Origin of the sequence: Commensalibacter melissae, from assembly GCF_003691365.1 — a bacterium.
GTDB lineage: Bacteria > Pseudomonadota > Alphaproteobacteria > Acetobacterales > Acetobacteraceae > Commensalibacter > Commensalibacter melissae.
Genome location: NZ_CP033087.1, coordinates 954,558 through 1,069,900 on the forward strand (window position 1 = coordinate 954,558; position 115,343 = coordinate 1,069,900).

General features: G+C 37.8%; 94 protein-coding genes and 1 tRNA gene (2 of these 95 cut by a window edge). 38 read left to right on the plus strand and 57 right to left on the minus strand.

The window, feature by feature from the left end; genetic code table 11:
- A protein-coding gene (gene parC / locus D9V35_RS04375) for a DNA topoisomerase IV subunit A (RefSeq protein WP_122123523.1) crosses the window boundary here: on the plus strand, window positions 1-235 show its final stretch. 1,970 nt of this gene lie to the left of the window's left edge; 235 of the gene's 2,205 nt are visible here — the last part of the coding sequence; the start codon falls outside the window, past its left edge; the stop codon is at window positions 233-235.
- 87 nt (window positions 236-322) lie between these two features.
- Here parC and hemB read toward each other — a convergent pair whose 3' ends face one another.
- Together hemB and D9V35_RS04385 are read right to left on the minus strand one after the other, a co-directional pair.
- On the minus strand, window positions 323-1,315 hold the full coding sequence (gene hemB, locus D9V35_RS04380; RefSeq protein WP_122123524.1) for a porphobilinogen synthase: 993 nt from the start codon (window positions 1,313-1,315) through the stop codon (window positions 323-325).
- 15 nt (window positions 1,316-1,330) lie between these two features.
- Window positions 1,331-2,782, minus strand: a complete 1,452-nt coding sequence (locus D9V35_RS04385; RefSeq protein WP_122123525.1) for an APC family permease — start codon at window positions 2,780-2,782, stop codon at window positions 1,331-1,333.
- Window positions 2,783-2,964: 182 nt separating this feature from the next.
- On the opposite strand from D9V35_RS04385, the gene glyA reads away from it, so the two are divergent.
- The 6 genes from glyA (at window position 2,965) to D9V35_RS04415 (ending at window position 9,807) form a co-directional block, all read left to right on the plus strand.
- Entirely contained in the window at window positions 2,965-4,257 is a 1,293-nt protein-coding gene (glyA, locus tag D9V35_RS04390; protein ID WP_122123526.1) for a serine hydroxymethyltransferase, read from the plus strand.
- A 14-nt stretch (window positions 4,258-4,271) separates the two neighbouring features.
- A complete protein-coding gene (locus tag D9V35_RS04395) occupies window positions 4,272-5,510 on the plus strand; it encodes a glycosyltransferase family 4 protein (RefSeq protein WP_122123527.1) in 1,239 nt (412 codons plus the stop codon).
- Window positions 5,503-6,618, plus strand: coding sequence for a glycosyltransferase family 4 protein (locus D9V35_RS04400; protein WP_122123528.1), 1,116 nt, complete (start codon window positions 5,503-5,505; stop codon window positions 6,616-6,618). Before D9V35_RS04395 ends, D9V35_RS04400 begins: the two co-directional genes overlap by 8 nt.
- Window positions 6,615-7,541, plus strand: a complete 927-nt coding sequence (locus D9V35_RS04405; RefSeq protein ID WP_110439023.1) for a mitochondrial fission ELM1 family protein — start codon at window positions 6,615-6,617, stop codon at window positions 7,539-7,541. Before D9V35_RS04400 ends, D9V35_RS04405 begins: the two co-directional genes overlap by 4 nt.
- 153 nt (window positions 7,542-7,694) lie before the next feature.
- Entirely contained in the window at window positions 7,695-8,909 is a 1,215-nt protein-coding gene (gene hmpA / locus D9V35_RS04410) for an NO-inducible flavohemoprotein (RefSeq protein WP_122123529.1), read from the plus strand.
- A 91-nt stretch (window positions 8,910-9,000) separates the two neighbouring features.
- A complete protein-coding gene (locus tag D9V35_RS04415) occupies window positions 9,001-9,807 on the plus strand; it encodes a DUF3108 domain-containing protein (RefSeq protein ID WP_122123530.1) in 807 nt (268 codons plus the stop codon).
- Here the strand turns inward: D9V35_RS04415 and D9V35_RS04420 are convergent, their stop codons facing one another.
- Window positions 9,808-10,494: an HAD family hydrolase gene (locus tag D9V35_RS04420; protein WP_122123531.1), complete on the minus strand. Its 687-nt coding sequence runs from the start codon at window positions 10,492-10,494 to the stop codon at window positions 9,808-9,810. It lies immediately after the preceding gene.
- 88 nt (window positions 10,495-10,582) lie between these two features.
- On the opposite strand from D9V35_RS04420, the gene glmU reads away from it, so the two are divergent.
- From glmU to D9V35_RS04435, 3 genes are all read left to right on the plus strand, one after another.
- A complete protein-coding gene (glmU, locus tag D9V35_RS04425; protein ID WP_122123532.1) occupies window positions 10,583-11,902 on the plus strand; it encodes a bifunctional UDP-N-acetylglucosamine diphosphorylase/glucosamine-1-phosphate N-acetyltransferase GlmU in 1,320 nt (439 codons plus the stop codon).
- A gap of 16 nt (window positions 11,903-11,918) precedes the next feature.
- Window positions 11,919-13,742 carry a glutamine--fructose-6-phosphate transaminase (isomerizing) gene (gene glmS, locus D9V35_RS04430; RefSeq protein ID WP_122123533.1) on the plus strand — a complete coding sequence of 608 codons (1,824 nt, stop codon included), beginning with the start codon at window positions 11,919-11,921 and terminating at the stop codon, window positions 13,740-13,742.
- 236 nt (window positions 13,743-13,978) lie between these two features.
- The gene (locus D9V35_RS04435; RefSeq protein ID WP_122123534.1) at window positions 13,979-15,262 is read left to right on the plus strand and encodes an aromatic amino acid transport family protein; all 1,284 of its coding nucleotides are present in this window, start codon (window positions 13,979-13,981) and stop codon (window positions 15,260-15,262) included.
- A 48-nt stretch (window positions 15,263-15,310) separates the two neighbouring features.
- Here the strand turns inward: D9V35_RS04435 and D9V35_RS04440 are convergent, their stop codons facing one another.
- Both D9V35_RS04440 and D9V35_RS04445 read right to left on the minus strand, forming a co-directional pair.
- Window positions 15,311-16,720, minus strand: a complete 1,410-nt coding sequence (locus tag D9V35_RS04440) for a sugar porter family MFS transporter (RefSeq protein WP_155568062.1) — start codon at window positions 16,718-16,720, stop codon at window positions 15,311-15,313.
- Window positions 16,721-16,810: 90 nt separating this feature from the next.
- A complete protein-coding gene (locus D9V35_RS04445; RefSeq protein WP_122123535.1) occupies window positions 16,811-17,653 on the minus strand; it encodes an undecaprenyl-diphosphate phosphatase in 843 nt (280 codons plus the stop codon).
- A gap of 237 nt (window positions 17,654-17,890) precedes the next feature.
- Between D9V35_RS04445 and D9V35_RS04450 the strand changes: the two genes are divergently transcribed.
- A complete protein-coding gene (locus D9V35_RS04450) occupies window positions 17,891-18,352 on the plus strand; it encodes an MlaD family protein (RefSeq protein ID WP_162988574.1) in 462 nt (153 codons plus the stop codon).
- Between the two features lie 44 nt (window positions 18,353-18,396).
- On the opposite strand, the gene surE is transcribed toward D9V35_RS04450, so the two are convergent.
- The 3 genes from surE to D9V35_RS04465 form a co-directional block, all read right to left on the minus strand.
- Window positions 18,397-19,161 carry a 5'/3'-nucleotidase SurE gene (gene surE / locus D9V35_RS04455; protein WP_122123537.1) on the minus strand — a complete coding sequence of 255 codons (765 nt, stop codon included), beginning with the start codon at window positions 19,159-19,161 and terminating at the stop codon, window positions 18,397-18,399.
- A gap of 102 nt (window positions 19,162-19,263) precedes the next feature.
- Window positions 19,264-20,991 (minus strand): ShlB/FhaC/HecB family hemolysin secretion/activation protein, encoded by a 1,728-nt coding sequence (locus D9V35_RS04460; protein ID WP_122123538.1) that lies wholly within the window; start codon window positions 20,989-20,991, stop codon window positions 19,264-19,266.
- 21 nt (window positions 20,992-21,012) lie between these two features.
- A complete protein-coding gene (locus D9V35_RS04465) occupies window positions 21,013-21,630 on the minus strand; it encodes an invasion associated locus B family protein (RefSeq protein ID WP_162988575.1) in 618 nt (205 codons plus the stop codon).
- Between the two features lie 313 nt (window positions 21,631-21,943).
- Here D9V35_RS04465 and D9V35_RS04470 point away from each other — a divergent pair, with 313 nt between their 5' ends.
- Window positions 21,944-35,995, plus strand: a complete 14,052-nt coding sequence (locus tag D9V35_RS04470) for a two-partner secretion domain-containing protein (RefSeq protein WP_122123540.1) — start codon at window positions 21,944-21,946, stop codon at window positions 35,993-35,995.
- Window positions 35,992-36,831, plus strand: coding sequence for a hypothetical protein (locus tag D9V35_RS04475; RefSeq protein ID WP_122123541.1), 840 nt, complete (start codon window positions 35,992-35,994; stop codon window positions 36,829-36,831). The genes D9V35_RS04470 and D9V35_RS04475 overlap by 4 nt, the downstream gene beginning before the upstream one ends.
- On the opposite strand, the gene D9V35_RS09340 is transcribed toward D9V35_RS04475, so the two are convergent.
- Window positions 36,782-37,051 (minus strand): hypothetical protein, encoded by a 270-nt coding sequence (locus D9V35_RS09340; RefSeq protein WP_162988576.1) that lies wholly within the window; start codon window positions 37,049-37,051, stop codon window positions 36,782-36,784. The genes D9V35_RS04475 and D9V35_RS09340 overlap by 50 nt on opposite strands.
- Before the next feature lie 87 nt (window positions 37,052-37,138).
- Here D9V35_RS09340 and D9V35_RS04485 point away from each other — a divergent pair, with 87 nt between their 5' ends.
- A complete protein-coding gene (locus D9V35_RS04485; protein WP_122123543.1) occupies window positions 37,139-37,978 on the plus strand; it encodes a hypothetical protein in 840 nt (279 codons plus the stop codon).
- A gap of 66 nt (window positions 37,979-38,044) precedes the next feature.
- Window positions 38,045-41,557: a hemagglutinin repeat-containing protein gene (locus D9V35_RS04490; protein WP_122123544.1), complete on the plus strand. Its 3,513-nt coding sequence runs from the start codon at window positions 38,045-38,047 to the stop codon at window positions 41,555-41,557.
- Between the two features lie 1,048 nt (window positions 41,558-42,605).
- On the opposite strand, the gene D9V35_RS09345 is transcribed toward D9V35_RS04490, so the two are convergent.
- On the minus strand, window positions 42,606-42,884 hold the full coding sequence (locus D9V35_RS09345; protein WP_162988577.1) for a hypothetical protein: 279 nt from the start codon (window positions 42,882-42,884) through the stop codon (window positions 42,606-42,608).
- Here D9V35_RS09345 and D9V35_RS04505 point away from each other — a divergent pair.
- The 5 genes from D9V35_RS04505 (at window position 42,883) to D9V35_RS04525 (ending at window position 46,953) form a co-directional block, all read left to right on the plus strand.
- Window positions 42,883-43,614 (plus strand): hemagglutinin repeat-containing protein, encoded by a 732-nt coding sequence (locus D9V35_RS04505; protein ID WP_162988578.1) that lies wholly within the window; start codon window positions 42,883-42,885, stop codon window positions 43,612-43,614. The genes D9V35_RS09345 and D9V35_RS04505 overlap by 2 nt on opposite strands.
- Window positions 43,611-44,933, plus strand: coding sequence for a hypothetical protein (locus tag D9V35_RS04510; RefSeq protein ID WP_122123548.1), 1,323 nt, complete (start codon window positions 43,611-43,613; stop codon window positions 44,931-44,933). The genes D9V35_RS04505 and D9V35_RS04510 overlap by 4 nt, the downstream gene beginning before the upstream one ends.
- A gap of 17 nt (window positions 44,934-44,950) precedes the next feature.
- Complete coding sequence (locus D9V35_RS04515) at window positions 44,951-45,211, plus strand: hypothetical protein (protein WP_122123549.1); 261 nt, start codon at window positions 44,951-44,953, stop codon at window positions 45,209-45,211.
- Window positions 45,198-45,971 carry a hypothetical protein gene (locus D9V35_RS04520; RefSeq protein WP_122123550.1) on the plus strand — a complete coding sequence of 258 codons (774 nt, stop codon included), beginning with the start codon at window positions 45,198-45,200 and terminating at the stop codon, window positions 45,969-45,971. The genes D9V35_RS04515 and D9V35_RS04520 overlap by 14 nt, the downstream gene beginning before the upstream one ends.
- Window positions 45,972-46,035: 64 nt before the next feature.
- The gene (locus D9V35_RS04525) at window positions 46,036-46,953 is read left to right on the plus strand and encodes a hemagglutinin repeat-containing protein (RefSeq protein ID WP_122123551.1); all 918 of its coding nucleotides are present in this window, start codon (window positions 46,036-46,038) and stop codon (window positions 46,951-46,953) included.
- A 185-nt stretch (window positions 46,954-47,138) separates the two neighbouring features.
- On the opposite strand, the gene thiL is transcribed toward D9V35_RS04525, so the two are convergent.
- The 9 genes from thiL to mutM form a co-directional block, all read right to left on the minus strand.
- Entirely contained in the window at window positions 47,139-48,092 is a 954-nt protein-coding gene (gene thiL / locus D9V35_RS04530; protein WP_122123552.1) for a thiamine-phosphate kinase, read from the minus strand.
- A 3-nt stretch (window positions 48,093-48,095) separates the two neighbouring features.
- The gene (gene nusB / locus D9V35_RS04535; protein ID WP_162988579.1) at window positions 48,096-48,593 is read right to left on the minus strand and encodes a transcription antitermination factor NusB; all 498 of its coding nucleotides are present in this window, start codon (window positions 48,591-48,593) and stop codon (window positions 48,096-48,098) included.
- Between the two features lie 41 nt (window positions 48,594-48,634).
- Window positions 48,635-49,093: a transcriptional regulator NrdR gene (gene nrdR, locus D9V35_RS04540; protein WP_122123554.1), complete on the minus strand. Its 459-nt coding sequence runs from the start codon at window positions 49,091-49,093 to the stop codon at window positions 48,635-48,637.
- Between the two features lie 123 nt (window positions 49,094-49,216).
- Window positions 49,217-51,676, minus strand: coding sequence for a DNA topoisomerase (ATP-hydrolyzing) subunit B (gene gyrB, locus D9V35_RS04545; protein ID WP_122123555.1), 2,460 nt, complete (start codon window positions 51,674-51,676; stop codon window positions 49,217-49,219).
- A 108-nt stretch (window positions 51,677-51,784) separates the two neighbouring features.
- Window positions 51,785-52,900 carry a DNA replication/repair protein RecF gene (gene recF / locus D9V35_RS04550; RefSeq protein WP_122123556.1) on the minus strand — a complete coding sequence of 372 codons (1,116 nt, stop codon included), beginning with the start codon at window positions 52,898-52,900 and terminating at the stop codon, window positions 51,785-51,787.
- Between the two features lie 24 nt (window positions 52,901-52,924).
- The gene (gene dnaN, locus D9V35_RS04555) at window positions 52,925-54,049 is read right to left on the minus strand and encodes a DNA polymerase III subunit beta (RefSeq protein WP_110437966.1); all 1,125 of its coding nucleotides are present in this window, start codon (window positions 54,047-54,049) and stop codon (window positions 52,925-52,927) included.
- 96 nt (window positions 54,050-54,145) lie between these two features.
- The gene (dnaA, locus tag D9V35_RS04560; RefSeq protein ID WP_122123557.1) at window positions 54,146-55,687 is read right to left on the minus strand and encodes a chromosomal replication initiator protein DnaA; all 1,542 of its coding nucleotides are present in this window, start codon (window positions 55,685-55,687) and stop codon (window positions 54,146-54,148) included.
- A 232-nt stretch (window positions 55,688-55,919) separates the two neighbouring features.
- Complete coding sequence (gene rpsT, locus D9V35_RS04565) at window positions 55,920-56,189, minus strand: 30S ribosomal protein S20 (protein ID WP_110437968.1); 270 nt, start codon at window positions 56,187-56,189, stop codon at window positions 55,920-55,922.
- Window positions 56,190-56,296: 107 nt separating this feature from the next.
- Entirely contained in the window at window positions 56,297-57,160 is an 864-nt protein-coding gene (gene mutM, locus D9V35_RS04570) for a bifunctional DNA-formamidopyrimidine glycosylase/DNA-(apurinic or apyrimidinic site) lyase (RefSeq protein ID WP_122123558.1), read from the minus strand.
- Window positions 57,161-57,183: 23 nt separating this feature from the next.
- Between mutM and D9V35_RS04575 the strand changes: the two genes are divergently transcribed.
- The 5 genes from D9V35_RS04575 (at window position 57,184) to D9V35_RS04595 (ending at window position 62,815) form a co-directional block, all read left to right on the plus strand.
- The gene (locus tag D9V35_RS04575) at window positions 57,184-57,954 is read left to right on the plus strand and encodes a class I SAM-dependent methyltransferase (protein WP_122123559.1); all 771 of its coding nucleotides are present in this window, start codon (window positions 57,184-57,186) and stop codon (window positions 57,952-57,954) included.
- Window positions 57,955-57,979: 25 nt separating this feature from the next.
- Window positions 57,980-59,197 carry a bifunctional phosphopantothenoylcysteine decarboxylase/phosphopantothenate--cysteine ligase CoaBC gene (coaBC, locus tag D9V35_RS04580; protein WP_122123560.1) on the plus strand — a complete coding sequence of 406 codons (1,218 nt, stop codon included), beginning with the start codon at window positions 57,980-57,982 and terminating at the stop codon, window positions 59,195-59,197.
- Between the two features lie 5 nt (window positions 59,198-59,202).
- On the plus strand, window positions 59,203-59,661 hold the full coding sequence (gene dut / locus D9V35_RS04585) for a dUTP diphosphatase (RefSeq protein ID WP_122123561.1): 459 nt from the start codon (window positions 59,203-59,205) through the stop codon (window positions 59,659-59,661).
- An 87-nt stretch (window positions 59,662-59,748) separates the two neighbouring features.
- Entirely contained in the window at window positions 59,749-61,473 is a 1,725-nt protein-coding gene (locus D9V35_RS04590; protein WP_122123562.1) for an ABC transporter permease, read from the plus strand.
- 10 nt (window positions 61,474-61,483) lie between these two features.
- Complete coding sequence (locus tag D9V35_RS04595) at window positions 61,484-62,815, plus strand: ABC transporter ATP-binding protein (protein ID WP_122123563.1); 1,332 nt, start codon at window positions 61,484-61,486, stop codon at window positions 62,813-62,815.
- Between the two features lie 2 nt (window positions 62,816-62,817).
- On the opposite strand, the gene msrA is transcribed toward D9V35_RS04595, so the two are convergent.
- From msrA to D9V35_RS04615, 4 genes are all read right to left on the minus strand, one after another.
- On the minus strand, window positions 62,818-63,375 hold the full coding sequence (gene msrA / locus D9V35_RS04600; protein ID WP_110437975.1) for a peptide-methionine (S)-S-oxide reductase MsrA: 558 nt from the start codon (window positions 63,373-63,375) through the stop codon (window positions 62,818-62,820).
- 118 nt (window positions 63,376-63,493) lie between these two features.
- Window positions 63,494-66,175, minus strand: coding sequence for a valine--tRNA ligase (locus D9V35_RS04605; RefSeq protein ID WP_122123564.1), 2,682 nt, complete (start codon window positions 66,173-66,175; stop codon window positions 63,494-63,496).
- Window positions 66,176-66,206: 31 nt separating this feature from the next.
- On the minus strand, window positions 66,207-67,670 hold the full coding sequence (locus tag D9V35_RS04610; RefSeq protein WP_110437977.1) for a TolC family outer membrane protein: 1,464 nt from the start codon (window positions 67,668-67,670) through the stop codon (window positions 66,207-66,209).
- Window positions 67,671-67,724: 54 nt separating this feature from the next.
- Window positions 67,725-68,372: a protein-L-isoaspartate O-methyltransferase family protein gene (locus D9V35_RS04615; protein WP_122123565.1), complete on the minus strand. Its 648-nt coding sequence runs from the start codon at window positions 68,370-68,372 to the stop codon at window positions 67,725-67,727.
- Window positions 68,373-68,508: 136 nt separating this feature from the next.
- On the opposite strand from D9V35_RS04615, the gene D9V35_RS04620 reads away from it, so the two are divergent.
- Window positions 68,509-68,583: transfer RNA gene (locus tag D9V35_RS04620), tRNA-Cys, on the plus strand.
- A gap of 4 nt (window positions 68,584-68,587) precedes the next feature.
- On the opposite strand, the gene D9V35_RS04625 is transcribed toward D9V35_RS04620, so the two are convergent.
- Window positions 68,588-69,421 carry an SDR family NAD(P)-dependent oxidoreductase gene (locus D9V35_RS04625; protein ID WP_122123566.1) on the minus strand — a complete coding sequence of 278 codons (834 nt, stop codon included), beginning with the start codon at window positions 69,419-69,421 and terminating at the stop codon, window positions 68,588-68,590.
- A 97-nt stretch (window positions 69,422-69,518) separates the two neighbouring features.
- Between D9V35_RS04625 and D9V35_RS04630 the strand changes: the two genes are divergently transcribed.
- Window positions 69,519-70,685: a hypothetical protein gene (locus D9V35_RS04630; protein WP_122123567.1), complete on the plus strand. Its 1,167-nt coding sequence runs from the start codon at window positions 69,519-69,521 to the stop codon at window positions 70,683-70,685.
- A 6-nt stretch (window positions 70,686-70,691) separates the two neighbouring features.
- Here the strand turns inward: D9V35_RS04630 and hflX are convergent, their stop codons facing one another.
- From hflX to dusB, 7 genes are read right to left on the minus strand one after another with little or no spacing between them, the layout of a single operon-like run.
- On the minus strand, window positions 70,692-71,981 hold the full coding sequence (hflX, locus tag D9V35_RS04635; protein ID WP_122123568.1) for a GTPase HflX: 1,290 nt from the start codon (window positions 71,979-71,981) through the stop codon (window positions 70,692-70,694).
- A gap of 12 nt (window positions 71,982-71,993) precedes the next feature.
- The gene (gene hfq, locus D9V35_RS04640; RefSeq protein WP_122124269.1) at window positions 71,994-72,266 is read right to left on the minus strand and encodes an RNA chaperone Hfq; all 273 of its coding nucleotides are present in this window, start codon (window positions 72,264-72,266) and stop codon (window positions 71,994-71,996) included.
- Between the two features lie 54 nt (window positions 72,267-72,320).
- Complete coding sequence (ntrX, locus tag D9V35_RS04645) at window positions 72,321-73,733, minus strand: nitrogen assimilation response regulator NtrX (protein WP_110437981.1); 1,413 nt, start codon at window positions 73,731-73,733, stop codon at window positions 72,321-72,323.
- Window positions 73,723-75,969: a sensor histidine kinase NtrY-like gene (locus tag D9V35_RS04650; protein WP_122123569.1), complete on the minus strand. Its 2,247-nt coding sequence runs from the start codon at window positions 75,967-75,969 to the stop codon at window positions 73,723-73,725. Before D9V35_RS04650 ends, ntrX begins: the two co-directional genes overlap by 11 nt.
- Window positions 75,939-77,399 (minus strand): sigma 54-interacting transcriptional regulator, encoded by a 1,461-nt coding sequence (locus tag D9V35_RS04655; RefSeq protein WP_122123570.1) that lies wholly within the window; start codon window positions 77,397-77,399, stop codon window positions 75,939-75,941. The genes D9V35_RS04650 and D9V35_RS04655 overlap by 31 nt, the downstream gene beginning before the upstream one ends.
- Before the next feature lie 17 nt (window positions 77,400-77,416).
- Window positions 77,417-78,520, minus strand: a complete 1,104-nt coding sequence (locus tag D9V35_RS04660) for a two-component system sensor histidine kinase NtrB (protein WP_162988580.1) — start codon at window positions 78,518-78,520, stop codon at window positions 77,417-77,419.
- An 8-nt stretch (window positions 78,521-78,528) separates the two neighbouring features.
- A complete protein-coding gene (dusB, locus tag D9V35_RS04665; RefSeq protein ID WP_122123572.1) occupies window positions 78,529-79,572 on the minus strand; it encodes a tRNA dihydrouridine synthase DusB in 1,044 nt (347 codons plus the stop codon).
- Window positions 79,573-79,704: 132 nt separating this feature from the next.
- Here dusB and D9V35_RS04670 point away from each other — a divergent pair, with 132 nt between their 5' ends.
- Window positions 79,705-80,886 (plus strand): bifunctional 2-C-methyl-D-erythritol 4-phosphate cytidylyltransferase/2-C-methyl-D-erythritol 2,4-cyclodiphosphate synthase, encoded by a 1,182-nt coding sequence (locus D9V35_RS04670; protein WP_122123573.1) that lies wholly within the window; start codon window positions 79,705-79,707, stop codon window positions 80,884-80,886.
- A 45-nt stretch (window positions 80,887-80,931) separates the two neighbouring features.
- On the opposite strand, the gene D9V35_RS04675 is transcribed toward D9V35_RS04670, so the two are convergent.
- The 5 genes from D9V35_RS04675 to D9V35_RS04695 form a co-directional block, all read right to left on the minus strand.
- Window positions 80,932-81,657 (minus strand): ATP12 family chaperone protein, encoded by a 726-nt coding sequence (locus D9V35_RS04675; RefSeq protein WP_122123574.1) that lies wholly within the window; start codon window positions 81,655-81,657, stop codon window positions 80,932-80,934.
- Window positions 81,658-81,686: 29 nt separating this feature from the next.
- On the minus strand, window positions 81,687-83,840 hold the full coding sequence (locus D9V35_RS04680) for an AsmA family protein (protein WP_162988581.1): 2,154 nt from the start codon (window positions 83,838-83,840) through the stop codon (window positions 81,687-81,689).
- A gap of 130 nt (window positions 83,841-83,970) precedes the next feature.
- A complete protein-coding gene (locus D9V35_RS04685; protein ID WP_122123576.1) occupies window positions 83,971-84,945 on the minus strand; it encodes an RluA family pseudouridine synthase in 975 nt (324 codons plus the stop codon).
- Window positions 84,946-84,950: 5 nt separating this feature from the next.
- Window positions 84,951-86,219 carry a replication-associated recombination protein A gene (locus tag D9V35_RS04690; protein ID WP_240993410.1) on the minus strand — a complete coding sequence of 423 codons (1,269 nt, stop codon included), beginning with the start codon at window positions 86,217-86,219 and terminating at the stop codon, window positions 84,951-84,953.
- 115 nt (window positions 86,220-86,334) lie between these two features.
- Window positions 86,335-86,595, minus strand: coding sequence for a hypothetical protein (locus D9V35_RS04695; RefSeq protein WP_122123578.1), 261 nt, complete (start codon window positions 86,593-86,595; stop codon window positions 86,335-86,337).
- Between the two features lie 285 nt (window positions 86,596-86,880).
- On the opposite strand from D9V35_RS04695, the gene D9V35_RS04700 reads away from it, so the two are divergent.
- Window positions 86,881-87,243: a hypothetical protein gene (locus tag D9V35_RS04700; RefSeq protein WP_110437991.1), complete on the plus strand. Its 363-nt coding sequence runs from the start codon at window positions 86,881-86,883 to the stop codon at window positions 87,241-87,243.
- Window positions 87,244-87,295: 52 nt separating this feature from the next.
- Here the strand turns inward: D9V35_RS04700 and D9V35_RS04705 are convergent, their stop codons facing one another.
- The 6 genes from D9V35_RS04705 to D9V35_RS04730 form a co-directional block, all read right to left on the minus strand.
- Window positions 87,296-89,650 carry a phosphoketolase family protein gene (locus D9V35_RS04705; protein ID WP_122123579.1) on the minus strand — a complete coding sequence of 785 codons (2,355 nt, stop codon included), beginning with the start codon at window positions 89,648-89,650 and terminating at the stop codon, window positions 87,296-87,298.
- Window positions 89,651-89,710: 60 nt separating this feature from the next.
- Window positions 89,711-90,937, minus strand: a complete 1,227-nt coding sequence (locus D9V35_RS04710; protein WP_122123580.1) for an acetate/propionate family kinase — start codon at window positions 90,935-90,937, stop codon at window positions 89,711-89,713.
- 190 nt (window positions 90,938-91,127) lie between these two features.
- Window positions 91,128-91,610 (minus strand): SsrA-binding protein SmpB, encoded by a 483-nt coding sequence (gene smpB, locus D9V35_RS04715; RefSeq protein ID WP_110437994.1) that lies wholly within the window; start codon window positions 91,608-91,610, stop codon window positions 91,128-91,130.
- The gene (gene dapA, locus D9V35_RS04720) at window positions 91,611-92,498 is read right to left on the minus strand and encodes a 4-hydroxy-tetrahydrodipicolinate synthase (protein ID WP_122123581.1); all 888 of its coding nucleotides are present in this window, start codon (window positions 92,496-92,498) and stop codon (window positions 91,611-91,613) included.
- Between the two features lie 82 nt (window positions 92,499-92,580).
- On the minus strand, window positions 92,581-93,420 hold the full coding sequence (locus tag D9V35_RS04725; protein ID WP_122123582.1) for a prephenate dehydratase: 840 nt from the start codon (window positions 93,418-93,420) through the stop codon (window positions 92,581-92,583).
- 12 nt (window positions 93,421-93,432) lie between these two features.
- A complete protein-coding gene (locus D9V35_RS04730; RefSeq protein ID WP_122123583.1) occupies window positions 93,433-94,164 on the minus strand; it encodes a 3-deoxy-manno-octulosonate cytidylyltransferase in 732 nt (243 codons plus the stop codon).
- A gap of 123 nt (window positions 94,165-94,287) precedes the next feature.
- On the opposite strand from D9V35_RS04730, the gene D9V35_RS04735 reads away from it, so the two are divergent.
- The 4 genes from D9V35_RS04735 to D9V35_RS04750 all read left to right on the plus strand — a co-directional run bounded on the left by D9V35_RS04735 (window position 94,288) and on the right by D9V35_RS04750 (window position 98,588).
- Window positions 94,288-94,785, plus strand: coding sequence for a c-type cytochrome (locus D9V35_RS04735; RefSeq protein WP_122123584.1), 498 nt, complete (start codon window positions 94,288-94,290; stop codon window positions 94,783-94,785).
- A gap of 210 nt (window positions 94,786-94,995) precedes the next feature.
- Window positions 94,996-95,781: an inositol monophosphatase family protein gene (locus tag D9V35_RS04740; protein WP_240993342.1), complete on the plus strand. Its 786-nt coding sequence runs from the start codon at window positions 94,996-94,998 to the stop codon at window positions 95,779-95,781.
- A gap of 25 nt (window positions 95,782-95,806) precedes the next feature.
- Entirely contained in the window at window positions 95,807-97,066 is a 1,260-nt protein-coding gene (gene serA / locus D9V35_RS04745) for a phosphoglycerate dehydrogenase (protein ID WP_122123585.1), read from the plus strand.
- A gap of 37 nt (window positions 97,067-97,103) precedes the next feature.
- A complete protein-coding gene (locus tag D9V35_RS04750) occupies window positions 97,104-98,588 on the plus strand; it encodes a YifB family Mg chelatase-like AAA ATPase (protein WP_122123586.1) in 1,485 nt (494 codons plus the stop codon).
- Here the strand turns inward: D9V35_RS04750 and metC are convergent.
- On the minus strand, window positions 98,580-99,803 hold the full coding sequence (gene metC / locus D9V35_RS04755) for a cystathionine beta-lyase (protein WP_122123587.1): 1,224 nt from the start codon (window positions 99,801-99,803) through the stop codon (window positions 98,580-98,582). The two genes, D9V35_RS04750 and metC, sit on opposite strands and share 9 nt — an antisense overlap.
- 275 nt (window positions 99,804-100,078) lie before the next feature.
- Between metC and D9V35_RS04760 the strand changes: the two genes are divergently transcribed.
- Window positions 100,079-100,735, plus strand: a complete 657-nt coding sequence (locus tag D9V35_RS04760; RefSeq protein ID WP_110438002.1) for an endonuclease/exonuclease/phosphatase family protein — start codon at window positions 100,079-100,081, stop codon at window positions 100,733-100,735.
- Here D9V35_RS04760 and cls read toward each other — a convergent pair.
- Window positions 100,730-102,166 carry a cardiolipin synthase gene (gene cls / locus D9V35_RS04765; RefSeq protein WP_122123588.1) on the minus strand — a complete coding sequence of 479 codons (1,437 nt, stop codon included), beginning with the start codon at window positions 102,164-102,166 and terminating at the stop codon, window positions 100,730-100,732. The genes D9V35_RS04760 and cls overlap by 6 nt on opposite strands.
- A 67-nt stretch (window positions 102,167-102,233) precedes the next feature.
- Between cls and D9V35_RS04770 the strand changes: the two genes are divergently transcribed.
- Window positions 102,234-102,629 (plus strand): YraN family protein, encoded by a 396-nt coding sequence (locus D9V35_RS04770; RefSeq protein WP_122123589.1) that lies wholly within the window; start codon window positions 102,234-102,236, stop codon window positions 102,627-102,629.
- Here the strand turns inward: D9V35_RS04770 and D9V35_RS04775 are convergent.
- The 9 genes from D9V35_RS04775 to purB all read right to left on the minus strand — a co-directional run bounded on the left by D9V35_RS04775 (window position 102,626) and on the right by purB (window position 109,504).
- Window positions 102,626-102,928 carry a hypothetical protein gene (locus D9V35_RS04775; protein ID WP_162988582.1) on the minus strand — a complete coding sequence of 101 codons (303 nt, stop codon included), beginning with the start codon at window positions 102,926-102,928 and terminating at the stop codon, window positions 102,626-102,628. The genes D9V35_RS04770 and D9V35_RS04775 overlap by 4 nt on opposite strands.
- A gap of 185 nt (window positions 102,929-103,113) precedes the next feature.
- Window positions 103,114-103,443, minus strand: a complete 330-nt coding sequence (gene grxD, locus D9V35_RS04780) for a Grx4 family monothiol glutaredoxin (RefSeq protein ID WP_110438006.1) — start codon at window positions 103,441-103,443, stop codon at window positions 103,114-103,116.
- 27 nt (window positions 103,444-103,470) lie between these two features.
- A complete protein-coding gene (locus tag D9V35_RS04785) occupies window positions 103,471-103,695 on the minus strand; it encodes a BolA/IbaG family iron-sulfur metabolism protein (protein ID WP_122123591.1) in 225 nt (74 codons plus the stop codon).
- 2 nt (window positions 103,696-103,697) lie between these two features.
- Window positions 103,698-105,908: a phosphoribosylformylglycinamidine synthase subunit PurL gene (gene purL, locus D9V35_RS04790; protein ID WP_122123592.1), complete on the minus strand. Its 2,211-nt coding sequence runs from the start codon at window positions 105,906-105,908 to the stop codon at window positions 103,698-103,700.
- The gene (gene purQ / locus D9V35_RS04795; RefSeq protein WP_122123593.1) at window positions 105,908-106,606 is read right to left on the minus strand and encodes a phosphoribosylformylglycinamidine synthase subunit PurQ; all 699 of its coding nucleotides are present in this window, start codon (window positions 106,604-106,606) and stop codon (window positions 105,908-105,910) included. Before purQ ends, purL begins: the two co-directional genes overlap by 1 nt.
- Complete coding sequence (locus D9V35_RS04800; protein WP_122123594.1) at window positions 106,606-107,007, minus strand: Rap1a/Tai family immunity protein; 402 nt, start codon at window positions 107,005-107,007, stop codon at window positions 106,606-106,608. The genes purQ and D9V35_RS04800 overlap by 1 nt, the downstream gene beginning before the upstream one ends.
- Entirely contained in the window at window positions 107,004-107,246 is a 243-nt protein-coding gene (purS, locus tag D9V35_RS04805) for a phosphoribosylformylglycinamidine synthase subunit PurS (RefSeq protein WP_110438011.1), read from the minus strand. Before purS ends, D9V35_RS04800 begins: the two co-directional genes overlap by 4 nt.
- Window positions 107,243-108,013, minus strand: a complete 771-nt coding sequence (gene purC, locus D9V35_RS04810; protein WP_110438012.1) for a phosphoribosylaminoimidazolesuccinocarboxamide synthase — start codon at window positions 108,011-108,013, stop codon at window positions 107,243-107,245. Before purC ends, purS begins: the two co-directional genes overlap by 4 nt.
- A gap of 138 nt (window positions 108,014-108,151) precedes the next feature.
- Complete coding sequence (gene purB / locus D9V35_RS04815; RefSeq protein WP_122123595.1) at window positions 108,152-109,504, minus strand: adenylosuccinate lyase; 1,353 nt, start codon at window positions 109,502-109,504, stop codon at window positions 108,152-108,154.
- Between the two features lie 124 nt (window positions 109,505-109,628).
- On the opposite strand from purB, the gene D9V35_RS04820 reads away from it, so the two are divergent.
- Genes D9V35_RS04820 through D9V35_RS04830 form a run of 3 tightly spaced genes read left to right on the plus strand, consistent with a single transcriptional unit; the run spans window position 109,629 to window position 112,772 of the window.
- Window positions 109,629-110,228 (plus strand): YjbE family putative metal transport protein, encoded by a 600-nt coding sequence (locus D9V35_RS04820; RefSeq protein WP_122123596.1) that lies wholly within the window; start codon window positions 109,629-109,631, stop codon window positions 110,226-110,228.
- A gap of 26 nt (window positions 110,229-110,254) precedes the next feature.
- Window positions 110,255-112,228, plus strand: coding sequence for a lytic transglycosylase domain-containing protein (locus D9V35_RS04825; protein ID WP_122123597.1), 1,974 nt, complete (start codon window positions 110,255-110,257; stop codon window positions 112,226-112,228).
- A 34-nt stretch (window positions 112,229-112,262) separates the two neighbouring features.
- Entirely contained in the window at window positions 112,263-112,772 is a 510-nt protein-coding gene (locus D9V35_RS04830) for a CinA family protein (protein ID WP_122123598.1), read from the plus strand.
- Window positions 112,773-112,839: 67 nt separating this feature from the next.
- Here D9V35_RS04830 and D9V35_RS04835 read toward each other — a convergent pair whose 3' ends face one another.
- The 4 genes from D9V35_RS04835 to trpC form a co-directional block, all read right to left on the minus strand.
- Window positions 112,840-113,286 (minus strand): hypothetical protein, encoded by a 447-nt coding sequence (locus D9V35_RS04835; RefSeq protein WP_122123599.1) that lies wholly within the window; start codon window positions 113,284-113,286, stop codon window positions 112,840-112,842.
- A gap of 187 nt (window positions 113,287-113,473) precedes the next feature.
- Complete coding sequence (locus D9V35_RS04840) at window positions 113,474-113,908, minus strand: type II toxin-antitoxin system RatA family toxin (protein ID WP_122123600.1); 435 nt, start codon at window positions 113,906-113,908, stop codon at window positions 113,474-113,476.
- A 40-nt stretch (window positions 113,909-113,948) separates the two neighbouring features.
- Window positions 113,949-114,884 carry a lipoyl synthase gene (lipA, locus tag D9V35_RS04845; RefSeq protein ID WP_122123601.1) on the minus strand — a complete coding sequence of 312 codons (936 nt, stop codon included), beginning with the start codon at window positions 114,882-114,884 and terminating at the stop codon, window positions 113,949-113,951.
- A 56-nt stretch (window positions 114,885-114,940) separates the two neighbouring features.
- Window positions 114,941-115,343, minus strand: the final stretch of a protein-coding gene (gene trpC / locus D9V35_RS04850) for an indole-3-glycerol phosphate synthase TrpC (protein ID WP_122123602.1). It continues 455 nt past the right edge of the window; the window shows 403 of its 858 coding nt (coding positions 456-858); its start codon lies off the right edge, out of view — the gene reads right to left on this strand; its stop codon occupies window positions 114,941-114,943.

A 115,343-nucleotide genomic window follows, 5' to 3' on the forward strand; every position in this document is an offset into this window, starting at 1 on the left:
ATCCAGTAAATTTCTGATATTTCCACTAGAACAAATTCCTGAATTAAAAAAGGGTAGTGGTGTTCTATTACAGAAATTGGGTAAAGGAAAACTGAAACTGGTTATAGTTTTTGATTCTGAGATTGGTTTTACAATGCCTGGTCAAACAAAAGTCAGAAATTTTGAAATATTGGAAAATTATATAGGTAATCGTGCATCTGTTGGACATAAATCTCCTAATTGGTTGAGGATTTAGTCTTATTTTAGTCCAAAGGATATTTATAAAATAATTAATTAATTAATTAATTAATTAATATTTAAAATACCCCTTTATAGATGAAAATTATAACTGTTTTAATAATTTTGCCGCTTCTGGAGCAAAATAAGTCATAATCGCATTTGCTCCAGCTCTCTTGAAACAGAGAAGCGTTTCAAGAATAGCCTGATTATTATCAAGGTAATCATGGTTAATCGCGTTTTTCAACATGGCATATTCACCAGAAACCTGGTAACTGACAATTGGAATATTGAATCTATCTCTTACCATTCGGATTATGTCTAAATAAGGCAATCCCGGTTTGATGATAACTGAATCAGCACCTTCTTGAATATCGAGTTCTACTTCAGAAAGAGCCTCTCGACTATTGGCAGGATCCATCTGATAAGTTTTTTTATCGCCTTTTAAAAGTTTTCCAGATTCCAGCGCATCTCTGAAAGGTCCATAATAAACACTGGCATATTTTGCGGCATATGACATGATTCGTGTATTAACAAAATTATCATTGTCCAATGCCTTTCGGATTGCCGCGACCCTACCATCCATCATGTCAGAAGGCGCGATAAAATCCATACCTGCTCGGGCTTGATTAATCGATTGCCTGACTAGTATCTCTATGGTTTCATCATTGGCAACATAACCATTTTTTATTATTCCGTCATGGCCATGGCTGGTATAAGGATCAAGAGCTACATCCCCGATTAATAATATTTCTGGAAATCTTTTTTTAAGTTCTCTTGATGCACGGCAAATTAGATTATCGGGATTATAGGCTTCCTTTCCCTCTGGATCACGTTTATCGTTGGTGGTTACAGGAAATAATGCAAGCGCGGGGATATCCAGATTTGCAGCAGGTTCTATATATGCAGCCAGACGATCAACAGTAACCCGTTTAATTCCAGGCATTGAAGAAACTTCTGTTTCAATATTGTTGCCCTCAATAATAAAAATTGGCCAAATCAAATCATCTTTACTCAATTTATTTTCAGCTACCAGACGACGCGTTGCAGAATCAATTCGATTGCGTCGCATACGAGTCAGAGGAAAGCTTCCAATCATGGTATCAATCCTTAATTAATTATGAAATTTCTGTTGTAATTTACTGTGTTTATGACCATAAAGCCAATAAATAATTATACCTATGAACATCCATCCCCCAATGGTTAACCATGTTATATTGCTTAGGGAATACATCAGCACACAACACACCAAAGTGCCAAGTATCGGTATGATATCGGCACCTGGCACCTTAAAACGCCGGGGGAAATCTTTATGGGTTCGACGTAAAATCATTACTGATATACATACGAAAAAAAAGGCGGATAATGCACCTATAGAGCACATTTCACTTAAAATTGAAATAGGAATAAAGGCAGATAGAATACAGATAAAAACCATAAAAAACATGTGTGATAGATGAGGAGTTTTATGGTCGGGATGAATAACAGAAAAGAATTTGGGAATCAAACCGTCTTTAGAAAGGGTAAAAAAGATACGTGTTTGACCTACAAGAAGTAATACAAGAACAGGAAAATAACCAATGATGATACTGAATTTGATTACGGGCTGTAACCATTTATAAGGGGTGTGATCAATGGCTGTTGCCACAGGTGCGCCATTGCCAAGCAATTGATGAAAATTGACAAGCCCGACAATAACAAAGGCAAACGTGACATAAATGAGTGCTGTAATTGTAATGATTATTAAAATAGCTTTCGGGATATCCCTTGATGGATTTTTAACTTCCTGTGCAGTAGAAGCTACGCTATCAAAACCTATATAGGCAAAAAAGATCATGCCGGCAGCTTGAAAGATTCCTGAAATGCCAAAATGACCAAATTGACCTGTATTTTCTGGGATAAAAGGCTTGAAATTGTCAAAATCAACATAGGAAAATCCAAAAGCGATAACAGCAAATACAACAAACAACTTGATCAAAACAATCATATTGTTCATTCGAAAGGATTGTTTAATCCCTTGTATCAGATAAAGAGACAGAAATATGATGACAAATGTGGATGGAAGGTTCAATATCCCAGAAATATTCTGGCCGTTTATATTTATTTTCTCTAGTGGTGAAGCGAAAAATTGATAGGGTAGGTGTAAGTGAAAACTTATCAGAATTGACTTTAAATATTGTGACCAACTTACCGCTACCGCTGCTGCTCCGACAGAATATTCAAGCACCAAATTCCATCCAACAATCCAGGCTATAAATTCTCCCATAGCGATATAGATATAACTGTAAGAACTGCCCGATTCTGTAATCATTCCAGCAAGTTCACTGTAACATAATCCTATGAATGAACATGCCAATGCTCCTATTAGGAAAGAAAGAAGTACGGCGGGACCAGCATGTTCTGATGCAGCAATACCTGTAACCGTAAAGAGTCCGGTTCCAACAATTCCACCAACGCCAAAAAAAATCAGACTAGGCATGCCGATTACGCGCGCCAAACCGTTTTCATGCTGGTTATTTTCTATGGATTTTTTTCTAAATAGTGATTTTCTCTTGGATAGATCCATAGAATAGCCCTTTTTTAAAATTTATCACAATATCGTGTAAAGTTCTTAAAATAAATCATATTTTTTTGGAATTTATTTTTTCAGTAATAGCGTATTATCTTACATATTTAATTGCAGAAAATCACAAAATTGAATATTTAATAGAGAGTCTCTTAAATATGTAGTTTTCTAGGAATCCATGAATGTCCGAAAATAATTTATATCATCAATTTTTTCAATCTGATGTTTCTCAAACAGATCCTGAGGTTTACGCAGCTTTACAAAGCGAACTTACCCGTCAACAGGACGGTATTGAGTTAATAGCAAGTGAAAATATTGTTTCCAAAGCAGTTTTAGAGGCTCAGGGTAGCGTATTGACGAATAAATATGCTGAAGGATATCCCGGACGTCGTTATTATGGCGGATGTGGTGAAGTTGATAAGGTGGAAGTTCTGGCAATTGAACGTGTCAAGAAAATTTTCAACGCGCAATTTGCCAATGTTCAACCACATTCCGGTGCGAATGCCAATCTGGCTGCATTTATGGCTACTGTCAAACCTGGTGAAAAAGTATTGGGAATGAATTTGGCAGCGGGTGGACATTTAACCCATGGTGCGGCACCTAATTTTTCTGGAAAATGGTTCCATGCACTGCACTATGGAATTCGAAAAGATGATGGCTTGATTGATTATGACGAGCTCGAGGCGATTGCAAGAAATGAAAAACCACGTTTGATTATTGCAGGTGGATCTGCATATCCCAGAATTATTGATTTCGCCCGTTTCAGAAAAATTGCTGATGAAGTTGGTGCTTTTCTGATGGTTGACATGGCTCATTTTGCCGGATTGGTTGCAGCAGGCCTTTTCCCAAACCCAATGGATTACGCTGATATTGTCACCAGTACAACGCATAAAACTTTACGTGGACCTCGTGGAGGAATTGTTTTAACAAACAGTCCCGATTTGGCTAAAAAAATCAATTCAGCAGTATTTCCCGGATTACAGGGTGGTCCATTGATGCATGTCATCGCTGCAAAAGCGGTGGCCTTTGCTGAAGCAATGCGTCCAGAATTCAAGACCTATCAAAAAGCGGTGGCAAACAATGCCCGTGTATTAGCAGACACCTTGATTGAATGTGGATTTGATATTGTTACAAATGGTACGGACAGCCATTTGTTACTTGTTGATTTGCGTCCCAAGAAAGTAACGGGAAAACAGGCGGAAGAAAGTTTGGAAAGAGCGGGAATAACCGCAAATAAAAATGCGGTTCCTTTTGATCCGGAAAAACCGGCCATTACTTCTGGTATTCGTCTAGGTAGTCCAGCAGGGACAACTAGAGGGTTTGGTGAAGCAGAATTTCGTGAAATTGGTCTCTTGATAAATGAAGTTCTAACCCCATTGGCAAAAGCCAAAGATAATGATAACAGTTTTGCAGAAAAAGCTGTTCGCAATAAAGTCATGGCTTTATGTAAACGCTTTCCCATATATAAACAGTAATTATTTCAAGGGTATTGCAGATTCAGCCATTTCATAAATTATGGCGTTTATTGCCCCCATATCAGCGAAGATTTTATCTAAGCAAAGTGGGGGAGATATTAGCACCTTCCATATCATTAGAACCCTTTTGTGATCAAAGCGTAATTATAATTGGTGAGTTTTCAAAAGCTTCTGGTTTGGGTGAAGGTGCGCGTATAATGTATAATGCACTCAAAAACGAAAATGTTACCGTTCAGAAAATCGATATTGACCCCTATGGTTTTTCTTATACAAAATATAAGGAAGCGTGTAGAATTTTATCAATTTATCCATACGCATCATTGATTTTTCATATCAATGCCCCACAATTGGCATTTGCATTATTGAATTTACCTCGTTTTTTATTGAAGAACAGAAAAATTATAGGTTATTGGGCATGGGAGCTTGAAATTTTGCCAGAAGAATGGGAGGTGGGTTTCAGATTTGTTCATGAAATATGGGTACCCTCTCGTTTTGTCGCAAAAGCCGTTAAACATTGGGCTAATAAATATCAAAAAAAGATTACGGTTGTTCCTCATCCTATTGCAGCATATCCTGTAGCAATTGCGTCAAGTCTAACTCGTGAAAGTCTTGGTTTACCCCAAGCAACTTTAAATATATTAACATCTTTTAATCTTTCTTCATCTTTTGTTAGAAAAAATCCTATAGCCGCAATCAGGGCTTTTAGAAAAGCGTGTGAAACAATAGCGCATGATAAAATTAGCCTTATTCTCAAGGTTTCCTATATTAATGATTTCCGTCAGGATTTTAATGAATTAAAGAAAGCAATAGATGGACAAAAAAATATCATTCTTTATACTAATTTATTGACAACAGAGGAAAATAGGGCGCTTATATTTCATTCTGATATTATTTTGTCACTTCATCGCAGTGAAGGTTTTGGGTTGGTGCCAGCAGAAGCTATGCAATACGGAAAAGCTGTTATTTCCACTAATTGGTCTGCAACTAGTGAGTATATTGATGAAAACTGTGGTGTTCCTGTTAATTACAAACTGATACCTGTAAAAGACCCACGAAAAGTATATGAATTGCCGAATGCCTTGTGGGCTGAACCTGATATTGAATTCGCTGCTAAAAAAATTAATGAATTGTTTTACAATGAAAACTATCGTAATAATTTAGGTGTTTTATCTAAAAATAAAATTAAAACGATATTTAATTCAAAATTTTTAAAAAAAAGATTTAATAATTATTTGGTAAGAAATAATGGATAAATCATTTAATATTTTAGTATGGCAATGGGGTAGAAAGGGAGCGGGACCAAAAATTGCTGTTGAATTGTCAAATGCTTTAAGATCTATTAAAAATTTAAACATTCTACTATCCTTATCCGATCGGGCTGAAATTATTGATTATAATCCGGAATGTCAAATTGGTATAAAGTTTAAAACATATTCATCAATATTGGGATATTTAATACGATGGATAGAGTCTCCTTATTGGATATTGTATTTGATATATCATCTTAAAAAAAATAAGGTAGACTTGGCCATATGCACAATGCCGGGATTATTAGACATGATTATGATTTCGGCCTTGAAAATATTGAAAATCCCATGTGTTGTAATTATTCACGATGCTTATCCTCATCCAGGGGATGGATATCTTTTTCAACATTTTTTGCAAAGACAGTTGATTAAGAATTCAGATTTGATCGTAACTTTTACTCAATACGTATACAATCAATTAAATAAAAGGAATTTTTTATCAAAATCAAAATTTATAAGGGTATGGCATCCCCCTTTAAAATATGATTATGAAAATATTTCTGTTTCAAAAAACAAAAATAAAATACATCTTTTGAATTTTGGTCGTCTTTTGCCTTATAAAGGGTTTAATCTGTTAAATGACGCTTTAAAATTAGTCAAATCGGATAGGTCTTATATAGTTCGTATAGTAGGGCAGGGTCCAAAAAGCAAAGTTTTAAAACTGTTAAATCGTAGAAAAAATGTATATGTCGAAAATAGATGGGTTCCGGAAAATGAAATTGCATCCATTTTTGAATGGGCGGATGCTATAATCTTGCCATATGAGGAGGCCAGTCAAAGTGGTGTTTTGGCCATTGCCCTGGCATTTTCAAAACCCGTTCTAATAACAAGGGTAGGAGGATTAATGGAGCAATGCAATCATAAAGACCTTGTTTTTTTATGCGATCCCAATCCTGAAGATATAGCCAAAAATATTGAGAAAATTCTGGAGTTGCCTTTTCCATTAAAAAGAGAACATATGGATACGTCACATGAATGGAAAAAAATGGCAAAGGATTTAATTTTGCAAATAAACGAGAAATTCAATTTTCATTTAAAGTTAGATACTCGATGACAGAAGTTTCAATTTTGACAGAAAATTTTGCTGGAATGAAAACGCAAGCCCTTGGGTTTGTTAAAAGGGCACAATTCGATTACAGTTTTCATCAGTTAAAACCTAGATTTCCCTGGAAATTTATTTCAGCACCCTTTTGGCCCAATCCTTTGAAAGCGGTATTTCCTTTTCAACCAAAAGATAATTCTGTAATTGTAAGCGTAGGAAGTGTGGGGGGTGTTGTAAATGCCGACTTACGCAAGAAAAATCATATAGCCATACATATACAGAATCCGCGTATCGCATTAAATAAATTCGATCTTATCATTGCCAATCCTCATGATAATATTAAAGCGGATAATGTTCTTGTATCGCGTAATGCATTGCATCATATAACTCCCTCATTGCTGTCTGAAAATTTGCATTATTGGAATTCCATTCTTCATGATCCGGTAAAACCATTGATAAGTGTTTTGCTGGGCGGAAATAATGGCAGATTCAAATTTGGTGTAAAAGAAGCTGAACAGATTGCTTATCAATTAAAAAGGGTTATTACTAAAAACAATATTTCACTTGCGGTAACTCCTTCAAGAAGAACGAATCCTTCAGCTTTAAAAAGATTGAAAGAGATATTATCACCATTTAGTGTATATATTTGGAATGGTGAGGGAGAAAATCCCTATTTAGGATTACTGGCATGTGCTGATTATATATTGGTTACAATTGATAGTGTTTCAATGGTTTCTGAGGCTATTGCCACTTCTGTACCAGTAATGATCTTGCCATTGCCCGGTAAATCAAAAAGAATTTCTTCCTTCATCAATTCAATGATTAATGAAAAACGAATCAGGATGTTTGAGGGTAAACTTGAAACATGGCGTGTCACTTCGATTGATGATACAGATGAGATCATCAATCAAGCAAAGTTAAAATTAAAATTATAAAATTTTATTAATAATTTACTTTTATTTTTTCTTAAAAAGAGTATATTGAATACATCTTTAATGATTTATCTTAGTTGTAACAGGGTTTATTAAGATTTTTATTAAAGATGTATTTTAAATATATTATTTAATTAAAATTAAGGGTCACTATAAATGCTAACCGAAGCTCAAAAAACGCTTGTTAAAAATACAGTGCCAGTTTTAAGAGAGCATGGCATTGAACTAACTTCCTATTTCTATAAACGGATGTTGAATAATAATGCTGAACTTAAACAGATTTTTAACCGTGGACATCAAGAAGCCGGAAAGCAACAACATGCACTTGCTACGGCTGTCCTGGCATATGCAGAAAACATCGATAATCCAACCATATTAGAAAATGCTTTCATTCATATTGCCAATAAACATGTAAGCCTGAATATTCGGGCGGAACATTATCCTATTGTTGGGGAACATCTTCTGGCATCTATTAGTGAGGTATTGGGTGAAGCCGCTACAGATGATTTGATCGAAGCTTGGGGAGCTGCCTATCAACAATTGGCTCAACTGTTAATTGATATTGAATTGGGCATATACAAAGAACAGATTAGGGAACATGCATGGACAGGTTGGAGAGGATTTAAAATAGTCAAGAAAATTCCTGAAAGCGAACAAATCACGTCGTTTTATCTACAACCGGTTGATGGGGGGAAGCTTCCGGAATTTTATCCTGGACAATATGTTTCAGTTCGAATTTATGTCCCAGAATGGAATTTAATTCAGCCGCGTCAATATACATTATCTGATTCTCCTGGAAAAGATACGTTGCGTATTACGGTTAAACGTGAAGATGGTAAGGGGAAAACTCCGGCAGGTAAGGTTTCCAATCTACTTCATAAGAGTTATGATGTTGGGGATATCATAGATCTGTCTGCACCAGCAGGAGAATTTTATTTAAATCAGCAAGGGAAAAATCCGATTATTCTTATGAGTGCCGGGGTTGGAATTACTCCCATGTATTCCATGCTGTCTTTTCTGCATGAAAAACAAAGTAATCGTTCTGTCCATTTCATTCACGGAACACATAATGGTAAACAACATGCCTTACGTGAAAAAGTAAATGAAATTGTTGAAAAAAGTCCCACTTTTAATCGCTTTATTTTTTATTCAAAACCTGATGGTGAAGATAGACAGGGAATAGATTATGATTATCAAGGGCGTATGGACATCAATAGGATAGATCAGTCAATTTTTGATAAAGATGCTGATTATTATCTTTGTGGACCTGTTGAATTCATGAAAGATGAGGGTAAAAAATTGAAGGAAAAAGGTATTCCACCTGAAAAAATTCATGTTGAGGCTTTTGGAACAGGAGTTTTTAGCATTTAATCAATTAAATGTTTTACCATGATAATTATATACTTTTTTTAGAATATTCTGTACTCTGTCCATAAAAGACATCTTTTGAAAGAGAGTAGTCATGGTAAAATATTATAAAATGTTAATATTGTGTATTTTGTCATGGATATTTTTTGATAATTCGCTTGTAAAAGCACAAAATAATTTAAATTTTCCTAAACCGGTTAACTTGATATTTGATGTGTATAACAAGAATTTACATGTTATTGTTATAAAGGCATCGTACGTATTAACATCGGACAATTATTTTGCAAAAGCTCATTTTAATTCTGCAGGTGTTATAAGTCTTTTTATAAATCTGGATATGATGTCATCAGTTCAAGGGGAAATCGATAATAGTAATTTGTTACCAAATGAATACCAATCATCTGGAAAATCCAAAGGTAAGAAATTTGTTGCTAATATAGATTTTAACCATAAACAAAATGTAAAGATAGAAAAACTTGATCCTGCAATTGAAGACAATCGTGATGTTGTGACTGAAAGTCAAAGGAATAACAGTATAGATATCTTAAGTGCAATGTTGCAATTGGTTCAGCGGGTCAGAGCGAATAAAAACTGTAACGACCAATTCAAGATTTTTGATGGCTCTCGTATATTCACGTTTCAAAGTAAGGCGGCTGGTACAATGCCTATACCATCTTCGTGGACAAGCCCCTATAAGGGAGAAGCATTATTTTGTAAGGCGGTGGCTCAACAAACGGCTGGTCTCAAACGTTCACGTCACCGCGCTCTATCAGCACAACCCCAACCTGGATATTTATGGTTTAAAGAGATTGAAAATATAGGAATGTTACCTGTCCGTTTTGAATTTAACAATCCAAAAATGGGAAATGTAATAGTAATTCTGAGACAGGCTACAAAATGATCAAGGTTTTTTATCAATCATTTTCTCGGCAATTATCGGTACATCCTTTATGGAGCGTGCACGCATGGTTGCTTCTTTTCCAATACACAAATCACCATAGCCCCATTCGGCAAATATGCTTCCCGTAATGTGTGCGTTCCTGGCGACAAGAATATCATTTAGGTGATCACCTACCATTACAGTTTTAGTTGGTGAAACTTGAAGATAGTTGATTATTCCTAAAAGATGAACCGGATAAGGTTTTTTATCTGCAAAACAATCACCTCCAGCGATAAAATCAAAATATGATTGCAGATTGAGTTTTTCCAAAATATTCTTGGCTGCTTGCGTAATTTTATTGGAACATAAAGCTATTTTCCAACCATTTTTTTTAAATTTTATTAGAACTTCTTCCGCCCCTTCAAAGGGTTTGGAAAGATCAGCCGCATGTGGGACATAATCCTTGACAAATCTTTCAATAGCCTCATTTCTGTCAATAAAACTTGCCTCTTTTCCTGCATTATCCAGAATTTTTTCAACTGTCACCTTAATTCCGTCACCCAATGTAGAACGCACTGATTGTGTACTGATAGGAGGCAATCCATAGGATTTCAGCAAAGTCTGACAACTGCGATCTATATCTGGAAGACTGTCAATTAAGGTTCCATCCATATCAAATACGATCAAGGGATAAGGTTTTATATTCATAATTTTGTTTTAAGCCTCATTTAGGATATAAAAAATGTAAATATTTTGATAGTATGACATAAATTTTTTACAAATATCATGACAAACAATGCATAAATTATCAAATTCCACTTCGGAAACCGTTGCAGTTATTCTGGCTGCAGGAATGGGAACCCGTATGAAATCTTCAAAACCGAAAGCAATGCACCCCATTGCAGGGCTTCCAATGTTACGTTTATTATTAAATCAGGTCGAAAAGGTTTTTGATCGAATTATTGTGGTTCTCGGTCCGCATATGGAGACTCTTGCCGATCTGGTAAAACCGCATCAGGTTGTAATTCAGAAGCACAGATTGGGAACCGCCCATGCTGCATTGCAGGCAGAGGCTTATTTTGGAAAGGGTATTGTCACTGTTCTAAATGCTGACAATCCCCTGATACGGGAAAATACATTACAGCGACTTATTGATGAGAAAAAAAAACCAAAAACTGATTTGGTTTTATTAGCTATGGAATGTAATGATCCCAAGGCTTATGGACGTGTGATTGAAAATAATGGTCATGTAATAAAGATTGTGGAAACACTTGATGCCTCTGACGCAGAAAAAAAAATAAAATTGTGCAATTCTGGGGTAATATGTGCGGACGCACTGTATTTTTCCAAATGGCTGAAAGAAATTGAAAATCATAATGCAAAAAAAGAATATTATATTATAGATATTGTTTCTTTAGCAGTTAGGGAACATAAGGTGGTAAAGGCTCTAAGGGCTTCAGAAACGGAACTTACAGGGATCAATTCGCAATCTGAATTGGCTTTTGCTGAATCCATAATTCAAAAAAGATTGAGAAAACAGGCGATGGATAACGGGGTGACAATGATTTCACCGGAAACTGTTTTTATGTCTTATGATACCAAGATTGAAAATGATGTAATTCTCCATCCCAATATTGTTTTTGGCAAAAATGTGGTCATTCGTTCAGGGGTTGAAATCAAATCATTCAGTCATCTTGAAGGCTGCGAAATTAAACAAAATGCCATAATTGGCCCATATGCTCGTATCAGACCTGATACGGTGGTGGGTCAGGATGCGCATGTCGGTAATTTTGTGGAATTGAAAGCTACAGCTTTAGGTGACGGGGTGAAAGCAAATCATCTTTCCTATCTTGGTGACAGCATTGTTGGTAAAAAGACAAATATTGGTGCAGGAACGATAACCTGTAATTATGATGGGTCGAGAAAACATAAGACGGTTATTGGAGATGAGGTATTTGTCGGTTCTGATGCCATTCTTGTTGCTCCTGTAGAAATTGGTAATAAAAGTTTAATTGCGGCAGGAAGCGTGATTACGGATGATGTTCCTGATAATGCCAAAGCATTTGGTAGGGCCAGGCAGGTAAATAAAAATAGCAAGGTTACATTAAAAAACTGATATTAAAGGGAAGTTTATGTGTGGGATTGTTGGAATACTAGGGAACCAATCTGTTACTCCTCTGATTATGGAAGCTTTGCGTCGTCTTGAATATCGGGGATATGATTCTGCAGGGATTGCAATATTGGATCATGGCCTGTTAAATCGTCGTAGAGCTCCTGGAAAACTTGATAATTTATCGAAATTACTTTTGTCTTCCCCAATAAGCGGCAATCTGGGCATTGGTCATACGAGATGGGCAACACATGGAGCTCCCACGGAAAACAACGCGCATCCTCACATGACGGATCGTGTGGCTGTTGTTCATAATGGAATTATTGAAAATCATGTTGCATTAAGAAAAGAGTTGACAGAGCTAGGACAAGTGTTCAAAAGTGAAACGGATAGTGAAACAATTGTGCAGCTTGTCGATTATTATCTGAAACAGGGATGTGCACCCCAAGAAGCTGCCTTCAAGGCTTTGAAAAGGCTTGAGGGAGCTTATGCCATTGCGATGATTTTTTCCTGTGATGATAATCTTATAATCGGGGCTAGACATGGTGCCCCACTGGTTGTCGGATATGGTGATCATGAAATGTTTGTGGGGTCTGACAGTCTGGCAATCGCACCTCTTACCACAAAAGTTGCCTATATGCCGGATGGCGTATGGACTGTTTTGACACGAGAAGGTGCTGAATTTTTTGATATGGAAGGTGGAAAAGTTGAATGTCCAATTCAAAAAACAACGTTGATGTCAGGGGTTGTCGGTAAAAATGGTTACCGTCATTATATGGAGAAAGAACTTCATGAGCATCCAATTGTCATAGGGCAAACTTTAAGGCGGTTTGTCGATCCATCATCCCATAAAATAATATTGCCTCATATGCCATTCGATTTATCAACGTTGAAAAGGGGTATAATTACGGCATGTGGATCAGCATTTTATGCTGGTCTTATTGGACGTTATTGGTTGGAGGAATATGCCAGATTGCCCATTGATATAGATGTTGCAAGTGAAATGCGCTATCGCAATCCTCCTGTTGAAAGTCAAGGGATGGGATTGGTCATATCGCAATCAGGAGAAACGGCCGATACCTTGGCAGCCTTGAGAAATTTAAAAAATGAACATCAAAAAATAGTTTCTATTTTAAATAATGAATTCAGTACTATAGCCAGAGAAAGTGATGTTGTTCTCGGTACGGATGCTGGTGTGGAAATTGCTGTCGCCTCTACAAAAGCGTTTACAGCCCAATTGACAGTATTATCATGTCTTACCCTTGTTATCGCTCGTGAGAAAAATAAGATTACCTCTGAAAATAAAAAAGTATGTTTGACTGCATTGATGGATCTCCCCAGTCGTGTTGCTGAAGTTTTGCAAATGAAAGATAAAATTCAGGAAATTGCCCATAAAATTGCCGATGCTCAAAGTGTGATTTATCTGGGAAGGGGGATAATGTATCCTGTTGCAATGGAGGGAGCATTAAAACTGAAAGAAATCTCGTATATTCATGCTGATGCCTATGCCGCAGGTGAAATGAAACATGGCCCGATTGCCCTGATTGATCAAACGGTTCCGGTCATTGCGGTTGTGCCTTCCGGTTTTTTATTTGAAAAAACACTTTCAAATTTACAGGAAGCAAAAGCAAGAGGTGGACATATTATTGCTTTCACTGATGCAAAGGGTGCAGAGGCATTGTCAACCATTGCAGAACAGATTATTGTTTTGCCTACAGTTCATGCTTTTGTAGCGCCAATCCTTTATACGGTACCCGTTCAGATGCTTGCTTATGAAGCTGCCATTTTAAAAGGCACGGATGTTGATCAACCCAGAAATCTTGCAAAATCCGTAACTGTTGAATAATTAAGATCAATAACAGATAGATTAAGTTATATGTTCCTAAAATTATTAAATATCATTTATTTTGGGAGCATATAAAATACATATTTCAATACAAAATCACTGCGTAATCGTAACTGATATATTTTTCATATTTTCCAATTTTCCTGCGAGGGAGAGTTAAATAATAATTTTGAAATTTTTTTTTATCCGATTTATAAAGCGTTAATCATACTCAATCATAAAAAAGTAAAGCTTTAATGAAAAATAATCAAATTTTAGATAAAATGCCCAAATGGCGTTCAAGTGATACAATTTGGATGTTGAGTCTTTATGGAACGGCGATCGGTGCAGGAGTACTTTTTTTACCGATTAACGCTGCGGCTGGTGGATTAATTCCTTTACTTTTATTGACTATTCTTGCCTTTCCAATGACATTTTATGCACATCAGGCTTTATGTAGGTTCGTATTGTCGGGATCCGAAAATGATTATGGTGATATTACCGTTGTCGTTGAAGAAAAATTTGGAAAAAAAATTGGGTATTTAATCACATTATTTTATTTTTTTGCAATATTTCCTATTTTATTGGTTTATGGTGTAAGTCTTGTTAATACTGTTCAAAGTTTCATGCAACATCAACTTGGATTGACACCACCGCCCAGAGCGTTGACTTCGTTTTTTTTAATCAGTTTTTTGATAATGATCGTTCAGTGTGGTGAAAATCTTATAGTCAAAATAATGTCGACCCTGGTCTATCCATTTGTTGCAATTTTAATATTGATTTCTTTATTTCTTATTCCGCATTGGAACCTGAATCTTTTCAGGGATATAAGTTTATCTGGAGCATCACGGGAGGGAGGCAATGGAATGTTTCTAACATTATGGTTGACTATACCTGTTGCGGTTTTTGCATTTAATCACTCACCGATTATTTCTTCCCTAGCTGTTACGAAAAGCAAAGAGTATGGTAGATGGGTTGAACCAAAATGTTCACAGATTATTAAATACAGTAATTTAATGATGGTAATTACCGTATTATTTTTTGTATTTAGTTGTGCTTTATGTCTGAGCCCAGCCAATTTAATTGAAGCGAAAAAGGCAAATATCACCATTCTTTCCTATTTGGCTAACCACTTCCATACCCCTTTTTTAAAATTTATAGCGCCAATCGTTGCTTTTGTAGCAATTTGCAAATCCTTTCTTGGCCATTATCTTGGGGCGAAGGAAGGATTTAATGGAATTTTGGAAAAATCATTATATCATATTTTTGGGAAAAACATTTCCCGTAAAACTTTGGATCGATGTGCGTTATTTTTTGTATATGTAGTTACATGGTTTGTTTCAAGCAATAATCCCAGTATTTTAGGTATGATTGAATCCATTGGTGGACCAGTTCTTGCAGTTATTTTATTTATTCTTCCTATGGTTGCCATTCACAAATTACCTGAATTGGCAAAATTTAAAGGAAAATCAAGCAATATTTTTATAACCATAATGGGATGTATAGCTATATCAGCCGTTATTTACCAATTTTTTATTTGAACGGATTTCATCAAAGCGATCTATTATAAAATGCTGATTATTAAAAATCTATCTGCCAATTTTTCTTAAGGGTTGACCTTCCATTAAATTTTCTTCGATTTGCTCCAGACTAATATTTGACGTTTCAGGTACAAATGCGAAAATGAAAACGATAAAAATCAGATTTAGGCAGGCATATAACAAAATGGTATGTGAAGCACCGAATGTATTGATCAATGTCAAGAAAGTGAATCCCACCCAAAAATTTGCCAACCAATTTACCACTGTTGAAACAGCAATACCAAAATCACGTCCTTGCAAGGGTTGTATTTCGGAACATATCGTCCAGATTAAAGGCCCTGCAGACATGGCAAAACCGATAATAAACATTAATAGCATTGTAACGCAGCAATATTGAAGATAAGGATTTGTTTGGATATTATTATCTAAAAGAAAACTGACAGACCCTAATCCAATCGCCATCATTGTAAAACCGATATACAATATTGGTTTTCGACCCGATTTATCACATATTCCGATGGCAAGAAAGGTTGCGAAAACATTTACCAGACCAACTAAGGCTGTAAACCATAACCGTGCATGACCGTGATATCCCATATTGGCAAATATGCGAGGGGCATAATACATAATAACGTTCATGCCTGTAAATTGCTGTATAATCTGTAAACAAATACCCAATAGAACAGAACGTTTGAAATTTGAGTTATAGAGAAATAAATAAAAACCTTTTTGGGAATTTTCCAGTTGCATTTCAATATTTTTAATTTCTATCTTTATTAGGGTATTATCGTTATTTCTAATAGAGGATAAAACATTATAGGCTTCTTTTCTTCGACGATGCATTAATAACCATCGTGGGCTATTTGGTAAGATTAGAAGACCCAGTAAAAATATGGTTGCGGGAACGGCCAAAATTCCCAGCATCCATCGCCATGCTCCATAATATCCGAATATAGTGTCGGAAATGAATGCCATGAATATTCCTACTGTAATCATTAATTGATAGGTTGATATCATTGCCCCCCTTTTTTCTTCCGGTGCAATTTCAGCCAGATACAATGGGGCAGTCATACTGGCGATACCGATTGCAAATCCAAGAACAAATCGCCACATGATGAGGTCAGAAACACTATTGGACAGGGAACAACCTATCGAAGCGGCGATAAAAAAGGTTGCACTTACGATCAAACAGCGATTTCGTCCAAATTTTGCTGATGCCCAACCGCATATTAAAGCACCAAAAGCGGCTCCAAACATCATGATACTAACTATTTTTTCAATATCATGGTCATTTGCTGAAAATTCAATTTTAATAAAATCATTTGCGCCAGCCATAACACCAATATCCAGGCCAAATAAAAGTCCGGCCAATGAAGCAAATAGATCAATTATAAAAAGGTTGTTAGGAGAAAAAAAATTCTTTTTGTTTTTTTTAAAGGAAAGATCCGAAAGTTTCATTTTTCCTCCCGAAAAATTTATTTGTTCCTTCTTTATTTAAAAACTTGTTTGACAATCATCACAATTCACATAAATGTGAATGTGATTTATTTAATACATCAATACAACAAAACCTATTATGCCTAATGCACAACAATAATATCCAAATGGTGTTAGAGCCCATTTCTCATTATTTTTGAAATATTTCATAAGAAATGCCGTGCTTAGAAGTGCTGTAATACATCCGATGATTGTCGCAATACCCATATGTAAAATATTGTCAAAAGGAATTTGCTGTTTGTAGATTTTCCAGCTTTGATGAGCAGAAGCCGCCAAAATTACCGGAAGAGCCATTAGAAAGGAAAATCTTGCAGAATTTTCATGAGATAAATTTCGAATCAATCCAGACACAATGGTTGACCCCGAACGTGATATCCCAGGAAAGAAAGCCAGGCATTGAAATAATCCAATAAATAAAGCATCTTTGACTTTTAAGTCAGCTATTGCAATCGTTTTGTCTACCGATACATTTTTTCTGAGTTTATCAACTATAAAAAGCATTATTCCGTTACATACCAAGAAAATTGACACTATATCGGGTGTCGAAAAAAGATTTCTGACTAATTTTTCAAAAAAGGCACCGATGAATATTGCGGGTAAGGTGGCAACAATAAGCAGAGAAAAAATATAAAGACTTTGACGTTGTATTTCTTTTCCATCCTTCCCTAATGCACCCTTGAAAAGGGCACTCCAATCTTTCCAGAAAAATATTAGAAGAGCGAAAGCGGTGCCGAAATGAAGCATCACCATAAATGGCAAAAACGTTGGATCTTGAGCGTGAATTTGCCATCCTAGCAGAGCGGGGATTAAAACGGCATGACCAAGACTGCTGACAGGAAAAAGTTCCGTTGCACCTTGTAGAATGGCAATAAAAATGGCCTGAAGAAAAGACATGAGGTAACCTTTTTTCGATATTATAAATCGTTTAATATATTTTATCAGGCATTTTAAAAAATTAAATCATATAGTTATTGATCAATACGTATTATTAGAAAATAATAATTCAGAGATTTAAGGGATCATGACAATTTCAAACATTGAAAATTAATAGTGTATTTTGACGTTTTATTTTATTTTTTAAAATTATATTATTTATTGATGTTAGGTTGGAATGATAAAGGGTAGATGTTAATGGTTAAACAAAGAAATGTTAGTGCATATATGGCTAGCACTTTTGTTTTGATAATTGCTATCGGATTTTATGCATATTCTAGATTTATATTATTTGGAACCGGAGAGGATCGATATTCTATCGAAGCTCAATTTTTTTCTTCCAATACGGTTAACCCTGGTGGAAAGGTTATTTTATCGGGTATTCCAGTTGGGGTTATAAAATCCATCAATCTTAATAAAAAGACATTCATGTCCGAAGTTAAAATGGATATTAACAAAAATATTCATTTGCCCACTGATAGTCAGTTTGTCATTTCATCAATCAGTATGACGGATGATGGCGTTATAATCATTAAACCAGGAAAAAACAGAGATTTTATCAAGGCTGGAAATAAAATCAGTAATACAATGCCTTATGTTAGTCTGGAACAGCAAATCAGTAATTATATTTTCGGAAGTATGAGTGTCGCATCACAATAATAATGAATTGAATATTATTACTTGCAATGCGACGAATTTTCAATTTATTTCTTGAGTTGATTCAATAAATCAAAATCTGTTCTTTCATATGTCAGAGGAGTGATTGAAATTGATTTATTATTGATGGCTTGTGTTTCCGTTCCTATTTTATCTTCCTTAATTGGTCTGTCAAAATTAAGCCAGAAATATTCGTTTTGTCGTAAATCTTTTCTTTTAACTGGAACAATATTCTCAATATATCCCAATCCTTGTGTCGTGTATTCTATTGTATTCACTTCATCATATTGGCAATCGGGAAAATTGATGTTGATACACCCATTTTTTAAATTCTTTTTATGTTCTAAAATTTGTTCTATAATTTTTGCACCGAAATACTCCGCTGTATTCCATTTAACAGGATACCCATCTCTGAAATTCTGACTAAGAGCAATTGAAGGTATTCCCAATAAGGCACCTGTCATTGCTGCGCCAACAGTACCTGAAAATATGGTTTCAATACCAAGATTGCTTCCCCGATTCACGCCAGATAAAACCAGATCAGGACGTTGGGGTAAAATTTCTTGAATCCCCATTACAACACAATCACCCGGTGTACCGGATATTGCAAAATGATTATTTGATTTTTCCATTATGCGTAAAGGGTGATGAATACTTATAGATTGAGCAGTCCCGCTTTGATCCCGCTCTGGAGCAATAACCCAGATTGTCTTGGCAATTTTCGATGCTATGTTTTCCAGAATTTTTAAGCCAGGTGCATCAATGCCATCATCATTTGTTAAAAGAACATTATTTAATAGTTGAAAATTCATTTTTAATCCGATTATTATCTATTCAATTTGAAAGAAATATTAACGGTAAAGGGTAAATTATTTTATGGGTAAAAACCATACCCATAAAATGAATAGATCAAATTACAGTCTGACACCGACATTAAAAAGTGCAATCCATCCTTCTGGAGGAAGACCCGCCGTTGTGAGTGCGTGTGTAAGGGAGGCGTTCCAGAATATATTGCCTGAGGATTTGCGAATACCGAAACCTGCACCGGCAAGGTTGCCTCCTTTTTCTGTTTTTGGCATATCGCTGTATGTAAATACACCCCGTGTCATTCCGACATCGAGAATACCGTAGAGTTCGGTATTTTTAATCAGGGCGTTGCAGAAGAATTGATATCCGCCACAATCCATATTTTTTGTGGGAATGAACCATGAGAGGTCATTACGCATGTAAATTCCTGCATTTCCGATCATGGTTTGTTGCATAAAACCTCTGACCGTATAGGGTCCGCCAATTTGCATTTGCTCATTCGCATATTGGTTTTTAGTGCTATATTCCCCGTGGATGGAAGTATGCCACATAAAATTATCGACGATAGGTTGATATCCATCGATATCCAAACTTGGCTTTACATATTGCGTATGGGGATTATATCGACCTGAGTTATCGATCCAGGACTTTCCTCCCATTGCCCCCCCCAAACCAATTTTCATTCCGACACTGACATACCATGTTCCACCCCAAAGATGCATTGACTCACTGGCATTAAGATTCAGGAAGGAGAGTTTTGCACTTTGCGTGTTCATTTTGGAATGATTGAGATAACTGTCAAAGGATTTCAGCTCATAGGTAGCTTGTAATGTTGTAACACCGATGGAATTACGAGCGACAACTCTCGAGGCACCGATATGGAAATCTTTTTGGGTCGTATCGTATCGTCCTTGTCCTGGCCAGTTGAAATGTAGACGATAGAAATCGTCATAGCGATACCATCCTCCGAAGAATGTCCATGGTCCCAGAGGGATTGAGCCTTCAGCGGTAAAAAAGGAATTGTGTCCATCTCCCTGACGTGAATTGAGTGAATGATCATATTCTACAGTCCACATATCCAATAATCCGAAAAGGTCTTCGGCAGTAAGCATGGTTCGTCCGATAGTTCTTCCCGAATAGCTTTGTCCATTATTGTCAACTGTCAGCTGACCATGAAGAATGCCAGGATCATGGGCATTGATTTTAACCACTGATGTGCCCGGTTTTTGCCCTGGTGCAATTTTCATTGTGGCAGCCCAGTCAGGCAGACGGTTCATCTGATCCATTCCCTGTTCCAGATCCCGCAGGTTTAAAATTCCGCCCTTAACCCATGGAAAAGCCATGGTTTCATGGTTTTTTGCAGACACTCCCTCGAATTGGAAGTCTGAAATTTTTCCATCCACCACAACAATATGCAATTGACCTGACTTGAGATCTTGTTGAGGCAGATAGGCCCGAGTTGTTACAAATCCATGATCAATATAGGCCTTGTTGAGCTTGTTTAGGACAGTATTCATATCATCAAGGGACATGCATTTGTTTTGCCATGGTCTAATGATATGGTTGACTGGCAGTTGTGAGAGGTTTTGTGTATTAACGACGATGATGGAATTGATATGCACACATGCCTTACCATGCAATGCAGGGGCCTGATCCTGGTTTACCTGTACATTGCTGGAGGGTGGAGGTAGGGTCTCCATTAAATGTTGTCGTTCTTTATGTTGCAGATATTGTTGATATTGATTAAGATTTTGTGCAAATCCCTGTATGTTTATAAAAAAAATACAGGGAAAGACGATTAAGAATAATCGTAGATATACAGCCTTAAAATTCATTTATCTTGTATCTGGACGGAATTACGGATTTTTCTTGTTAACCATCTCATCCATTGTTTTAAGAATGGAAGGAACATTATCAATATTAAAATTAATGGTTAATGTTGTTCCGTTGACGCGATGAATGACCAGATGGGCAAGTTTGTTTTTAGTCAATAGCTGTTGAAGGTCATTATCAATAACTTTGGTTGCGATACATCCGTTTGTCGTACAGGCAGCCCAAGGCAATTCGACAGGTTTTGCACGATCGAAAGTTAAATTGGCTGGACTTTGTAAAGAGAATCCAAGGGGAACAACCACTGTAAATTGAAAGGGTACAGGTTTTGACAAATCGTTACTTTGCTTAACTTTTTCCAACAAAAGAGAGGCGATAGGGCTTTGGCTGTTGTTAGGCCCTTTGGTTAATAGATTTTGTTGAGCGATACATCCCTGGGACACGGTTTTATTGTTCTGTTCCGCAGCGTTTGGATAGGCACAATGAATATCCCAGCTGCCTATTCTTTGATTTACGGTAATGGGAGAAATTGCAGAACTATTTTTACTATCAGATGCTTGTTTACTTGTTCTTTCTGCAGCGAATCCATGAGTGGAATTTAATAAAGCGATTGTAAGAGCGCTTAATAAAAGCAATTTATTCATAAAAAACCTAACCTTAAAAATATTGACCACTATTCCCATAATTATTTATGGAAAATTGGTTTAAATAAAAAATAATAAACACTGAGTTATATTAAAAAAATAAAATTTTCATGGTTATAAAATTAAATAATACTAAAACTTATCAACGGTTTTCGATTATATATAAAATTATTCTTTTTAAAATACATTTTTAATAATTTTAAATAAAAAATTATTGTTGCTTCGAGCTAAATTATATATATCATATCAAGCTTTGATTAATTCTTAGAATTTATTTTTAAATATTTATTTTAGTATTCCTATTAGGTACCCTATGTTTAAAACTAAATATAATCCCTTTTATATTTCTCGAATTTTGCTAATAAAACGTCTAAAATACACGATTGTGACGGGATTATTCTTGGGAGGGAACCTTTTTTCTACCTTTCCGGTTTATGCCGGGCCCAGGCCCGCTTCTAATATAGTGGTTGATCCAACAGCCCCGGTAAATAAACGGCCATCTATTGATGTAACGAATAATGGAATTGATCAGATCAATATTGCACATCCCAATAATGCTGGTGTTTCACATAATCTTTTCAACCAGTATAACGTTAATGAATCTGGTCAGATTTTAAATAATTCGTCCACAATAACCAAGACAAAACTGGCTGGACAAATCACGGGCAATCCCAACCTGAATGATAATCATAATGCTAATTTGATTATTAATGAAGTGACTGGACGTTCTCCAACCAGATTGCTTGGATATACTGAAATCGCGGGTAAACAGGCTGCCCTGGTTATTGCCAATCCCAGCGGAATCACTTGTGCGGGGTGTGGATTTGTCAATACAACAAGAACCTCTCTTGCAACAGGTAAGACCCAGTTTGATCAGGAAGGCCACCTGCAGTCTATCAATATAAATGATGGAGAAGTGGCATTTGAAGGAAAAGGCGGGAATTTTGCCGAAGTTCCCGTTTTGGATATTATCAGCCGTAAAGTTAGGATTGAAGGACCTGTAAATGGTCAGGATATTAAAATCACCGCAGGACGCAACATTTATGATTATGTAAATGGAACTGCAACGGCGCAAGAACCAGATAACAGTCAAAGACCAGAATTTGCTATTGATACATCTGTGTTGGGCGGGATGACGGGCAATCATATTCAAATGATGGTTAACGAAAAGGGAGCCGGAGTCCGTGTAGATGGCCGTATGGCATCTACGGCTGGCGACATGCAGCTGACTGCTGATGGAAAATTGCTTATTAATGGTGAAATGTCAGCCCGCAACAATTTACATGCCAAAATTGATATTGTTGAAAATACAGGGACGATAGGGGCCGACAAACAGCTCTCTTTGCAGGCGAATTCCTTGACAAATTCTGGAAAGATTATTGCCAATGGAAATGATAGGAATCAACTTTCAATCCGAGATAATCTAACAAATTCCGGATCGATTCTAAGTCAGGCAGAATTACAATTGACTGCGCAAAACATCAATAATACCCAATCAGGTATGATTAACTCCCAACAAAATCTTTTCCTGTCCGGCCATGATGTAGTGAATAATGGGCAAATGAATGCTGTGAATGGATCTTTACAGGGAATTTTTCAGGGGAATGTAACTAATCATGGCACCCTTGTTTCCAACAATATGGTAAATCTTTCTACGGCTGGTCGTTTTGACAACAGTTCAGGCCAGATTGGCTCTCTGAACAAAGGGGATGTAACGGTTCATGGCGGGGATATCAATAACCAGTCCGGCCTGATCCGTACGGGTCAGGGGAATGTGTCATTGACAGGCTCCTCACTTGACAATGGCAATGGTTCTATCCTGACCACACAGGGGGATATCGGGGTTCAGGCAACGGGTAAGGTTGTCAACATGAATGGCCGGATAGGAACGCAGGCATCCGGGAATGTCAGGGTTTCCGCCTCTGGAGATATCAGTAATGATCATGGCCAGATAGTCACTCCCTCGGGTATTGTGGATATTGGTGGCAGACAGCTGAATAACGATAATGGCCAGATTGGCTCGAATGCGGGCAATGTTCATATAGAGTCTGACGGTTTGATGAACCGTTCAGGGATGATTCTGGCTGGCTCGGACAATGGCTTTGGGGATATTGTTTTTCATGGCGGTGACATTGAGAACAGCAATGGCGTTATCCAGGCGAGCTCAGGTGTTGTTGAGCTTGGAATGGGCAATTATACCGATACGGAGAAGGGACTGGTCTATGCCGGGAAGAGCCTTCAGGTCAATGCGGGCGGGAACATGGAGGTTTCGGGGAACATTCAGGCTCGGCAGGATCTGAGCCTTGTCGCGAACAACCTTTCCCTGAATAACAAAGATGCCTCCATTAGCAGCTTGAACGGGGATGGAACACTTGCCATCGCCAATAGTCTTCTCAATGCGGGAAGTCTTTCTTTTATCAGGGGACGTTTAACACTTTCAGCGGGTTCATTTAAAAACCATGGTAATTTGATCAATGGAGAGGGTGAACTCCATGTTGATATTAATGGTGATCTCGACAATCAAAATGGTTCTTTGGTTACAAATGCTCATGATGCTGTTATTCAAGCCAAGGGCGATATTGACAATACGAATGGTCAGATTGGCGTTAAAACGGATGGCAATGTTCAAATAAGGGGCCAGAAGCTGACCAATAAACAGGGTTTGATCCGCACGACCAATGGGAATATTTTACTGGATGTTGCTGGATTGGACAACGGAAGCGCCTCTATACTGACAGACAATGGGACAGTCAATGTCCATTCCGGGGGCGATATTGACAATACTGGTGGCCAGATTGGTATAAAGACTTCTGGCAACCTGACCTTGAATGCCGGGGGAGATATCCGGAACAATCAGGGTCAGCTTGTCACGTCTGCGGGCAATGTTGAACTGTCCGGAAACACTCTTGACAATACGAATGGTCAGGTTGGCAGTCTGAAAAACGGGAATTTAACTCTTGTCAGCAAAAATGATTTTATCAACAAGAATGGCAAGTTCATTACCCCTGCCGGTAATATTCAAATTACCAGTGGTAATTTCAATAACCAAAATGGTAATTTAATCACGAGTTCAGGGGATATTGTTTTTCATGGCGGTGACATTGAGAACAGCAATGGCGTTATCCAGGCGAGCTCAGGTGTTGTTGAGCTTGGAATGGGCAATTATACCGATACGGAGAAGGGACTGGTCTATGCCGGGAAGAGCCTTCAGGTCAATGCGGGCGGGAACATGGAGGTTTCGGGGAACATTCAGGCTCGGCAGGATCTGAGCCTTGTCGCGAACAACCTTTCCCTGAATAACAAAGATGCCTCCATTAGCAGCTTGAACGGGGATGGAACACTTGCCATCGCCAATAGTCTTCTCAATGCGGGAAACATATTTGTCTCGCAGGGCGTGTTGACAATCAAAGCTGGCTCCATGGATAACAGAAATCAGATAAATACGAATTCAGACAAACTAATGCTTGATATTCAAGGAGATATATTAAATCATTCAGGTAGTATCTTAACCAAGAATAATGATATTTCCCTAACGGCAAAAGGTAAAATTGACAACAGTTCAGGCCAGATTGGCTCTCTGAACAAAGGGGATGTAACGGTTCGTGGCGGGGATATCAATAACCAGTCCGGCCTGATCCGTACGGGTCAGGGGAATGTGTCATTGACAGGCTCCTCACTTGACAATGGCAATGGTTCTATCCTGACCACACAGGGGGATATCGGGGTTCAGGCAACGGGTAAGGTTGTCAACATGAATGGCCGGATAGGAACGCAGGCATCCGGGAATGTCAGGGTTTCCGCCTCTGGAGATATCAGTAATGATCATGGCCAGATAGTCACTCCCTCGGGTATTGTGGATATTGGTGGCAGACAGCTGAATAACGATAATGGCCAGATTGGCTCGAATGCGGGCAATGTTCATATAGAGTCTGACGGTTTGATGAACCGTTCAGGGATGATTCTGGCTGGCTCGGACAATGGCTTTGGGGATATTGTTTTTCATGGCGGTGACATTGAGAACAGCAATGGCGTTATCCAGGCGAGCTCAGGTGTTGTTGAGCTTGGAATGGGCAATTATACCGATACGGAGAAGGGACTGGTCTATGCCGGGAAGAGCCTTCAGGTCAATGCGGGCGGGAACATGGAGGTTTCGGGGAACATTCAGGCTCGGCAGGATCTGAGCCTTGTCGCGAACAACCTTTCCCTGAATAACAAAGATGCCTCCATTAGCAGCTTGAACGGGGATGGAACACTTGCCATCGCCAATAGTCTTCTCAATGCGGGAAGTCTTTCTTTTATCAGGGGACGTTTAACACTTTCAGCGGGTTCATTTAAAAACCATGGTAATTTGATCAATGGAGAGGGTGAACTCCATGTTGATATTAATGGTGATCTCGACAATCAAAATGGTTCTTTGGTTACAAATGCTCATGATGCTGTTATTCAAGCCAAGGGCGATATTGACAATACGAATGGTCAGATTGGCGTTAAAACGGATGGCAATGTTCAAATAAGGGGCCAGAAGCTGACCAATAAACAGGGTTTGATCCGCACGACCAATGGGAATATTTTACTGGATGTTGCTGGATTGGACAACGGAAGCGCCTCTATACTGACAGACAATGGGACAGTCAATGTCCATTCCGGGGGCGATATTGACAATACTGGTGGCCAGATTGGTATAAAGACTTCTGGCAACCTGACCTTGAATGCCGGGGGAGATATCCGGAACAATCAGGGTCAGCTTGTCACGTCTGCGGGCAATGTTGAACTGTCCGGAAACACTCTTGACAATACGAATGGTCAGGTTGGCAGTCTGAAAAACGGGAATTTAACTCTTGTCAGCAAAAATGATTTTATCAACAAGAATGGCAAGTTCATTACCCCTGCCGGTAATATTCAAATTACCAGTGGTAATTTCAATAACCAAAATGGTAATTTAATCACGAGTTCAGGGGATATTGTTTTTCATGGCGGTGACATTGAGAACAGCAATGGCGTTATCCAGGCGAGCTCAGGTGTTGTTGAGCTTGGAATGGGCAATTATACCGATACGGAGAAGGGACTGGTCTATGCCGGGAAGAGCCTTCAGGTCAATGCGGGCGGGAACATGGAGGTTTCGGGGAACATTCAGGCTCGGCAGGATCTGAGCCTTGTCGCGAACAACCTTTCCCTGAATAACAAAGATGCCTCCATTAGCAGCTTGAACGGGGATGGAACACTTGCCATCGCCAATAGTCTTCTCAATGCGGGAAACATATTTGTCTCGCAGGGCGTGTTGACAATCAAAGCTGGCTCCATGGATAACAGAAATCAGATAAATACGAATTCAGACAAACTAATGCTTGATATTCAAGGAGATATATTAAATCATTCAGGTAGTATCTTAACCAAGAATAATGATATTTCCCTAACGGCAAAAGGTAAAATTGACAACAGTTCAGGCCAGATTGGCTCTCTGAACAAAGGGGATGTAACGGTTCGTGGCGGGGATATCAATAACCAGTCCGGCCTGATCCGTACGGGTCAGGGGAATGTGTCATTGACAGGCTCCTCACTTGACAATGGCAATGGTTCTATCCTGACCACACAGGGGGATATCGGGGTTCAGGCAACGGGTAAGGTTGTCAACATGAATGGCCGGATAGGAACGCAGGCATCCGGGAATGTCAGGGTTTCCGCCTCTGGAGATATCAGTAATGATCATGGCCAGATAGTCACTCCCTCGGGTATTGTGGATATTGGTGGCAGACAGCTGAATAACGATAATGGCCAGATTGGCTCGAATGCGGGCAATGTTCATATAGAGTCTGACGGTTTGATGAACCGTTCAGGGATGATTCTGGCTGGCTCGGACAATGGCTTTGGGGATATTGTTTTTCATGGCGGTGACATTGAGAACAGCAATGGCGTTATCCAGGCGAGCTCAGGTGTTGTTGAGCTTGGAATGGGCAATTATACCGATACGGAGAAGGGACTGGTCTATGCCGGGAAGAGCCTTCAGGTCAATGCGGGCGGGAACATGGAGGTTTCGGGGAACATTCAGGCTCGGCAGGATCTGAGCCTTGTCGCGAACAACCTTTCCCTGAATAACAAAGATGCCTCCATTAGCAGCTTGAACGGGGATGGAACACTTGCCATCGCCAATAGTCTTCTCAATGCGGGAAGTCTTTACAGTTCTAAGGGTTATTTAAATTTATCGGCATCTTCTCTGTCCAATTCAGGTTCTATATTCGGTAAAACAGCAACGCAATTATTAATAGGCAATCTTTTAACTAATGAAGGTTCTCTTTCCGATACAGATAATACTTTAAATGGTGGAATGATCCAGTCAGAAGGTGACATTAACATTACAGCAAATTCTCTGAATAATACAGGGATAATCAATGGATCAAAAGCGGTTACCCTGACACTGGGTGGAGATGTTATCAACCATTCTATGGGTCAGTATTCAGGCGTAATTCAGTCTGGAAAGATCATGCAGCTGACGGCTAAAACCCTGCAAAATGACAATGGACAAATTTTAAGTGATGATAATTTACATTTAAATGTTTCTGATAAAATAAGTAATGGAGGATTTCTGCAAGCCAGTAAGGGATTAACGTTATCAACATCTTTTTTAGACAATTCAGGAAATATTCTGGCGCTAGATGGTGATTTGGCTATTATACCCTCACAACTTATCCCTACTTTGTCATCAATTACAAATACAGGCAAAATTCAGGCAAATGGAAATATTATAATCAATGCTGCTGTCTATCAAAGTGATGATATGGCTTTATTGACAGCACAAAAGCAAATTCACGCTACCTATACTGGTAATGTTGGTAATAATGGCCAGATTGCAGCAGGTTCTGGACTGGATTTAACTTCTAATTCCTTAATAAACGGAATTTCAGGATTGATTTATACCGGTAATAATGATCTGACCCTGACTGTGATGGGGCAACAGGGATTATTTAATCAGGGAAATATTCAAACAAATGCTGTGGACGGTCATCTTTTACTAAATAGCCTAACCATGATTAATGAGGGCATCGTTTTTGCAAAAGGGAAAGCCACTTTAAAGGCTAATCAGCAGTTCATAAATCGGATTAACCAAGATCATGTTGGTCAAATTCTTGTTCAGGGAGGTGACCTGACGGTTTTTTCTTCAAAGTTTAACAATGCAGGAATCTTGATTGGTCATCAGAATTTACAGCTTGTTGCCTCCGTTCTGGAGAATAACGGATATGTATCTGCTGTTCGCTCATTAAATATCCAAACATCAGAGAGCACAGGTAATCAAACAACCCATTCTGGAATTTCCTTTAATAATGAAAAGCTTGCTTCTGGTTCATTGATTGGTGACACTGTTCAGATATCTTCACAGGTTATAGATAATGAAGGAGGATGGATCCAGGGAAAAAATACAGTCAATCTTACAGCTGACAGGATTGATAATATTCTTGATGGTGTCATTTTATCAACAAATGCGAACACAATATTGCAAGGAAGAGGATCGACAGTTCAGGAAAGAGTTCCAGTTAATATAATTGACAACAATCAGGGGAATATACAGGCTTTCAGTGATCTTTCAATTGCGGCTAAACAATTGAATAACAATAATGGTGTATTGACCAGTCAAAAAGGAAATATCCGTATCAATCAAGGTTCTTCCGCTCTTGCGCTTGAACAGTTTTTAAATGAAAAAGGAACGGTTCAGTCTTTTGGTGATATTGATCTTGCTGCCAATCATCTTGAAAATTCTGAAGAAAGCAAAATTCTTTCTAATGGATTATTATCACTTACGATTGGTTCTGATTTTGTAAATCAAGGGAATTTATGGGGTGAAAGAGGTATAAATCTGTCTGCATCCAACCTGGTTAACACTCAAAGCGGAATGATCAGTGCAGATCAAGGTTCTATTATTTTTAATATTCAGAAAGGATATTTGAAAAATCAAGGAATCGTTCAAAATATTGATACGTCAGGGAATATCTCTGTATTCGCCAATACGTTTGTGAATGATAATGGCAGAATATATTCCAATTCGGATATAAATTTACAAGCTGATTCTTTGTTATCAAATCAAAATAATGGAGAGATTACTGCCTATAAACAAGGAAATATAACGCTTTCTGCTTCCGCTTTGAATAATCAGGGGCTTATTCTTGCAGGAGGTCAACTTGTTGCTAATAGCTCGGCAGATATCAATAATCTTGAAAACGGTTATTTATATGGCTCTAAAGGTTTAGTTCTTAACTCCAATACGGCTATTCACAATCAAGCCCATGGTCAAATCGGATCAGACACAGGAACATTATCGCTTGTTGCGCCTCGTGTAACATTGGACAGATATGGGCAGGTTCTCACCTCAAATGGCACGGCAGATCTGATTGCTTTGCAAGCTCTAAATAATAAAGGATGGTTGCAAGCAAAACAAAATATCCAGATTTTTACACCATCTTTGGATAATTCTGAGGGAGTAATTATCAGTACAAATGGTGGCACGACGATCGCGCAAAATCAAAATGGAAACGGATTAAATGAATTAAACAATTACAAAGGAACTTTGCAAGCTGCAACAGGAATGAACCTTTATGCCAAGAATATAAACAATCAGGGTGGAATGATAATAACGCAGCAAGCTACTGATGAAAATGTTAGGGGGAATATGGTTCTTGCTGCTAACCGGCAAAATCAGGCACTATCCTTTTTAAACCTGAATGAGAACGGTATTATACAATCTTCAGGTAATATAGATATGCACGTCCTAAGCAATGGACTTTCATCCACCGGCCAGATTCTTTCTGCTGCCGCACTGAATGCAACAATTGAAGGGGATCTAAAAAATAACAGTATTATCTTCGGGGCGTTAAGGGGAGCAAATGAAGGTGGTCTGGTTAATCTCAATATTCATGGAGATTATGAAGCCGGACAGGATGGTGGGATAACCTCTAATGGCGATATTCATGTCACGGCAAGAAACATCATAAATAATGGTGTCATATTGGCCATGAATGGATTGGTCTTGGATGGGACCTCGCTTCAAAACAATCAATCTGGATTATTAAGTAGCGGAAACAACCTGACAATCAACATTAAAGGCAATAATGGACAAAACACGCTGAATAATTATGGGGTTATCCAGTCGGATTTGGGATCTATCGCCATGGATGTTGATGGAGATATAATCAACAAGGGAGGGTTAATTCGTACACAGAGCGCCAATGGGGATATTGCAATCAAGTCCGCCTCTTTTACCAACAGCTATACTGGGAAACTTGTTACGGAAACAATTGACAGCACTACTATTTATGATAAGGCTATTAACGATGAAGGACAGGAAGGATACGGAAAATCCAACAAACAGATAGCCCTTGAGGAAGACTTAAATACAAGTGGCTGGGGTGGGGATAGCAATTTATACAAATATTTTTGGAAGGGTAATGTAAAAATGATCAAGGTTTACGCTCCCAAAGATATGTACAAAGCGGATGGAACCCCAGCAAGTGGTTATTTTTACATGTTTCTATCCCAAGGTAGGGGTAATCCAAAAGCCAGGATTGAGGTGACGGAAACTGGAACAAGAACAACCTTGAAAGGCAGTTCAGCCATTGTTACGGCCGGTCATGACTTGATCATTGAAACTTCCGGAAAGATTGTCAATGATGTAAGTCATTTGGAAGCGGGTCATGATATGACCCTGAATGCGTCATCCCTGGATAATATCGGGTATAAAGATGATATAACTTTTAAACTGGTATGTCACAATGGTAAACTTTGCCGATCCCTATATCCAAAAGATCCAGCCAATGCAGCCAATCCTCCTTATTCACATCCACCTCCATTAGATGGTAACAATAAAAATATTGCATATGTATGGGGGGATAGTTCATATAATCCCGGATTGAGCGGCACGATTATGGCAGGTGGAACCCTGATAGGGATAGTGGCCAATCAGGTTAATAACCGGACAATCAAGATACATGCATCTCCTGATGACTATGTCACGGTCAATCCAAGCCTTCCATCAGGAAAACAATTGACATCTGTCCAGAGTGAAACAGGCAGAAACGGATTGAATGGGCCTGGAGAAGGTAATCTGGCCAATAATTCATCAAGTGGAAAAGGGGTAAACGGTCAAAACACCACGCTTCCAGGATATGGTGGGGTAGGCAATCCCGAGGGAATTGATCCGGGATTGCATGTCCATCTTCCAGGTTTTAATTATCAGGGAGTGTCTGAAAGTGTTGACGATATACTCTCATCCATTGCCGGTGGACACGCTTTGTTCAGACCTAATCCGGATATTAAGGGCAATGACACCGCCAGTATTGGTGAAATAACCGGAGGAAACATTCACAGTATCAATAACGACAATATCAATAATAATAAAACGAGTGGTAATATTAATATTAATGGTAACAGTAACAGCAATATTAATAGTAATAAAACAATTGGTAATATCAATGTTAATGGAAACAGTAATATTGACAATATCAGCAATAATGAAAGTCTTGCCAAACCCGGTACAGCCCCAGCCAAGGTAGGGCGGGCGGTAAATATAAACGATGCGGGCAAAATCAGTGAAGCTGCCACCCAGCAGGGTAAGGTCAATACAAGTGGTGTGCCGGAGGGATCAAGCTATCTTATTGAGACCCGTACACAATATACCTCCTTGCAGAAATTCTATGGGTCGCAATATCTGCTGGATCACCTGAATATTGCCGGCTCATATATGTTCCTGGGGGATGCAGGGTTTGACAGCAACTATATCCAGCAGCAATATCTTCAGGCCACAGGGCACAGCTTTGTCGGTGGAACCTATAACAATGCCGCTGATATGATGAAGGAACTCCTCGACAATGCGACCGATGAGGCCGACCAGCACGGGTTCAAATTCGGCACCGCCTTGACAAAGGAGCAACAGGCCTCACTTGCGAAGGATATTGTCTGGTATGTTCCCGCGCTGGTTGATGGCAGACAGGTGCTGGTTCCCCAGCTGTATCTTTCTCCAAAAACCGCGGTGATATCTGGTGCCGCCATCGTGGGCAAGGATGTCGGTATCCAGGCCGGCTCCATTCTCAATTCCGGCCTGATGGAGGGGACACACTCGATCGCGCTCACCAGCACACATGGCAACATCATCAATGATGGCGGAACCATAAGGGGCGGGGACATGTCCCTTAATGCCCAGAACGGCTCGATCATCAACCGCGACACGATCAACAACTATCTTGTTGAGGGGGGAACGTCCTCCTATCTTGGTTCACAGGGAAAGATCCTTGCCTCTGGAACCATGGGGATCAAGGCGAGTGACAGTATCATCACCCGAGGTGGAAGCATCCAGTCCGGATCCGATATGGCGATGCAGGCCGGTTCGATCGATATCGGTGCGGCACAGCTGAATGCCGCCGCCTCCAGCGCCAGTTACGGAAAGCATGAAATGCTGGCCTTTAACGGTAACCAGACCAAGAACTATGGAACCATGGTCAGTGCCGGTAGAAACGCCATCCTGCAATCCACAAGGGGTGACCTGAACCTTGCGGGCAGCACCCTGAATGTCGGGGGTGATGCAGCCCTGTCATCCGCGGGCAATATCGGCCTGAACGCCGTCACGGACAAGGGCCTCACCGATGTTAGGGGACATAAATCAGGTGCCTTCAATTCAAGTTCGTTTGAGGAAAAAAGAGCCTATACCAATGATATTGGATCGGCTGTCATTGCGGGTGGACAAATCGGCATCTCTGCGAAAAACGATGTTAGCCTGGCAGGGGCTGTCGCGTCCAAAAATGATGTTAATATCAACGCTGGCGGTAATATAACCGAGAACGCGCTAAACTATTCTAACGATACATATGATTATCACCAGACGAAGAAGTTCGGTTTTTTCACGAACGAGGCGCAATTGAGCGTGCAAATTGGCCAAAAGAACGTCACTGATAAAAAGTCGACATCCAATTCCCTGCATACGGCCAGTGACATTATCTCAACCGAGGGTAATGTTAACCTGAATGCAGGCAAGGATATCAATATCAACGGTTCCAATGTTATTGCGGGCAGGGATATCAATATGTCCGGAGATTCAGTGAATTTCAATGCGGTCCAGGATGTTTTCAAGGGCGACCAGAAACATAAGGACAGCTTTACGGGGATAGGCCTGAGTGCTAGTGGCTTGCTGGCGAATCTTGCGAAGACGGGCTTTGCGGCGGCCAACACGACGGATGAGAGAATGGAGGCGCTAAACGCCGCGGACATGGCGAGCCAGGGTCTCAACGCGGGATTGGGGAAAAGCGGGATCCTGACGGGAGCGTTTGCCCATGGAGCGGCGACAGCCGTTGACTACAACCTTATAGGGATCACGGCGACCTTCACGCATTCATCGAATAAGAGTCACATGACGTCGACGACGGTCACGGATACCGGATCGACCATAAAGGCTGGAGAGAAAGTGAGTGTGAATGCGGTGAAGGATATCAAAGCCACGGCCAGCAGTATCAGCGGGAACGACGTGATATTCAATGCGGGCCGGGATATCAGCCTGAATGCGGGATACAGAACCAGTCGAAGCAAGACGACCAGCTCCGGGAACAGGGAGGATATAGGGGCGAATGCCAATGTGGGAGCGCACGGGTTCGCGTTTGGAGCGAGAGGGGATGCATCGGTGAGCTGGGGCAAAACCACGACCTATGGCAGGACGGCCATTGACACGGTCGTGAATGGAACAAACTCGGTCACCATCAATAATGAAAACGGCAGGCTCGCTCTCAATGGGGCGCAGATTGTCAACAAAAATCCCGATGTGAGAAACGGGGATGGAACAATCACCAGGGGAACACCAAGCAACGGTTCCATCACCATCAACACAGGAAGCATGTCCATTGCAACGCCGCAGAATGTCAACAGGTATCACAGCAATAACAAGACGGTTGGCATGGAGTTCAGCACACCCCTTAGCGACTATCACAATTGGGGTGAGGGAAAACAGCAGGCTAATAATTCAGGCGATAAAAAAACTTTAGGAAATAGAGGTAATAATACAGAAAAACCTTCCAAACTCAATAAACCTGACACGCCCTACACAAACGTTGATCTCTTCGGGGACATACGTGTCATTGACAATGATTACGCGTCAACAGAAAAGGAGATGTCTGGGATTTATGCCGGCACGGGAGGGCTGAATGTCAATGTGAGGGGGGACACGACCCTGACAGCCGGCGCCATCACCAGTGCCGCCGATGCCTCCAGAAACCAGATCACCACAGGAAGCCTGCAGGGCAATTCAGTCAGGAACCATTCGATATGGAGCGGTTTCGATATCCAGATGAAACAAAATCTTGATACCAAATATGGTATAGATACGGTTGGCACGGTTGAGGGTGGTAAGGAAGTTATAAGTATTCCAGGGAACATACTCGGGAATGGAACGGGCACGAGGATATCTGGCAACAGCATCGTTCACAACAAGCATTCAACGACTGAATCCGTGATCGGGGACAATATCGTTGTGAACGCGGGCAGCGTGAATGGCCATTTCTCGCATGATATCAACGAGGCCAACGGCTATATGGAGGACAAGTTCAATCCTGGCAAGATCAACAATGATTTCAATCTCCAGAACAAGGCGACAGAGGTCATGAACAAGTATGGCAACATGATTGTCGACACGGTTGTCAGTGCGAACAAGCGTGCGGAGAACGTGAAAAACGAAGAGGACAAACTGGATCTCAATCATGCGCTTTCGGAAATCGGCCTGAATAAGAAACCTGATGAATCCCTGATCAATGGCGCGAACGCCACGGCGATAGTCGGGGCCGCGTCCTCGATTGGCGGGGCGATCATGGGGGGGGGCAATGTCGGGCCAACGGCCGCGGGTGCAGCCGGTGGTTTGGCTGGCAACATCATCTATAACCACTTCTTCCCTGATGGTCCTTTCGGAAAGAATGACAATAGACTAAATCCCAATAGCCCTAATTATCATCAGAACAATAATACATATGGTCAAGTAGGTGGATTTGGACAAGCTGTTACCCCAGTTTCATCTTCAAAAAGTCAATCTCAAAATAATAATGAAAAAAATATAAAATACGATGACACGACGGACATAAACAAGATAGCCAGCGGTATGATCCATACCGGTATCATTGGCGGGGCGAGTGCGATTACCGGGATTATGGGCGGCAGTGACAATCTCAATGGCACCAACACAGCCATTGACGCCATCACGGGTGGCCTGACAGGACTTGCCCAGAGTGCACCCAAAATTGAGAAGGGCAAAAACAGGGGTAAAAAGCCGGCCGATAAAGCGGGGTCGAAACCCAAAGCCGAACAGGCTGACAGAAACCCGGAGCAGACTGAACAGAAAGGGGATACAAAATGAGACTTTATTCTTTGGCTAGTTTAATGATGCTGTGTTTATCTCTAACCGCCTGTGCCAACAAGTTTTATATATCTATCTGGAATGAAAAGGGAGATGCGAAACCCCTTTCCAAAACGGATGATGTAATCAGGGTCGTTGTTCCGGATAGACTTAAAAAATATGTTGCCAAGGCAAGAAGTGATGATCCCGATTGGTTAGCTAAAGGTTCAAAACTTGCATTTTATATAGGTATGGCTAAACTTGATACGGAAGAGAGATTGCAAGATTTAGGCTATCAATTAACAGATACAGGTCTTAATTCAGGAGGTGATGGAAAACCTAAAAAAATAAAATGGATTGATAGCCAGGGTAATGAAAGACAGGCCATGACACATGGAGGAAAACCAACCGTATTTGCATTGGTTGATTCTCAAGTTCTGGATACCTATACACAAAGGTTTATATCCAACGAACCATATTCAAGCGATCCAAGCACAGGTGCGACCACCATGTGGACAAGTCATGTCGATGAGGTCACCATGAATAAAATAGTTTATGGAATTAAACTGGTAAGACCTATTGGTAAAGACAATCCCCTTTACCAATGCAACAATTCCTCTTTGAGTACTGATTTTTGTACTTTTCCTGAGGGATATTGGGAATATGATACACGTTATAAAACAATTTTCTATGGCGTGGGTACGATGACAACGAATGCTAGAAGCTCAGATTATATAGAAAATCATTTGACCTCATCGGTATTGTATCAATATCCCAACTTGCTGGGCAAAAAACGTATTCATCAGATCAGCCAGCCTTTCTTCCAGGTAACCAAAGTGACTGATACTCCCCAATAAGTTTATAAAGCATTCTTTTTTCTTTTGGTATGACGACACGACGGACATAGACAAGATAGCCAGCAGGCATGATCCATACCGGTATCATTGGCGGTGCGAGTGCGATTACCGGCATCATGGGTGGCAGTGACAATCTCAATGGCACCAACACAGCCATTGACGCCATCACGGGTGGCCTGACAGGACTGGACCAGAACACACCCAAGATCGAGAAGGACAAAAAGCCGGCCGGTAAAGCGGGGCCGAAACCCGAAGCCGAACAGGCTGACAGGAACCCGGAGCGGACTGAAAAGAAAGGGGATACAAAATGAGACTTTATTCTTTGGCTAGTTTAATGATGCTGTGTTTATCCTTAACCGCCTGTGCCAACAAGTTTTACATTCCTATATGGAATAGGAAGGGAGATGCGAAACCCCTTTCCAAAACGGATGATATAATCAGGGTCGTTGTTCCGGATAGAATTAAAAAATATGTTGCCAAGGCAAGAAGTAATGATCCCGATTGGTTAGCTAAAGGTTCAAAACTTGCATTTTACATTGGTATGGCTAAAATTTATTCAGAAAAAAGATTGCAGGCTTTAGGTTATCAATTAACTGATACAGGATTAGATGGTGGAGATAGTGGACAACCAAAAAAAATAGACTGGATTGATAGCCAGGGTAATGAAAGACAGGCCATGACGCATGGCGGAAAGCCAACCGTATTTGCATTGGTTGATTCTAGATTAGTTAATACCTATACACAAAGGTTTATATCCAACGAACCATATTCAAGCGATCCAAGTACAGGTGCGACCACCATGTGGACAAGTCATGTCGATGAGGTCGCCATGAATAGAATAGTTTATGGTATTAAACTGGTAAGACCCATTGGTAAAGACAACCCCCTTTATCAATGCAACAATTCCTCATTAAGTATCAATTTTTGTACTTTTCCAGATCGCTTTTGGAAGGATATTTCTAATTATAAAACAATCTTTTATGGTGTAGGTACGATGACAACAAATGCACGAGATCCTGATTATATAGAAAATCATTTGGTATCATCGGTATTGTATCAATATCCCAATTTGCTGGGTAAAAAACGTGTAATTCAAATCAGCCAGCCTTTCTTCGAGGTTACCAAAGTCACTGATATTCCTAAATAATTTTATAGCATTCTTCTTTCTTATGGATACGATGACACGACGGATATAGACAAGATAGCCAGCGGCATGATCCATACCGGTATCATTGGCGGGGCGAGTGCGATTACCGGCATCATGGGTGGCAGTGACAATCTCAATGGCACCAATACAGCCATTGACGCCGTCACGGACAAGGGCCTCACCGATGTTAGGGGACATAAATCAGGTGCATTCAATTCAAGTTCGTTCGAGGATAAGAGAAATTATTCTGAAGCAATCAGCAGTAATGTCATTGCCAATGGAAATATTAGCATGGGTGCAACCCATGATATTAACACTGCTGGTTCGGTCATTTTATCAGGAGAAAACACAACTCTTGCTGCAGGTCATGATGTAAATCTTGGAACTGTTACCAATACCGTATCTTCTTATGCCGAACATAAAAGTTCTGGGTTATTGCAAAAGGAAAATCTTAAGGATATTCCTCAACAAAGTGAAGAAATAGGAACTCTTGTTGGGGCAGGAAAAAACATCAGTATTTCTGCAGGTCATGATCTGAATGTAGCTGGTACAGTTACAGGCAAGGAAGACGTTAATCTTGTTGCCGGTAATAATATAGCCACCATCGCACTTAAGGATACAACAAGCAATTATCATCATGAAAGCAAGTCTGGATTGGGGGCAAGTTTCAACGGGGGTATGGCATCAATTGGCTATCACTCAATGAAGCAGACAGATACCAGCAAAACAGTTCATTGGACACCAAGTAAAATCAGTGCTGGTCATGATTTGAATCTTGTATCTGGGGGATCATCAACCTTTACGGGAACTGATTTAAGTGCTGGCAATGATCTTAACATCAGTGGATCGTCAGTAAATTTCAATACAGTGAACAATACAGTAGAAGAAACGCATAAAAGATCATCGGTATTTGCGGGCTTAAGTGTAGGATTGTCCGGGGATTCGGCGGCTGGCCAAGCGGCTCGTTCAGGACAGTCAGCCTCTGACATGCACGGCAAGGGTAGTGCGGCTGGCAGAACCCTGAATGCGATGCAGGGCGGATATGTAGCTGGCAATGCCCTTGCAACGAATGGAAACAACACTGGAGGAGGTTTGATTTCTGGAACTGCAGCACTTGGATTTAATGTTGGCAAATCATACAGCGAATATTCACAAAGCAATGTGGTTGGATCCTCAGCTGTTGCCGGTAATGAACTCAATGTTGTGGCTCGTGGGGATAACAGGGCGGATGTTCATAATGGTGATTTAACTGCAACGGCAGCCCATCTTGCCGGTAATAACGTATCCCTGACTGGCAATGATGTAATATTGCAATCTGGCTGGGACACGACGCATGAATATAGCAAAAGTCACAGTTATGGAGGAGAGGCTGGTATAGAGATAGGTAGTGCAGGATTATCACTTGGTGCCAATGGTCAGGGATCCTCCCAACATGCCCGGGGGAATAGCTTGACATCAGTGAACACCACGGTTACAGCCTCCAATGATGTAAAAATCAATGCTTCTGGCAAAACGACGATCAACGGTGCGACGGTATCTGGCGATCATGTCGGTGTCAATACAGGCAATCTTGATATTGTAACCCCTCAGGACATCTCTCATTATAAGAGCAACTCGAGCCAGGCCGGGGCCAGCATCAAAATACCACTTGGTGCGGGATCAGCTGCTGGAGGTGTCAGCTATGGCAATCAAAAGATCAGGGATAATTATCAAAGCACAGGCAAACAGCTTTCTGGCATTTACGCTGGCAAAGAAGGGGTGGATATCCATGTTGGGGATACAACGCATCTAAAGGCGGGTGTAATCAGCAGCACGGCAGCTCAGTCCAAAAACCATTTTGATACAGGAAGACTGGTTGCTGAAAGTGAAAGCAATCAATCCAGATGGAAAGCGACAGCTACAGGAGGCGGATTAAACCTTGGAGGTGCAGGACTTGGAGGCAGCTTGGGTCCCCTTGGCTATATTGGCAGCAATATTGCCGCAAATTCTGGTCTGATTAGCGGAACGCAGAGAAAACATGCTGAACAAAGCATCAGTCAGTCAGCCATATCAGATAACATAACGGTACATGCCGGTAGTGTGACCGGCCAGTATGCCACCAGCGTGGATGAGGCAAATGGTCATATAAAGAATCGGTTTGATGCGAACAGGCTTGCCAATGAATTGCAAAACAGCCAGACGGGAATGCAGCTTGTTGGTGAGGTGATGGGACAGGTATCTGACAGGCTGGACAATAGCGGTGTATGGGGTTTTGACGAGACGAATGCAAAAAATAATATCGGACGTATTCTAATTGAATCCGGAGGAAGTGCCGCCATTGCCGCTGTCACTGGTGGAAACGCAGGAGCGGCCGTTGCAAGTACAGTTGCCGGTAAGGTGGCCGGAAATATTGTTGGCAATAAACTTGGGGAATATCTGGGCTATCATTATGGTGACAATGCTGTAACAGAAACAATAGGCAATTTGTTGACCAATGCAGCATCTACGGGAGCGGGAGCGGCAGCAGGCGGTGCAGTTGGAGGTGCCACGGAAGCATTAAACGGGGCATCTATTGCATCCTTAATAAATGAATATAATGATACAGCATGGGGAGTGGTCAAAAAAGCTATACAAAAAGGAGGATATGAAAAACTGGTTCAGACAATGGAGGAAAAGGAAATTGCCGACCATGCGGCAGATGGGTATGTGCATGGTTTTCCAGAAAAAAGCAGGGGATATTATGATGCAAATGGAAAAATCAATAAGGATGCTTTACCACCTGACGAATATCATGTTCCCACGGATGAGGAGTTGAGAAAGATGGGAATAGATGGTCAGGATGGTTTGAGCAAAATGTTGTATCATCCCAAAAATCCGGAAACTGGAAAATCAACAAATTTAGAATCAGTTATGTATCTGCCTAATGATCCTGATAATCCGTTGACTCCGCCTATGATAATCTTTAAAGGTACAACAAATATGTGGGAAGGAATTGAGGATTTTACACAAGGATTGGGACTTGGTTCGCCAGAATATAGTGCGGCTCAAAATATAGGTAAAGAATTCAATCAAATATACCAGAATATAGGTGGTAGATCACCGATACTTGCTGGAAATTCACTTGGTGGAGGATTGGCAAATGCGGCTGGTGAAGCGTCAGGATTAAGTTCAGTGACATCGAATGCTGCAGGATTAAATGATATTACAGTAAATGATCCGTTATTTCATACATCATACAATACCTATATTAAGGGAGAGTTTTTACATTTATTTCAAGATGGATCAAATTATATTATAAATAATGGGATAAATAGTGTTTCAGCACCAATACAAGCGGCAAATATCATTTCAGAACTTCTTACAAACACTAAAGCAATCGATACTACAGTTAATATTCCTCCTCATTCACCGATCAATGATCCCATAACAGGAACTAAAACAGAATATATTTCAGCTGTGCCAGAAGATCAGGGTATCTTGTATCCCTATAATATCTTGAATTCTGGTGGATTGCATTTTGCCACAGTTGTTCATAGGGCAACCAACCATGAATATTATAAGACCAAAGATCAATTGTCTCATGATGTTAATCACAAGTAAGGGTGAAATGTAATACTATTATGCAAAAAATTGAAAAATTCCAATTAATAAACTATTTAATATTAAGTAAAATTATTATAAATTTTTTTATTTTATATCTTTTATTAAGATGTAATAATCCATTTTTTTTTAAATCAGAATATATTATTAATATTTTATATATAAGATTATTAATAATAATATATATCATTCTAAGTCTAATATTTAATATTTTTTATTAAAAAAAATTATTTAAACTATAAACCATATATTTTATTAGAATTATATACAGTAATATATTTAATTATTTTTTTTATAATTAAAATATATTTAATTTTTTATATATTCAATAATATTTCCATTTTCATTAATATCGTTACTTATGTGGGCATCAGACGTTTATCATCATTCCATTTTTATTGTTTTAGGATTAGCAATATCATTATTGATTATGTGGATATATACAATTATTATAGTTCCAATTTGTATTTATAAAATTATAAAAATATTTATAAATGAAAATATATTAAATAAAAAATAATATTATGTTAATATTCTCTAAAAAAAATATCAATAAAAAACTTGTTATAAAATTATTTGTAAATATAATAACTTTATTAAGTTTAATATTAATTAATGTGATATCGATAATTAATGAGAATAATCTCATAATTAATATTAATTATATAAGAATTTATATAATAGTATTTATTGAGTTAAGTTTATTGCTTGATTTTTATATATCAAGAAATTTTAATAATTGTTTACCTTTTATATTACTTGATATTTATGCATTATTATTATTATTAATTTTTTTCTTTGTAAAAGATGTATTTTTTGTCTTTTATTTATTATTTTTTTTCCATTTACAATAATATTAATTTTTTTTTCTCACACATTCAATATTATTTCAATTCTATTTATATTTATTATTAATATTTATGTGTATATATACATATGTAATTATTCCGATTTGTATTCGCAAATTTTAAAACTCTATAAAAATAATTAATTGTTTAATTAAAATTCTTTTAATTAAAAAAAAGTAGTTTAATAGCTAGACGGGAATTCAAATTGTTAATGAAATGATAGAACAGGCCTCACTTGCGAAGGATATTGTCTGGTATGTTCCCGCGCTGGTTGATGGCAGACAGGTGCTGGTTCCCCAGCTGTATCTTTCTCCAAAAACCGCGGTGATATCTGGTGCTGCCATAGTGGGCAAGGATGTCGGCATCCAGGCCGGCTCCATTCTCAATTCCGGCCTGATGGAGGGGACACACTCGATCGCGCTCACCAGCACACATGGCAACATCATCAATGATGGCGGAACCATAAGGGGCGGGGACATGTCCCTTAATGCCCAGAACGGCTCGATCATCAACCGCGACACGATCAACAACTATCTTGTTGAGGGGGGAACATCCTCCTATCTTGGTTCACAGGGAAAGATCCTTGCCTCTGGAACCATGGGGATCAAGGCGAGTGACAGCATCATCAGCCGTGGTGGAAGCATCCAGTCCGGATCCGATATGGCGATGCAGGCCGGTTCGATCGATATCGGTGCCGCACAGCTGAATGCCGCCGCCTCCAGCGCCAGTTACGGAAAGCATGAAATGCTGGCCTTTAACGGTAACCAGACCAAGAACTATGGAACCATGGTCAGTGCCGGTAGAAACGCCATCCTGCAATCCACAAGGGGTGACCTGAACCTTGCGGGCAGCACCCTGAATGTCGGGGGTGATGCAGCCCTGTCATCCGCGGGCAATATCGGCCTGAACGCCGTCACGGACAAGGGCCTCACCGATGTTAGGGGACATAAATCAGGTGCCTTCAATTCAAGTTCGTTCGAGGATAAGCATGCTTATTCAAAAGAAATGGGATCAAATATTTTTTCAGGTGGTGAGACAAATTTATTTGCAAACAAAGATGTGAATATTGCAGGAATTATTGAATCAACTCGGGATATCAATATTGATGCAGGGAATAACATTACTGAAAATGCATTAAAATCCACAATAGATGATTATACTTATCATCATGTCAACAAGACTGGTTTCTTTAGCAATCCGAGGGAATGAGTGTACAAGTAGGTAATAAAAAAATTACTGATCAAAACCGTAATTCCTCAACTCTCTGGCAAGGATCAATGATAAATTCAACTGAGGGTAGTGTTAACGCAAATGCTGCAAAAGACATCAATGTTAATGGGTCAATGATATATGCAAACAAAGATATCAATATGTCTGGAGATACAGTGAACTTTAATACTGTTCAGAATATTGTAAAAGGGGATCAAAAACACAAGGACAGCTTTACAGGGCTAACAGCAGGGGTTGACACAAAATCCGTAGCTGGAGGTATGGCGGGTTTGGGACTGGCTGCAGCCAATTCTACCAGTAAGACAACAATATTAACTGATGGTATCAAAGCGGGTTATGCCGGTATACATACCGGTTTGGGTAAAGCAGGGATCAAAGATCAAGCCATTAAAGGCAATATGACTCCCCAAGAAATAGACAAAATTAATAAAGCGAATAAAAATAACAGTTCAGCTGCAAATTATAATTTGGTTGGCAACAGTCTTGATAACCATTCGATTTGGAGCGGACTTAATGTCAATGGAACCGAAACGCTCAAGAGCCAGTATACGGTTGCCGGTGTAGCCACTGACGAGAAAGAAAACAATCTATTGCCCGGCAATGTTTTGAACAAGGTTGTTGGTCCCGGCTTTACGGGTAATATTACCACACATAATGAGCATTCTAAGACGGAAGCGGCCATAGGGGAGAATATAACCATCAATGCGGGATCAATTTCTGGCACTATCTCTCGTGATCCAGATGCAGCCAATGGTTATCTTGCTGATCGGTTTGATGCAAATAAAATTGACAGCAATTTCAAGAAACAGAATGAAATTACGCAGACGATCAACACCATATCGGATGCTATTATCAACACGGTATACAATGACAAGAAACCCAACCAGGACAATCATGCGCAGTCAGGGAACGCCCTTAAGCCCAATGGCGGCAAGGGCACGAATGTAACGGCCACCCCATCTGGTGAAATCAGTGACAGGGACATAATGAAGATGGGGGCTTCTGGAATTGCCTCTATTACAGGGGCTGCGCTTGGGGGCGGGGATGTTGGCGCAACGGTTGCGGGTGTTGCCGCGACTGATGCTGTCAATACAGAGCTGCCAAATATCGGTCAGGTAATTGCTGACAAAAAGCTCCTCCAATGGAAAATCCTCTCAAACCTAATAATAATGGTGTTTCAACAAAAGAAAACAAGAAAGGCTTCAATTACCAAGAAAATCTTCAAAAAACTAAATCTAAAGGACAAAAAGGTAATGTTTCGCAAAAAAATCCGACATATGATGAGACGAATGATTTAAACAGGCTGATTGCGGGCATGACGCAGAACGTGATAGTTGGGGGATCAGGAGCACTGGCGGGTATTGCGACCTCTGGCGACAACATGTCCCTTGACGCGACAGCGGGTGGCCTGACGGCATTGAAACAGAATGCACCAAATATAAGCAATCCGGACCTCAAACATGCGAGAAAGCCCCGTGATCAGGATGGCAGGTCCAGAAATCCGCTAAAACCCATGACCAGTTCACAGGGACAGAAAGCCTCTTCACAAAAAGGAAACCAGAATGACAAAATCTAACTATCTTTACGGATTTGGACTATGCTTGCTACTTTCAGCCTGTGGTCCAGGGAAGTATTATTCACCTGTAAATAATAGACTGGGCACAGCCAGACCCCTATCCAAAACTAATGATGTCATCGCCGTCCTTGTGCCATACAAAATTCAAGAAATGGTTAAAAAGGCACGAAGCGATGATAAGGATTGGTTGACTTATAATAATTTAGCAATGGATATAGGTATGGCCAAAATATATACAGAAGATCGTCTGAAGGAATTGGGATATAGGGTTGTCAATGATGGGTTGGATCCAAAGAATGATGGTCATCCAAATGTCATTGCCTTGATAGATACAAATAGAGACACGACAAAGGATGATACGGTTGTGAGAACCTATCAAACCCCTCTATTCACTGATACCAATGGAAATCCCGAGTTGTGGAAAACAAACGCGGATGTGTTTACCTATAAATATGTAGACTATAAAGTTAGACTGGTCAGACCGGCAGGAAAGGATAATGAGTTATTTAAATGTAATGTAACTCCATTAAGCACAGATTTTTGTTTAGCTCCGGAGCATCCATCCAACTATGAAACGATATTTGAGGGTTTTGGGTCAATCAACACGGAAGCAAATAATTCTGCCTATATTCTTGATCATTTAACAACGGCAGTATGGCATAATTATCCAGACATGATTGGACAGTATAAGGTTTATCTCATCAATCAGGAACATCCTGAAATTGTTAAGGTGGAGGCAAACATTAACAAGAAGAAATAGACAGGGCAGTGGTTTTCCTTGGGTGATTTAAACAGGCTGACTGCAGGCATGACGCAGATGATAATTGAATTTAACATATGATTATCACCAGACGAAGAAGTTCGGTTTTTTCACGAACGAGGCGCAATTGAGCGTGCAAATTGGCCAAAAGAACGTCACTGATAAAAAGTCGACATCCAATTCCCTGCATACGGCCAGTGACATTATCTCAACCGAGGGTAATGTTAACCTGAATGCAGGCAAGGATATCAATATCAACGGTTCCAATGTTATTGCGGGCAGGGATATCAATATGTCCGGAGATTCAGTGAATTTCAATGCGGTCCAGGATGTTTTCAAGGGCGACCAGAAACATAAGGACAGCTTTACGGGGATAGGCCTGAGTGCTAGTGGCTTGCTGGCGAATCTTGCGAAGACGGGCTTTGCGGCGGCCAACACGACGGATGAGAGAATGGAGGCGCTAAACGCCGCGGACATGGCGAGCCAGGGTCTCAACGCGGGATTGGGGAAAAGCGGGATCCTGACGGGAGCGTTTGCCCATGGAGCGGCGACAGCCGTTGACTACAACCTTATAGGGATCACGGCGACCTTCACGCATTCATCGAATAAGAGTCACATGACGTCGACGACGGTCACGGATACCGGATCGACCATAAAGGCTGGAGAGAAAGTGAGTGTGAATGCGGTGAAGGATATCAAAGCCACGGCCAGCAGTATCAGCGGGAACGACGTGATATTCAATGCGGGCCGGGATATCAGCCTGAATGCGGGATACAGAACCAGTCGAAGCAAGACGACCAGCTCCGGGAACAGGGAGGATATAGGGGCGAATGCCAATGTGGGAGCGCACGGGTTCGCGTTTGGAGCGAGAGGGGATGCATCGGTGAGCTGGGGCAAAACCACGACCTATGGCAAGACGGCCATTGACACGGTCGTGAATGGAACAAACTCGGTCACCATCAATAATGAAATTAAATTGTAGAAAAATATGTTAATAGTTTTTTAACGATTGAATATTTATAAAAAATTAGATAATTTTATCATTAAAAATGATATGAATAATTAATGGAAATAAGTTAATAAATTATTATAAAAAACGTATAATATATATTATGCCAACTCACTTTATAAAAAATATATATTTTTATCAATTAGTTCTTTAAAATTTTAAATATGACTCCAACCTAATTTCCTTAATTTGATTTCATTATTATATTCATCCAAAATGTGTATTTGACCATTGTTATATTCTGTGCAATAGCCAATTTTTGTTAATTTGATACCAACACGTTTAGATTCTTCAAGTGCTTTATTTTCTTTGTTAACAGGTATTGTAAGAATAAGTTCATAATCATCACCGCCTGTAATATACGTTTGGAAATAATTCTTTTGAAATTTTTTAGCCTCATTTGATAATGGTATTGAATTGGTATATATAACAGCATCAACCCTACTTTCTCGAGTTAAGTGACTGAGATCCTGTACAAGGCCGTCTGAAATATCCATGGCCGCTGATGCAATTTGATTTAACGATAATTCAATCCTAGGTTGAGGTATATGATAACGATCAATAAAATATTGATTAGTAGATATTTTACCATCTAAAGCTAATAAACCCATGGCAGCATCACCAATGGTTCCTGTTACCCAAATTCCGTCAGTTGGTTTAGCAGTATTTCGACGTATTGCTTGACCTTTTTTAACTTTTCCTAACATTGTTACGGATAAAGTCATACTATTCAAACTTTTTGTTGTATCTCCCCCAAATAGAGAAAGACCATATTTCTTTTGATCATAGGCCAATCCTTTTGTGAAAAGATTCATCCACTGATGGTTAAAGTATTGGTCTGGAAGTGATAATGCCAATAAATATCCATATGGTTTTGCTCCCATTGCAGCTAAATCAGAAATATTACATCTCAACAATTTGCGAGCAATAAGATCAGCTGGATCATTTTTGAAAAAATGAACATCTTCAGATATAGCATCCATAGTCAATACAATTTCTTCATTTTGATTCAAGGATACAATTGCAGCATCATCAGTAAGGTCAAGAGCTTCAGGGCCACTTAATTTTTTAAAATATTGATCAATGATCTGAAATTCGGGGGGCAACTCCATAAATTAGGCCTTGTTTTCCATTTCTTTCCTTAAACGGTTGGCAAGATTATTAAGAATTCCATTAATCAATACAGATTCATCACCATTACTAAACGCATGTGAAACATCAATATATTCATTGATAATAACTTTTTTTGGTGGTTCAATATTATCAAGTAAAAGTTCTGTAACTGCAGCTCTTAATATGGCTCTAATAATAGGATCCAACCGTTGAAAAGGCCATTCATTTGGTAATGATGATTTAATTATTCTATCAATTTCTGGAGATCGATGTACAAATCCCTGAACAACTGAAGTAAAAAGTGGAATGTTAGGAATATGAGTTTTACCATCAATATAAGTTTCATCATGAAAATCAGGTGAAATACGATGAATCAGAAATTGCTCTATCAATAAATTCGCAGCTTTTTCAATACCCTGTTCCCATTGAAAAATAGCCTGGACCGCTGCAATTCGGGTTAACGTTCTTGGTCTTTTTATTTTATTTTTTTGGTCGCTCATTATCATCCTAAAATTAAAAAACTTATATTAATTATAATTTACTATTTTTCGTGATGTTCAAGGGTAGGAAGAAGTTCGGCAAAATCTTCAATAACCTGAAAATCACAGTAAACACTGGCAAAACGTATATAGGCAACCTTGTCAATTTTTTTCAGCATTTCCATGGTTGCAGCACCTATAGATTCAGATGAAATAACATTGTCACCTAAATCAACAAATTGTTTTTCTAGTTTATTGGCAATCTGATCAATATCTGTAGCCCTAAAAGGACGTTTACGCATTGCAAGTTCGATTGAACGCACAAGCTTTTCTTTATCAAACGGAACTCTTTGTCCATTTCGTTTCAAAACCATCAAGTCTCTTGGTTGAATTCGTTCAATAGTTGTAAAACGCTGATTGCATTTAATACAAATGCGTCTACGTCGGATGGCAGTCCCGTCCTCTGTGGAGCGGCTATCCTTGACCTGGGTATCTTCATTTCCACAAAATGGACAGAACATTTTTTAACCTATATCCCTAATAAAATAATGAATGTAATAATATTTTATTAATAATAACAATAACGGATTAAAATACGGATATTGATATTCAATTTATCTTTAACTTAATAAAGTACATTGAAATCAAATATCAAGGTTTGCAACGGTCAACGCATTATCAACAATAAAATCTCTTCTTGGTTCCACAACATCACCCATCAATGTTGTGAAAATTTCATCTGCATTTTCAAGGTCCCCCACTTTTACCTGCAATAAAGTCCGTGTAGCAGGATCAAGAGTTGTATTCCAAAGCTGATCATCATTCATTTCACCAAGCCCTTTAAAGCGATTAATGGCCAAACCTTTTTTTCCGTTATTCATTAGTAATTTATATACTAAAGATGGACCGCTCACTTTTTCATCTTTTTTATCAATGGACAAGTTTGCAGGTTCATTAAAATCAGTAATCAATTTTTGCCTGTGCTGATTAATCCAAGCAGCATTTTTACTTTTAATAATGGAAAAAGGTATAGAATAAGATTCCTTGACACCTCTCACTACACGATGAATTTTCATTCCATCTTCAACACTGATTTGCCATCCTCTTTCTGATTTTGCGGATAAACTGTCAAGTCGATCTTGTAATTCCTGGCGACATTTTGGATCATTCATATTATCTTCGTTTAAAACACCGCACATGACCGCTTGTTCGAGAATCCATAAAGGTGCATATTTTTCAAAAAATTTCAAACGATGAAGTATAGATGAATAATCTTTTACATGATTTTCAAGCTCGTTTTCTCTAAGCTCTGTTCCATCGGCCAAGTACAAAGCTGTATTATTTATCGCTTTTTTCAATAGATAATCTTCAAGCGCTTCATCATTTTTTAAATATCGTTCGTCATTACCTCTTTTTGCTCTGTATAGTGGGGGTTGCGCAATATAAACGTATCCCTTTTCAATCAGTTCAGGCATCTGACGGAAAAAGAAAGTTAATAATAATGTACGTATATGTGATCCATCCACATCCGCATCTGTCATAATAACAATCTTGTGGTATCTTAACTTTTCAAGAGAAAAGCCACCTTGTTCAACATCTCCTCTACCAATACCTGTTCCAAGGGCTGTTATAAGCGTACCAATTTCAGCAGAATTTAACATTCTGTCAAATCGTGCACGTTCAACATTCAAAATTTTGCCTTTTAGTGGCAAAATTGCTTGAAAACGGCGATCCCTTCCCTGTTTTGCAGTACCACCAGCTGAATCTCCCTCAACAATAAAGATTTCCGATTGTGCAGGATCTTTTTCCTGACAGTCAGCTAATTTACCGGGTAAGGAAGAAACGTCCAGAACGCCTTTTCTTCGGGTAAGCTCTCTGGCTTTACGTGCTGCTTCACGAGCTGAAGCAGCATCAAACGCTTTGGAAATGATTAGTTTTGCTTCTTTTGGATGGGTTTCAAACCAATGGCCAAGCATATCGGATATTGAATTCTGAACAGCGGGTTGAACTTCCGAGGATACAAGTTTATCTTTTGTTTGAGATGAAAATTTAGGATCAGGAACTTTTACAGATAATATGGCGGTCAATCCCTCACGCATATCATCTCCTATTAATCCAAGGGATCCTTTTTTATTATTATTTAAAACTTCATCCGCATATTTTCCCACTATACGTGTTAGGGATTGACGAAAACCTGCGAGATGAGTTCCACCATCCTTTTGGGGAATATTGTTTGTGAAACATAATACATGTTCATTATAGGTATCATTCCATACCAAGGAACATTCCACTTTAATGTTGGTTTTTTCGTTATAGAAACTACCGGTAATGGGATCAATAAGGTTATTTTTCGATTTAGTTAACCATTTGACAAATTCACTTAGACCACCCTCGTAATGGAATTCTTCCTTTACAACTTCATCTTCACGTTCATCTGTAACGATTATTTCCATACCTGAATTCAAAAAGGCAAGTTCACGTAGGCGGCGAGTTAATATTCCAAATTCAAATACAATATGCGTAAAAATTTCTTTACTTGGTTTAAAGGTGACTTCAGTACCAGTCGGTTCATCACTTGATCCTTTTTCCGTTAAGGATTGAACTGTTTCACCATTTTCGAAACGGATAAAATATTCCTTACCATTTCGCCAGATACGTACTTCCATCCATTCAGACAACGCATTGACAACTGCTGCACCCACCCCATGGAGCCCACCTGAAACCTTATAGGAATTCTGATTGAATTTTCCGCCTGCATGCAATTTTGTCAACACTACCTCAGCAGCACTTATTCCCTCTTCAGGATGAATATCAATGGGTATGCCACGACCGTTATCCCTAACTCTTATGCTGCCATCTTTACATAACGTTAATATACACTGATCGGCAAATCCGGCTTGGGCTTCATCAACGGCATTGTCAACGATTTCAAATACCATATGATGCAATCCGGATCCATCATCTGTATCTCCAATATACATGCCGGGTCTTTTCCTAACTGCCTCCAGCCCTTTTAATACAGAAATTGAAGAGGCATCATATTCATTATCACTATCATTATTTAAATGAGATGAATGAATTGAATTATCGTTAGTATTAACCATGTTCAATGGGGCTCCAGAAATAATTAAATTTATATTTATTTTTATTAAACAATAAATGGGTAATAATGCGCATAAAAGAACATTTATTTTACCAGAAAGAATAAATAATCATACTATTTTTCCATGATTCAAGTTTAAAAAATCGTAGTTTTTCTCAAAATCATAAAAATCAGATATCTCGTTCCCTGTGATAATAACAAAACTATCAATATCAAGAAGACTGGAAAGTAGAATTTTCCTATGATAGGAATCAAGATGCGTGAGTGGTTCGTCCAAAAGTAACAAAGGTTGAATTTTCTTATTTGTTTTAATTAATTCAAGCAGTTTTAATATAACACTAATTAAAATCGCTTTTTGCTGACCTGTACTCGCCATCTGCGCAGAAATATTACTTTTATTTTCAAAAAAGACAACATCCATCCGATGGCAACCTAAAGCAGTTGATCTATTCTCCGCATCTTGATCTCGATTCATTTTCCATTTCTGTTTCAGATAGTCTTCCGTTACCAAGGCAGGATGTTTCATAAGATAATCGGCAATGGAACAATTTAATTTTAACAGGGTTTCAGGAAAAGCTTTTTGTATAATATTTATTTGATTTAATTGCTGGATAAAATTAATTCTCGCTGCAGTTATAGCCACGGCATGTCTTGCCATTGATTCTTCAACCGCTTTCAGCCAATTATGATCCAACACATTTGCTGAAAGTAATTTATTTCTTTGAAAAAGTGATTTTTCATAAGCTGCCAATTCTTTGGCATAATATCCCTCCAGACTAATTATAAGTTGATCAAGAAACCGTCTTCGACCAGATGGACCTTCTAAAAATAGTCGATCCATTTGAGGTGTTAACCAAACAGCCGCAAGATAGCGAGTAATTTCATTCTGATTTTGAATTATATTGCCGTTAATCCTGTATTGTCGTTTTGATGAAAAAGGAAAACAGCCCGTAGAAAGTGTAAAATTGCTATCATATTGCTGATTTGAAAATTCACCTACTACCCCCCATCCCTGAGTCTGATTATTATTATTGGCCAAATCTTCAATTCTTGCTTTACGTAATCCTCTACCAGGAACCAACAAGGACAACGATTCTAATAAATTTGTTTTACCACTTGCATTTGGACCGTAAGCCACGATTTTTTGGCTTGGAACAGTCCAAACAAGTCGTTCAAAATTACGGAAATTTGTTAAAGTAAGACGTTCTAGCTTCGTCATACTCATTATATAAGCATCTAAATAAGAATATTAAACCCGCATTGGCATTAATACATATAATGCAGAAGGATCATCAACATCACGAACAATTGTCGGGGCTGAATTGTCAGCAAGAATAAATTCTACCTGATTGTCAATCTGGTCGGTTATGTCATTTAAATATCGTGCTTGAAATCCAATTTCCAACGGCGTGGATTCATATTGAACTTGTGAACCGTCAAGTTCTTCCTTTGCATTGCCTTGGTCAACGCTGCTCGCAGATAAAACAAGGGAATTGTTATCCAAAGACAATTTGACTGGACGGGATCTTTCCATACTAATTGCAGCCACTCTTGCCACAGCTGTAGCAAAATCTTGTTTTCCAACCCGTAAAACCTTTGTATTGTTTTTGGGAATGACCCTTTCATATTCCGGAAATGTACCATCAATTAACTTGGACGTTAATGTGACACTTCCAAAATTTAACTGAATACGAGTATCAGATAACATGATCTGGATATCTTCTTCCGCTTCTTCCAGCAATTTATATATTTCATATATAGTCTTGCGAGGTATTATTACACCAGGTATGTTTTCTGCACCTTCAGGCATTGTACATTCGACCTTGGCAAGACGATGACCATCAGTTGCGACAGCGCATAATTTATTTTCGTTTTCACTGTTTGTAATATGAAAATATATGCCGTTTAAATAGTAGCGCGTTTCTTCAGTTGAAATAGCAAATCTTGTCTGTTCAATAAGTTTTCTGAGCACCTCAGTTGAAATCTGAAAATTATGGGGAAAATCACCAGACGTCATGGAAGGAAATTCTTCTACATCTAGAACATTCAGGCTGGTTGCATACTTACCCGCCCTTAGCGATAATGGCATATCAATACTTGTATGGGTCAGTTCGATTATGGCACTGTCAGGCAGCTTGCGTACAATTTCATATAAAACCGAAGCCGGCGCGGTAACAGCGCCATTTTCCAATGATTCCGCTTGAATGGTTTCAATAATTGCGATTTCCATGTCTGTCGCAGTTAATGTCATTTGTCCATCCTGAACCTCAATTAAAACATTGGCAAGAATGGGAATAGTATTACGTTTTTCAGCCACACTTTGAATATGCGCCAGGGCCTTAAGTAATATTGTACGATCAACCTTTAGTTTCATTAACTAAAACCTATTCAAGATATATATAAACAATATAAAATGCTATAAATTATAATGTTTAGCAGTATTCTAAAATAAATACCACAGGAAAATGTCTTAAGTTTCCAACATTCTGCGAAGTAACTCCACATCTTCAGCAAATGCAGAATCTTTTTCCATCAATTCAGCCACTCTACTAATGGCATGCATCACGGTAGTATGATCCCTGTTCCCGAATTTTCTGCCAATTTCAGGTAATGACCTGCTTGTTAATTGTTTCGCCAAATACATTGCGATCTGTCTTGGTCGTGCAACCGCACGGGCTCGTCGGGCAGATGTCATGTCCGTTTGACGAATATTGCAGTGTTCAGCAACCTTTCTTTGAATCTCCTCAATTGTAACACGTCGTTCATGGGATTTTAAGATATCATGAAGAACTTCTTGGGTTGCTTCCAGTGTTATGGGACGTCCGAAAAGATTTGCATGTGCGATTAAACGGTTTAGAGCCCCTTCGAGCTCTCTTACATTTGTAGTAATTTTATGAGCCAGAAATTCCATTACTTTTGGTGAGATAACTACCTTGGCGGATGCCGCCTTAGCTTCTAAAATGGAAATTCTTAATTCATAAGTTGTAGCATGAATATCAGCAACCATTCCGCACCCTAATCGTGTACGCAAACGATCTTCCAGCCCCGATAAATCAGAAGGTGATTTATCGGCAGATACGATGATTTGGCGACCCGCATCAATCAAGGCATTGAATGTATGGAAAAATTCCTCTTGTGTATTGTCTTTGCCAATTAAAAACTGTAAATCATCAATCATCAAAACATCAACCGATCGCAATTCTTCCTTAAATTCTATTGTGGATTGAGAACGAATAGAGGCAATAAAACGGTACATAAATTTTTCAGCTGACATATAGGAAATTGAAATATTTCCTGCCTTTGCCAATTCAAATCCGATTGCATGCATCAAATGGGTCTTACCCAATCCTACCCCACCATATAGAAATAATGGATTAAACCCTGTGCTTGAAGGGCATTCAGCCACTCTTCTTGAACACGCATAAGCAAATTCATTTGGTTTACCGACTATAAAATTTTCGAAGGTAAATCGAGGATCCAACTGTAAATGTAAAGGAAGCTTATCTTCTTCTTTTGTCTTATCTCCCAAATTGGTATCATTATTAATAACATTTATAGAATGGGTTTCCTTAACATGATTAAGTTTAGTATCTGATTTTTGTTGGTTTGAAAATTCTGTTTTAATATTATCTATGCCAGAATATTTTTCCGCATCGGAACTATTTTTATGAGATAAAATTTGATCATTTTCAATTTTTGAAGCCAGTTTTAACTCTACTCGACGAATTTGAGGTAGTTCAGCATGCCATAACTGACTTAACTTATTGTTGTATTGAGCTCTAACCCAATCTCTTAGAAAACGAGTGGGTAGATATAAGGTCAGTTCATCTTCATCAATTGCGCCAAGCGTTATTTGCTTCAACCATGTACGATATTCCACCTCACCAACTTCAACCTGCAGACGGCTACAAATACGCCCCCAATGTATTTCCAATATTGATTTAAGCGTATTGGGGTCTGCATCCTGAAGCGATAATTTAAATTCTTGAGATTCGTTTGTTGGTTCGGACATACGTGAAGAAAACTTATTGAATATGAAAAGTAAGCGGATGTTTTATAAAGGTTTCTTTAAAATACACCTCTTTTACACTTTTATAAAGTACCAAAATTTTCCTGATTATAATTTATTATTTCAACATTTAAAGTAAAAAAAACCCGATGAATGATATTCATTCGTCGGTTTTCTTTTATAAAGCGAGTTTACAGCAAAATGTGTAATTTGCTGTATATATTTAAGCCAATAATTAAGCTGTTTTTAAATTCTTTATCTTTCCTGCCAAGCGAGAAATTTTACGAGCAACAGTATTTTTGTGCATAATACCTTTTGTGCATGCTCTTTGCAATTCTGGCTGTGCATGACGAAGTGCTTCAACAGCGCCTTCTTTGTTCCCTGCCAAAAGAGCTTCTTCAACTTTTTTTACAAAAGTACGAACCCGCGACTTGCGAGCCTTATTACGTTCAGTGCGTTTTAAAGTTTGACGTATACGCTTACGCGCAGATGCGATATTCGCCATGGATTTCCTGTTTGTCTATTTTCGTTTAAATGGATTAATACTACACATTAATGCATGTTATTAATAGCTTACTGTTCATACGTCAAGCGAATTATTCAATGATTTTTTCATTTTTGGCAAATTTCGCAATAAAAACTTGAACGCCCTGCCTGAACCGCTCTTTTTATAACTGTTTTTCTTCCCTTTTGTAAACAGTAATTACACAATTCGCCTTCTTTTCCATAAACATTCCATTGCATTTGGAAATAACCTTTTTCACCATTTGAATGAACATAATCACGCATACTAGATCCTCCTGCCTCGATCGCTTTAAGCAAAATGGATTGAATGGACTGAATCAATAACAGAATTTCTTGTCTTTTTAATTCACACGCACTTTGAAAAGGTGAAATTCCAGCAAGAAATAAAGATTCACAAACATAGATATTACCTAACCCAGCAATAACACGTTGATCAAGCATTGTATTTTTAATAGATTGTTTTTTAGGTTTAAATTTTTCATGAAGATAATCACATAATATCGCCTGGTGAGAGGAAACATTAATCCCTGTATCGGGCAAAGGTTCTGGTCCCATCATTTTTAAAAGATTATGTGTCGTATTTGTTGGAAACAAATCTATTATTCCAAAACGCCTTGGATCTATAAACTGAAGACATTCACCTTCATAGGTTAATATTGTTAGATGTTCGTGTTTTTGTTTTTCATAACCTGATCCAGAAGGTTGCACGATAATTTTTCCAGACATTCCCAAGTGAAATAAAACAGTCAATCCGTTGCTTAATTCCATTAAAATATATTTGCCACGTCTATTAAATTTTACAATTCTGGTATTTGCCAAGCATGTTTCTAATGTTATAGGTATAGATTGACGTAGATTAATTCGATGGCGTTGAACGCTTTGGATTGTATGATTTATCAATTTTTTTTCCAATCCACGTCTAATTATTTCTACTTCGGGCAATTCTGGCATAAGTTTTTCTGAAAATTAATCGTATGAAAAATAATAATGATACCGCTTTTCAATCCAACGAACATATTACCGATTTTGGATTTCGACAAGTTAATGATAAAGAAAAACCTTCAATGGTAAAGGCTGTTTTTGATAGTGTCGCACAAAAATATGATATAATGAATGATTTAATGTCATTGGGCATTCATCGGGTTTGGAAACAGATATTTATTCAAGAGCTACATCCCACTCCCAATTTAACATTACTTGATTTGGCTGGAGGTACAGGAGACATAAGTTTTGGTTGGTTAAATCGTGGAGGTGGCACGGTTTTTTTAACAGATGTTAATTACAGTATGCTTCATGTAGGTCAGGAACGTGCACTTGACCGTGGATATGTGGACAATATCCATCTTTTTTGTGTTGATGGGGAGAAAATTTGTTTGCCTGATCGATCTGTTGATCGTGTAACTATTTCATTTGGCTTGAGAAATTGTACACACAAGAATCAAGTTCTAGAAGAGGCAAGACGGGTATTAAAACCGGGGGGGAGATTTTTATGTCTTGAATTTTCTAAATTGATTATTCCCTTTTTACGCCCTCTATATGATGCATGGTCTTTTCAGGCATTGCCACGTATAGGTCAAATTATTGCCAAGGATCGTAACAGCTACCAATATCTGGCAGAAAGCATTCGTACTTTTCCAGATCAGGAAACACTTAAATCTCTGATGGAACAGGCTGGATTGGAACGTGTTACTTATCAAAACCTTTCCGGTGGAATAGCAGCAATCCATTCAGGTTGGCGCATATAATTAGTTACAATTTGAAAAAAATTCCATGGTACCCAAAAACATTTTACTAATCATTTCTGGCGGAATAGCAGCCTATAAAGCTTTAGAACTCATAAGTCTATTTCGCAAAAATCATCATAATGTAAAATGTGTTTTGACGCAATCAGGGGCTGAATTCATCACTCCCCTATCTTTGCAAACCTTAAGTGGCAATGAAGTTTATCAAGATTTATTTTCATTGACCCAAAATCATAATATTGAACATATTTCATTAACCAGAGAAGCGGATATCATAATTATCTATCCCGCCTCTGCCAATTTGATTGCAAAAATTGCCTTGGGTATTGCCGATAATCTTGCCAGCACTATTATTTTAGCCGCTCCACCAACTATGCCTGTTCTTATTGCTCCGGCAATGAATGTTCATATGTGGGAAAATCCTATTACACAAAATCATATACAAACACTTAAAGAAAGAAATATGGTCATTGCAGGACCCTCAAAAGGAAGGATGGCCTGTGGAGAGTATGGTTATGGACGCCTTATCTCTCCAGATAAATTTACAGATCATATTCGTAATATCTTGGCGCCTGATCGCCCCTTGGAAGGCAAGAAAGCACTTGTCACAGCTGGTCCAACTTTCGAACCGATTGACCCTATCCGTTTTATAGGTAATTATTCATCAGGCAGACAAGGTTATGCCATTGCAGAAAGCTTACGGGATGCTGGTGCAGAGGTTACCCTGATTTCAGGACCCGTATCACTATCACCACCTGACAATATAAACACCGTAAAAGTTAGGACAGCTAATGAAATGCTAGATGCATGTCTTGCACATTTACCTGTAGATATGGCTGTTATGACTGCTGCAGTTTCTGATTGGCGAGTCAGGAATATTGCCAAACATAAAATCAAAAAGACAGCGGATATTCTCTCACCAATTCTGGAAATGGAAATCAATCCTGATATTCTTGCAAAAGTTGCTCAACTTAAAAATAATCGTCCAAAACTTGTTATCGGATTCGCAGCGGAGACTGAAAACCATTTAAAAAATGCCGTTGATAAAAGAATACGTAAAGGTTGCGATTGGATAGTTGTTAACGATGTTCAATCTTCAACAAATATCATGGGGGGCTCAGAAAATGAGGTGACAATTCTGTCATCCTCTGGTAAGCAGCATTTTGAGAGAGCCAGTAAAGAAAAGATTGGATATCTTTTGACGCAGGAAATCATTACATTTTTCAAATCAGAAAATAGGGGGTAATTAACATGTCCTTGGCACCCTTTCCTAGAATTCGAGTAAAAAGGCTGGCACATTCCATGGAACTGCCACTCCCTTCTTATGCAACCATTGGTGCGGCAGGAATGGACTTACTGGCTGCCGTTAATGAACCGATTACAATCTTATCGCAAGAAATAGCGCTTATTCCTACAGGGTTACAGATAGCTTTACCTCATAATTATGAGTTGCAAATCCGTCCCAGATCAGGATTGGCCCTGAAACATGGAATATTACTTCCCAATTCTCCCGGTACGATTGATGAAGATTATCGTGGTGAAGTTAAAGTGATTTTATTGAACACTGGGAAAGAATCCTTTGTCGTCGAACGTGGTATGCGCATTGCGCAAGCTATTATAGCCCCAGTTATTCGGGCAGTTTGGGAAGAAACAGATATTCTTGAAGAAACGGAACGATCGTGTGGAGGTTTTGGAAGTACGGGTGTCTGATCATTTTTTATAAAATATGATCGAGTTTAGTGAATAATTATCGTTCAATCTAACAATAAAATACAATTAAGAGGACTAGGCGGGCAAATGAAAAAACAGAATATTCCCGCCAGCGTAACTGTTCAATCGAAACCAAATATTTTTGATGCAATCACCATTATATGTGTGATTGCACTAGGGGTATCGATTGCAACAGCTACACGGCACGTTATACAACCCTTGAATATGCCAAATGCGCAACTTATACACCTGGATCCCATCTATTTGCCAGGATATGCCATGCGTACAACTTTACGCATGTTTGCCGCTCTTTTCGCTTCTTTACTTTTTACCTTTGGATACGCAGTCTTGGCAGCCAAAAGTCGTAAGGCGGAAATGCTGCTAATTCCTGTTCTCGATATATTGCAATCTGTGCCCATTTTAGGGTTTTTAACCTTTACAGTTGTCTTTTTTATGGGATTATTTCCCGGCAAAATTCTTGGTGCCGAACTGGCTGCAATATTTACGATTTTTACCAGTCAGGCATGGAATATGGCATTTAGTTTGTATCAATCCCTCAAAACGATACCTCCTGATATGGAAGAAGCCGCACGTTGTTTTGGTTTAACTGGATGGCAACGTTTTTGGAAACTGGAAGTTCCATTCGCTATTCCAGGATTGATCTGGAATATGATGATGTCCATGTCCGGTGGCTGGTTCATGATTGTCTATTCAGAAACAATCACTGTTGGAAATACAAACATTGTTTTGCCTGGAATAGGATCGTATGTAGGTATGGCAATTGAACAAAGAAATCTGGCCGCAATTTTTTATGCAATTGGAGCAATGTTGTTTGTTATTTTGGCATATGACCAATTACTATTCCGTCCCTTGGTTGCATGGTCATCAAAATTTAGATTTGAAACTACACAAAGCGAAACAGACACTGCTCCTTGGTTTTTACGTCTTATACATAAAACCTATTTTATTCGGTGGGTAATGACCTTTATTGGTAAATTAATGCATAAGATTGCCAACCTGCCTCTTGGCAGGAAAAATAATTTTTTCAATGAAAAATTCATTGCAACAAAAACATCAGATGTCATTTATATTTCTGTATTATGTTTTCTGGGCATAATCGCTGGTTTTTACATTTATCACACTGTCCATAACCAATTGACCATTCATGAAATTTTATATGTTATCTGGCTGGGATTTTTAACACTTTTAAGAGTTATAAGCATGATAATTCTGGCAAGTATCATTTGGGTACCTGCAGGAATATGGTTGGGATTACGTCCCAAATGGGCAAAAAGAACACAGGTTATCGCGCAATTCATGGCTGCCTTTCCAGCCAATCTGTTTTTTCCGTTTTTTGTTGTTGGAATTGTTCATTTTCACTTAAGTAGTAATATTTGGTTGACGCCATTGATGATATTGGGAACACAATGGTACATTTTATTTAATGTTGTTGGTGGTGCCTCAAATTTTCCCGGTGATTTGAGAGAGGTGGTAAACAATTTACAAATCCATGGAAAACTATGGTGGTTTAAGGTTATGTTGCCTGCCATTTTTCCCTATTATGTTACAGGAGCACTCACTGCATGTGGAGGAGCTTGGAATGCTTCCATCGCTGCAGAATTAGCAAGTTGGGGCAATACAACCTTGATTGCTGAAGGTTTGGGATCATATATCGCACTTGCAACAGAAATGGGCAATACATTTAAGGTCGGACTTGGCATGGTTATAATGTCGGCCTTTGTCATTCTTTTCAATCGGATTGTCTGGCATCCTTTATATAGTTTTGCGCAACGACGCTTGTCCTTTATCTAAGGAAAAAACCATGAATCAAAAACAGGATATTTTACTTCAAATCAAGAATTGTCAAAAATCATATAAAAAAGATAATAATTCTGAATTGGTGGTTTTAGATAACGTCAATTTAACCTTGAAACAAGGGGAGATTGTCGGATTATTGGGACGCTCTGGCTCTGGAAAATCCACTTTATTGAGAATTATTGCTGGTTTAACCCCACCAAGCAAAGGAGAGGTAAAATGGAAAAACCAATTATTGTCAGGTCCGGCAAAGGATGTAGCAATGGTTTTTCAATCTTTCGCTCTTTTTCCATGGTTGACTGTACAAGATAATGTTCAGCTGGGACTTGAAGCAAAAAACACCCCACAAAAAAATATGGAACAGTTAAGTGAAGAGGCAATAGATCTTATTGGTTTAGGGGGTTACGAAAAGGCTTACCCAAAAGAGCTTTCGGGTGGAATGCGTCAACGTGTTGGATTGGCAAGAGCGTTGGTAGTGCATCCAGATCTTTTATTGATGGATGAACCTTTTTCTGCCCTTGATGTTCTTACAGCTGAAAATTTAAGAACTGATCTTATTGAACTGTGGGTAGAAAAAAAATTACCAGTAAAATCCATTTTGATTGTTACACATAGTATCGAGGAAGCTGTATTGATGTGTGACCGTTTACTTATATTTTCTTCAAATCCGGGTACAATTGCCCACGAGTTGGAAGTTACATTTCCTCATCCCCGTAATCGGGAAGATCCGGCTTTTCGACAATTTGTTGACCGGATTTATATTCTCATGACTCATCGTGATCCAATCAATGTCGATCCAAACAATATCGATATGAAACAAGCGGTAAATAATCGTTATGCAGCGCTTCCACGTATGTCAATGAATCTTATGATCGGTATGATGGAAACATTATATACAGAACCCTATTGTGGAAAGGCAGATTTGCCTCAATTGGCCAAGAGTCTGCAAATGGAGCTGGATGATTTACTGCCTATTGGTGAAACCTTGCAAATGCTTGAATTCGCTGATATGGCCGAAGGTGATATCCGCCTAACTGAATTGGGAAAAAAACTTGTTAATTCTGAACTAGAAGAACGTAAGGATATTTTCCGTAAGAGTTTGATAAAGAATGTTTCATTGATTCGTTCGATACGTTCCATTCTGGATGAACGACCCAACCATAGAGCAAGTGCTGAAAGGTTCCGCGATGAATTGACTGATACCATGTCACCAAATTCAGCACGTCAGACTTTGTTAACCATTATTGGTTGGGTCAGATATGCAGAAATTTTTGATTTTGATGAGGAAACTGACCAGTTTTTCCTTGATGAAGATGACAAGAATATTGATAAATCATAATATTATTTTTTTAGGTAGTCGATAAATTTCTGTCGGAATTTTCGGACTTTTGGTTCAATTACAGCCTGACAATAAGCCACTTCAGGATGTAATTCAAAATAATTTTGATGTTCTTTTTCAGCTGGATAGAATTTATCCAGCATTTTAATTTCTGTTACAATTGGATTTTTCCATATTTTTTCATCTTGAATTTCTTTTTTAACTTTATAGGCAATTTTTTCCTGCTCTACAGATGCGGGTAAAATTATTGAACGATATTGCGAACCGATATCTCCACCTTGTCGATCTTTCGTCGTGGGATCGTGAATAACAAAAAATAATTTTAATATGTAATCAAGACTAATAGTATCAGGATCATAAATGATTTTTACCACTTCGGCATGCCCAGTTTGATTAGTGCATACCTCCTTATAAGTTGGGTTTTCAGTATATCCTCCTGAATAACCAGGTATAATAGTATGGATACCCTTAACATTTTTTAAAATTGCTTCTATACACCAAAAACATCCACCACCCAAAACTATATTGTTTGTCAATTGATTTTTTTCATTTCCATGCATATTTTTTCCTTATATACAAGATAAATTTTTTCGATGAATAATCCAACCATGATATTTGTACAATTAAAAGGATATTGAATTACCTTTTCAACATCCTTAATAGTTGAAAATTTTACTTTTAATTTAAATGCAATAAAGCGGTTTTAAATCGCTTTTCAGATTTTTCTAACTGTTTTAACCGTTCACGATTTTCTTCAACAATTTCAGGTCTTGCCTTACTAAGAAAATTCTGGTTGGATAATTTTTTATTCAGCTGTTCAATTTCCAATGCAATTTTTTCGATTTCCTTTGTTAAGCGTTCTTTTTCTTTCTTTATATCAATAATGCCTTGTAAAGGTAAAACTAAGATTGTATCATCTATAACTGTTTGAATCGAACCAGATGGTATTTCATTCTGTAATTTAGCAATAGATTGCACTCTGGCCATTCTGCCAATGGCATCTGACCATTGTTCAATAATTTGGAAATGTTTTTGATCAATATATTTAACCAGAACAGGTATTAATTTTGCTGGCGGGATATTCATTTCAGCTTTTAAAACACGAATTTCAGTTATTAATTTTATTATAAAATCTATTTCATCATTTGCCTTTTGAGAAATAGCTGTCTCCAATTCATAACTTTTTGGCCATGAAGACGTGATCAGGCTTCCTTTTTTACCAAATCCAAATTCAGCCCAAATAATTTCTGTTACAAACGGAATAACGGGATGTAAAATTTTTAACAAATTCTTTAATACAAAAGCAGTGATTGTTCTAACTTCTTTTACTGTATCGTGGTTATTTTTTTGAAACGCTGATTTTGCAAATTCTAAAAACCAATCACAAAATTTATCCCATGTAAAATGATAACAAACAGAAGCATATTCATCATAACGAAAATTATCCAGAGCAGCTGTGGCCTGTCTAATCGTTTTTGATAATTCTGCTAAAATCCATTGACTTAGGGATAACTGAATATCGGATAGTGAAAATTCGGTATTTTCAGTCACTTGATTCATTTCGCAAAATCGTGCAGCATTCCATAACTTGGTGATGAATGTACGATATTCCTCAATACGTTTTTTACCTAGTTTGATATCTCGACCCGGCCCTGTCAAAGCGCAAATAGTGAATCGCATTGCATCAGCACCAAACTCGTCGATTATTTCAATAGGATCGATACCATTCCCTTTGGTTTTGGACATTTTTTGACCTTTTTCGTCACGTACAAGTCCATGTAAATAAATGGTTTTAAAGGGAATATCTTTCATAAAATGCATCCCCATCATCATCATTCTCGCAACCCAAAAGAAAATGATATCAAAACCTGTTATTAACACGTTTCCGGGATAATAACGGTCTAGCTCTATTGTTTTATTTGGCCACCCCAATGTCGAAAATGGCCACAATGCGGATGAAAACCATGTATCCAAAACATCTTCATCTCTTCGTAATTCCTGCTCACATCCATAATATTTTAATGCTTGCTGTTTAGCCTCGTTTTCATCATAGGCTACAAAAACAGTATTATCAGGACCATACCACGCGGGTATTTGATGCCCCCACCATAATTGGCGACTTATACACCAGGGTTGCAGATCCCTCATCCAAGCAAAAAAAGTGTTTTCCCATTGTTTGGGAACGAATTTCATCCTTCCCAATTGTACCGCCCTGATAGCAGGTTCAGAAAGCGTTTTTGCGTCACAATACCATTGTGTGGTTAATCTAGGTTCAATAACTGCCCCTCCACGTTCAGCATGAGGAACCTGATGTTTATGCGATTCTATTTTTTCAATATATTCAAGCTTTTTTAATTCTTCGACAATTATTTTACGTGCTTTATCACGAGGTAATGATTGTAAAGAACATATAAAATCTGATTTTTCATTTTCAGATAACTCATTTAGATCAATTGCTGCACTTTCATCCAAAATTGTTATCAATTTCAGGTTGTGACGACGACCTACTTCAAAATCATTAAAATCATGAGCAGGTGTAATTTTCACTGCTCCTGTACCTTTTTCAGGATCTGAATATTCATCGGCAACGATTATAATTTCACGATTAATTAATGGAACAACAACTTTTTTGCCTATCAGATCTTTATAACGGTCATCTTCTGGATGAACAGCGATTGCTGTATCACCCAACATTGTTTCTGGACGAGTTGTTGCAATAACGATAAATTTAGTATTATCCTCCACTAACGGGTATTTGATATACCAGAGATTTCCCTGTATTACTCTATTTTCGACTTCAAGATCGGAAACGGCAGATCTGAAAACAGGATCCCAGTTCACCAAACGTTTATCCTGGTAAATCAATCCTTCTCGATAAAGCGTGATGAAGACTTTTTTGACAGATTCAGACAAACCTTCATCCATTGTAAAGCGCTCTCTCCTCCAATCAAGAGATGCACCAACCCGTCTCAATTGTTGGGTAATTTGACCACCAGATTCATCTTTCCATTGCCAGACACGTTCAATAAATTTTTCCCTGCCCAAGGTTTTACGGTCAATGCCTTGAGCTGTTAATTGACGATCAACAACTAATTGAGTCGAAATACCGGCATGATCCGTACCTGGTTGCCACAACACATCATATCCCTGCATGCGACGAAACCTTACAAGGGTATCCTGTAAGGTCATCGTTAGGGCATGTCCTATGTGCAAGGTACCCGTCACATTTGGTGGCGGGATCATTATGGCAAAAGGTTTTCTTTCATTTATTTCCGGGTTGGCTGAAAAAGAACCATTTTTTTCCCATATATGGTATAAATCGTTTTCATAAGCAGATGGATTAAATTTTTTATCTAACATTTATTATTTTTATTATACTAAAGAAAAATTATTAACGTCCAGGTTGATCCTGTGCGTAGTCACTCATACCCCACCATCTGTTTTTAACAGCATTATAATATGCTGTATAATCATAATGGGGAACATTCAGTTTAAGGTCTTGTGCCGTTAAACGCCCAATGGCTGAAGCAATACTATAAGATGCCGTTACCATTGAGCTTAAATTCTGAATAAGTGTGGTTTGTGAATTTAACAGGGTTTGTTGCTGTTGTAACATTTCCAGTGTTGTACTTGTTCCAACAACAGCCTGTTTTTCAACACCAGCCAAAGCAATAATATTTGACGCAATAGCGGCACGGTTGCTTGCTATGGCCGCTTTGGCTGCCATTAATTTTTGCCAGTTTGTAGAGGCAAGTTGCATGGCACTTCTTCGTTGAGAACTGACTTGACGATGTGCAGCCTGAGCCAACTGTTTTGCTTCACGTATTTTAGAATATTCCGCACCACTTTGATAAATGGGAATGTTTAATTGCAACATACCCATTTTTTGATCTGATGTATTTTGTCCTACTCCTTGATTGACCATGCGTTGATAGGATAAAGAAGCATTAAGCTTAGGCATAATTTCCGATATAGCCACATTTACATCATCTTTTTGTGATGCTTCAGTAAACAGGGCTGAAATCACGTCTGGATTGTTTGATGCTGCCTGTGCAATTGCTTCCTGTTCTGTTTTGATCGGTAAAATCAAAGGTTGAGGTGGCTTGAGATTAGGAGCTGGCGCAATCCCCACAACTTGGGTATAGGTTGCCTCAGCACCACGCAAATCTCCTTCAGTCGTTTGACGCTGTGCTCGTGCTGCAGCTAATGCCGCTTCCGCCTGTGCAGAATCGGTTCGCGTAACTTCTCCAAGATTAAAACGCTGATGTGTGGCCTTGACCTGTTCAGCCAGAATTTTTTCATTGTTAATATTAATCTGTAACAGCTGCTGATATTGTATAACAGCTACATAAGCATCAATAACCTTACTAAAAACCTTTTGTTCAGTTGATAAAAGTTTTGCCCTTTCAGCCATGACCTTGTTTATTGCCTCATGCGTTTGAGCAGTCGTTTTCCCACCCTGATAAATAGGTTGTGTTATATTAACATTTGCACCATATCCAAGTCGTCCACCTGATTTTTGTTCTGTAGTAGATTTAGGATAATGAACTCCTGCAGCACCTAATGCAGGTTCAGAAACACCTAAGTTATAACCCTCTGTCACAACACCAGTCAAACCAGTCGTGATAGTCGGTCTCCAACCTGCATGTGCTGTCGAAACCTGTTCATCCACGGCTCTCAAGCTGGCACGTTCCTGTTGCAAATCTGGATTGGTTAGATAAGCTGTCGCCAGAGCTTCTTCAAGCGTATGCGGAATAAAACTTGGCATACCTGATCCATCATAATTTTGAGCATATACAGTAGTCGATGCAAAAAATGTTAATAAACTTATTCCAAAATTACGATTGACGATCATGATAATACCTTATTAATAACATTTCAAAATAAAATAGCAGCTAAAAAATATAAATTATTTCATGAATTCTGGTAAATAAGGTAAGGCAGCATAAAAACTTTTTTGTATTACTATACCTTCATCAGTCTTTTTTGCTGTAACTGCATGACCTATATCACCATCTTTTTTTAAGACCGTAATAATATGACCATTTTTATTTAATTGATCAATCAGTTTTTTTGAAATTTCCTTAATACAGCCGTCAATTATTATGGCATCATAAAATTTATTTTTTGGATATCCATCCTGTAATATTCCATCACACCATTGCACGTCAGATGCATATTCATTACAGAATTTTTTTCCAATAACAGACAACTTTTCATTTTCTTCCAATGCATATACTTCCGCACCCATTAAGGAAATAATGGCTGAAAGATATCCAGTCCCTGCACCAATAACCAATATTTTTTGCTTTGCCTCAATATTTGCTAGTTGAACAAGTCTGGCAAGCACTCTTGGCTCACTAAGATACCGTTGATCAAAAAGTGAAATATTAATATCTGAATAAGCCATTTCTTTTTGGTTATTCAGAACACAATATTCGCGTGGTAAAACACGCATTATTTCTATTAATTTAACATGACTGACTTCAGCTGGACGTAACTGATTTTCAATCATGTTTTGCCGGGCCTGAACAAAATCAAAATTCGGATGGGTCATTGTTTATAAAATCTCTATATCTATGCTTTCAAAATTAATACCATGAACTACTCAAATATGAAAAGTAAAGTTTTTATACATTTTTTTCTTGACCTTTTTACCAATTTCATTGATATAGGCAATAGCTTGATCAAATGGTCCGGTGGCAGAGTGGCTCATGCAGCGGATTGCAAATCCGTTTACGGGGGTTCAATTCCCTCCCGGACCTCCAGATCTCAAAATTGTTTCACTCTAAGATGAGAGAGAATAAAGTCTTTTAATCTGTTAGGCATAACAAGATCAATCCATTTTAGATAAACAAACAATTTAGGCATAATTAGCTCTGCTTTTCCCTCATTAACCGCTTTAATTATTTTTTGAGTTGCGGTTTCTAATGAAATCATAAAAGGTTTGTTACATTCCAACCTTTGGCTCATGGGTGTATCGACAAATCCAGGAGTGATTAAAGTGATTTTTATATTCCATTTTTTCACGGAAATTCTCAAAGAATCAACAAAACGACTTAAACCGGCTTTTGAACTACTATAGGCAGTTGCAAAAGGCAATGAATGAAATGCAGCAACCGAACCGACAAAGACCAATTGTCCATAAATTCCACGATCAATCATTTGTTGAGCTATTTTATTACCCATGACACATGGTGTTACATAATTCAAATGCATCAGTTTCAATAATAACTCATCACTTTCCAAATTGTTTTTATCCTCCCTTATATCCCCTGAACCGGCAGCCATGATTGCCATATCAATTGTATAATTGATTAATAATGTTTCCAGTTGGCGTAAGCTATTTTTTGAATCTGCAAGATCGATACTAAATATTTGAACCTTTGCCCCTTTGTTTAGACATAATTGTGCCGTTCTATCCAACTTTTCTTGAGAACGACCCCATAAAAAAAGAGTTTTGCCTTTGTTTGCACATGCTATTGCCAACGATTGGCCTATTCCACTGGAAGCCCCGGTAATCAGAATATTTTTTGCAGAATTAAATTGAGTTTTTGGTTGATAATTTAAGGTTTGATTGTTTTTTGATAAATTTATATCTATCAAGACAAAATCCTTTTATATATAAAAGCAGAAAATGCTATTTTATAGTTTACATTGGTAAAATTCAAAAATAATAATTCATAATTTCTATGGTTTTTACATGTCCCTTAATTCTTGCTCCATCAATAATATTGATATTGTTCCTGTTCAAACCAAACAACAGCTTAAACTTTTTATTCAATTGCCACGTCTTCTATATAAAGGTTTATCTGGATATGTCCCTCCCTTGGACTGGCAAGAATCAAGCTTATTAGATCCAAAAAAATCAGCTTTTTTTCGATATGGTTCAGCAAAATATTTCATAGCATATAAAAATCATCAACCTGTTGGACGTATTTCTGCACAAATTGATCCGAATGCGTTAAGACAATGGAAGGAACCTGTCGGTTTGTTCGGTGCATTGGATGCAATTGATGATTTATGCGTCGTAAAAAAATTAATAGACGCCGCAACCAAATGGTTGAAACATAATGGCATGGAAAAAATCAGGGGACCTTATACTCTAAATGCCAATTCTGAAATAGGGATAATGATAACAGGGCAAAATGCCTTACCAACCGTTGCCATTCCCTGGCATCCAACTTGGCTTCATCACCATATTGAAGCAGTCGGTCTTGAAAAAGCCATGGATCTACTTTCATATCAGATGAAATTCGGTCCACGAGCTAAACAGGCCCATAAAATACCTGCAGGTTTGAAAATGGGATGTGGAAAATTGGGTAACATTACAACCAGAAAATTAAATACAAAAGAAATTGCGAGAGATGGTGAAATTCTTCGCCAACTTTACAATGATGCATGGCATGATACTTGGGGCTTTGTTCCTCTCACCTCAATCGAGATGTCTGTATTAATTAAAGATTTAAAATCCATGCTAAAACCTGATAATTTTGTTCTGGTTGAACAAAATTATATTCCAGTGGCTGTTGCTTTGGTAATTCCCAATATTTATGATTTAATCATTGATATCGGACCTGATCCATCCCTTTTGGGATATAGTAAATTGATTTATCGAATCTTACGACACCAATTTCATTCAGCCCGCGTTATTTTGCTTGGTATAAGTGGATCCATAAGAGATACAGCTCTGGGAGCTTTGATGCCATCATTGGTTATATCCGAACTTTTTGAACGTGGAGAAGTCTTACCCTATAAAACAATTGAATTGGGATGGATTTTGGAAACAAATCATGGTATGCGAAACTTAATTGAACGGATTGTTCCAGAACCCAATAAAATTCATCGAATGTATGAAATGAAAATATAAAAAAATTTAGTACGTATAAAGCTGTTCAAATCGAGCTCTATCTATAGGAGAAAGTAACAGCGTTATCTGAATGATTTTTTCGCTATCATGACGCTCAAGAATTTCTCCATGATCATAAAGCCATGCTAAAGCTGAACCATCAACAATATCAATAGCATATGTCAATTTTTCCATTGAACATTGCAATCTTTGATCAATTTTAGAAATGAGCGAGGGTAGATTTTGTCCTGTCAAGGCAGATACACCGACAATATTATCATTTTTGCCTGTTAATTCAGTATAATCTACGAGGTCGATTTTATTGAGAATTTCAATTGTCGATGACCTCCAGTTTTCACTCAATACATCATCTTTCACCATCATGTCCAATACAGAAGAAACATCTTGTTGTTGTTGACGGGTCTCTGGATGTGAAATGTCTCTTACATGTAATATGATATCCGCTTCGGAAATTTCTTCAAGCGTTGCTCTAAAAGCAGCTATCAATTCAGTTGGGAGGTCGCTAATAAAACCAACTGTATCAGAAAGAATGACTGTTTTTCCTGATGGCAGATCAATCTTGCGCATGGTGGGATCAAGTGTAGCAAAAAGTTGATCCTGAGCATGAACAGAAGCCCCTGTCAAATGATTGAATAAAGTGGATTTTCCTGCATTTGTATAGCCAACCAAGGCAACTATAGGAAAAGGGGCTTTTCTTCGAGCCTTACGATGCAATCCTCTTGTCCTTCGAACCTGTTCAAGATCTTTTTTTAAACGAGTAATCCGTTCATCAATCAGCCTTCTATCCGCTTCAATTTGGGTTTCACCTGGCCCCCCCATAAACCCAAACCCACCTCTCTGCCTTTCTAAATGAGTCCATGATCTAACCAGTCGGCTACGCTGATATTGAAGGTGGGCAAGTTCAACCTGTAACACACCTTCTCTGGTCTGCGCTCTTTCACCAAAAATATCCAGTATTAAGGCTGTTCGATCTATAACCTTGCAATTAAGTTCTTTTTCAAGGTTTCGTTGCTGAATCGGACTTAAACGTGCATCAAAAACAACGACTTGAATCTTTTTCTCAATAATAACAGATTTTAAATTTTCGATATTTCCCCGCCCTATTAAGGTTGAAGAACGGAATGACCGAATATTTATAATCTCTCTATAGACAATATCAATTTTAATAGATGATACTAATCCAACAATCTCATCAAGCCTAGATTCAGAATTCCTATCATTTTGTTTTAGATTTACATCCCATGGAACAATGACTGCAGCAAAATTTGATGATTTCACTGAATCGGATTCAATCATAAGAATAAATTCTCACTTTTCTTCAGATGTTGTGGAAGTTGAAGTCGCTGCAGGTGCATTAAAGGGGAGTTGAACAGGTGACGAGGGCATAATCGTACTTACAGCATGTTTATAAACGAGCTGCGCATGACTTTCTCTACGTAATAATATGGAGAAATTATCAAATCCAGAAATGATTCCCTGTAATTTCACGCCATTCACTAAGAAAACAGTAACTGAAACTTTGGAACGGCGGATCTGATTTAAAAAAACATCTTGAATATTTTGATATGTATCTTTTGACAAAATAAAACCTTTACCAATCACTTTATGAAATTGAAACTTGCATATATTAACAGTTTAATTATTTATATTATTATTATTATTTCTTTCTTCTGATCCGGTAACTCCTAACTGTTTCAATTTTCTGTGTAAAGCACTTCGTTCCATTCCAACAAAACCAGCAGTCCGACTGATATTGCCACCAAACCGCATTAATTGAGCTTGTAAATATTGCGTTTCAAAAATATCACGAGCCTCTCTTAACGGAAGACTGATGATATCAGTTTGTGTATCGATTTTCAATAAACCCGGTGCGTTTTGACCGACATTTGATGGCAACATATCAGTACGGATGGCTTCATTAACATTTCCAGGCATCATGATTAAAAGCCGTTCCATTAAATTGCGTAATTCACGTACGTTTCCTGGCCATTCATAAGTCTGTAAGGTTGTTAGAGCATCTGCTGATAATTCAATGACTGGCACTCCGGTTAATTCAGAATAATGCTTCAAAAAGAAAGTTGCAAGTTCAGGTATATCTTCTCTTCTTTCCTTCAAGCTTGGAATTTTCAAAGGCACAACTGCAAGACGATAATATAAATCCTTGCGGAATCTTCCATTGGCAATTTCCTGGTTTAAATCCCTATTCGTAATGGCAATAACCCTCACATCAACCTTAACGCGGCTGGAACCGCCAACACGTTGAAATGTTTGATCCTGTAATGCCCGAACAATCTTTCCCTGTGTTTCAAGAGGCATGTCGGCAACCTCATCTAACACCAGCGTACCTCCATGAGCCTTTTCAAGAACACCGGTACGTCTTTGCAAATTATTTTGTGTATTGCCCTCAATACCAAACAATTCCTCCTCAAATCTTGTTGGGGAAAGGGTTGCGCAATTTAATACAAAAAAAGGCCCCTCTGCTCTTTTGGATAATTTATGTATAGCTCGAGCAGCCACTTCTTTTCCCGTACCTGGCGCACCATATATTAGAACTCGAGAATTCGTTGGCGCAACACGCTCAATTTGACTTTTGACAGAATTAATGGTTTGACTTTGTCCATTTAATTTAACTTCGTATCCACTTCGGAAACGTAATTCTTCATTTTCCCTTGCCAATTTTGCAGCTTCCAGAGCACGACGGACTACTACTAGCAGATGATCTGTCTTGAAGGGTTTCTCAATAAAATCATATGCACCATGTTGAAGTGCGGAAACAGCAGTTTCTATTGTTCCATGGCCTGATATCATGATAGTAGGAACAGCAGGTTTTTCATTTTGTATAAGTTTGAGAATTTCCAAACCATCCATTTTTGATCCTTGCAACCATATATCAAGAATGACTAAGGAAGGTCTTCTTGCATGAAAAGCCTTAATCGCTGAATCCGCATCCCCGGCAAGTCGAGTTTCGTACCCCTCATCTTGTAAAATTCCCTCAATGAGTAGTCTAATATCTGGCTCATCATCGACGATTAAAATCTCATGCGTCATATTGTCCTCGTATTTGAAAAGTCAAAATTGATATTGTTCCCCGACCTTCGATCCGATCTTTTAACTGCAATGTCCCATTATGTTCTTCCATAATTTTTTTTACAATAGCGAGACCTAATCCTGTTCCCTTAGGTTTATGGGTTACATAAGGTTCAGTTAATCTTAACCTGTCCTCCTGTGGAAGACCAATTCCATCATCTTTTACTGAGATGATAATAGTATTCTTATTTAACTCTAATGTAACCCAAATATTTCCTATGTAATTTTCATGACCGTTACTTTTTTCATTTTTCATATTTATAGCATCTGATGCATTTTGAAACAAGTTAGTCAGAGCCTGACTTATCAATCGCGCATCACAATTCATTTCAATTTTGTCATTGGGCAAATCCGTATGATATCTTATTTCACAATGTGCATTCTGCTGAAGAAATAATGTTTCCCTAATAATGCGTGTCACTTCGTTTGTTTTGATAACAGGTTGGGGAAGTCGAGCAAAAGATGAAAACTCATCCACCATTCTACCTATATCACCAACGTGACGTACAATTGTATCAATACACTGATTATATATATCCTGATCTTTTGATATCTCTTTAAGAAAACGTCTTCGAAGTCGTTCTGCAGAAAGTTGGATAGGTGTTAAGGGGTTTTTGATTTCGTGCGCAATTCGACGGGCGATATCTGCCCAGGCGGCTTTTCTCTGCGCCGCTTGTAAATCCGTTATATCATCAAAGGTAATTACAAATCCCTCAATTTCATTTCCCCTGATTTCTGGCCCAATCTGGGCAAGCAACATTCTACTCCCAGCAGAGGTTTTGATCTGAATTTCCTTTTGAATTAATTTATGATTGTTATTGATGATATCTATTTCTTCGGAAATAATTGATAGCAAGGGAGAGAATTCTGGTACAACATCCGTAATTTTGTGTCCTATATAATTCATTAAATCAATAGATAGAAGTTGATTTGCTGATCGATTAGGCAATTCAATTATTGCCTGCTTGTCCAACCCAATCACTCCACTGGAAACACCGGATAAAACCGCTTCGGTGAAACGTCTGCGTTCATCAATTTGCTGATTGGCCTCTATAAGCTCTTTATGCTGGAAAGAAAGTTGATTGGTCATTTGATTAAAGGCACGTGCCAAATCGGTTATTTCATCATCCTTATCATATTCAGGTACCCTAACATTGAGGTTACCCTTACTGATCTTTTGTGCAGCTAACGTCAATAACCCGACAGGACGAGCAATTTGGTTGGCAATAAAAAGACCTATCAAAATGGCCACCAAAACAACAAGCAATGCAATCAATGCAAATATAATTACAAACATCACCTGAATTTTTGAACTTTTGTTGTTCAAATCATTATACTGCATAACAACTTTTTCAGTTTTATGCATATGATTAAGAATAACCGGATCAACAGGCCTTATAATCAATAAAACGAGCGGCGGAGTATCGTTAATAGGAATGGCAGCACGAACTGTTTCCTCATCAGGTGAATCCAAAATTGCCACATCATTATGCGACATCAAGGTCGCTGATCGAGGCAATTGTTTGGCGTATGATGTATTATTGAATAGACCGCCCGACGCAATTATTTTTTGGGTAAAAGAGTTATAAACAAACGCGGCATTTAATCCTCTTAATGTTGCTTGAGAATCAAGAATCTGATCAAGGCTATTACTATCATCATATAGATCCTGACCTGCTTGAGCGTAATTGTTTTGAATACCTTGTATATAATTGGCCAAAGAAAAGGCTTCAGTGCGAATATTGTCATTATGTTCCTGTAAATAACCTTTTGAAGCCAGCAAAGCCTCGTTAAGCGCTGTGCTTACCCTGTTATTAAACCAGTTTTGAATGCCAAAATGAAATAAAATTGTCGCAAAAATTCCAACCAAAATGGTTGGAACTATGGCAATAATACTAAATAACACAATTAGCTTGATATGTATTTTTGAACCAACCAATCGTCGTCTATGTTCGGAAATCAAACGAAATATACAAAAGAATAAAGCTAATATCAATAAAACAAGAACTAATCCATTAATACTTAAAATAACAAATTGTACCGATGATTTATGAGATGTAACAATTCCACCTGAAAGAATAACAAAAGTGATGATTGTAAAAATCAAGGCCAGCACAACCAAGAAAATAGTGGCTTTTCTATTAGAAAATTTTTCAGTAACCTTATTCACTTTCTGTTTATAGATTTTTCCAGACATGTTGAGCCTTTATGTTTTTTACTCAATTCGAGAAGATTAAACATTTTCATTTTTTTACGTAATGTATTTCGATTTATTCCCAGCATTGAAGCCGTTTTCATTTGGTTGCCCTCAGCTTCCACAAGGGCCATTTCAATCAAGGGTCGCTCAACTTCCATTATAATTTTTTCATGTAAATTTGAAATTGGTTGACCTTTATTTTCAATAAAGTAACGGTTTAGATGACTTTCAATCAGTTTTGACAAAGGCTTTAATCTGTCCAATTTGAATGATTTATCAATCATGGAAGAATCATTTAAAATCTTTTTTACAAAATCAACCTCGATTGTTTCATAGGGATATAAAATCAATAAACGAGTTATGATATTTTTTAATTCACGAATATTTCCTGGCCAACTATAAGTCAAAAAATAATCCATAGTCTCGTTAGAAAAATTTATAATATTTTGATCATTTTTTAAAAAATGTTGGATAAGTAAAGGTATATCCTCAGTTCTCTCCCTTAAAGGTGGAAGATATAATGGTGCAATATTTAAACAATAAAAGAGATCTTCTCTGAAATGCCCGGTTTTAACCAACTCAAATAAATTGTTTTTTGATGTCGCTATGATACGGTATTTTTTTGTTTTTGAATTATTCGTTGAAAAACAAAAATTTTTTTCAAGAAATTTCAAAAGATGAAATTGAGCAGATAGTGATAACTCACCTATTTCATCCAAAAATATTGTACCTTTATAGTTTTTCTCCAGATTATCTATTTCTTTTTTATTTTCAAGAATAAAAGGAGTATATTTCAAAAGCTCATTTTCAATATCATTATCCTGTAAAATAGCCAAATTTATCGTTATAAATGAATTGTTTTTTCTATTACCATAATTGTGTAAAACTTTTGCAACGAGCTCTTTACCTGTTCCGCTTTCTCCCGTGATAAGAACAGTCAAATCAGATTGAATTAGCCTAGCGATCATACGATACAATTCCTGCATCGCTGTTGACTGACCAATTAAGGGTAAACTTTCTTCATGAATAATTCCATCAAAATTGTAAAAATTGACCTTTAAGGATTTTAATGCTTTTTGTACTGTTGCAATTAACTTATTAAGGTCAAATGGTTTTGGGAAATATTCAAAAATATTCTTTCTTTCAACCTCTAATGCCGTTGAAAGTGTTGATAATGCACTTATAGCAATAATGGGTATGTCAATATTAAATGATTTAATCCTGTCAATAACATCAAAGCCATTTATATCAGGCATCATTATGTCTGTTATGACAAGATCAACTTTATTTTTCTTAACCCAATCCAATCCCAATTCAACTTTTGTCGTTGCCATTACATTATATTCTAGTCGTGTAAAGGCCTGACTTAAAACTGTTCTGATCGAGGTATCATCATCCAGAATTAAGATTGTTGATTTTTTTATAACCATTTTTAATTAATTACAACTTAATATCTCAGGTTCGATTTGGATTGTTTGATGGGAAGATATATCTTAAAATCAGTGAATTTCTTATTTCGTTCAACATCAATCATACCTCCATGATTTTGAACAATTTTTTTACATAAAGCTAATCCGATTCCCAATCCATTTTCCTTGTCACTAATAAACGGATTAAAAAGATGATCTTTTATTTTTTCAGATACGCCTGCTCCAGTATCTCTAATAACAATCAATAATGGTAAAAAATTATAGTGATGACACGCCTCTTTTATCATCAAATCTGATTGATATTTGGTTATTATACTTATTTCATCTTGATTATCAAAATTTTGCAATGCTTCTGAAGCATTTTTGATAAGATTAAGAAATAATTGTATTAATGCATCTTTATCGCCCATTATTAAAGGTAGAGATGGATCGTATAATGCATTGATTCTGATATCTTTAGCAAAACCGTTTTTTGCGATTTGAATAACATGATTCAAAATAGCATGAATATTCAACTTCGAATATTTGATATGTTTATGCGTTTCATCAATATATCTATCAAGCATTTTACTTATGCGCTCAACTTCTGTACAAATTAAGTCGGTTAGTTTTTTATCTTCATTTGTAACAGTTTGTTGCAGCAATTGTGCCGCACCAAGAATACCTGACAATGGGTTTTTTATTTCATGCGAAAGCATGAGTGACAGATTTTTTTCAATCTGATTGAAATCAGTTGTTTGCCGTGAATTCCTGATGATATTGAGTAAGGAATGATCATGAAATGTAACGATATATAGATCATCATTATTTTCAACTAGGGCCAGAGAAAGAAAAAATTCTTTATTATTACTAACGTTTTTCAATCTTAATTTCATTCCGTATTGCGTAACAACACGTCTATTTTCTTTTACTTGCGTAAACAATGTTGAAAAAGATATATTTTCCAGCAAAAAATCATTCAATTCACAATAATAGGCGTATTTTCTGGAAATATTCAAAAACAATTCTGCCTGATAATTCAGATAAACAATTTTTCCGAATTGATTGATAATCACCAATGGAAAAGGTAAAGCCTCAATTATCTCATTACTATCTGTAAAAACATGAATATTTTTGCTCATCATAAATTTCAATTAACAAATTCATGCCTTATTAAAAATTCATCACTATGGATATCATAGAATTCGTTAATTGCATAAATTACATCCCTGGCGTTGTCCATTTTATTAATTGACGCTCTGAATGAAGCGGAATCAGGTAAGCCCGCACAATACCATGATAAATGTTTACGGGCCAATCTTAATCCAGAATATTCCCCATAATAGGTTAACATGGAATCATAATGAGATAGAATGATCTCTTTTTCTTCCTGCAAGGTTATAGGTGCTGGAATATTCTTGCATTGCAGGTAATGGATAATCTTGGATAAAAGCCAGGGTTTTCCGTAAACACCCCGTCCAATCATAATTCCGTCAGCCTTTGATTGTTGCAAAGCAATCACAGAAGTATTGAAATCAACAATATCACCGTTAACGATTACTGGAATTTTAACAGCTTCCTTAACATACTTCACAAAAGACCAATCTGCTTTCCCCTTATATAATTGCTGTCGTGTTCTGCCATGCACTGTAATCATTTTAATCCCACATTCTTCAGCAATTCTGGCCAATTGCGGGGCATTTAGGGATTGATGATCCCATCCCATACGCATTTTAAGCGTAACCGGAACATCAATAGCTTTAACCACTGCTTCCAATATAATTGATGCTTTTAATTCATCCTTCATCAGGGCTGAGCCAGCTTGTTGACCCACAGCCACTTTCTTGACGGGGCAGCCAAAATTAATATCAATAATATCAGCGCCTTTATCAACAGCGATTCGTGCCGCCTCAGCCATGGCTTGAGGATCTGAACCGGCCAATTGGGTAGAGTTCAAGCCCTTTGTAATGGGTTCAGCCATTTGCAACGTTGTCTTGTTTTCACGAATCATGGCCCATGAAGCTATCATTTCGGAAACAACCAGACCCGCACCGAATTTCTTGACCAATTGTCTGAATGGAAAATCTGTCACTCCTGCCATAGGTGCCAGAATAACAGGATAGTTGATTATTTTATCCCCAGCAAGGCAAATCGGTTTCAAATAAGGAATGTCTTTAGCGGTATCTGTAATCATTTTCGGTATTTTTTTCAATTTGATTTCGTAAAATTTATCACAATTGATTTATTATTTAAAACATGATTAATAAAGTCTTATACTTTAATTATAGTTTAACAAAAATATCTTTTTTTATACAATTCAGTTATTATGCGCATCGCCCTTATTCTTCTATCTGCCGGTTCAGGTAAACGGTTCAATCAAAATGGAACGTTACCAAAACAGTATGTTCAATTGCTGGGTCATCCTGTCATCTTTCATGCTGCCAAAGCATTTTTACCTCATGTTGATCTTGTACAGCCCGTAGGTGATGCCTCATTGCTGTCTCCAGTTTTAAATGATCTAAAAAATAATAAGATTTTACCAATCATTCAAGGGGGGGAAGAACGACAGGATAGTGTAAAGGCCGGTCTGGAAGCATTGGCAAAACTTCCCGAACCTGAACAGCCTGATGTTGTTCTAATACATGATGGAGCAAGACCGAATGTATCATCTGAGATTATTACAAAGGTAATTGACGCTCTTAAACAATATCCTGCAGCTATTCCCGCCATTCCCGTTGCTGAAACACTTAAAAAATCTAAACAAAATATTATTGAGAATACAGTTTCGAGAGATGATTTATATCGTGCACAAACACCTCAAGGATTTAATTTTCGCCAATTACTTAAAATTCATCGCGGTTCATTCTCCAAAGGAGCGACAGACGATGCAGCGCTTTTTGAACAGGCGGGATTACCCGTTATGTTGGTCATGGGTGATGAAAACAATATTAAATTAACCTACAAAAATGATTTGAAACGATTGGAATGCCTTATGTCTAAAGTAATGATTCCGAGAATAGGTTCCGGTTTTGACGTGCATGCTTTTGAAAAAGATCGTCCATTGATCCTGTGCGGTATTAATATACCCTATGAACATGGATTGGCAGGCCATTCAGATGCCGATGTTGCTCTGCATGCTTTATGTGATGCTATCTATGGTGCTTTGGCTGAAGGGGATATCGGCAGTCATTTTCCTCCCTCTGATCCTCAATGGAAAAATGCGGATAGCCAAAAATTTATTATTCATGCCGGAAAACGCATAATAGAACGTGGTGGTAAAATAAGTAATCTGGATATTACCCTGATTTGTGAAAAACCGAAAATGCGTCCGTATATCGATTCAATGAGGCAAAAAATCTCAGAATTGTTGCAACTCAAACTTTCAGCTATATCCGTTAAAGCGACAACTACCGAAAAACTGGGATTTACAGGCCGCCAGGAAGGTATTGCCTGTCAAGCGGTAATATGTTTGCTTATGCCAGAAGAGGAAACTTGGTCTAAAATTTAACTTTCAATATATTTTTTGAGGTTTGATAATCAATTTATTTGAACCTCAATTATTGATATATTCAAGATAATCTACACATTCATTGATTTCTTTCTGTATAAGGTTTAATCTTTGTTGTTGTTCTGAATCATAACCCCAAATTTGAGATTGAATATGTTCATCCAGATAAGCATACTCAAATCCTTCTTGTGCTGATAACTTTCTTTCAAAAATGGCAATTGATAATACAACACTTCCCAATAATGGTATAATTACAGCAAAGAAAGTCAATTCTTCATCAGAAAGCCTCATAATATATGTTTTTATCTTATTGATTGTTTGTTTATCCTGCACAATAGGCATAACCCCTTTTGTCACCCTAAAGGTTATATGTAAAAACTCTTCAATCCATTGCAAAATAGGTTGCCATAGCTGATTTTGTTTATTTACTAATTGTTTAGGTTTTTCCGCACGATAGCAAAGCAATTCACCATTTACATAGGGAAGAAGGACATCAATATATTTCTTACGATCAGGTTTGATTTTTTCAATAAGAGTACTGATTATTCGCGTAATGGGTAAAGTATCAAATGAAAAAATATCTCCTTTTTTACAACCGGCATTTTGCCATTCATCTACTATTCTTTTTGCTAGCGTTTCGTTAGATACTGTTAGTATCGATTTCTGAGGAAGACGTAATAATTGTTTATCAAGATATATCCTAAAACCATCATCATCTTTGATATAAGTTGCCTTATCCCAAAAACGGCGCAATTTTAATGGTTTGTTCATATAATTTTTCCAATATCAGGTATTTATAATTATTGTGCTCTAGCTTTTGATAAGGAATCTGAACAATAATCGGTGCGTTCAAGCATTTTTTTTATCGTATTAATACTTAGGGTAAAAACCTTATCTTTATTTTTTTCAAAGTTTATAATCGGTTTGTCAAGATTGCCTTTAATAATGATTGGCACGGAGGCGCTGAATGAACCCAATGAGATATCGGGAACAATATGAAAATCAATTTGATGTGCGGGTATAGAATAATACCCTGTTCCATTCAGGGCAAATTTTTTAGCCTGAAGTGTAAATGTATCAAAATATAATTGATCATTTTTCAGGTTAAGATGTACTGCCAAACATTGCGTTGAAAGATTCTTTTTCAATGGCAAAGTATCAGCCGCTTTACCTAGATAATGTCTTAATCCTTCAGCCTTGACGATTCCTCCAATTCCGGCCATTCCAACACGTCCAACCATTGAATGAATCCACTGATCATAATTTGAACCTTTAGCTGAAATATTTCCAGTCACTTCAATAGGACCACTATACAATTCTGCCAACTTATATCTTTGTTCCAGCCACTCCATCGGAAAAACGGATGGATGGATCGTAACATACAGTTTTTGATCATCATTGTTATGATTATAGGCGATATCAAGATTAAGATGATTTTGTTTATTAATGAACTGTGCATTGTTAATTTTTAACTGATTGTTATTCCAATTAAAATATCCTGAAAAATTATTAAAATTATATTGATTAAATTGAAGATTTTTACCGTTTATATTACCTTCTGCACCCAAATTGTGCAAAATTTCGTCGCGAATATGATTGATTAACTGAATGTCAACTCTAAAAGGCAAATATATTTTACCACTATAAAATATATCATGTGCTTCAACAAAACCAATTTTAGAAAATTGATGGTCAATTTTTAATGCATTTAATTTTATTTTGAGAGATGGATTTTTTCCTCCTACTGTCCCATGAATCTGTGCCGAATAATTATCTGATGACAAATTTCCCTTTATGGGTATTTCCTTGAGATTATTTGAAAACAATATTTGTTGAAAATTATTCAATGTTCCCAAATCGCCAGCCCAACTGAATATATTGTCATTCAGTTTTCCCTTAAACTGGATATTTATATTTTCATTAAACTGATTGGCCATGATTTGGACATTCGTCAAATCGAAATCTTTGTATGATTCCCTAATTGGAATATAACCCATATTTAATTGTAACAGTTTTATTTTTGGTTTTGAATTTTTCTCCGTTTCTGTATCAATATCTTCAAGTAGCGTATTGAAGGTAATATTTTCAACCAATGGTAAATTGGCATGTGGGAATAACAAATTAAGGTTCTGCAGGTTTAGAATCGCACCTCTTGCCGATATTGAGAAATTTTTCAAATTGATAGAATCTTTTACAGTTCCATTGACATGTATATTTCCGACATTTTGGTTTTGAAAATACTCTGTTAAAACCATTTGGAATTTAACAGGAGATGAAGAAACTACATTTCTATGCAATAGCAAAGCATCCGCATGATTAATACGTCCAGATAATGAAAAATTTGCTTGATGATTATGTCCATTAATTTCAAAACGTATCTTATTCCCTTCAAACTGATCAATATCAACAGTTTTCAAAAGAAAATGGGCATGTTTATTATTTCTAAAATTATCGTAACATGTCTGAACATGACTGAAATTGATTGTCCTGAAATTAACTGTCCATTTTTTCTTATTTTTTTTCTTATTTTTTTCAGACAGAATATCTGATTTTTTATAGGGATGAAATTCCCAGTTTTTTATACCTTCTTGATTTTCTTCCAAATTTAATTTTACATTTGAAAGTTCCAATGCATGAATATTGATATTTTTTTTTAACAAAGACAATAAATTAATTTTCGCTGAAAATTTCCCTGCATGAATGAAATAATCAGCCTTGCCATCTTTTATATTTTCCAAAGCAATATCCGACGCTTTGATTTCAGGCCAGGGAACCAATTGAAGAGACAAATGATTTAAATGGACTTTTCGTCCTGTTTTTTTTTCAATTATTTCTGATAATTGATCATTGATTTTTTGCCGGTCAATCATGTAATTGATTGCAAGGTTACTTCCCGCTATCAATAATACAGAGGCTCCCAAAACACCAATAAATATCTTTTTATTTTTTAGCATCATTAATCTTTGGATTCATTTAATAATGGTAAGTTAAAAATATAAACTAATCAGAAATAACATGATGGTTTTTTTATGCAATCATAAAACGAAATTAATTTTTCAAATGAAATATTTTCAATTATATTTCTTATCTTTTATTAACTTTGACACAATTACCGGATGGCATATCAAATCTCAATCTCTTAAATGTTTCTTTCATATGGGATGACAATTCAACTTCAACCTCCAGATATCCACCCTGGGGATGAGGAATGATTATTGCGCGGGCATGAAGATGTAGTAATTCTGGAAAACCGTCGAGTGAGCCATTCGCTTGATTATATTTTTTATCCCCCAATATAGGACAGTTCATGGCCGAACAATGAACACGAAGTTGATGCATGCGTCCAGTAAGGGGATATAATTCGATCCAGGCAAATTTCCTGGCGGCATAATCTTTAACCATATATTCCGTTACAGCTTTTTGAGCATTTTTACTGTCTTCTGAAACAACGACATATGATTCGCCCGGACGTTCAACTTTCAATAATGGAAGCGTCACCATACCACTTGATGAAACGGGACGACCTGTTGTAATGGCCCAGTATATTTTTTTTACTGCCCTGCCTCTGAACGCAGCAGTTATTTTTGCTGCAGCAGCTGGATGACGAGCAATCAATAATATACCGGAAGTATCTTTATCCAAACGATGAACCAAACAGGGACGATAGTTACTATTTTCCCTTAATGAATCGAGCATTCCGTCAATATGATATCTTACGTTACTACCCCCCTGAACAGCAATACCGGACGGTTTATTGATAACAAATAAATCACTATCTTCATAAATAATCCAGCTTTTAACTTTTTTTGAAAAATTGGAATCCATGTCATGATTTTTCTTGGAAAATAGAACATCTTTTTCAACAAGAGGAAGCCGAACAACATTTCCAGTATTCAAATGTGTAGATGCCTGAATTCTTTTTTTATCAACCCTTATTTGACCGGTTCTGCACAATTTTTGAATCATGCCCTGCGTAAATTGAGGATAATTTCTTTTTACCCAACGATCAAGACGCACTTCACCATCTTCATCTTTAACCGTAATATTTAAAATTTTCATATAATCTATTTATTTCTAAGTTTATTCCACTGTTCAAGACGTTTTGAAATGATCTCTTCTGTTCCCCGATGTGTGGGAAAATAAAACTGTTCACGTTTCATACGATCAGGAAAATAGTTTTGTCCAGAAAATCCCTCTTCTGTATCATGATCATACTGATATCCCTTGCCATAACCAAGTTCTTTCATCATTTTGGTTGGCGCGTTCAATATATGCGCGGGAGGCATCAAGCTTCCCGTTTTTTTTGCAACCGCTCTCGCTTTGTTAAGGGCTTTATAAACAGCATTGGATTTTGGTGCTGTTGCCAAGTAAACTACCAGTTCAGCCAATGCGATTTCCCCTTCAGGTGATCCTAACCGTTCATAACTCTCCCAAGCTGAAATTGCCAGTATTTGAGCATTAGGTGAGGCTAATCCAATATCTTCCGATGCAAAACGGGTCAATCTTCTTGCAATATATCTTGGATCCTCTCCACCTTCCAACATTCTAGCGAACCAGTACAAGGCAGCATCGGGATCCGAACCTCGAAGTGATTTATGCAGGGCTGAAATCAAATTATAATGCCCATCCCTATCCTTATCATACAATACTGCTTTTTGGCTTAGTAATTCATTTAACGCATTTTCATCAATTTTATGATCAAAATTTTGTTTGATTAATTGTTCTATCATATTCAAGAGATAGCGACCATCTCCATCTGCCATGGCAATAAGAACATGTAAGGCTTTATCCGTAAGAGGCAATTTCTTTTCAGTATTAATTTCAACACGCTGAATGAGTTGTTTCAACGCTTCTTCATCAAGACGTTTCAGTACCATCAATTGGCAACGGGATAACAAAGCACCATTTAACACGAAAGATGGATTTTCAGTGGTCGCCCCTATCAGAATAATAGTTCCATCTTCAACAACGGGTAAAAAACTGTCTTGTTGAGTACGGTTGAAACGGTGAATTTCATCCACAAATAATAGGCTACCCTTACCGGTTTGTTGTCTATATTTTCTTGCCTCGTCAAAAATTTTTTTTAATTCTGCCACCCCGGAAAAAATTGCGGATATTTGAACAAATCTCAAATTCGTATACTGGGAAATAATCCGGGCAATCGTCGTCTTCCCTGTTCCAGGATAACCCCACAAAATCAAACTTGATAATGTACCATGATTTATCATACGGGTAATAATGCCTTTTTTACCTACCAAATGATTTTGTCCGACAACCTCCTCCAATTCCATTGGCCGCAATTGATCAGCCAAAGGAACCTTATTGTCAATCATTGACTTCTCATTTGAATTCTCACTTAAAAAGGTGTGATCAGAGGCAAAAAGATCCTTGTCATTCTTTGATGAGGAAAAGGTCATGAGGAATTCCGAATTACCTTGTCAATTTTATTTATTTCGCGTGAACATTACCGTAGGAGGGCGCTCCCACACCAGGACAACTGCATGGAGAACCCAGAGGAACTTGATATGGAGTATGACAGCTATAAATTCCTGCCTTGCAAACAGATCCATAACCAACAGATGATTGTGTTCCTGCCGGAACTGGTGTTTCAGCTGTTCCTGAACATCCATCAAGAAACAGCGCGGATGAAACTAAACAGATACCGATACAAAAACAGTGTTTGATATTATTTATTCTTAAATTTACCATTTTCTTTCCATTCATGTTCTTCAATACTATTTTTATTAACTTTATGATTGAATATTATAATTCTCTATCCAAGGATTGATTTTTATCCAACATAAAATTATCCACAATTTGGGGGATAAACTTGAGGAATAGTTTGTGTGTTATTATAGGATAATATGCTAAAAAACTGTATAAATATATCATTTATGTTATAAACATATATAATATAAAGGTTTTTATCTAACTTTAACAGCTGGATAACATAAACTTTGCAATTATGAAATAAAGCCTTAATTAGAGACTAAATTGAAAAATAGAACAAGATTTTTAACTTTTATAATCACCCTATTTCCCTTGACTGTTTATGGACAATCAAGTGATGAAAAATCAATCAGTTTTTCATATGAACAATTACAACCTATTTTCAAAATTTTACGAACCCAATCAACAACAATAAGCCCCTCATGTATTGAAACCTTAAAAGATATACATGAATTGAAAAAACAAAAAGCCAATGACAAGTTTGACAATGACAGGGATGTCAACAGTAAAATATTAAGATCCCTATACAACAATGCATTGGAATTTTGCAAAGTAGACGCGAGAAATATATGCAGTCACCAAGTTCCCATTTCCATACGCATGGAATGTAGAAAACTTTCAGATTAACAATCCATACGCTGAAAAACCAAATCAATATATATATATATTTACAATTTTTTTATTTCCAACGCCAGTTTTTGATTTCTGGCATATCTTCACCATATTGGCGAATATATAATTCATGCTCAACAAGTTTGTCTCTCACAAACTGATCTATATAAGCTATTTTTGATTTGTAACGATCAACCCTGTTCATGATGTTTGATACCAAGTGATAACGATCAAGATTGTTCAATACAACCATATCAAAAGGTGTTGTGGTTGTTCCTTCTTCTCTGAAACCATGAACATGAAAATTTCTTGCATTGCTTCGTTTATAAATAAGCGAGTGAATTAATCTTGGAAAACCATGATAAGCAAAGATAACTGGTTTGTTGATTGTAAACAAGGCATCAAATTCTTGATTTGACAATCCATGTGGATGCTGATCATCTGTCATGAGAGTCATCAGGTCAACAACATTGATAAAACGAATTTTGAGATCTGGTACATATTCGTTAAGAATTTTGGTAGCCGCCAATGCTTCAAGCGTTGGCACATCACCAGCGCATGCCACAATGACATCGGGTTCTGTTCCTTTATCGTTACTGGCCCATTCCCAAATGCCAAGGCCTTTATAACAATGTTTAATTGCCTCATCCATGGTAAGCCACTGGGCCTCTGGCTGCTTGCCGGCAACAATAACATTGATACGGTCCGAACTTTTTAAACAGTGACTCGTGACCAGCAACAGGGTATTAGCATCTGGTGGCAAATAAACCCTGCTCATTTTAGGTTTTTTCGAAACAACATGATCTATGAAACCGGGATCTTGATGACTGAACCCATTATGATCCTGCCGCCAAACATGAGAAGTCAAAAGGATATTTAAAGACGAAATTGGCCGTCGCCATTCCACCTTGCTCGCCTCGTCCAACCATTTTGCAAATTGATTGACCATTGAGTCGACAATATGGATAAAAGCCTCGTAACAGGAAAACAATCCATGTCTTCCAGTCAATAAATATCCTTCAAGCCAACCCTCAACCGTATGTTCACTTAAAATTTCCATCACCTGTCCCTTATGGGCCAAATGATCATCGTAATCATATATTTCGGCATTCCAGACCCGATCGGTTACTTCAAATACCTTATTCAAACGATTTGAATTATTTTCATCAGGGGAAAGAAGCAAAAATTTTTCAGGATTCTTTTTAATGACATCTCTTAAAAACTCTCCCATTATCCTGGTTGATTCAGCAATTACATGACCATGTTTCGTCATTTTTACTGCATATTGTCGATAATCAGGTAACTTCAACGGTTGTCTGAGCAACCCGCCATTCCCATTCGGATTGGCGCTCATACGTTTATCCCCCTTGGGTGCCAATTCTGCAATTTCTGGAAATATTGCCCCTTTTTCATCAAATAATGCATCAGGATGATAGGATCTCATCCATTTTTCTAATAATTTCAGATGTTTTGGATTGCTCAAATCCCCAAAAGGAATCTGATGTGCACGCCAATAATCTTCCACTTTTTCTCCATCAATGGTTTTCGGGCATGTCCAACCTTTTGGGCTTTTAAAAATAATGGCTGGCCATAATGGACGACCGGTATCATTATTTTTGCGTGCATTCTGTTGTATTCGATGAATACGATTGAATGCAGTATTCATGGCTGAAGCCATTTTCTGATGCATTGAATCTGGATCATTATCTTCAACAAAAATTGGATCGTAGCCGTACCCCTTGATTAAATTGATTAATTCCTGATGGGATATACGTGCCAATATAGTCGGGTTTGCAATTTTATAGCCATTCAAATGAAGAATGGGTAAAACAGCACCATCTGTTTTTGGATTAACAAATTTATTACTGTGCCATGATGTTGCCAAGGGCCCTGTTTCTGCCTCACCATCACCTATAACACATGCAACGGTCAGATCAGGATTATCAAATATTGCCCCATATGCATGTGAAAGCGAATATCCAAGTTCTCCACCCTCATGAATGGATCCTGGTGTTGGTGCACCTGTATGGCTTGGAATGCCGCCGGGAAAGGAAAATTGTTTGAACAATTTCTGCATTCCCACTTCATCCTGTGTAATCTCGGGAAAAAGTTCTGTATAAGTCCCTTCAAGATAGGTTGACGCCACAACCCCAGGAGCCCCATGACCTGGCCCAGCTATAAAAAGAATATCGTTATCTCGTTCTCTGATAATACGGTTCAGATGAAGATAAATGAAATTGAGGCCCGGGGTTGTTCCCCAATGTCCAAGCAATCGTGGTTTGGTATGTTCCAGTTTCAATGGTTCCCTCAATAAAGGGTTATCCATTAGATAGATCTGTCCGATGGATAGATAATTGGCGGCATGCCACCATTTATTAAATAAGTCCACTTCATGTTCAGATAAAAGCTTTTTATCAGTCATTTTTTACTCCTTGATAAATAGCTATTGTTAAACTCAATAAGAGTTATTAAAACCCCGGATTCATGCACGCTGTTTCGAATTTAATAAAAGCTGTTGTATTTCTTTCAATATGATGAACTCCTCATTGGTCGGGATTGTATATACCTTGATATTGCTTTCTGAAGTACTGATCAATTCATTTCCATCTTTATTTGCCTGTTCATCAATTTCAATCCCTAGCCAAGACAAAGTCTGACAGACTACAGACCGGACATATGTGGCATGTGCACCGATACCAGCTGTAAAAATCAATCCGTCAATCCCTTTTAGACAAACAATTAGCCGACCTATTTCTCCAATCAGTTTATAAATAAACAAATCCAGTGCCTGTTTGGCAAATTTCGATTTTGGTCCATTTTGGGCAATTTCATGAATAAGACCTCGCATATCACTTGAAACCTCGGATACACCTAACAAACCAGATTGTTTCCAGATTATATCCTCAATTTCATCGGGAGACCTTTTTTCTTCACGAGTCATATATAAGACGACATTTGGATCGATCTGTCCAGTACGTGTACCCATCACCAAACCGTCCAAGGGCGTAAAACTCATGGACGTATCAATGGATTTTCCCTTATGTATAGCCGCAACACTTGAACCATTTCCAAGATGCGCCACAACTATTTTACCCTTAATCAGAGGGGATTTATTTTTTTGCAAATAATGCACGATATAATGATAGGAAAGACCATGAAACCCATAACGTCTTAATCCACTATCATAATATTTTCTTGGAAGGGCAAAGCGTTTAGCTTTATCTGGCATTGTGGCATGAAAAGCGGTATCAAAACAAGCAACCTGAGTAATATCCGGATATTTATCCATTATGACTTTCATGGGAGCAAGGCTGGCCGGTTGATGCAAGGGTACAAATGGTGTCAATGAATCCAGATAACTGTAAATTTTTTGATCAATAACAACAGGACGATAATATTTCATCCCACCATGAACCACACGATGACCGATTGCCAGAATTCTATCTTTTTTCATAAAATCGAAAAGCCATTTCAAGACCTGATCCAACAATTCATCCCTGGCATCAAGTTTTGCATATTGACCATCTGTCCATTTTTTTTCATGAATGATTTTATCTTGACGATCGGTTATTTTCAAATGTGGTCCTGATCCAATCCCCTCTAGTAATCCTTTGGAATATAATTCAAAATCTGAATTATTCTGACTCCGATACAGAGAAAATTTTAGACTTGATGAACCCGCATTAATGATTAATACGACCGATGCCATACACGAAACCCTTCTAGAAAAATAACCTATATATCTAGAAAAGCATAAAGTTAAAAAACTGTTTTAATCAATCAATAGCATAAATAATTGTAGATAAATCAATTAATTCATAAATTTATATTCAGTTTCTCTTCAGCCTTTCACATACTTAATGATTAATCGTAATTCTTTTTTTGTCAAAAGGATAATGTTAAAATTTATTCCTTAATAATCTTGCCTGATCACGTTTCCAGTCTCGATCAGCTATTGCCTGACGTTTATCCGCTTTTTTCTTACCCTGACCTAGACCTAGTGTTACCTTGGCTATCCCCCGGCTGTTAAAAAAAATATCCAGTGGAACCAATGTCATACCATTCCTACTTATAGCCCCTAGCAATTTAAAAATTTGTTTTTTATGAAGCAGCAGTTTCCTGGGGGCGCGTGGATCAAATTTTGAAAAAAATCCGCCCTGATATTCAGGAATGTAGCTATTGAAAAGCCATATTTCCCCTTCCCTTTCCCCTGCATGAGCCTCGTTAATCGTGGCCCGTCCTAAACGCAAACTTTTTACTTCCGGACCCTTTAACATTAAACCGGCTTCCACCTTATCAACAATGGAATAGTTGAACGTGGCTTTACGATTTTTTGCCACGTTTCCAAAAGAGATTAGAGAATTTTTCTTTTTTTCCGCCATTTAACCCAATAATCCCACTTTTTCCAAAGCCTCTTTAACCCTAATCCGCGTTTTCTCCGCAACAGGCGCAAGCGGTAAACGGCAAGTCTCTCCTGCCAACCCCAAAACGGACGCTGCAAATTTAACGGGGCCTGGATTGCTCTCAATAAAAAGGGCATCATGTAAAACAGACAAACGATCCTGCATAGCCATTGCATTGGCAATATGACCATCCTTCCAGGCCTGTTGCATTTCTGCGCATAATTTTGGTGCAATATTAGCCGTCACACTGATACAACCATCACCACCAGCGGCCAAAAATGAAATCGCGGTACCATCTTCCCCCGACAACTGGTTAAAATTCTTTTTAACCGCCCGTCTTACCTGAATGGGTCGGACAAGATTAGCCGTCGCATCTTTGACACCAACAATATAGGGATTTTCTGCAAGTCTTGCCATAGTCTCCACAGACATGTCAATTACTGAGCGGGCTGGTATATTATAGATATAAACAGGAAATTCCGTCGCCTCTACAATTGACATATAATGACAATACAATCCTTCCTGGGTTGGTTTGTTATAATAAGGTGTTACGACCAAAGCAGCTGTCGCGCCAATTTCTTTTGCAAATTTAACCATTTCAATAGCTTCAGATGTACTATTTGATCCGGCTCCTGCCAAAACTGGAACCCTACCATTTGCAACCTTGACCGCCACTTCAACAATTTTCCGATGTTCTTCATGAGATAAAGTTGGACTTTCCCCTGTTGTACCAACGGGAGCCAGTACAGAAGTCCCCTCCTGGATCTGCCAATCCACAAATTTTTCAAAAGTTGGAATATCCAATGAACCATCCTGTTTCATCGGGGTAATTAATGCCGTGATTGAACCTTCAAACCATATACTCATGTTGTCATTATTCCTTATCAATCATTGATATTCAATTATATATTAAATAAGTGTATCAAATTTTTATAAAATTATATATGGACTATACACTCTGACGATATTGTGAAGCAGGATACACCCCCAAAAGAACATAATCATCTGAATAAAATTTCAGTTCATTCAAGGCTTGATTTAACGGGTCATTGTGAACATGTCCTTCCACATCAACCAAAAATTTGGTTGCAACAAACCCCCCTTTATCCATACAGCTTTCCAAACGTGTCATATTTACATTATTTGTCGCAAAACCTCCCAATGCCTTGTAAAGGGCGGATGGAATATTTTTCGTTTTAAATAAAACAGTCGTCATCATGTTTTCACGTTGCGTTGGAATTTTCTTCTCACGTGAAACGATATAAAAGCGGGTTGTATTATAATTTTCATTTTCAACATTGTAACGTAATACATCCAGCCCATTCAATTCTGCCGCAAGTTCCGATGCGATTGCCGCATCTTCCCTGTTATTCATTTTTGCTATAATTTCAGCAGCACCTGCGGTATCAAATTCTGTTATCCGTTCAAGCGACAAATCATTGATTATTTCCGAAACCTGCCCCATTGCCACCGAATGTGTGTGAACCCTTTTGATATCAGAAATTTTTGCATTCTTGATACCTATTAGACAATGTTCAATCCTTTGGAAATGCTCACCAACAATAAAAAGTCCCGAAGAAGGCAAAAGATTATGAATATCAGGCACTCTTCCAACTAAATTATTTTCGCATGGCAACATGGCTTGTTCAGCCTTTCCAGACTGCACAGCTTTTATCGTTTCAATAAAATTTTCACAAGGTAACGTTACCCATCCCCGCCTTGCCGAACGACAGGCCATATCGGAATAGGCACCTGGTCGACCCTGAAAGGCAATAATTTTGGCAGTCATAAAATAATCCTATTAAATAATTCGTTTTCTTATCCGTTCAAGATCGTCTGGTGTATCAATTCCCAATGGCGCTTCATCTATTACAGCACAACCAATATTCATTCCAGCTTCCAAAGCTCTCAATTGCTCGAGTTTTTCACGTTTCTCAAGTAAAGATTGAGGCAAGTTTATAAAACGGTTAAGAGATTTTCGCGTATATGCATAAATACCGACATGGTGCCATAATGGACCCTTTCCCCATGGAATTGTTGCACGAGAAAAATACAGAGCCTTCGCAAATAATAAATCCTCACTAAAACTGCAAGCCACCTTTACTACGGAAAAAGCCGTCTTTTCAAATTCATTTTTCACGGGAGCTATCAAGGTTCCGATATCTATTCCAGAATATTTCAGCGGTATCAGTGATTTACCAATATCTGATGGATCAATGAGGGGTAAATCGCCCTGAACATTGATAATCGTATCAATGTGATCATATTCCTGCAGTAAGGATAGTGCCTGATAAATTCGGTCTGAACCAGATAAAAGATTTGGATCCGTATCAATTGCCCTGCCCCCGTTCTCCCTGACAATCTCCGAAATTTCCCTATCACCTGAAGCTACAACCACTGGTCCGATTTCCGTTTTTAAAGCCTGTTCCATCACCCTGACTATCATAGGTTTTCCACCGATATCAACCAAAGGTTTTCGTGGCAGTCTAGTTGAGGCCAATCGTGTTGGAATAAGGATCAAAGCAGGCTTCATCAACAATTCTCTATAAATAATATATATCAGTTTTTCTTTATGTTGTATTATTAATAATAAGCTTTTATTCTATAATCAATTTAATAATCATAGTTGTTATTCAAGAAACCAAAGAAAAATAAAATGGATAGTTTTGACTGGAACCGTATAGCTGCAGCTTGTGTCATATCCTGTGGAATATTGTTTGGTAGCTGGTTGATAAGTAAGATTTTGATTCCTTACTCACCGCTTACATCATCAGTATATGCTAGTGAAAATCAAGAAACCATTGATCTCAAAACCGCCGATATAGGCAAAGGAAAAATCATTGCCTCACAACAATGCGGAGTATGCCACAGTTTCAGACAGGGTGAACCTGATAAAATAGGGCCTTCACTTTTTAATATCAAAAATAAAAAAATTGCCTCCAGTCCAAACTTTAATTACTCTTCTTCGCTTAAAATACATGAAAACGAATACTGGACTGTGGAAAATCTAAATAAATGGCTTGCCAAACCACTTGCTTTTGCTCCCGCTACTCTAATGGCTTATGGTGGTCTTTCATCAAATAAGGATCGGGCGGATGTAATTGCATATCTAAATTCTCTGACAGGCAATAATCCTCCTTCAGGACAAAAATAAAAAAACTAAAATAAAGAACCATTTGCATATGTAATAAATTTAACTATGCTTAAACCAAAAATGATTTTTGAAAAATTATAATATTTTAAATTTTATTGATTTCAAACAATAGGTTTTATAATCTTTATGCTCCAACAATTTTAATGTTAAAATTATAAATCAATTAATTTTTTTACCCTTATCACCTAATTGTCTAATCAGGAAAATATAGTGAAGAATTTAAATTCTTATCTTCAGATTGCTGAACATGCCCTTCAAGAGGCACAAAAAGTTATTCGTCCCTATTTTAGACATTCAATTCATGCAGATGACAAATATGATGAATCCCCTGTAACAAAAGCCGATCGTGAAGCCGAACAAACAATCCGACAAATCCTAAAACAAGAAACACCCGATTTTGGAATTATTGGAGAGGAATATGGATCAGATAATATAAATTCCAAATTTCAATGGGTTATAGATCCAATTGATGGAACCAGGGCTTTTATAACAGGCCGTCCCTTATTTGGAATATTAATCGCCTTATTGTATGAGGGTAATCCTGTATTGGGAATCATTGACCAACCGATACTCAAAGAGCGCTGGATTGGTCTTGAAGGGTATGAAAGCCAATTTATTTCAGAATTTGGTGGTCATATAGGTACAAGAAAATGTATTAACCTTTCCATAGCCGAAGGTTCTTGCACTGCACCTGAAATCCTTGATCATTCTCCAAACATTCGCTGGAAATCATTGTGCAAAAAAATCAAGAGAATGAGCTGGGGTGGAGATTGTTACGCGTATGGTTTATTGGCATTGGGTCAAATTGACCTCATAATTGAATATGGCAATAAAATTTGGGATTGGGCGGCCTTGGTTCCAATCATAAAAGGAGCCGGAGGATCAATAACCGACTGGAATGGAAATTCCCTATCTCTTCAAAACAATAATAAATCTGTGCTAGCTTTGGGTGATCCAGGCTTAAAACAGGACGTTATCAAAATTTTAAATTTTTAGTTTCTATATATTAAAGAGAAAATTAATGAATTCACATCTATCATTACCCAAAGACAAAATTCATATTCTTTTATTAGAAGGTGTTCATCAAAGTGCCGTCGATTTATTAAAAAAGAATGGGTATAACAACATTACCTATCTTAAGACAGCCTTGGAGGGTGATGCTTTAAAAAAAGCGATCAAAGGTGTACATTTAATCGGTATTCGCTCCCGTACACAATTAACCAAAGAAATCTTGGATGAAGCCGATAAACTGATTGCTATTGGATGTTTTTGCATCGGAACAAATCAAGTTGATCTTAATGCTGCACGCAATCTGGGTATTCCTGTTTTTAATGCCCCCTTCAGCAATACCCGTTCGGTGGCGGAATTGGTAATGGGTGAAATCGTCATGCTGTTAAGGCGCATTTTTGTTCGCTCATCCGAATGTCATAAAGGACTCTGGGACAAAAGCAGTATAAACAGCTGGGAAGTAAGAGGCAAAACTTTAGGAATTGTGGGATATGGATCCATCGGATCACAATTATCAATTTTAGCCGAATCATTTGGATTACAGGTTATATATTATGATATAGTTGATAAGTTAAGTCATGGAAATGCGCGTCCTGTCCAGTCATTGAAAGATCTTTTACAGATAAGTGATATTGTTAGCCTGCATGTGCCTCATAATAAAGGCACTATCAATCTGATAGGCGAAAAAGAGATAGCCTTGATGAAACCCGGTTCATTTCTTATCAATAACGCTAGAGGACAGGTTGTTGATATTGATGCCCTTGTACAAGCATTGAAATCCAATCATCTTTTAGGTGCGGCAATTGATGTATTTCCTGTAGAACCCAAAGTTAAAGGTGAGGAATTCACTTCAGCATTACGCGGATTGGATAATGTTATCCTAACACCTCATATCGGTGGATCCACAATCGAGGCGCAAGAACGAATTGGTCGGGAAGTAGGAAATAAGTTTATTGAATATTCGGATGTCGGTTCAACCCTAAGTGCCGTAAATTTTCCAGAAGTTCAGTTGCCAATTCGTTTAAAAGGCACACGATATATGCATGTTCATCAAAACATTCCTGGCATCATGCAAAAAATTAACAACATATTTACCAAGGTCAACGCCAATATTTCTGCTCAATATTTACAAACTGATGGTGAAGTGGGTTATGTTGTCATTGAGGCAACAACCGATGGAGATAAGGAAATTGATATTGAAATTTTGCGAGCCTTACGCAATCTCGAGGGAACGATCAGAGCTCGAATCCTTTATCGTCCAAATGAGTTGTAATTAATTAAAATTTTAAAGTCAGGATCCATATTCTATAATGGCAATAACCAGAATATCAACTTTTGCCTTTTCTGGTATTGATCCTATTTCTGTGGAAATTCAGGTTCAAATCTCTCGAGGCTTACCCGCATTTACAATTGTTGGCCTGGCTGATAAGGCCGTGACTGAATCCCGTGAACGGGTTAAGGCTGCCCTTATCTCAATGGGCATAGCCTTACCACCGAAACGGATTTTGATAAATCTTTCTCCAGCCGATATTATTAAAGAGGGCACTCATTATGATTTGCCTATTGCATTGGGACTGTTGGTCGCTTTGGATATTATTCCTGAAGAAATGTTATTGAATTATGCAGCTGTTGGCGAATTATCACTTGATGGAAAAGTTAGTGCTGTCAACAATGTAATTTCAGCAACTATTGGAGCTGTTTCTCAAGAAAAAGGTTTGATTTGTCCAGCCATACAAGGAAGCGAAGCCTTATTGGGTGGTGATATAGATATACTTGCTGCTCCCGATCTGCTTTCAATCATCCAACATTTTTTGGGAAAACAGATTTTAACGCCTCCTAAAATGTTACAGTCTCCAAATACCTCCCATGATTATGATTTGTTTGATATCAAAGGTATGGAAAGTGCAAAACGTGCCCTGGAAATTGCCGCTTCAGGTGGGCATTCAATGTTGATGATTGGGCCACCAGGATCTGGCAAATCCATGCTTGCAACAAGATTGCCCAGCATTTTACCTGATTTAACCGCACAACAATCTTTAGAGGTTACTCGTATTTATAGTGCTGCGGGATTATTAAACGGTTCTGTCCCTATCAGACAACCTCCCTTTCGAAACCCGCATCATTCTGCCAGTCAAGTTTCATTAACTGGAGGAGGAATAAAAGTAAAACCGGGGGAAATAAGCTTGGCTCATCATGGAATATTATTTTTGGATGAATTTCCTGAATTTACGAGGAACAGTCTTGAAGCATTAAGACAACCGCTTGAAAATGGTAAAATATCTATTGCCAGAGCGATGAATCATATAACTTTCCCTGCGAAATTTCAATTAATTGCCGCAATGAATCCCTGTCGATGTGGATATATGGGCGATACAGAACGTGAGTGTCATCGTGTCCCCCGCTGTGGTGAAGAATATACTCGTAAGATTTCTGGTCCATTATTGGATCGTATCGATATTGTTACCTATATTGAACCGATACCACCACGCGATATCGTTTCTATACCGAATGGTGAAAAAAGTGTAAAAGTTGCAAAACGTGTAAAAAAAGCCAGAGAAAAACAATTTGAAAGACAGAACAATTTAAATTGTGAATTAAATAATAATCAAATATCATTATCTGCCTCGGTGACGGAAATAGTAGAAAAAGCTTCAATGCAATTACGCCTTTCTGCCCGAGGCATCACAAGATTATTGAGGGTGGCTCTTACAATCGCAGATCTTTCAGAAAAGGATGAAATTGATATTTCCAGTATTACTGAAGCGTTGTCCTATCGAAAACGTAATCTACTTTAACGTTTTATCAAAAGCTTGTTTTAAATCTTCAATCAAATCATTTTCATTTTCTAAACCGATATGAAACCTACAAGCCGGACCAGTTAAAGTTCTGCTTTTATACTTCCTTCTTATCTCTCCATCAGTGAGTAAAACCAGACTTTCATATCCCCCCCAAGAAGCACCAATTGAAAAAATTTTAAGATGATTAATCATTTCAATAACTTTTTGCAAAATAATATTTTTTTTGAAAACCACTCCAAATACACTGCTTGCACCTGTAAAATCTCGTTTCCAAAATTCATGCCCATAACAACTTGGCAATGCAGGATGAAGAACCCGTTCAACATAAGGTTGCCGACTGCACCAGTGTGCAATTTTTAATCCGGTCACTGATTGTTTTTCGAGTCGCGCTGCCATAGTTCTCAACCCACGCAATGTTAACCAGCATACATCTGGCGCTGCCACCTCTCCCATGGCGACAGCATAATCCCTTAAAATATGCCATTCATCATCACATTTAACTGTAATGGCACCAAGTACTAAATCTGAATGACCATTGGCATATTTTGTTAATGCCTGAACAGATATATCCACTCCATGCTCGAAAGGCTTAAATATACCTATTCCCCATGTATTGTCTAATATTAGTTTAGCTCCATATCTATGAGCTATTTCAGCCGTACCAGCAATATTCTGAATTTCAAAACTATGACTGCCTGGACTTTCCGTAAATATTAATTTCGTATTGTTTTGAATATAGGTTTCAATTTCATCAAGATTACAATCAGCGGGGTAGTAGCTGATTTCAACTCCAAATTTTTCCAAAACAGTCTCTGCAAACCGTTTGGTTGGCCCATAGATACTGTCAATTATCAAACAATGATCACCTGACGATAAAAAACCTAATAGAGGTATAGTACAAGCTGCCAAACCCGATGATACTACTTGACAATGTGATCCTCCTTCAATTTGGGCAATAACTTGCTCAAGCTGATGCTGATTTGGTGAACCCATTGCTCCATAAAGCGTTTCATGTTCATACTTACCTTTTTCTGAACGACGCATTGCTTCAACTGAAGGATATATAACTGTCGATCCCCGTGCGAGCGGATCATTTACAAACACACCTTTTTCGGGTAATGAGTATGTCTGTCTACCTATTTGGACCAAAAATGTTGACAAAATTTTCCATCCATAAGAAACGGCTAATTCTTCAGAGGATATATGAGACATGGTTTAACCTTTTTGATAAAAAATCTTTTACTTACTGAAAAATCATCTTATAAAGATTTGTCCTATTTTTATATTTAAATCCTGTTAGCAATAATTGAAACTCATACTTTATAATATTTATTAATTCGTAATTGTTATCGATAATTAATTATCCCAAAAATGTTATTAAAATTTTTATATATTGAAAAACAAAGATTAATTCTTAAATTTGTTGGATCAGAAATAGGTAGTAATATTAATTATATTATCAGATAACTATCTAAGAATATCAATTCATGACCCTTTCAATTACACCACATTACAAAATTCCTAACATTCCTAAAATATTTTCTCAAATGAAAATTATCAGCTGGAATTTGTTAAGAAAAATTGGAGCATCTCCATATGACGTTGCTTACTTGATCAATAATCACAAACCTGATTTATTGTTAATGCAGGAAGCAACAGAGGAAATTAATATTTTACCCGATCTTGTTGGTGGTTATTACAGTCGTTTTCCATTACCTGGCAGAATTCATGGTGTTGCTTGCTGGAGTCCTTACCCATTTTTTTCGCCACCCACGATTTGCGATTTACCCCGAGGCACGTTAATCAAACGTGTTGCCCAATTGATCGATTATGGAAATTTCTGGATAGCTAATGTCCACCTATCCCATGGTCAGATATTGAACCGTAAACAATTACAGGCTCTTGCCGGTATTCTACCTGATCACGCTGCAGTTTTAGGTGACTTTAATCAGATTGGTCCCGCATTATTACATGGATTCAGAGATGTTGGGCCCAATGAACCAACACATAAAATGGCCAATCTTGTACCAATTCGTCTCGATCGTTGCCTGATCAAGGGTATGGAGTGTATTGCAAGTCAGGTTTTATCCAGATTTACATCCGATCATCATCCAATAATGGTGATACTACGTCCAGTCTTATAAATATGGAAGCAGCAATCGAGTGGTAGCATCTCTTAATTTTACTAGGAAGAATCTTTTTTCAAGCTCTTTTAATTTTAATAGCTTGTTTTTATGCAATATAATGAAATCGTCAATTTTTTCTGAAAATTTTTCATGATAAACTTCCATATTGATTTCAAAATTCAATCTTAAACTACGCATGTCAATATTTGAACTACCCACAAAGGACCATAAACGGTCAATAACCATCAGTTTGGAATGATTGAAAGGGGGATTGGCCAACCAGATTTTACATCCATAACGTAAGGGTAATTTATTGTTTATGTTTCTGGCCCAATCAACCAAAAACTGATTGCTTTGTTCAGGGGTAATTATATCAATTTCCACACCTCGAATGGCAGCCATACATAACAATGATAGAAAACGGTCATCCGGCAAAAAATAAGGGGTCATAATCCTTATTGATTTACGCGCCAAACTTATTGCCTGCATCATTGTATATTTGATTTTTTCCATATCTGAATCAGGACCAGCGGTTATAATGCGACACACCATATCTCCTTCCTCTTTTACTTCTGGAAAAAATTTTTTATCATCCAGCTTTTCCGATGTAATAAAAAACCAGTCCTGCAAAAAAGCTTCAGTTAATTCATGTACAATGGCGCCTTTTACCCTAAAATGAGTGTCTGAAACCGGATTTTTAGGACATTTTGATAACACATTTACAGCAGCGATATTTAAACCTCCTATAAATCCAATCTTTCCATCTACCACCAAAATCTTCTTATGAGTTCTTAAGTTTATAAACGCCATTTTCCAGGGAAGAAACGTATGCATAAACCTGTCTATACGAACGCCATGAGCTTTTAAATATTTGGCAATGGGACAATAGAAATAACCGCTACCTATTCCATCGACAAGCACACGAACAACAGCGCCTCTTTCATGTGCCTTGATTATTGCATCGGCAAATTTCCTGCCAATATCATCACTTTTAAGAATATAAGAGGATAAGAAAACGCAACTTTTTGCAGAATTTATTGATTCCAGCATAACGGGATAGGCTTCATCCCCATTATGATATATATCAATATTATTTCCCTTTAATAATGCCCTTTGTGTAAAGCTTTCTACAACTTTAGCCAATGGATAAAAATGACCTTGAACTGTATAATTAAAATTGCTTTTGGTAAATTTATGATGCCAAGGCCTGTGTGTGGCCAATTTTTGTGCCTTTCGGGTAACACGATTTATACCAAACATAAAATACAGAATAAAACCCGTAATTGGCATTATCCACGAGAATCCGATCCATCCTATTGCAGCTTTGGTATCTCTCACATGTTTCAAAACATGATAGGTAACCACTATTAATAAAAATAATCTTAGAACCGCCATTACCCAATCTTGCTTGACATCAATAAAAAACAGATAAGTATAAAAGGCAGTCATAAAATTCCATTCCATATAATTAACAACATATATTTTTATTCTATTTTAATTATGTTATGCTTTAATTATGATCAAATTTAGTAATCGTCAAAACGATTTTAATTCTTATTCTTTCACCAATAAAAATTATGCTGCTGGATTATTTGCTGAAGAAAAAGTAGCGAGCTATTTAAAAAAACTTGACTGGAACATATTGAATCAAAGATACCGCTGTCCATTTGGAGAAATTGATTTGATTGCACAACGTGCTGACTATATATTGTTTGTGGAAGTAAAAAAAAGAAAAACCTTGCGAAAAGCTCTTTTCGCTCTTACCAATAGACAAAAACAAAGATTGATTAATTCCGCGAATTGTTATCTTGAAACATATAACATGAATAATATCAACAATGTTCAATTTGATTATATTATACTAGATTTTCAAAATCGAATTGAACATCTTGAAAATATTACCGCTTATTAGCTGCGATGACGACGAGCTTTAAACTTTTTATGGGATGAAACATTATATAAAACATTTCTTACCCTCATTTTTCCTAGATTTCTTTGTCTGTAGGAAATTTTATGAACCAATGATGAATAACTTTTTTTTGAACTCGTGTGATAGGCAACACTCCTTAACATTGGATGTCTTGATTTTCTCACAGTACGTTTGACAGGACGGTAATGATGTACTATAGGTGCAGCTGTAAGGGATGCAAGGGTTAACTTACCAGCTTCCGATTCCGTAACAATATGTTGCGCCTTAACAAAAGAAGGCATTGAACACCCTAATATTGTAACTCCTAAAACCCAATAAAAAGTTTTTTTTACATTTTTTATCATTATCCCATACCCTTAAACCGAATACCAACCTAGATATCAAGAAACACATTAAAGGACAATTTAGCAAGAATAAAAAGAAATAAAATAGAATTTTTATTCTTGCGTTGTAAAAATTCTACTATTTACTTGCTGATAATATTTTCATCCTGAAAAAGAGTTTTCAATTCGCCAGTAGCATACATCTCGCGAACAATATCACAACCACCGACAAGCTTTCCCTTGACATAAAGCTGAGGAAACGTTGGCCAACTGGAAAACTCCTTTAATCCCTGCCTTAATTCATCATCTTCAAGAATATTTACATCCTTGAAAGAAACGCCCATATCAGAAAGAATATGAACCACTTTTGCAGAAAAACCACAACTTGGAAAGTCTGCTGTACCCTTCATGAAAAGAACAACAGGATTGTTATCAATTTCTTTTTGGATTTGTTGAAATAACGGATTACTCATTTATTGTATAATTCCTTGATTAAATTATTATAATACAGACGTTTGTAAAGCCAAGGCATGTAAATCTTTATCCATATAATTTTCCAATGCCTTATAGACAAGCTGATGTTGCTGAACTTTGCTTAATCCATCAAATTCTTTAGCGCTGATCTTGCAATAGAAATGTCTTCCATCATTTTTCAATGCACCAACATCAATAATAGCATCAGGAAATACTTCGACTAAGCGATCTTTAATTTCTGAAATATTCATCTTTAAACTTTCATTAAATTTTCAAAGAAGGACTTGGACGCAGCTTTCATTCTTGCGATTGTAATCATGGCACCTGATGGCATGACAAGGCTATCCCCACCAGTATACCCTATTAATCTTGCAGCAACACCCTGTTCTTTTGCTTTTGATATAATTAAATCGGCATCAGAAGTCATGACAATATAACGTCCCTGATCTTCACCAAACCAATAGGCTTCTGGTCGCATACCACTTTCAGGAACATCAAGCGTGCAACCGGTATTTCCTGCCATAGCCATTTCAGCAATTGAAATAAGAAGACCACCATCAGATACATCATGACAAGCTGAAACTAGTCCCTGGTTAATAATGGTGCGAACAAAATCACCATTGAGACGTTCGATATTTAAATCAACATGTGGTGGGTAACCTGCCTCTTGTCCAATAATTTCCCTGAGCCATAGCGTTTGACCCAAATGACCTTCCGTCTTACCGATTAGAACAAGTTTGTAATTTTTCTGTAAAGCGTTACCCACTGATTTTGAAACATCTTCAATAACACCTAAACCACCAATGGCAGGTGTAGGCAGTACCGATACATTTTCATTTTGTGCATTACGTGTTTCATTGTAAAGTGAAACATTTCCACTGACAACAGGAAAATCTAGTGCGTTACAGGCATCTTTCATACCTTCAATAGCAGCAATAATCTGTCCCATTATTTCAGGTTTTTCCGGATTACCAAAATTTAAATTATCGGTTATTGCCAGTGGTTTGGCACCTACTGCGGTAATGTTGCGCCATGCTTCGGCAACAGCCTGCGCTCCACCCTGATAGGCATCGGCTTGACAGTAACGAGGTGTACAGTCTGTTGTTAACGCAAGACCTAAATGATGACCATCAACCTTTACCACCGCTGCATCACCTTGTCCAGGACGATAGACTGTCTGACCACCAATCGTGCTGTCATATTGATCCCATATCCAGGAACGGGATGCCAAATCGGCACAACCCAGCAACTTTATGACGGATTTTTCAATATCAATAGTAATATTTAAAGGCGCGATAGGTTGTGGTGCAGGATAATTGGAGGATGGTCGTTTATAAAGTGGTGCCTCATCAGCCAGGGATGCAAGGGGAATATCAGCTTCTGTCTGATTATGATGTTTGATAACAATACGTCCCGTATCCGTCAGATGTCCAATAATGGCAAAATCCAACTCCCATTTTTCGAAAATTTGCTTGGCAATCTCCGTTCGATCTGAACGCAAGACCATAAGCATTCTTTCCTGACTTTCGGAAAGCATCATTTCATATGCTGTCATCTGGTCTTCACGTTGCGGAACGTGATCCAAATCCAGCTCAATACCGACACCACCCTTTCCGGCCATTTCCACAGCCGATGAGGTCAGACCAGCAGCACCCATATCTTGGATGGCAACAATGGCATCCGTTGCCATTAATTCTAGACAGGCCTCAATCAGCAATTTTTCAACAAATGGATCTCCGACCTGGACGGTAGGCCGCCTTGATGCTGAATCCTCATCAAATTCCGCAGAAGCCATTGTTGCCCCATGAATGCCATCACGACCCGTTTTGGAACCAACATAAATTACAGGGTTACCTACTCCAGCTGCAGCTGATAAAAATATACGGTCTTTTCTTGCAATTCCAACCGCCATTGCATTGACAAGCGGATTGCCGTTATAACTTTCATGAAAATTGACTTCTCCACCGACCGTAGGAACACCCACACAATTTCCATATCCTCCAATACCCCGAATCACTCCATCCACAATATGACGAGTCTGGGGATTATCGGGGCTACCAAATCGTAAAGCGTTCAGGTTAGCAATCGGTCGTGCACCCATGGTAAACACATCACGCAAGATACCACCAACACCTGTTGCCGCACCTTGATAAGGTTCAATAAAAGAGGGATGGTTATGGCTTTCCATTTTAAAAACCGCCGCCAAACCCTCGCCAATATCGACAACACCAGCATTCTCACCTGGACCGTGAATAACCCATGGAGCTTTTGTCGGAAGATTTTTCAGCCATGCACGGGAAGATTTATAAGAGCAATGTTCTGACCACATGACCGAAAAAATACCTAATTCGGTCAGACTGGGTGTACGCCCCATGATAGACAAGACTTTTTGATATTCATCAGCAGATAAACCGAACTGTTTTGCCAAAGCTTCATTTACAACCAATTTTTGTATCTTACTCATCAAGCCAAGGTCTCCATAATACCCCGGAATAAAGGTTTTCCATCTTCACTTCCCATTAAGGGATTCACCATATCTTCAGGGTGAGGCATCATTCCACAGATTCTTCCATTCAAACTTACAATACCAGCTATGGCATTAATACTGCCATTTGGGTTTAACTGTCTATCTTCCGGATTTACAATTCCATTTGCTGAGCTATATCTGAAGGCAATCTGTCCCTCTGCTTCTAGCTGTCTTAATGTTTCTGAATCACAAAAATAATTTCCATCTCCATGCGCAGTTGCTGTCTTGAAAACATCACCTTTATTCCACCCGCATGTAAAAGCGGTATCATTTCGTTCAATCTTTAAATGACAATCACGAGATAAAAATCTTAGGCTTGCATTCGGTAGCAAAGCACCGGGAAGTAATTTGGCCTCTGTCAAAATCTGAAAACCATTACAAATTCCAAGAATATATCCCCCTTTATTCGCAAAATCACAGATTTCTCTCATTATTGGTGAATGTGCCGCCATTGCTCCACAACGCAAATAATCCCCATAACTAAATCCACCAGGCAAAACGATCATATCCAAAGAAGGTAAAGTTGTTTCACGATGCCAAACGATAACGGGAGTTACACCCGTTACCTGTTCAAAGGCAATCACAACATCTCGCTCACGATTGGTACCTGGAAAAACAACGATACCTATTTTCATTACCTTACCCCAACAGATGCGTTTTTACATGGATAAGATTCATGCAAAGCACTAAAGACAGTCGCTCCTGCTGGCTGGTTCAATTGATCTGGATGTGCCTTCATATAATCAATAACTTTTTGACGCATTTCATTGCCAGATATGGAAGGATCAATGCAAAAACCGGCCGGTGCCTTGGGATCGCCTTCATTTTTGGCATAGACTTTTGAAAATGCGACAGAATCAGCAATACCGCTAATATAAATATTACATGCCCTAACCGTCTGTGATTTTTGACATAATTGCAGAAAATCGGCAGCTTTAACTTTACTCACTCTTTGCGCCTGCACTGTTGTATTTGCGCAAGCCATTAACAAAGCGATACCGGATACAGTAAATAATATTTTCTTACCTATACTCATGATAAAACCTCGACTTCAAAATCTTCGATAACATTATTGGCCAATAAATTTTGAGCCATTTCTATTGCCTTTTTTTTGGCTTCACTTACTGACATTTCAGATAATTCAAGATCAACTACACGTCCAACGCGTACATCTTTTACTTCATTAAAAGACAGATTATGCAATGCATGGTTAATCGCCTTACCTTGTGGATCGAGCACACCCTGTTTCAACTGAATAATCAAACGTAATTTCATTCCATATGCTCCGGATTGCTACTTTCTATAACCTCAAAATTTTTTTCAGGAATAATTTTCAATCGCTTGGCGATTTCCTGATAGGCTTCTTCCACTTTACCAAGATCACGACGGAAGCGATCCTTGTCAAGTTTTTCACCACTTGCCATATCCCAAAAACGACAATTATCAGGTGAGATTTCATCTGCCAAAACGATATGAAATTCATCATCTTTCCATAAACGTCCATATTCAAGCTTGAAATCGATCAGCTTGATTCCGATACCCGCGAACAATCCTCTGAGAAAATCATTGATACGTAAAGTATAACTTACGATTTCATCCATTTCCTGCAAGGTCGCCCAATTGAATGTTGTAATATGATCTTCCAGAACCAGTGGGTCATTCAGTTCATCATTTTTCAAATAATATTCGACAATGGGACGGGGAAGTTTTTTCCCCTCATCCAATCCCAGACGTTTGACAATACTACCCGCCGCAACATTTCTGACCACAATTTCCAAGGGAATGATCTCAACAGATTTTACCAGTTGTTCCCGCATATTCAAACGACGGATAAAATGGGTAGGTATATTAATTTCAGCAAGCTGCAACATCAAATATTCGCTTATGCGATTATTCAATACACCCTTCCCCGTGATTGTACCCTTTTTTGCACCGTTACCAGCCGTTGCATCATCTTTAAAATATTGAACAATTGTTCCAGGTTCAGGTCCTTCGTAAAGAATTTTTGCCTTACCTTCATAAATTTTTCGCCGACGGGTCATTATGTCCCTTAATTTTACAATGTGATTAAAATAAATTGAAATAATAAGTACTTGAAAATGCAAGCAAATATTATATGAACTTAAATCTATAATATTGCGAGAATTACTGGATTTACAAGCTCTTTTATTCAATAATGTTTATTCTGGTACAGGCCCGGTTTCACCAAAAACATTCGCATAAATATAATCAAGATTTTTTGTATGCATACTGCCATCCATGGCTTTATCCAGAACCTCAGGACTGATTTTCCCCATGATTTCTGGATCATTTTCCAGATTTTCCCTGAATGTTTTTCCATCTGCTGTATTCAATTTTGTCCAGGTAGCCATGGCACACCGTTGAACGATACGATAGGCTGCCTCTCGTGATAAACCTGCCTTGGCCAATACCAGCAATACCTCACCAGAATGAACAACACCTCCAAGACTTTCAAGATTTGCCTTCATTTGGTCAGGATAAACGACCAGTTTTTCCATTACCCCTGCCAATCTATTCAAGGCAAAATCAAGAGTTACGGTTCCATCAGGACAAATCATTCTTTCCACTGAAGAATGACTGATATCTCTTTCATGCCACAATGCTACATTTTCAAGTGCTGGAATAACATGTGATCTTACAATTCTTGCCAATCCTGTTAAATTTTCTGATAAAACGGGATTGCGTTTATGAGGCATTGCGGAAGACCCTTTTTGATCAGGATGGAAATATTCTTCCGCTTCACGCACTTCAGAGCGTTGCAAATGTCTTATCTCGATTGCTAGACGTTCAATAGAACTTGCAATAATAGCCAAGGTTGAAAAAAAGGCAGCATGCCGATCACGAGGAATAACCTGTGTTGACACGAGTTCCTTTTGCAGTCCTAAATGCTCGGCGACATAAGCCTCGATCCGTGGATCAATATGCGCATAGGTACCGACGGCACCAGATATGGCGCAAATGGCAATTTCCTTACGGGCAACGGTCAAACGTTCCTTGTTCCGTTTAAATTCCGCATAATATCCAGCCAATTTCAAACCAAATGTTAGTGGTTCGGCATGTATCCCATGGCTTCGACCAATGGTCATGGTATATTTATGGTCATAAGCCTGCTTCTTTAGGGCTTCAAGAACTCGGTCAAGATCTTTTATCAAAAGATCAGCAGCTTGTGTCAACTGAACAGAGAGACATGTATCCAACACATCCGAAGATGTCATTCCCAAATGAACAAAACGACTATCCTCCCCTATTTTTCCTGCCAACCATGTTAAAAAAGCGATAACATCATGACGAACCTTGGCTTCGATTGCATCAATAGCCTGGACATCTTCTTTATTGAATGTGGCCATTGCGTGATCCCCATTCTGTCGAATTTTTTTTGCTGAATCCGCCGGGATATATCCATAATTCGACATTGCTTCACAAGCCAAAGCTTCAATTTCAAACCAAATACGATAACGATTCTCAGCATCCCATATAGAAGTCATTTCAAGACGGCTATAACGTGGAATCATTCTCTGGTTTCCTTTCTTCTTTCCGATAGCTTAAAAAAAGTTTATATCATGGATTTTATATAATTCGTCCAGCCTTATTTTGAATAAAATTAAGTTAAATCATCATGAAAGTAATTAATTCCCGATGCTTGATTATATCCTTTCCATTTTTATCGGTCTTATTCGGATAATCCTGCTTGATATAACGCTTGCCGCAGATAATGCCATTGCAATCGGTCTGGCGGTGAATGGATTGCCCGAAAACCAGAAAAAGAAAGCAATATTCTGGGGATTGGGAGCGGCCGCAATTATCCGGATAATGTTTGCTCTTGTTGTACAGTATCTCCTAAAGATCCCCGGACTGAATTTGATCGGTGGTTTCCTTCTTTTATGGGTCTGCTGGGAGATAGTCGATGGAATAAAAAATTCCAGTCATGATAAACACAATATCACCCCACCGATTCATAATACTTTAAAAAAATCCATAAGAAGTATCATTATTGCGGATATTTCAATGAGTCTCGATAATGTTTTGGGTGTTGCAGGTGCTGCAGGAAACAATTTATGGTTAATGGCGGGAGGAATTTTCCTGTCCGTTACCTTGATGGGAATGGCTGCTTCCTATATCGCAAAATTATTGAACCGTTATAAATGGCTTGCATGGATCGGTGCATTGGTTATTTTAAGTGTTGCTATCGAACTTATCTATAAAGGTGGTGTGCAGCTATATAATCTTTTAGGTTAAATTTTAGACTTATAAGGATAATTTTAATGAGTTTTTTGATTAATAACAAAAGTAAAATACCTTTCATTTCAATTTTAACTTTTATATCCTTATCATCTATTGGCTGCAGCCAGAGTCATTCAGTGCAAACAAGATCCAGTCATGTCTCTCCTTCACAAAAACTGGCCGTTTCTTTATCTCACGAAACCGGCAAAAATCTCAAAATAAACGATAAGCTCAATCTATACTTACAATTACTTCAGACAAATAACTTTTCAGCAACAACCTATGCTGATTTCATAACCAACAATCCGACATGGCCCAATCAAAATGTTCTCTTAGACCTTATGCAAAAGCAACTTTTGAATGAGACAGATAAAAATGCCATTTCAAACATTTGTAAAACCCAACCCATAAAAAAGGCATCTGCTCTTAAATTTTGTGCACAACAAACTGAGGTGAAACCTGAATTAATTCAAAAAGCTCGATCAGCATGGATATTCTCCATCAATTTACCTGCTGATGAACAAGATATTTTACCTGCTTATAAACAATATTTCACCAAACAAGACAATTGGAACCGATTTGATAGGCTGGAAAACGCGGGTTTAGCACTTGCAGCGTCCCGTCAGGTTAAGTATCTTACTTCAGAACAAAGCAATTTGGCTTTGGCACGTCTTGCGTTTAGAAAAAAACAACTAGATGCGGAAAATTACCTGAGTAAACTTTCAAAATCCGATTTAAATGATACAAGTCTAATATACAATCGTCTAAGATGGTTACGGTTACAGAACCGCAAAGAAGAAGCCTTGAAATATTGGCGGTTTACAGGATTAAATGAAGAATTGAAATCAAACCAAAAACGTTTTTGGTTAGAGCGAAACAATCTTATTCGTGATTTTTTGAAAAATAATAATATTAAACAGGCGGCTTCATTAATTACGGATGTCAGTTGCAATCCATCCTCATGTCAACAAGATGAAATATTCTTGGGGGGGTGGATACAATTAAGAAAACTGAATAATGCTTTAAAATCAATAGATTATTTTAAAAAATTAATTCAATCCAATAACATATCAATTAAGTCTCGTGGATATTATTGGCTTGGACGTGCCTATCAAGCAAATAATAATAACAATGAGGCAAATCAGGCATGGAGGGCAGCCTCTAAATATCCTGTTACATTCTATGGACAACTTTCCATTGCTCAACTACACCATTTGAATGTTCAGAATTTACTATTAAATCCAAATTCCCTACAAAAAATTCTTCAAACATATCTTACCAATATCAAGGAGGCTTCCTCTTCCAATTCTCAATATATTTTTTTTAAAAACAATGAGTTAATACAAGCTGCTCGAATTTTGGTTGAACAGGGTGATTATAATCATGCCCGTCCTTTTTTAGCAGCCTATAACAAATTACATTTTGATATTGCAAATCAGATCATTAATGCAAATTATGCCAATCAGATACATTTACCGGACAATGCTGTAACCATATCTCGTCAAGCTGCAGCAAAGGGTTATATATTTTTGAAAAATGGATGGCCAAGACCTTATGCATCACTTGCAAACGAAGGATTGCCATCGGGTTTATCCTTGGCAATTATGCGCCAAGAAAGTAGCTTTAATCCAGTTATTGTTAGTCGTGCCCATGCATATGGTCTTATGCAGCTTCTTCCCTCAACCGCTCGTGAATTGTGTCATCAGAAAAAAATACCCCTCAATATGGGTAACCCTGGCAATCTTATTGTTGCTGACAACAATATTCGTTTGGGTACCGCCTATCTAGCAAAACTGATGGAAAGATTTGATAATAATCTCATTTTCACAATCGCGAGTTATAACGCTGGACCCAACCGTGTGAAAAACTGGTTAAATTCATCAGAAAATAATTCAGTACAAACTTATACTGATATGATAGATTGGATTGAAATGATTCCATATACCGAAACAAGAAATTATGTTCAGCATGTAATGGAAAATCTAATGATTTACCAAACCAATATAAATAAATAAAGCCTCTTAGTTTATCAATGAAGGGAATTTTTTTATGAATATGACATTATTGAAAAATAAATGTGATAAGCTTTGTCAGGATATCGCTTTGCTATCACAAAAATTTCCTTTAAAAATTGTCACAGCTGAAAGTTGTACAGCTGGCCTGATTTGTTCTAGTCTCACCAATTTAGCGGGTTCTTCGCACTATATTGAAGGTGGACTGATCACCTACTCCAATGAAATGAAAAAAAATATTCTGGACGTTTCAGAAAACAGCCTAAACCAATTTGGTGCAGTCAGTGAACAAGTTGCCAAAGAAATGGTTCATGGAGCATTAAAAAAAACACCCAATGCCAATTGTGCTGTTTCAGTAACGGGTATTGCAGGTCCAGATGGTGGTTCTTTTAATAAACCTGTAGGATTAGTCTGGATAGCGTTTAAACAATCAGATCATCAGCCTGTTGTGCAAAAAAACAATTTTTACGGTAATCGAGATGAAATTCGATTACAGGCCACCATAAACGCTTTGGTATTAATTAAAAAACATTTTACTTGGGTATAGATTTTTTATTTCTTATATCAGCAGATCATTTTAAAAAGATCTGCTGACAAACCAATTTTATATAAAATTAATTTGCAGGAGGCATATTATTTGGATTGACTGCACCCTGCGCATTCGCGGGTCCAACAGGTGCCCCCATTGCAGGAGGTGCCGAAGCGTTAATTGGTCCATTTACAGAGGGAGAGGACTGCATAGGAGGTTGTCCCACAACAGGTGTTGAGGGTTGTTGACCCGCTGGACTTTGTGGAGCAAGTACACCAGTGTTGGGATCACGATTTACTGATTGTGCAGTCTGCAAACTACGGGCATTCAAATCACGCGTGGCTTGATTTTGGCTGTCTTTATCTTGATTATAGGCAGAATGATGATGTCTCGATTTATGAGACTTACCATGTCTTACTTTATGATTGGCAACATGAGAAGCACGATGACCATGCGTTGCCGCCATTGTTGTAGCAGGTAAAGCAAAGGCAAAAGCAGCAGCCATTAGAGATAATTTAAATGTAGAATTCATGATTCTATCCTTTAATATATATAATCAACATTTTAATTTTTATTTTTAGTTAATAAAAATCAGTTCATGTTTATTTGTGTTATTAGTCACAATTTCATTATACTTTATTATCATTTAAATAGCTACAATCAGGAAAGTAAATAATCCCTCATTATGGGCTTAAACTGGCATCCATAATAAAAAATTATTATGCTGTTGCATAGATATCATCGGCACGCTTGATAAAAGCGGAAACCATTTTTTGGACCGCTTCATGAAAGATCAACCCCATAGCTTTTTGCATTAGCTTTGACTTGAACTCGAAATCGACAAAAAAATCAATTGTGCACCCTCTTTCATCGGGTAGGAAAACCCAATGATTACTTAAATATTTCAAGGGACCCCGATCATAGGTCACTTCAATCTTATCAGGACGATATAACTCAACACGACTACCAAAAACCTCGGTAAAAGGTCCAAAACCGACTTTTAAATCAGCGAGTAAAAGTTCACTATCCTTATATCGAATATACGCTCCGTTACACCAAGGCAAAAATTCTGGGTATAAATCAACCGCGGCAACCAGATCAAACATTTGTTCGGGTGTATGGTTAATTAAACGTTGTTCGGTATGCGTAGGCATCAATCATCACTCCAGAATATTTTATTATAAACACAACAGTTTAATGCAATGCATACCGTTTACGTTTCAACACCGTAAAATCTGCATCGGCATGATAGGATGAACGTGTTAAAGGAGAAGCGCTTACCATTAAGAAACCTTTTGATTTAGCCAATTTTTCCAATTCTTTAAATTCATCAGGATGAACATATTCCACAACAGGTGCATGTTTGGAAGAGGGTTGTAAATATTGACCCAACGTTAAAAAATCTACCTCAGCACATCTTAAATCATCCATAACCTGAATGATTTCTTCCTTTGTTTCTCCCAGACCAAGCATTAACCCCGATTTTGTGAATATGGACGGATTCAGTATTTTTGCCTCATGCAAAATTCTCATTGATTGAAAATAACGGGCGCCTGGACGAATGGATGGATATAAACGTGGAACTGTTTCCATATTATGGTTGAAAACATCAGGTTTGGCTGCGCTGATAACAGCCAACGCCCCATCTTTTCTAAGAAAATCAGGTGTCAGCACCTCAATTGTAACAGTTGAAGAAATATTTTTTATAGCCTTGATAACATTTGCAAAATGGGAGGCCCCACCATCTTTTAAATCATCACGATCAACAGATGTAATAACAACATGACGCAATTTTAATTTTTGAACCATATCAGCAATTTTTGATGGTTCATCATGATCAATTGGATCAGGTTTTCCCGTTGCAACATTACAGAACTTACATGCTCTTGTGCAAATGCTTCCCAAAATCATTACTGTTGCGTGACCCTCTGACCAGCATTCACCAATATTTGGACAAGCAGCCTCTGCACAAACGGTATTTAGTTTATAATTCTGAAGCAAGGTATCCGTTTCATTAAAACTGGAACTGTGTTTAATCCTTGTTTTAATCCACGCCGGTTTAGGAAGTTTCGCAATATTCTCACCAGATAAAACTGTCTGATGACGAACTACAATACGTTTTACAGTCATTTTATATCATATTCCCGATTGTAAAAAACAGATACGCAAAACAACATAAAACAATTTTATTTAATTCCTAATAGATTTCTGGCCGCTGCCCCTGCATTTTTTTGTGATAATAGGCTTTCACCCACCAATACTGCACCAGCTCCAACTTTCTGGACAGCCTGAATATCCTCAAACGTTTTTAATCCACTTTCTGAAACAATAATACGGTCAGGAGGAACCAATGGAGCAAGATGTTGAGTTATGGATATATCCGTTTTCAGGGTTTTCAAATTTCTATTATTGATGCCAATAAGAGAAACATCCAATGCCAGCGCCCTGTTCAATTCTTCCCTGTCATGTACTTCTACAAGCACATCCAGCTCCAAACATGTAGCCAATTCCAGTAAGGCGGCCGCTTCCTTATCTTTTAGTGCGGCCATGATCAATAAGATGCAATCTGCTTCAATCACGCGACTTTCG

Excerpts from the sequence above, each read along its gene's own strand:
- hemB (WP_122123524.1), bottom strand. The coding sequence starts at position 1,315 with ATGATTGGAAGCTTTCCTCTGACTCGTATGCGACGCAATCGAATTGAT.
- D9V35_RS04385 (WP_122123525.1), bottom strand. The coding sequence starts at position 2,782 with ATGGATCTATCCAAGAGAAAATCACTATTTAGAAAAAAATCCATAGAA.
- glyA (WP_122123526.1), top strand. The coding sequence starts at position 2,965 with ATGTCCGAAAATAATTTATATCATCAATTTTTTCAATCTGATGTTTCT.
- D9V35_RS04400 (WP_122123528.1), top strand. The coding sequence starts at position 5,503 with ATGGATAAATCATTTAATATTTTAGTATGGCAATGGGGTAGAAAGGGA.
- D9V35_RS04405 (WP_110439023.1), top strand. The coding sequence starts at position 6,615 with ATGACAGAAGTTTCAATTTTGACAGAAAATTTTGCTGGAATGAAAACG.
- hmpA (WP_122123529.1), top strand. The coding sequence starts at position 7,695 with ATGCTAACCGAAGCTCAAAAAACGCTTGTTAAAAATACAGTGCCAGTT.
- D9V35_RS04415 (WP_122123530.1), top strand. The coding sequence starts at position 9,001 with ATGGTAAAATATTATAAAATGTTAATATTGTGTATTTTGTCATGGATA.
- D9V35_RS04420 (WP_122123531.1), bottom strand. The coding sequence starts at position 10,494 with ATGAATATAAAACCTTATCCCTTGATCGTATTTGATATGGATGGAACC.
- glmU (WP_122123532.1), top strand. The coding sequence starts at position 10,583 with ATGCATAAATTATCAAATTCCACTTCGGAAACCGTTGCAGTTATTCTG.
- glmS (WP_122123533.1), top strand. The coding sequence starts at position 11,919 with ATGTGTGGGATTGTTGGAATACTAGGGAACCAATCTGTTACTCCTCTG.
- D9V35_RS04435 (WP_122123534.1), top strand. The coding sequence starts at position 13,979 with ATGAAAAATAATCAAATTTTAGATAAAATGCCCAAATGGCGTTCAAGT.
- D9V35_RS04440 (WP_155568062.1), bottom strand. The coding sequence starts at position 16,720 with ATGAAACTTTCGGATCTTTCCTTTAAAAAAAACAAAAAGAATTTTTTT.
- D9V35_RS04445 (WP_122123535.1), bottom strand. The coding sequence starts at position 17,653 with ATGTCTTTTCTTCAGGCCATTTTTATTGCCATTCTACAAGGTGCAACG.
- D9V35_RS04450 (WP_162988574.1), top strand. The coding sequence starts at position 17,891 with ATGGTTAAACAAAGAAATGTTAGTGCATATATGGCTAGCACTTTTGTT.
- surE (WP_122123537.1), bottom strand. The coding sequence starts at position 19,161 with ATGAATTTTCAACTATTAAATAATGTTCTTTTAACAAATGATGATGGC.
- D9V35_RS04460 (WP_122123538.1), bottom strand. The coding sequence starts at position 20,991 with ATGAATTTTAAGGCTGTATATCTACGATTATTCTTAATCGTCTTTCCC.
- D9V35_RS04465 (WP_162988575.1), bottom strand. The coding sequence starts at position 21,630 with ATGAATAAATTGCTTTTATTAAGCGCTCTTACAATCGCTTTATTAAAT.
- D9V35_RS04470 (WP_122123540.1), top strand. The coding sequence starts at position 21,944 with ATGTTTAAAACTAAATATAATCCCTTTTATATTTCTCGAATTTTGCTA.
- D9V35_RS04475 (WP_122123541.1), top strand. The coding sequence starts at position 35,992 with ATGAGACTTTATTCTTTGGCTAGTTTAATGATGCTGTGTTTATCTCTA.
- D9V35_RS04485 (WP_122123543.1), top strand. The coding sequence starts at position 37,139 with ATGAGACTTTATTCTTTGGCTAGTTTAATGATGCTGTGTTTATCCTTA.
- D9V35_RS04490 (WP_122123544.1), top strand. The coding sequence starts at position 38,045 with ATGATCCATACCGGTATCATTGGCGGGGCGAGTGCGATTACCGGCATC.
- D9V35_RS04505 (WP_162988578.1), top strand. The coding sequence starts at position 42,883 with ATGTCCCTTAATGCCCAGAACGGCTCGATCATCAACCGCGACACGATC.
- D9V35_RS09345 (WP_162988577.1), bottom strand. The coding sequence starts at position 42,884 with ATGTCCCCGCCCCTTATGGTTCCGCCATCATTGATGATGTTGCCATGT.
- D9V35_RS04510 (WP_122123548.1), top strand. The coding sequence starts at position 43,611 with ATGAGTGTACAAGTAGGTAATAAAAAAATTACTGATCAAAACCGTAAT.
- D9V35_RS04515 (WP_122123549.1), top strand. The coding sequence starts at position 44,951 with ATGACGCAGAACGTGATAGTTGGGGGATCAGGAGCACTGGCGGGTATT.
- D9V35_RS04520 (WP_122123550.1), top strand. The coding sequence starts at position 45,198 with ATGACAAAATCTAACTATCTTTACGGATTTGGACTATGCTTGCTACTT.
- thiL (WP_122123552.1), bottom strand. The coding sequence starts at position 48,092 with ATGGAGTTGCCCCCCGAATTTCAGATCATTGATCAATATTTTAAAAAA.
- nusB (WP_162988579.1), bottom strand. The coding sequence starts at position 48,593 with ATGAGCGACCAAAAAAATAAAATAAAAAGACCAAGAACGTTAACCCGA.
- nrdR (WP_122123554.1), bottom strand. The coding sequence starts at position 49,093 with ATGTTCTGTCCATTTTGTGGAAATGAAGATACCCAGGTCAAGGATAGC.
- gyrB (WP_122123555.1), bottom strand. The coding sequence starts at position 51,676 with ATGGTTAATACTAACGATAATTCAATTCATTCATCTCATTTAAATAAT.
- recF (WP_122123556.1), bottom strand. The coding sequence starts at position 52,900 with ATGAGTATGACGAAGCTAGAACGTCTTACTTTAACAAATTTCCGTAAT.
- dnaN (WP_110437966.1), bottom strand. The coding sequence starts at position 54,049 with ATGAAACTAAAGGTTGATCGTACAATATTACTTAAGGCCCTGGCGCAT.
- dnaA (WP_122123557.1), bottom strand. The coding sequence starts at position 55,687 with ATGTCCGAACCAACAAACGAATCTCAAGAATTTAAATTATCGCTTCAG.
- rpsT (WP_110437968.1), bottom strand. The coding sequence starts at position 56,189 with ATGGCGAATATCGCATCTGCGCGTAAGCGTATACGTCAAACTTTAAAA.
- mutM (WP_122123558.1), bottom strand. The coding sequence starts at position 57,160 with ATGCCAGAATTGCCCGAAGTAGAAATAATTAGACGTGGATTGGAAAAA.
- D9V35_RS04575 (WP_122123559.1), top strand. The coding sequence starts at position 57,184 with ATGAAAAATAATAATGATACCGCTTTTCAATCCAACGAACATATTACC.
- coaBC (WP_122123560.1), top strand. The coding sequence starts at position 57,980 with ATGGTACCCAAAAACATTTTACTAATCATTTCTGGCGGAATAGCAGCC.
- dut (WP_122123561.1), top strand. The coding sequence starts at position 59,203 with ATGTCCTTGGCACCCTTTCCTAGAATTCGAGTAAAAAGGCTGGCACAT.
- D9V35_RS04590 (WP_122123562.1), top strand. The coding sequence starts at position 59,749 with ATGAAAAAACAGAATATTCCCGCCAGCGTAACTGTTCAATCGAAACCA.
- D9V35_RS04595 (WP_122123563.1), top strand. The coding sequence starts at position 61,484 with ATGAATCAAAAACAGGATATTTTACTTCAAATCAAGAATTGTCAAAAA.
- msrA (WP_110437975.1), bottom strand. The coding sequence starts at position 63,375 with ATGCATGGAAATGAAAAAAATCAATTGACAAACAATATAGTTTTGGGT.
- D9V35_RS04605 (WP_122123564.1), bottom strand. The coding sequence starts at position 66,175 with ATGTTAGATAAAAAATTTAATCCATCTGCTTATGAAAACGATTTATAC.
- D9V35_RS04610 (WP_110437977.1), bottom strand. The coding sequence starts at position 67,670 with ATGATCGTCAATCGTAATTTTGGAATAAGTTTATTAACATTTTTTGCA.
- D9V35_RS04615 (WP_122123565.1), bottom strand. The coding sequence starts at position 68,372 with ATGACCCATCCGAATTTTGATTTTGTTCAGGCCCGGCAAAACATGATT.
- D9V35_RS04630 (WP_122123567.1), top strand. The coding sequence starts at position 69,519 with ATGTCCCTTAATTCTTGCTCCATCAATAATATTGATATTGTTCCTGTT.
- hflX (WP_122123568.1), bottom strand. The coding sequence starts at position 71,981 with ATGATTGAATCCGATTCAGTGAAATCATCAAATTTTGCTGCAGTCATT.
- ntrX (WP_110437981.1), bottom strand. The coding sequence starts at position 73,733 with ATGACGCATGAGATTTTAATCGTCGATGATGAGCCAGATATTAGACTA.
- D9V35_RS04650 (WP_122123569.1), bottom strand. The coding sequence starts at position 75,969 with ATGTCTGGAAAAATCTATAAACAGAAAGTGAATAAGGTTACTGAAAAA.
- D9V35_RS04655 (WP_122123570.1), bottom strand. The coding sequence starts at position 77,399 with ATGGTTATAAAAAAATCAACAATCTTAATTCTGGATGATGATACCTCG.
- D9V35_RS04660 (WP_162988580.1), bottom strand. The coding sequence starts at position 78,520 with ATGAGCAAAAATATTCATGTTTTTACAGATAGTAATGAGATAATTGAG.
- dusB (WP_122123572.1), bottom strand. The coding sequence starts at position 79,572 with ATGATTACAGATACCGCTAAAGACATTCCTTATTTGAAACCGATTTGC.
- D9V35_RS04670 (WP_122123573.1), top strand. The coding sequence starts at position 79,705 with ATGCGCATCGCCCTTATTCTTCTATCTGCCGGTTCAGGTAAACGGTTC.
- D9V35_RS04675 (WP_122123574.1), bottom strand. The coding sequence starts at position 81,657 with ATGAACAAACCATTAAAATTGCGCCGTTTTTGGGATAAGGCAACTTAT.
- D9V35_RS04680 (WP_162988581.1), bottom strand. The coding sequence starts at position 83,840 with ATGCTAAAAAATAAAAAGATATTTATTGGTGTTTTGGGAGCCTCTGTA.
- D9V35_RS04685 (WP_122123576.1), bottom strand. The coding sequence starts at position 84,945 with ATGAAAATTTTAAATATTACGGTTAAAGATGAAGATGGTGAAGTGCGT.
- D9V35_RS04690 (WP_240993410.1), bottom strand. The coding sequence starts at position 86,219 with ATGATTGACAATAAGGTTCCTTTGGCTGATCAATTGCGGCCAATGGAA.
- D9V35_RS04695 (WP_122123578.1), bottom strand. The coding sequence starts at position 86,595 with ATGGTAAATTTAAGAATAAATAATATCAAACACTGTTTTTGTATCGGT.
- D9V35_RS04705 (WP_122123579.1), bottom strand. The coding sequence starts at position 89,650 with ATGACTGATAAAAAGCTTTTATCTGAACATGAAGTGGACTTATTTAAT.
- D9V35_RS04710 (WP_122123580.1), bottom strand. The coding sequence starts at position 90,937 with ATGGCATCGGTCGTATTAATCATTAATGCGGGTTCATCAAGTCTAAAA.
- smpB (WP_110437994.1), bottom strand. The coding sequence starts at position 91,610 with ATGGCGGAAAAAAAGAAAAATTCTCTAATCTCTTTTGGAAACGTGGCA.
- dapA (WP_122123581.1), bottom strand. The coding sequence starts at position 92,498 with ATGAGTATATGGTTTGAAGGTTCAATCACGGCATTAATTACCCCGATG.
- D9V35_RS04725 (WP_122123582.1), bottom strand. The coding sequence starts at position 93,420 with ATGACTGCCAAAATTATTGCCTTTCAGGGTCGACCAGGTGCCTATTCC.
- D9V35_RS04730 (WP_122123583.1), bottom strand. The coding sequence starts at position 94,164 with ATGAAGCCTGCTTTGATCCTTATTCCAACACGATTGGCCTCAACTAGA.
- D9V35_RS04735 (WP_122123584.1), top strand. The coding sequence starts at position 94,288 with ATGGATAGTTTTGACTGGAACCGTATAGCTGCAGCTTGTGTCATATCC.
- serA (WP_122123585.1), top strand. The coding sequence starts at position 95,807 with ATGAATTCACATCTATCATTACCCAAAGACAAAATTCATATTCTTTTA.
- D9V35_RS04750 (WP_122123586.1), top strand. The coding sequence starts at position 97,104 with ATGGCAATAACCAGAATATCAACTTTTGCCTTTTCTGGTATTGATCCT.
- metC (WP_122123587.1), bottom strand. The coding sequence starts at position 99,803 with ATGTCTCATATATCCTCTGAAGAATTAGCCGTTTCTTATGGATGGAAA.
- D9V35_RS04760 (WP_110438002.1), top strand. The coding sequence starts at position 100,079 with ATGACCCTTTCAATTACACCACATTACAAAATTCCTAACATTCCTAAA.
- cls (WP_122123588.1), bottom strand. The coding sequence starts at position 102,166 with ATGACTGCCTTTTATACTTATCTGTTTTTTATTGATGTCAAGCAAGAT.
- D9V35_RS04770 (WP_122123589.1), top strand. The coding sequence starts at position 102,234 with ATGATCAAATTTAGTAATCGTCAAAACGATTTTAATTCTTATTCTTTC.
- D9V35_RS04775 (WP_162988582.1), bottom strand. The coding sequence starts at position 102,928 with ATGCCTTCTTTTGTTAAGGCGCAACATATTGTTACGGAATCGGAAGCT.
- grxD (WP_110438006.1), bottom strand. The coding sequence starts at position 103,443 with ATGAGTAATCCGTTATTTCAACAAATCCAAAAAGAAATTGATAACAAT.
- D9V35_RS04785 (WP_122123591.1), bottom strand. The coding sequence starts at position 103,695 with ATGAATATTTCAGAAATTAAAGATCGCTTAGTCGAAGTATTTCCTGAT.
- purL (WP_122123592.1), bottom strand. The coding sequence starts at position 105,908 with ATGAGTAAGATACAAAAATTGGTTGTAAATGAAGCTTTGGCAAAACAG.
- purQ (WP_122123593.1), bottom strand. The coding sequence starts at position 106,606 with ATGAAAATAGGTATCGTTGTTTTTCCAGGTACCAATCGTGAGCGAGAT.
- D9V35_RS04800 (WP_122123594.1), bottom strand. The coding sequence starts at position 107,007 with ATGAGTATAGGTAAGAAAATATTATTTACTGTATCCGGTATCGCTTTG.
- purS (WP_110438011.1), bottom strand. The coding sequence starts at position 107,246 with ATGAAATTACGTTTGATTATTCAGTTGAAACAGGGTGTGCTCGATCCA.
- purC (WP_110438012.1), bottom strand. The coding sequence starts at position 108,013 with ATGACCCGTCGGCGAAAAATTTATGAAGGTAAGGCAAAAATTCTTTAC.
- purB (WP_122123595.1), bottom strand. The coding sequence starts at position 109,504 with ATGATTCCACGTTATAGCCGTCTTGAAATGACTTCTATATGGGATGCT.
- D9V35_RS04820 (WP_122123596.1), top strand. The coding sequence starts at position 109,629 with ATGCTTGATTATATCCTTTCCATTTTTATCGGTCTTATTCGGATAATC.
- D9V35_RS04825 (WP_122123597.1), top strand. The coding sequence starts at position 110,255 with ATGAGTTTTTTGATTAATAACAAAAGTAAAATACCTTTCATTTCAATT.
- D9V35_RS04830 (WP_122123598.1), top strand. The coding sequence starts at position 112,263 with ATGAATATGACATTATTGAAAAATAAATGTGATAAGCTTTGTCAGGAT.
- D9V35_RS04835 (WP_122123599.1), bottom strand. The coding sequence starts at position 113,286 with ATGAATTCTACATTTAAATTATCTCTAATGGCTGCTGCTTTTGCCTTT.
- D9V35_RS04840 (WP_122123600.1), bottom strand. The coding sequence starts at position 113,908 with ATGCCTACGCATACCGAACAACGTTTAATTAACCATACACCCGAACAA.
- lipA (WP_122123601.1), bottom strand. The coding sequence starts at position 114,884 with ATGACTGTAAAACGTATTGTAGTTCGTCATCAGACAGTTTTATCTGGT.